Below are 92,466 nucleotides of genomic sequence, written 5' to 3'. Positions count from 1 at the left end.
TCCTCCAAGGCCCGCAAGCTGGCGCTCGCGGCCCTCGAAGAGGTCGGGCTCGATGTCAAGCAGGCCGACCGGTTCCCCGATGAGATCTCCGGCGGACAGGCCCAGCGTGTGGCCATCGCCCGGGCGTTGATCGGCGAGCGGCGCCTGGTGCTGGCGGACGAGCCGACCGGCGCGCTCGACTCGCACACGGGCGAGGAGGTGTTGAAGCTGCTGCGCCGCCGCGTGGACGCGGGCGCGGCCGGACTCCTGGTCACCCACGACGCACGGCACGCGGGCTGGGCCGACCGGGTCGTGTTCCTGCGCGACGGCCGGATCATCGACACCTCCGCGCCGCTCGCCGGAGCGGACAGCCTGCTCGAAGGCGCGGGTTCGTAGCGTGAAGCGACTGCTGGCGAGCCAACGTCTCGCTTTCAGGATCGCGCGCCGCGAAGCGTGGCGCTACAAGGGGCGCTCGGCGCTCTCGATCACCCTGCTGGGACTGCCGCTGCTCGGCGTCGCCATCGGCGCCAGCGCGTTCGACACCGTCACGCTTGACGCCGAACAGGAGGTGGAGCAGTACGTCGGGACGAACGACGCGTACATCGAAGAGGTCTACCCCGGGCTGCCGATCTCCCAGCACACCTGGGACGAGAGCTACCCATGGTGGGACTGGGAGGACGCCGACACCGATGAGGAGCCCCCGGGGATCACCGAGGGGGGCATCCTCAACCAGCTGCCCATCGGGACCCGAATCACCCCTTACAGCACGTGGCCGGGCAGCGCGGAGCAGGCCGAGGTCGAGACGCCCAGCGGCATCGGCGAGATCGGCGTCATCGGCTACGACCTGAGCCACCCGAACTACGAGGCGGCCGGTTTCACGTACCTCGAGGGTTCGGCGCCGATCCGCGACCAGATCGTGCTCACCGAGGACGCGGCCGCGCACCTCGAGGTGGGCGTGGGCGACACGGTCACGTTCCTGGCCGGGCTGTCCGGCGAGGAGCACGAGGTCAGCGGGATCGTGGAGATCCCGTGGGACATCAACGGCGAGTATGCGATCGCCTCGTTCTTCCCGAACGACACCACCGGATGGCTGGTGGACACGCCTGAGGCGTTCACGCCCGAGGACGCCTCGGCGCTCAACGAGGTCGGGCTGACCGTGTGGTCGGGGGCGCTGCTGGACACGCCGCCCACCACCCCCGAGGGCATGTACTACGAGGACCCGATGGACTCGTTCTACCTCACGCTCTACGCGCTGATCGTGGTCTCCGTGGTCATGGAGGTCATCCTGCTGGCGGGTCCGGCGTTCGCGATCAGCGCGAAGCGGCGCACCCGCGAGTTCGCGCTCATGAGCGCCAACGGCGCGACACCTCGCCAGATCCGCGGCGTCGTCCTCGCCGGCGGCATCCTGTTCGGCATCATCGCCGCAGTGGTCGCGGTCCTCATCGGCATCGGCGTCGTCGCCGTCGGGCGGCCGCTACTCGAGCAGCTCGTCGGCCACCGCACCCCGGGCCTGGAGACCCTGCCGTGGCTGCAGGGCCTGCTCGTCCTCGCCGCCATCGCCACGGGCCTGCTCTCGGCGCTGGCCGCCGCGATCAGCGCCTCGCGCATCAACGTGGTCGCGGCGCTCATGGGCCGCACGCCGAACCGCAAGGGCTCGAAGCGCTGGCTCGTCATCGGCCTGGTCATGGTCGCGGGCGGTCTGGTCGCGGGCTTCGCGGGCATCTCGATCTGGAACATGCCGCTCATGGCGAGCGCGATCGTGCTGCTGCAGCTCGGCTTGGTGGCCTGCACGCCGGCGCTCCTGGCGGTGACGGCGAAGCTCGGGCGCTGGATGCCGCTCGCGCCGCGCATGGCGCTGCGGGAGGCCGGGCGCAACCGCGGCTCCGCGGCCCCTGCGATCGCGGCGGTCCTCGGCGTCGTGGCCGCCGGCATGGCGTTCACGCTGACGATGGCCGCGGACAACGTGCGCAACGAGGCCGGACAGGAGCGGATGCTGCCGGAGGGGACCGCGTCGCTGGTCCTCTACAACGAAACCGAGGAGTACGACCCGGAGACGGGCGAGCCGATCGGCGATCCAGACTGGGAGAGCGGGCTCGCGGAGTCCGAGGCGCGCCTGGCCCAGCACCTGGACGACCTGGAGCTGATCCCGGTGAATGCGGTGGGCGAATCGCAGACCTGCGGCAAGGAGGCCGACTTCCGGGAGGGCGCGGAGATCTGGTGCTGGCTGCAGCTCGTGCGGCCCGACGAGAACATGTGCGTGTACTGGGAGCTCCCGACCGAGACGGAGGAGCAGATCGCGGTGGCGGTGGAGCAGGCCCGCCAGGACCCGCACTGCGACGAGGAGTCGGACGCGTACGGGTACGGCATGTACGACGTCCCCGCCACCACCGACCCGGCGGTCGTCGCCGCGTACACGGGGCTCGATGGCGATGAGCTCGACGCGGCCGTGGCGGTCCTGGAGGACGGCGGCGTGCTCGTGGCCGACAAGTGGGCGGTCACCGCCGAGGGCACCGTGGTCTTCACGCAGGAGGTCTCGGAGATGGTCGAGGAGGAGGGGACTGCGTCCGAGCCGAAGGTCTACGAGGTCGAAGTGCCCGCCATGGCGGTGCACAAGGACCTGCTGGGTTACGGCGGGGTCATGTTCAGCCCCGGCGCGGCCGAGCTGGTGGGCATGGAGCCCTCGGTGTGGTCGCAGCGGTACCTGATCGAGACGTCCACGCCGATCGACGGGACGCTTCGCGAGGCGATCAGCGCGGACATGCGCGCCAAGCTGTCGGACGACTCGGTCTCGGCGGGCTTCAGCGTGGCCGACTACCGAGACACCGAGACGCTCTACATCCTGCTGGCCGTGGCCGGGCTGTGCGCGCTCATCACCCTCGGTTCGACCGCGGTGTCGACCGGGCTGATCATCGCCGAGCAGACGAAGGACATGACCACGCTCGGCGCGGTCGGCGCGGCGCCGGGCCTGCGCAAGCGGTTCGCGATGTGGCAGACGACGATGATCGCGGTGTTCGGCACGCTGATGGGCACGTTCGCGGGGCTGATCGGTTACGCGCTGATCCGCGAGGCGCTGAACCGGCCCATGACGAACAGCTACCCGTTCGAGACCCTCTACGGCTGGGAACTGCCGTGGACGAGTTTCGCGATCATGCTGGTGGCCGTCCCGGTCATCGCCGCGGTCGGGGCGCTCCTGTTCACCAAGGCGCGGCTCCCCAGCGAGCGGCGCTTGACGTAGCCCTCCGGGGAGAGCTGAGGGCCCCAGTGCGGTTCGCACTGGGGCCCTTGGCCTGTCGCGGGGGCGGCGCCGGCTCAACCCCTCGGAGACATCGGCATCTCACGGACCGGCGCCGCCCGCGTCAGGGTAGGAACCCGCTGCCACTCAACGCTGGTGCTCGGGCGTTCCGGCCGGGACGCCGCTGGAGGGCATGGTCAGGATCTCGAAGCCGTCGTCGGTGACGAGGAGGGTGTGCTCGAACTGGGCGGTCCACTTGCGGTCGCGGGTGACGGCGGTCCAGCCGTCGTCCCACATCTCGTGCTCGGCGGTGCCGAGGTTGATCATCGGCTCGATGGTGAAGGTCATGCCGGTCTCGATCTCGACCTCGAGGCCCGGGTTGTCATAGTGGGGCACGTAGAGGCCAGAGTGGAACGCGGTGCCGATGCCGTGGCCGGTGAACTGGCGGACGACGCCGTAGCCGAAGCGCTTCGCGTAGGCCTCGATGACCTTGCCTACGACGTTGAGCTGGCGGCCGGGCTTGACGGCCTTGATGCCGCGCCAGGTGGCCGCCCAGGTGCGCTCCACGAGGTCGCGGGCCTCCTGAGAGACGTCGCCGGCGAGGAAGGTGGCGTTGCAGTCGCCGTGGACGCCGCCGATGAAGGCGGTGATGTCGATGTTGACGATGTCGCCGTCCTGCACCACGGTGGAGTCGGGGATGCCGTGGCAGATGACCTCGTTGAGCGAGGTGCAGCAGGACTTCGGGTAGCCGCGGTAGCCGAGCGTCGAGGGGTAGGCGCCGAGGTCGCACAGGTTTTCGTGGACGATCCGGTCGAGCTCGTCGGTGGTGACGCCGGGGGCGACGGCCTTGCCGACGTTCTCGAGGGCGTCGGCGGCGATGCGCCCGGCGATGCGCATCCGCTCGATGGTCTCGGCGTCCTTCACCTCGGAGCCGGTGAACGGGGAAGGCGCGGGCTTGCCGACGTATTCGGGCCGCTCGATCGCTTCGGGGACGTTCCTGCGGGGACTCTGCCTGCCTGGGCGCAGCGCGGGACGGGTTTCCATCCGCCAAGCCTAACTTGAGGGGTTCGCGGGGGCCGCCGCGGCGAAGCCCGCGGGCCGGCGCCGGGCAGTGTCGCCGTCACCGAGCAGCCGCGTAGAAATCGACCCGCGGACGCGAAAACCTCTTGCGTTCCCGCTCGCCAGGCCGCATGCTGGGACGACCGGCGCACCCCTGTCCGAATGTTCGGGCGGGGCGGTCCGGGACCCCGTGGCGGACTCTCCTACCGAGCCGGCGCGGGGCGCGGCTCCCGCGAGAGCGCCGCCGCCCGGCTCTGGCCGGACGCGGCAATACGACACCTCCCGCGGTCGAGCGCCCCGCCTGTCCAACCCAGGCGGCGTGCAGTCGCCCCGCGTCGGCTCACCACACCTCTACCCCGCGCAGCGCGAAGGCCCGCAGCCTTCGGATCGGCTGCGGGCCTTGGCGAAAGCCTCGTGATCAGGCGGCTTCGAGCTCCTTGGTGGGCGCTTCCGCGTCAGCCTCGGCGGCCACGTCCATGTCGGCGGTGCCGACCTCCCGGGCCAGCCGCTCCCAGAGCATCCCGCCGGAGTGGGCGAGCGCGCCGATGATCGAGGGCACGAACGGCAGCACCCAGTCGGCGAGGAACCCCGAGTGCGGCATGTTCAGCACGAGCATGGCCGAACCGGCGCACAGCAGGCCTTGGAGGGTGCCGCGCCAGGCGGCGCGGGTGCCGTCGACGACCGCCTCGCGACGCTCGGTCGCGGGGTCGTGGAACTCCGAGAGGCCGGCGGCGTCGCGGCGGCCGAGGTAGGCGCCGACGACCGCTTGGACGGCGGTGCCGGAGACGACTGCGGCGAGCAGGCTGTTCTTGGTGACCACGTATATCAGGGCGAAGAGCAGGCCGCCGCCGAGGACGGTGAGCACGCCTCGGATCCAGTCGGCCTTCTCGCCCGGGTACCAGTAGTACTTGGTGACGCCCTCGGAAATCTGCCGTTCGAACTTCCCCATGCCAGGTCGCCCTCCCCTTTCGCGGACGCAGCCGTCAGCTGCGCTTGACACGCACGGAAGTCATTATGCGCGGCACCGGACGGCGGTTCGGCGAAATCCCCTGTAGTCACGTTTGTGGAATTTCGCACAAGATGCGCTCGATGTCGGATTTTCCGTCGTGTCGCGAAGCCCTCAACTGGTGCTGCTGACCAGCCTAAAGAAGGATCGCCGACGGGTGAGTCGGCGATCCGACAGTTCCGTCAGTGGACTTGGACGACCGGTCCGGCCAGGCCCTTGAGCTCCTCGGGCAGGTCCGCGCCCATCGCCTCGGCCAGCTTCACGGCCTCCTCGATGAGCGTCTCCACGATCTGCGACTCCGGGACGGTGCGGATGACCTCGCCCTTGACGAAGATCTGGCCGCGGCCGTTGCCGCTCGCCACGCCCAGGTCGGCCTCGCGGGCCTCGCCGGGGCCGTTCACGACGCAGCCCATGACGGCCACGCGCAGCGGGACCGGCAGGCCCTCGAGCCCGGCCGTGACCTGCTCGGCGAGCGTGTACACGTCCACCTGGGCGCGCCCGCACGACGGGCACGAGACGATCTCCAGGCCGCGCTCCTTGAGGCCCATCGACTCCAGGATCTGGTTGCCGACCTTGACCTCCTCGACCGGCGGGGCCGAGAGGGAGACGCGGATGGTGTCGCCGATGCCCTCGGCGAGGAGCGCGCCGAACGCGGCGGCGGACTTGATGGTGCCCTGGAAGGCGGGGCCGGCCTCGGTGACGCCCAGGTGCAGCGGGTAGTCGCACTGCTGGGACAGGAGCCGGTAGGCCTTGATCATGACGACCGGGTCGTTGTGCTTGACCGAGATCTTGATGTCGCGGAAGTCGTGCTCCTCGAACAGCGAGGCCTCCCACAGCGCGGACTCGACCAGCGCCTCCGGGGTGGCCTTGCCGTACTTGGCGAGCAGCCGCTTGTCGAGCGACCCGGCGTTCACCCCGATGCGGATCGGCGTCCCGGCGTCCTTGGCGGCCTTGGCGATCTCCCCCACCCGGTCGTCGAACTGCTTGATGTTGCCGGGGTTGACGCGCACGGCGGCGCACCCGGCATCGATCGCGGCGAAGACGTACTTCGGCTGGAAGTGGATGTCCGCGATGACCGGGATCTGCGACTGCTTCGCGATGACCTTGAGCGCGTCGGCGTCGTCCTGGGTCGGGCACGCGACGCGGACGATCTGGCAGCCTGTGGCGGTGAGCTCGGCGATCTGCTGCAGCGTCGCGCCGATGTCCGAGGTGCGGGTGGTGGTCATCGACTGGACGCTGATGGGCGCGCCGCCGCCGACGAGGACGCCGCCGACGTTGAGCTGCCGGGTCGGGCGGCGCGGGGCGAGCGGTTCGACCTCGTGGTCGTGGCGCTTGGTGGGGATACCGAGGTTCACTGCGGTCATGTGGCCAGTTTCCACCCTGATTCGCGGGTTAGTTGAAGATAGTGATCGGGTTGACGATGTCTGCGGTGATCGTCAGCAGCATGAAGCCGCCCAGGAGGACGATCACAGCGTAGGTGAGCGGCATGAGTTTCATGTAATCGACACGCCCGGGATCGATTTTTCCTCGCTTCACGGCGATCCACGACCGGGCCTTCTCGAACCAGGCGATCGCGATGTGCCCGCCGTCCATCGGCAGGAGCGGCAGCAGGTTGAAGATGCCGATGAAGTAGTTCAGGACCACCAGGAGCATGAAGAACATCGCCCACTGGTCGTACTGGACCATCTCACCGCCGAGGCGCGAGGCGCCCACGACGCTGACGGGCGAGTCCGCGCTGCGCTCGCCGCCCATGATCGCGTCCCACAGCGGCGGGATCTTCGAGGGCAGCTGGCCGAGGGCGATGAACGTCTCCTTGAACATCTCGCCGGTGGAGCTGAAGGTCTCGCCGATGCCGTCGATCGGGCCGACCGCGACGGTCGGGGCGATCGCGGGGTCGCTGTACACGAAGACGCCGAGGCGGGCGACCGTCTCGGTCGTGCCGTCCTCCTTCTCGGCGGTGGCCGCGTACGGGACGACCTCGACGGTCTTCGCGGTGCCGTCGCGGTCGACGGTGACCTCGACCGGCTGCTCCGGGGTGAGGCCGGAGACGGTGGCGACGAGCGACTCCCAGTCGGTGACGGCGGTGCCGCCCACGGAAGTGATCGCGTCGCCGTCCTCGATGCCGGCGGCGTAGGCCGGGCCTTCGATCTGGCCTGCGGCACAGTCGCCCGCCGCGGGGGCGGTGGTGTCGGTGGACTCGACGCACGGTGCGACCGTGACCTGCGCGTTCTGCTCGGATTCGGTGATCCGCTCGGCGTAGGCCGGGTTGGCGACGACGCCGACGAAGGAGACCAGGATCCACAGGGCGATGAAGCCGATGATGAAGTGCGTGACCGAGCCGGCCGCGAGCACGACCGTGCGCTGCCACAGCGGCTTGCGCCAGAACACCCGCTTCTTGTCGGCCTCGGAGAGCTCCTCCTCGTCCTCCTCGAGCGGGGTCATGCCGGTGATCTTGACGAACCCGCCGAGCGGGATGCCCTTGAGGCCGTACTCGGTCTCGCCCTTCCGGAAGGACCACAGGGTGGGTCCGAAGCCCACGAAGTAGCGGGTGACCTTCATGCCGAAGCCCTTGGCCGTGAGCATGTGGCCGAATTCGTGCAGGCTCACGGAGATGAGGATCGCCAACGCGAACAGGACGATCCCGGTGATGTAGGCCAGCAAGTCGGTCTCCTTCTAACGCTCGGACGCGTCCAACACTAGCCGTCGGGCGCACGCGCGCGCCCAGTTCTCCGCCTCGAGTACGTCTGCGACACTTCCGGGTCGGCCGAACTCGGGAGCAGCTTCGAGAACGCTCGAAATCGTGTCGACGATGCCGAGGAACGGGAGCCGCCCGTCGCGGAAGGCCGCGACGGCCTCCTCGTTGGCGGCGTTGTAGACGGCGGGCATGAGGCCGCCGGCGCGGCCGGCGTCCTTGGCGAGGGCGACCGCCGGGAACGCGGTCGCGTCGAGCGGCTCGAAGTGCCAGTCGGCGGCCTTCGTCCAGTCGACCGGGCGGGCGGATCCGGGGAGGCGGTCGGGCCAGGCGAGCGCGTGGCCGATGGGCAGGCGCATGTCCGGCGGGGAGGCCTGGGCGATGGTGGAGCCGTCGGTGAACTCGACCATCGAGTGGATCACCGACTGCGGGTGCACGACCACCTCGATGTCGTCGTACGACACGTCGAAGAGCTCGTGGGCCTCGATCACCTCGAGCGCCTTGTTCACCATGGTCGCGGAGTTGATCGTGACGACCGGCCCCATGGCCCAGGTCGGGTGCGCCAGCGCCTGCTCGACCGTGACCTCGGCGAGCTCGCCGCGCGACCTGCCGCGGAACGGCCCGCCTGAGGCGGTGAGCACGAGCTTCGCGACCCGCTCCATCGAACCCGAGCGCAGGCACTGCGCCAGCGCGGAGTGCTCGGAGTCGACCGGGACGAGCTGGCCGGGCCGCGCGACCTCCCGCACGAGCGGGCCGCCCGCGACGAGGGACTCCTTGTTGGCAAGGGCCACTTGGCGTCCCGCTTCGAGGGCGGCGAGGGTCGGGGCGAGCCCGATGGAGCCGTTGATGCCGTTGAGGACGGTGTCGCAGGGCCAGGCCGCGAGCTCGGCCATGGCGCCGCGGCCCGCGATGAGCTTGGGCATGCGGGCGTCGCCGGAGGTCCAGCCCTGCTTGGTCGCGGCCGCGAACAGGCGCAGCTGCACGTCCTCGAGGGCCTTCGCGTCGGCGACCGCGACGACGTCGACGCCCAGTTCGATCGCCTGCTCGGCCAGGAGCGCCGGATTGCCGCCGCCCGCGCCGATGCCGACGACGCGGAAGCGGTCGGGGTTGCTGCGGACGATGTCGATGGCCTGAGTCCCGATGGAGCCGGTGGACCCCAGGAGCACGATCTCGCGTTGGTCAGTCACGGGCATGATTATCCGCTAGCGGAAAACCACCGTTTTGGTGCCGTTGATGAGGACGCGGTCGTCCAGGTGGGCGGCCAGGCCGCGGGCCAGGCAGGTCGATTCGAGGTCGCGGCCGGCGGCCACCAGCTCCTCGGGGCTGTGCGCGTGGTCGACGCGCGCGACCTCCTGCTCGATGATGGGGCCCTCGTCGAGGTCGGCGGTGACGTAGTGGCAGGTCGCGCCGATGAGCTTGACGCCGCGGTCGTGCGCTTGGTGGTAGGGCTTGGCGCCCTTGAAGCTCGGCAGGAACGAGTGGTGGATGTTGAGGATCTTGCCGGGGAGCTTGGCGCAGAAGTCCGAGGAGAGGATCTGCATGTACCGGGCCAGGACCACGGTGTCGATGCGCTCCTCTTCGATGAGGTCGAGGATCCGCTGCTCCTGCACGGCCTTGCCCTCGGGGCCGACGGGCAGGTAGTGGAAGGGCACGCCCGACGAGGCGGCCAGGTCGGCCCAGTCGGGGTGGTTCGAGACGACCGCGGCGGCCTCGCCGTGGAGGGCGCCGATGCGGAAGCGGTAGAGCAGGTCGTTGAGGCAGTGGCCCTGCTTGGAGGCCATGATGAGGACGCGGCGCTTGACGGCGCGGTCATGGAGCTGCCAGTCCATGTCGAATTCGCGGGCGATCTCGGTGAAGCCCACGGCCAGCTCGTCGCGCTGAGCGGCAGTGTTGAACTCGACCCGCATGAAGAAGCGGCCCGATCCGTGCTCGGAGAACTGCTGGGAGTCCTCGATGTTGGCGTCGCGGCGGGTGAGGAAACCCGAGACGGCGTACACGATGCCGAGGCGGTCGGGGCACGAGAGCGTGAGCACGAACTGGCTGGTCATCCTACCAATGATACGGAGGGCTCCGGGCGGGCGACAATGGAGTTCACTCACGGGCGGATTGTCACGGGGCGTCACGCTCGGGGCGGCGGGCCCTGGACAAGGAGGAAGGGCGGACTCTTTCAAGTTCGCCCTTCGACCTTCAATATAACACACTCAGAGTGAAATACAAGTCACCCTCAGTACTTGATTTTAGGCGCCGATCTCCGCGCTCAACTGCTCCATGAACGACGCCGTGGTCTCCTCGACCGTGGTCGAGTCGAAGATCATCGTCTCGAACACGCCGAGCATGATGTCCGCCGCCGAGCCCGAGCCGACCGGCGGCACCGGCGGGCCCGCGGCCAGGTCCGGCGTCAGGTCGGCGATGTACGCCGCACCCAGCGCCTGGTCCGCCGGCAGCTGCGGCAGGATCCGCTCCCGCTGCGCCATGTTCGAGGGCAGGCCCCGGTCGCCGAGCATGAGGTCCAGCGACTCGTCGCTGTTGAGCAGGAAGTCCACCAGCTTCGCCGCAGCGGCCCGGTCCGAGGTGGTCCGCGAGACCGACCAGAACATGGCCGACTTCAGGTACAGGCCCGGCTGCGAGCCCTCCGACTCCCCCGGCACGCGCAGCAGCACCAGCTCCGATCCGAGCACCTTCTGGAGCGCCCCGATCTGGTTCGTCCAGTAGAACTCGGTCGCACCGGCGCCGGTCGCCAGCGGGGCCTGGTCCTGGCCCGCGGCGAAGGACTCGACGATCTTGCTCGCCTCCGGAATGGCCCCGGAGTCGCGCAGGTCGATGACCATCTGCCACCAGGCGTTCATCGTCTCGGGGGTGAAGCCGAGCTTGCCGTCCTCGGTGTACAGGCTCTCGCCGCGCTGGCGGGCGAACACGTTGAACAGCGACTCGTTCGGGAACGTGATGGCCGAGTTGCCGATCGCCTTGCCGGACGCCGAGATGTCCGTGGTGAACTGCATGAAGTCGGCCCAGGTCCAGGTCTTGTCGTCGGGCATGGCCACGCCGGCCGCCTCGACGAGCGCGGGGTTGACCACGAGTGCCATCGCGTTCACGCCGGTGGGGATGCCGTAGGTCTTGCCGTCGAACTGACCGGTCTTGAGGGTGCCCTCCTCGATGTTCGACAGGTCGATGTCGAGCTCTTCGAGCGCGAGGAGCGCGTTCTTGTCGGCGTAGTCGCGCAGGTAGCGGTCGTCCTGCTGGAGGACGTCCGGCGCGTTGTTGCCCGAGACCGAGACGTTGAGGGCGTCCCAGTAGGAGTCGAACTCGTTCGGGCTGGGCTTGATCGTGATGCCCTCGTTCTTGGCGAGGAAGGCGTCGACGATCTTCTGGGTGTACTCGTGGCGGGGGTCGGAGCCCCACCACCAGAAGTCCAGTTCGCCGTCGCCCTTGTCTCCGCCGCCTTCGCCGCCGCAGGCCGCGAGGAGGGGAGCGGCCGCGGCGCCGAAGATCCCGGCTTTGGCGAGCGTTCTCCGAGAGACGCCCGAGGGGTTGGATGACTGCATTATCTGTCGTCCTTTCAGGACTGTGTGAGGGCTGGTTGCCGGATTTACTTGATGCCGGTGGTGGCGATACCCCGAACGAGGTAGCGCTGCCCGGCGAGGAAGAACCCGAAGATCGGGCCAAGAGCCACAATAGACATCGCGAAGAGCGCGCCCCAGTTGGTGGTGCCCGTCGAGTCCATGAACAGGCGCAGCGCCAGGGGCACGGTCTGGAGGTCGACGTCGCGCAGGTAGATCAGCTGCGAGTAGAAGTCGTTCCAGGTCCAGATGAAGGTGAAGATCGCGGTCGTCGCCAGCGCGGGCATGCACAGCGGCATGATGACGCGCAGGTAGGTGCCCCAGTAGCCGCAGCCGTCGATGGAGGCGGCCTCGTCGAGCTCCTTGGGCAGTCCGCGGATGAACTGGACCATGAGGAAGACGAAGAACGCGTCGGTCGCCAAGAGCTTGGGCACGATGAGGGGCCAGAAGGTGTCGACCCAGCCGAGCTCGTTGAACAGGATGTACTGCGGGATGATCACGACGTGGATCGGCAGCATGATGGTGCCGAGCATGATCGCGAAGAGCATGCCGCGCATGGGGAACTTGAGCCGGGCGAAGGCGTAGGCGGCCATCGAGCAGGAGACCAGGTTGCCGAGGATGGACCCGGCGACGATGACCATCGAGTTCCAGATGTACTTCTCGAACGGGTGCGGCAGGGCGTTCCAGCCGTCGGCGTAGTTGCCCCACTCCCAGGAGGAGGGGACGAGGCCGGGGTCGGAGAAGATCTCGTCGAGCGGTTTGAGGCTGGCCGAGAGCATCCACAGCAGCGGGTAGATCATGACCATCGCGGCGGCGATGAGCACCAGGTGGAAGACGAATCGTTTCAATCCGACCGTCGCGGAGGACTGCTTGGCGCGCGGCCGGGCCGGCGCGGGGGTCGGAGTCTCAGTCATTGTCGCCATAGAACACCCAGAATTTCGACATGAGGAAGTTGAGCGCGGTGAAGATCGCGATGATGGCCAGCAGGAGCCAGGCGATGGCCGAGGCGTAGCCCATGTCGAACTGGGTGAAGCCCTGGTCGTAGAGGTAGAGCGTGAGGAACATCGTGGAGTCGGCCGGGCCGCCCTTGCCGCTGGAGATGATGAACGCCTGCGTGAAGGACTGGAACGAGTTGATGATCTGCAGCACGAGGTTGAAGAAGATGATGGGGGTCAGCAGCGGCAGGGTGACGCTCCAGAACCGCTGCAGGACGCCGGCGCCGTCGATCTTGGCGGCCTCGTAGTACATGCTCGGGATCTGCCGCAGGCCCGCCAGGAAGATGATCATCGGTGAGCCGAAGGTCCACACGTGCAGGATGATGAGGGTGCCGAGGGCGTAGTCGGGGTGGGAGACCCAGCCTTCGCCCTGGATGCCGAAGAGCGCGAGGAGCTGGTTGACGAGGCCTTCGGTGCCGAAGACCTGCCGCCACATGATCGCGATGGCGACGGAGCCGCCGAGCAGCGAGGGCAGGTAGAAGACCGAGCGGTAGAAGGCCATGCCGCGCAGGCCGCGGTCGAGGACGATCGCGAGGAGGAGCGCGGCGGCGAGCTGCAGGGGCACCGAGACGAAGGTGTAGACGGCCGTGACCTTGATGGCGTTGGCCAGCCGCGGGTCGTCGAGCATGCGGGCGTAGTTCTCGCCGCCGACCCATTCGCCGTAGCCGAGGCTGTAGTCGGTGAACGAGAGGTAGAACGAGGCGATCATGGGGCCGATGGTGATGGCCAGGAGACCGATCAGCCATGGCGACAGGAAGCTCAGCGCGGCCCACCGCTCGCGGGAGCGGATCGTCGTGCCGGTCCTCCTGCGGGCCTGTGCCGGGCCCGGGGAGGGTGCGGAAGCGGCGTGCCCGGGGGGTGCTCCCGAGCTGCGCTGCTTCGGGCGCACCACAGCGACATCGTTGTCGGTCATAAGGTTTTGGGACCTTTCGGAGGGGGGGTCTGCTCCTAGATCACATCAGGCTATGCAACCGCTTGCCCCGTGTCAATGCTTCAACTTAAATTCATGGATATCTTTCGGGTCGCGGAGTGGGAACGTTCCCGTATAGAGGTTTCGCCACTCCCGCAACACGAGACGGCCCGCCCGGTTCACACCGGGCGGGCCGCTGATTCCCTAGTGGATGATCAGGGCTCAGACGTGGGCGTGCGGCCGCTCCTCGACGGGCGCGACCGAGTCGTCGCCCTCCTTGATGCCGTACTTGGAGTACAGCCTGGCGAGCGGGCCCGGGACCCACCAGTTGGCCCGGCCCAGCAGGCGCATCGTGGCGGGCACGAGCAGCATCCGCACCACGGTCGCGTCCAGGAAGATCGCGATCGCCATGCCCAGGCCGATCATCTTCATGAAGGTGATGCCGCTGAAGGCGAACGCGCCCACCACCACGATGAGGATCAGGGCCGCGGCGGTGATGATCGAGCCGGTGGACTGCATGCCGCGCAGGACGGCGGTGCGGTTGTCGGCGCCCTTGTCCCACTCCTCGCGCACCCGCGAGAGCAGGAAGACCTCGTAGTCGGTGGCGAGGGCGAAGAGCAGCGCGATCATGAGCAGCAGGTTCGACGGGTCGATGTAGCCCGAGGGCGTGAAGTCCAGCAGGCCCGAGAGGTGGCCCTCCTGGAAGATCCACACCACGATGCCCAGGGCCGCGCCGAGCGACACGGCGTTCATCAGGACCGCCTTGACCGGCAGCACGATCGAGCCGAAGGCCAGGAACAGGACCGCCATCGTGACGATGACGATGTAGCCGAGCATGTAGGGCAGGCCCTCGCCGATCGCGTCGAGCATGTCGACCCGGTCGGAGGCGCCGCCGGTCACGTACAGGTCGGCGCCGTCGATCTCGATCGCGCGGGCGTCCTCGATGAGGGCGCGGGCGTCGGCGCTGAACGGGTCGAGGTCGTAGAGGACGTCGAACAGGAACGCGTCGGCGGTCGGCTCTGCGGCGGGCACGACGTCGTCGACGTTGTCGAGCGCCAGCAGCGCCTCGGTGGCCTCCGCGGCCGCTTCTTGGCCACCGGTGACCATGACCTGGAAGCGTTCCTCGCCACCGCCGGGGAAGTCGGCGGCGATCGTCTCGGTGACCACGCGCGACTCCGCGTCCTTCGGCATGTCGCGCTCGTCGACGCCGCCGAACTGGACGCCGAGGATCGGGCTGGCGAGCAGCGCCATGAACGCGAGGACCGGCAGCAGCACGAGCACGGGGCGGCGCATGACGCCGGCCGCGAGGCCGTGCCAGAACCCGGAGTCGGTCTTGGGCTGCTTGTGCTTTCGCCAAGGCAGCCGGCCCTTGTCGACGCGGTTGCCGAGCAGATAGAGGACCGCCGGGAGCGCCACGAGCGCCGAGAGCATGGCGACGCCGACCGCGGACATGACGCCGTACGCGATGCCGTGCAGGAACGGCACGTCGACCAGGAGCAGGCCGCCCATCGACAGGACGATGATGATGCCGGAGACCATGACGGTGCGGCCGGCGGTGGCGACGGTGTTGAGCACGGCGGCGCGCTTGTCGCGGCCGTGCGCCAGCTCCTCGCGGAACCGGCGCAGCACGAACAGCGAGTAGTCGATGGACATGCCGAGGCCGATGATGGTGATGACGTTCGCGGCGAAGACCGAGACGTCGGTGAACTCGGTGATGACGCGGGTGATGGCGAAGCCGCCGAGGATCGACATGCCGCCGATGAGCAGCGGCAGCGAGGCGGCCACGAGCGCGCCGAAGACCACGATCATGATGAGCAGCAGGATCGGCATCGAGATCATCTCGGCGATCTCGAGGTCGTGCTGGACCTGCTCGTTGAGGTCGGCGAAGATCGCGGCGCCGCCGCCGAGGGAGACGGTGAGGTCGCCGGTGTCCCCGGCGTCCCGCAGCTCGTCCTCGATCGACTCGTAGACCCCGGCCAGCTCCTCGTCGGAGGCGCCGGAGAGCGAGACGGCCGCGTAGGTCGCGTGCCCGTCCTCGGAGACGAACGACGGGAGCTGCGTGTCGTAGTAGGAGGTGACGCTCTTGACCTCGTCGAGAGCGTCAATGTCGGCGACCGCGCCCTGGACGGCCTCGGCGAAGGCCGGATCGTCCGCGGTGAGCGTGTCGGACTCGTACAGCACCACCACGTCCGCCCCGATGGAGCCGAACTCCTCCTCGATCGCCTCGGCGTCGACCACGGAGCGGGAGTCCTGGGAGACGTATCCTCCGTCGGTGAACTCGTCGAACACGCCGAGGCCCCAGGTCGCGCCGATCGCGAACACGGCCGCGATACCAGCGACGATGAACCAGCGGGCCTTGATGACCGCTCTGCCTAGCAGGGAGTACATGTGCTTCTCCAAAAAAGGTGAGGCATTGACCGCTGGTGCGCGAGGGGCGTCCGGCGGTAGGATGGTGAGCGTTGATTAGTTAGCTAACGGTGTTCACTTTAATAAACGCCCCACGAAAGAGTCAACACCGTTAACTAAGTTGTAGCCTGAGGAGAGCAGTGACTTCGAACACCGCGGGAGGCCCGTCCCGTCGCGAACGGATGCGCGCCGAGACGATCGCCGAGATCAAGGCGAGCGCCAGAAGCCAGCTCCTGCAGCACGGCCCCAGCGGGATCTCGCTGCGGGCCATCGCCCGCGACGTCGGCGTCACGGCTGCAGCGCTCTACCGCTACTTCGACAGCCTGGACGCACTCCTCATGGAGCTGTGCTGCGACCTCTACGACGAACTTATCGCCGAAACCCGCAAGGCGATGGACGCATCGCCGCCCGAGGCGCACCTCGAACGGATGAAGGCCTGGATCTGGGCCTTCCGCGAGTGGGCGGTGACCAACCGCCGCGAGTTCGAGCTCATGATCTCCTTCCCGGAGGACCACAACGCCATGGCGATGTGCGCGCGGGCTGGCGAGGCGGCCGGGCTGCCGTTCGACCCGATCACCGCCAAATCGATGGAGCACGCGCAGCTGTGCGGCGGCGAGCTCGCGAAGTTCTACGAGGAGACGAGTTCGCAGGGCGGCGGTATCCCGCCGGTGCAGCTGCCCGAGCTCTCCCCCGGGCTGACCGCCGAGCTCCGGGACCGGTGCGCGCTGTTCGTCGTCGGCGAGACGGTGCCGCTGGCGTGGATCTTTTCGTTCGTCTCGGGCTGGGTGCGGGTGTTCGGCCTGGTCGTGATGGAGGCCTTCGGGAACCTGCCGGTTCAGGAGCACGTGGACGAGTTCTACAAGTCCCAGATCCTGATGATGATGCACGACTTCGGCATCGAGGGCTGAGGACGCGGAGAGGCCCGGACCGTCGTCGGTCCGGGCCTTCGCGCGTCGTCTAGGAGGCGGGAGCCTCTTCGGCAGGGCAGCTCCTGATGTCGTGCCCGACCGAGGTCATGCACTTGCCGGACTTCAGGTTCCACTTCCAGCCGTGCATCTGGCAGGTGAGGACCCCGTCCTCGACCTTGCCGAACACCGAGAGGTCGGCCTTGAGGTGCGGGCAGCGGCGCTGGAACTGCCAGCCCTGGACCGTGATGTCCTCGTCGTCGGGGCGCTGCTCGGCGTACCAGCCCTCGGCGTACTGCAGGCGCTCCTCGGAGAGGCACTTGAAGAACGCGTACACGTACTCGTTGTACTGGCCGATGCGCGCGGCCGTGAAGCGGCAGGAGAGGAACAGCGAGTTGACCCAGTCGACCTCGCGGATGTGCAGCAGGTGCTCGATGAGGCGCCGCTCGGTGCGGAAACGGTAGCGGACCTTCGCCCCGTCGTCGGGGTAGATCTTGCGCTCGAGGAAGTCGAACACGATCGACTCGACGACCTGGTCCGAATCGGGGGCGGTGAGGTCGAAGCGGACGGGTCCGCCGATGCCGGTGGCGATGTGCTCGGCCTGCGCCATCAGGGGCTCGATGCGCTCGCGCAAGGTCTCGAGGACGTCGATCTCCGGGTGCGACCAGGAGGCCTTCTCCGCTTCGAGGCGCGGCTGCATCCGCTCCTTGTACTCGTCCAGGTGCTGCTTCTTGTTGTCGAACCACTCGCGCAGGTCGTCGACCGGGTGCACGACCGAGGCCGAGCCGTCGGCGCTGATCTCGGCCACGGAACCGGGCAGCAGGATGATGTTCTGCTTGCGCCCCTGCTCCTCCAGCCAGTCCACATAGGCCATCTGGTCGGGGAAGATGTTGCCCTCGTCGCCGAACACGTCGTTGAACTGGTACAGCGAGTCGTCCAGGAAGCAGGGCGGGCCGGCGATCGGGAACACCCAGTCGCCCTTGACGTCGTCGATGTACCGCAGCGAGCGGTCGAAGCCGCGCTCGCGCTTCTGCTTCCCGAAGGCGCGCTTGGCGTTGTCGGGCAGCTCGTAGACCATCGGGAACCAGATCGCGCCCGAGAACTGCAGCAGGTGGGCGTGGATCTTGCCGTGCTGCAGGAACACGCTCATGTCCGTGGGGCGCGCGTCGTTCTGGTTGAGCATGCGGGTGCCGTCGGCGTCCTCGACCCACAGCGACGAGTCGCCGATCGGGCCGTCCGTGGGGCTCGTGAGCGCCTGGATCATGACCTTGACGCCGCCGGGGAGCTCCACGATCTCCTCGGAGACGGTCTTGATGAACTTGTGGAAGCCCAGGGCGCGCAGCTCGGTCTCCAGCTCCGAGGTGGGGTACTCGGGCAGCAGGACCGTCGTCTCCTTGCTGATGTGCTCCGAGAGGTTCTCCTCGTCGAAGTGGTCGCGGTGCAGGTGCGAGACGTACAGGTAGTCGGCCTGGCCGAGCGTGCCCCAGTCCAGCTGCGAGTTGTCGGGGAAGGGGAACCACGAGGCGAAGTAGGCGGGGTTCACCCAGGGATCGCACAGGATCGACCCCGCGGCGGTCTCGATGAACATGCTGGCGTGGCCAGTACCGGTGATTCGCACAGTGACCCTTCCGGACAAGAGGACGACGACGCCTTCCAGCCTACAAGTCACAGCATCGACGGGGCCCGGACGTTCGGGCTTGTGGCGTGGGAGACTGTGGCCGAACAACGAAGAGGTCGGAGGAAGTCACATGGCCGCAGAAGAGCAGGTGCTCTCGCCCGCGCAGCGCAAGCCCACCAGCCGCAAGGCCCTGTACACCGCGCTGAGCGTCGCCATCGTCATCAACCTGGCGTACCTGTTCGGCAACCACCAGGGCTGGATCGAGGACGTCTTCATCGGCATCACCGTCCTCGTGCTCCTCGGCGTCATCGTCTCCGACGCCTGGATGCGCAAGACCGGTCTGCGCTAGGCCGCCGCCCCGGGAACGGGGTCACGAACGCCGGAGGGGCGGGTCCGCTGTCGCGGACCCGCCCCTCCATCGCGTCTCACATCAGTGCATCATGCCGCGGCGGGCGAACATCTCGCGCACCTCGCGCAGGGCCGAATCCACTTCGGCCTCGAAGTACCCGCCCTGGACCAGGGAGAACTGGCTCGTGTCCAGTTCACGGTCGGAGAGCGGCACCGGGTTGCGCCCGGTCATCGCCGCGGAGACCGCGTCGAACATCTGGTCGACCTGGCTGGGGTCGTAGCCCGAGCCGAAGCGGCGCGGCTGGAAGGCCCGGCGCATCTGCTCGAGGCGCTGCACGTCGTCCGGGGTGAACGGGGAGTCGGACGCCCGCATCTCGGTCGTCATCTCCTCGCGGCCGTGGCGGCCGGGGGCCTCGAACGCGCCGCGGCCCTCGTACGGGTTGCGGCGGCCGAAGTCAGGCGGGGTCGCCGCGCCTCGCGGCGCGCCGCCCTGCTGGCCGAACCCGCCGGTGTTGTCGACGGGAGGCGCGGGCGGAGCGCCCTGCGGTCCACCTTGCGGGCCGAACCCAGGGCCGTCGGCGGGGCCGGGAGGCGGCCCGGCGGGCGCGCCGAAGCCGCCCGTCGGCTCGTGCTGCGGGCCGCGGTCGAAGCCCTGCGGCTGCATGGGCGGACTCGGGGCGGCCGCGCGGCGGCCGTATCCGGTGTCCTCCTGCGGCTGCTGGCCGCCCTGCTGGCCGAACCCGCCGCCGCCGGGCTGGCCGTAGTCGCGGCCGCGCGGACCGCCGTACGGGTCGGACTGCTGCGGCTCGGGGCGGCCCATAGGGTTCTGCCCCATGCCGTTCACGAGGTTCTGCGGGATCGCCTGGGTCGGCGCCGCGGGCGGCATCGGCTCGGGTTCGGGCGGGGCGTAGCGGTCGGCGCGCGGGATCGCGCCGGACGGCGGGCCCTGGTGGCCGCCCTGCATGGGCGGCTGCTGCATCGGGGGCTGCTGCGGCATGCCGCGGCGGCTCCCGGTGTCGCTGAACTCGTCGTCGTAGGCCGCGCCGAACCCGGGGGCGGGCTCGGGGGCGGAACGGCGTCCCTGGCCGTACACGCCCTCGCCCTGGCCGTAGCCGGGGCCGTCGTTCGGACCGAAGCCGCCGGGGCCGTCGCCGCCCGGGCCGAAGCCCGCGGGGGCGTCGTTCTGCCCGAACGGGGCGGGAACGTCGTTCGGCGCGCTCGGCTGTCCGAAGCCGCCGCCGCGGCGGGGGTCGGACTGGAGCGGCAGCTGCTCGGTGGCGCCGTGCGGGATCGGCCCGGCCTGCGGGCCGTCGTGCATCGGCATCCCGGCGCGGGGCACGGCCTGCGTCGGCGGGGCGAAGTCGCCGCGCGCCGGCTCAGGGGCGCGGGGCGCGCCGTACTCGTTGCCGAAGCCGGGCTCGGGGGCGCCGCCGCGCGGGCCGAAGCCGTTGCTGCCGTTGGCACCGCGCTGCCCGGCGAAGTCGCCTTGCGGCGGTCCGAAGTCGTTCTGCGGGGGGCCGAAATCGTTCGCGGGGGCGCCGAAGTCGGGGCCGCCGCGGCCGAAGTCACCCTGGCCCGGGCTGAAGTCGTTCGGACCGGGACCGAAGTCCTGCCCGCCGCGGCCGAAGTCCTGGCCGCCGCCGCGCTCGGCGCTGAGCCCGTGGTTCGCTCCGCCGCGCTGCGCGAACGGGTCGTCGTAGTCGTCGTCGGGAGGGCCGGCGAGGAAGCCGAAACCCTCGTCGTCACCGCCGCGCAGATCGCCGAAGCCCTCGTTGTCCTGGGGGGCGGGGGCGGCGGCGCGACCGCCGCGGCCGCGGCCGACCGGTTCGGGGGCGGGGGGCGGGGGGGCCATCTCGCGGGCGGCCATCATCTCGTGCGCGGGGATCGCTTGCGTCGCAGCGGGGATGACCTGGGTCGCCTGGGGTTCGGGGGCGCGTCTGGAGCCGGGGGCCGCCTGCATCGGCGGGGCGGGGGCGGCGCCGACCTCGGCCTTCCCGTAGTCGGGGGCGGGGGCGGTGCCGAGGACGCCGCGCTCCTCGAGCTCGGCGAGCTGGCGCGCGACCCGGTCGAGGTAGACGTCCACCTGCCACTCGTCGTAGCCGCCGAAGCGGACTCTGAAGACGACGTCGTCGACCTCGTCGGCCGACACGGGGCTGCCCACCGGCTCCCCGGCGAGGGTCGCCTCGACGCGGTCCAGGAACGCGTCGACCTCGTCGACCTTGTAGCCCCGGCTCAACGCCCGGCGCCGGAACCGGTCACCATGACTCGCCACTACCAAGCCACCCTTCTCCGCCTAATCCTCGGCGCCGGTGGCGCCGAGCGGCTTCGCGCCGGCGCGGCCGGGCGTGCCGGCCTCCCGGACCGAAGCGGCCAGCTGCCCGCAGGCGCCGTCGATCTCTTGGCCGCGCGTATCGCGCACCGTCGTGGACACACCCGCGGCCCGCAGCCGCCGTACGAACTCCGCTTCGACCGGCTTGGGACTGGCGTCCCAGCGGCTCCCCGGAGTCGGGTTCAATGGAATCAGGTTGACGTGCACGAGCTTGCCCGCGAGCAGCTTCCCGAGGAGGTCCGCCCGCCACGGCTGGTCGTTGACGTCCCTGATCATCGCGTACTCGATCGAAACACGACGTTTCGTCACCCGAGCGTACTCCCAGGCCGCGTCGAGCACTTCGGCGACCTTCCAGCGGGTGTTGATGGGGACGAGCTCGTCGCGGAGCTCGTCGTCGGGGGCGTGGAGCGAGACCGCCAGCGTCACCGGCAGGCCCTCTTCCGCGAGCTTCTTGATGGTGGGCACCAGGCCTACCGTGGAGACGGTGATGTTCCGCGCCGACATGCCGATGCCGTCCGGCACGGGGCCGGTGATGAGGTGCAGGGCGCTCTTGAGGCGGGCCCAGTTCGCGAGCGGCTCGCCCATGCCCATGAACACGAGGTTCGACAGCCGCCCCAGCCCGCGCTCCTCGGCGATCCGCGCGGCCGCGACCACCTGGTCGACGATCTCGGCGGTGGTGAGGTTGCGGGTCAGCCCGGCCTGGCCGGTGGCGCAGAACGGGCAGGCCATGCCGCACCCGGCCTGCGAGGACACGCACGCGGTCACCCGGTCGGGGTAGGCCATGATGACGCTCTCGACGAGCGCGCCGTCGTAGAGGCGCCACACGGCCTTGATGGTCTTGCCGTCGTCGCACGAGTCGACGCGCACCGGGTCGAGGAGCCGCGGGAGCAGCGCCTCGCCGATGGCCTCGCGCGCGGCGGCGGGAAGGTCGGTCATGAGGGACGCGTCGCCGACGTGGCGGCCGAAGTACTGCTGGCGCAGTTGCTTGGCGCGGAAGGCGGGCTGCCCGATCTCGGAGAGAACGGACTGGCACCCGGCCAGGTCGAGGTCGGCGAGGTGTCGCGGCGCGGCCTTGCGGGGGCGCGGTTCGGTCAACGTGAGTGCTACAGACATGTCACGACCTAGTCTCGCATGACAGGACCGGAACCCGCCAACCCCGGATCATGGAATTCACCCGGGCCCACCTCCAACGGATACACCAATCAGGACACATCACCCGAGCAGGTAACGGAACCACACGTAGGCCACGGGAGCGACCATGAGGATCGAGTCGAGCCGGTCCATGACCCCGCCGTGGCCGGGAATGAGATTGCTCATGTCCTTGATGCCGAGGTCCCGCTTCAGCAGCGAGACCGACAAGTCCCCCAACGTAGCGGCCAGGGCGACGCACACGCCGAACGCCACGCCCATGAGGAAGGGCACGTCGAAGAAGAGCCACAGCGTGACCGAACCGCCTATGGCGGCGGCCACGACGGACCCGCCGAGGCCTTCCCAGGACTTCTTGGGGCTGATGCGCGGCGTCATCTGGTGGCGGCCGATGAGGACCCCGGCGGTGTAGCCGCCGGTGTCGGAGCAGACGACCGTGAACAGGGCGATGATGACCTGCGCGGCGGCGCCGTCGATCCAGCGCGCCGAGTCGTTCTCGGCGGTCGCCAGCAGCATGATGAACCCGGCCAGGAACGGGACCTGGACGAGCAGGAGCGCGGCCGCTGCGGTGTCGGTGCGGTAGCCGGTGGCGCCTTCGGAGAGCCGCCACACGAACAGGGCGGCGACGCCGACGGCGGTCCCGAGCAGCAGGCCGGTGGCGCCGCCGAACCAGGCCAGGACCACGATGAGCGCGCCGGCGGCGGCCAGCGGGATCACCGGGACGTTCCTGCCGCCCTTGCGCATCGCGGTGCCGGTCTCCCAGCAGGCGACGCCGACGGCGATGACGGCGACGCCGAGGAACGCGGCGGGCCAGATCAGCAGGGAGGCCAGGACGACCGCGGCCATGCCGAGCCCGGCGCCGATGGCGACGGGCAGGTTGCGGCCGGCCTTGGCCTTGCGGTCGTCGTGGTCGGTCTCGGCGGCGCCGGACCCTCGCCCGTCCGGCGACGGGTGCGGGCGACGGCCGGGCGAACCGTCGGGAAGGGCGCTCATCAGATCTCGAGCAGCTCAGACTCTTTGGAGCCCATGAGCTCGTCCACGTTCTTCACGAAGCGGCCCGTGAGGTCGTCGAGCTCCTTCTCCGCGGAGTGCCCCTCGTCCTCGGAGACCTCCCCGTCCTTGACGGCCTTGCCGATCTCGTCCTTGGCCTTGCGGCGGACGTTGCGGATGGCGATCTTGGCGTCCTCGCCCTTGGTCTTGACCACCTTGATCATCTCGCGGCGGCGCTCCTCGGTCATGGGAGGCAGGTTGAGGCGCAGCTGGGTGCCCTCGTTGGAGGGGTTGACGCCGAGGTTCGAGTTGCGGATCGCGTCCTCGATGTCCTTCATCTGGGAGGCGTCGAAGGGCTTGACGATGACCATGCGCGGCTCGGGGATCGCGATGGAGGCGACCTGCGGGATGGGGGTGGGCGCACCGTAGTAGTCGACGGTGATCCGGTTGAACATGGCGGAGGAGGCGCGGCCGGTGCGGATGGCGGCGAATTCCTCCTTGGCGTGCTCGATGGCCCGCTCCATCTTCTCCTCGGCTTCGAGGAGGGCGTCGTCAATCACGGCTTTTCTCACAATCTCTCGCGGCCTGACAGCACTTCTGACCGTACCGTCCCGGCGGCGTGGCTCGGTGGCGTGGATGTCGATGGACGCGGCCGGTTTCGTGGGCGGCGTCCGCGAGTTCAGTCGTCGGCGGCGTGGATGAGGGTGCCGAGCTGCTCGCCGACGATGGCGCGGCGGAGGTTGCCGTCGTCGTCGGCGCCGAAGACGAGCATCGGCAGGCTGTTGTCCTTGCAGAGGCTGAAGGCGGCCTGGTCGACGACCATGAGCTCGCGCTTCAGGGCCTCGTCGAAGGTGATGTCGTCGAGGCGCTGCGCGTTGGGGTCGGTGCGCGGGTCGGCGGTGTAGACCGCGTCGACGCCGTTCTTGGAGACGAGCACGACCTGCGCGCCGATCTCGAGGGCGCGCTGCGCGGCCACGGTGTCGGTGGAGAAGTAGGGCATGCCCGCGCCGGCGCCGAAGATGACGACGCGGCCCTTCTCGAGGTGGCGGATGGCCCGCAGGGGCAGGTAGGCCTCGGCGACCTGGGCCATGGCGATGGCGGTCTGGACGCGCGTGTCGACGCCCTCCTTCTCCAGGAAGTCCTGGAGGGCGAGGCAGTTCATGACGGTGCCGAGCATGCCCATGTAGTCGGCGCGGGCGCGGTCCATGCCGCGGCGCTGGAGTTCGGCCCCGCGGAAGAAGTTGCCGCCGCCGACGACGATGGCGACCTGGACGCCCGCGGCGACGCCGGCCGCGATCTGGCGCGCGACCGCCTGCACGACATCGGGGTCGACGCCGACGGCGCCGCCGCCGAAGGCCTCACCCGACAGTTTCAGCACGACCCGGCGGTACTGGTCTTGACTCATGGCACTCCCCTGCTCTGACGTGTCCCTCGGTGGCTGCGCTGCCGTTGACCGTACTGCCCGCGCCCGTCCCGGCCCACTCCGGTGCTGCGTTCGGGGCGCTCCTGTTCCCGGGCATGGAACGGGGCGGCGGCCTGCGCCGCCGCCCCTTCCATGCGAATTCACAGTCGCAAGCTTCGCTGAGGAGGCTTACGGCTGGAGCCAGTGTAGTCCGCGCGTGCGGACCGCTCGCTACTCCTGGCCGACTTCGAAGCGGATGAAGCCGGTGACCTCGGTGCCCGCCTCGGCGAGCACCTGGGAGACGGTCTTCTTGTTGTCGAGGACCGAGTTCTGCTCGAGCAGGGCGAAGTCGCGGTAGTAGGCGTTGACCTTGCCTTCCACGATCTTGTCCCAGGCGCGCTCGGGCTTGCCCTCTTCCTTGGCGGTCTCGAGCGCGACGCGCTTCTCGCCCTCGATGATGTCCGCGGGGACCTCGTCGCGGGTGAGGTACTTCGGACGCATCGCGGCGGCCTGCATGCCGACCTGGCGGGCGGCCTCGGCGTCGCCGGTGTACTCGACGATGATGCCGACGGCCGGCGGGAGGTCGGCGGCCTTGCGGTGCATGTAGACCGCGACGTCGCCCTGGAGCGAGCCGACGCGGCCGAGGGCGAGCTTCTCGCCCAGCTTCACCGACTCCTCGGCGATGACCTCGGCGACGGCCTTGCCGTTGAGCTCGGCCTTGGCGAACGCCTCGGAGTCCGCGGGGCGGACCTCGTCGGCCAGCTCGACCAGCGTCTGGGCGAGCTCGATGAACGCGCCGTTCTTGGCGACGAAGTCGGTCTCGCACAGCAGCTCGAGCAGCGTGCTGCCGGACTGCGCGACCAGGCCCTGGGCGGTGGTGCGCTCGGCGCGCTTGCCGACGTCCTTGGCGCCCTTGATGCGCAGGGCCTCGAGGGCCGCGTCGTAGTCGCCGTCAGCCGCTTCGAGGGCCTTCTTGACGTCCATCATCCCGGAGCCGGTGGCTTCCCGGAGCTTCTTGACGTCAGCCATCGTGAAGTTGGCCATTGCTCCCCTTCTTACTTCTCGTCTTCGACGGTCTTCTCGCCGGACGGCTCGACGACCTTCACGGAGTCTTCGGTGTTCTCTGCGGAGAGGAGGTCCTTCTCCCAGTCGGCGAGCGGCTCGCCCTCGCCCTTCTCGACCTGGCCGCCGGAGCGGGCCAGCAGGCCTTCGGCGGCGCCGTCGGCGATGATCTTGGTCAGGAGGGCGACGGAGCGGATGGCGTCGTCGTTGCCCGGGATCGGGAAGTCGACCTCGTCCGGGTCGCAGTTGGTGTCGAGGATCGCGACGACGGGGATGCCGAGCTTGCGGGCCTCGTCGACGGCGATGTGCTCCTTCTTGGTGTCCACGATCCAGATCGCGGCCGGGGTCTTCTCCATGTCGCGGAGGCCGCCGAGCGTGCGCTCGAGCTTGTCCTTCTCGCGCATGAGCTGGAGCATTTCCTTCTTGGTGCGGTTGGCCGCACCGTTGGCCTCGATGATCTCGAGTTCCTTGAGGCGCATGAGGCGCTTCTGGATGGTCTGGAAGTTGGTGAGCATGCCGCCGAGCCAGCGGTGGTTCACGAAGGGCATCCCGACGCGCTGGGCCTGCTCGGCCACGGCTTCCTGGGCCTGCTTCTTGGTGCCCACGAACAGGACCTCGCCGCCCTCCGCGACGACGTTCTTGACGAAGTCGTGGGCCTTGGCCGCGTAGTCGACCGTCTGGCGCAGGTCGATGACGTAGATGCCGTTGCGGTCGGTGAGGATGAACCGCTTCATCTTCGGGTTCCAGCGACGGGTCTGGTGACCGAAGTGCACGCCGCTCTCAAGGAGCTGACGCATAGTGACAACCGACACGGTTGTATTCCTTTCGTTCCCTGGTTCATTCGCGGAGGCCGCCCGAAGTCCGGGCGTCCCGCGCCTGGCGCTCGCCTCCGGCGATCTGCAACCGGGAAAGTCCCGGACCTGGGAGATCGCTAGGGCCGGACCGCATTCCGCCGCAGTGCGCCCCTGAAGGGCGTGCGATGGAGGTCGGGCCGCGGCGAGCGCGCGAAGTCGGCTCGACGCACAGTGCGCCTTACCGCTCTGATCAGTGTACTCAGACCCCCGTGGGCACTACGAACGCGGTGGACCGCAGTGACAGACGCAATGGACGCCGGTCGGCCGACCACCCCGCCGAACCGCCCACCGACCTCGGGGCATACCGAACCGGACGAGCCGCCGACAACCCCGCGAACAAAGTTATCCACAGGCAAAAAACTTTCTGTTGCCGATACCCGGCACCCGCGCCAGCATTGAGTCATGCGACAACTACACAACGCGATGATCATCAGCCTCATAACCGCATCACTCCTGGCCGCAGCGGCCATCGTCACCCCCACCCCCGCCAAGGCCGAGCAGCCCACCGCCCCGCACGGCCCCGCCACCGGCCCCTGGCGCTCACCGGTCGGCGGCCTCGACCCCCTCACCCGCTTCGACCCGCCGCCCGAGCCCTGGCTGCCCGGCCACCGCGGCGTCGACCTCGCCGCGAGCACCGACCTCCCCGTCACCGCCGCGGGCGCGGGCACCGTCGTCTTCGCCGACGACCTCGCCGGCCGGGGCGTCGTCAGCATCGTCCACGCCAACGGCCTCCGCACCACCTACGAACCGGTCGAACCCCTGGTCGCCGCCGGCGACACCGTCACCACGGGCCAGACGATCGGGCACCTCCAGTCCGGCCACGACTCCTGCCCCGGCCAGGTCTGCCTCCACCTCGGGCTCAAACGCGGCCCGCTCTACCTCGACCCGATGCTGCTCTTCGGCAAGGGCAAAGTCCGCCTGCTCCCCCGCCCCGGCCGACCGGAGACCGGCCGATGACGCAGCAGACCGCCACCGCTCCGCACCCGACACCACCCGAGCCCGCCGTGAACCTGCGAAGGCTCGCCCCGCACCAGCTCGGCCGGCTCGGCGAGCAGCTCGCGGCCGCCCACCTCCAACGCGACCGGATGCAGATCCTCGCCCGCAACTGGCGGCACCGCCTCGGCGAACTCGACCTCATAGCACGCTCGGCCGACACCGTCGTCTTCTGCGAGGTCAAGACCCGCCGCTCCGACCGGTTCGGCGGCCCGCTCGGCGCGGTCGACGGCGAGAAGCTCCACCGCATCGAACTCCTCGCCCGCGCCTGGCTCAAACGCCACTGCCGAACCGACCAGCCCTGGCGGATCGACCGCATCGCCCTCACAGTGACCGGCCGCCGGCGCCTCGCTCTCGAACACCGCCAAGGGAACCGCCATGGGTTACGCGCGCACCAACACCGTCTGCATGATCGGCGCGACCGCCGTCGCGGTCACCGTCGAGGCCTCGGTCTTCAAGTCATCCGCGAAGGGCGCGGACACGGTCCGCATGTCGGGCCTGCCCGACAGCGTCGTCAACCAGGCGCAGACGCGGGTCCGCTCGGCGATGGCGAACTCGGCCCTGCGCTTCCCCGACAAATCGGTGTCGGTCAACTTCGGCCCGGCATCGATCCCGACCACCGGTTCAGCGGCGGACCTGGCCCTGGCGCTCACGATCATGTGCGCGGACGACACCCTGCCGACGGAGAAGCTCAACGACACGGTCCTCCTGGCGGAACTCGGCCTCGACGGCAGCCTGCGAGCGGTGCCCGGCACACTCCCGGCGCTGCTCGAGGCCCGCGAGTCGGGACTGCGCACCGCGATCGTCGCTCCGGCGAACGCCGCCGAAGCGTCCTTGGTCGACGGGCTGGCGGTCTACGCCCCACCCGATCTCGCGACCCTCGTGGCATGGCTGTTCGGGCAGACGGCCCTCGACCCCGTGATGCGAACACCGCCTGACGCGCCGCCACCGCTGCCCGATCTCGCCGATGTGAGCGGCCAGTCGAAGGCCCGCCGCGCCCTGGAGATCGCGGCGGCGGGTGGACACCACATGCTGATGGTAGGTCCGCCAGGCGCGGGCAAGACGATGCTCGCCGAGCGGCTGCCGTCGATCCTCCCGCCGCTGTCCGACGCCGAGGCGGTCGAGGTCACCTCACTGCATTCGCTGCGGGGCCGCATCTCGGGCGGTGCGGCGACGCTCATGCGCCACGCGCCGTTCGAGGCTCCCCACCATTCGATCACCATGCAGGCCTTGGTAGGCGGCGGCAGCGGCCTAGTCGGCCCGGGATCACTCGCGCTCGCCCACCGAGGCGTGCTCTTCATCGACGAAGCCCCTGAATGGAAACGGTCGGTCCTGGACTCACTCCGGCAGCCGCTCGAGTGCGGCGAGGTGCGCATCCGAAGGGCGAACACCTCGATCTGCTACCCGGCCAAGGTCATCCTGGTCCTCGCCGCGAATCCGTGTCCGTGCGCGCCGAACAAGCCGTACGACTGCACCTGCACTCCACAGGTGAAGCGGGGCTACCTGCCCAGGATCTCGCGGCCGCTGATGGACCGGATCGACCTGCGAGTCGACCTTCCCGCGGTGCCGCCCTCGGCGATCCTGGCCGAGCAGTCGGAGGCGGAGCCTTCGGAGCAGGTCGCGAAGCGGGTGGCGAGGGCTCGGGAGGCGGCTGCGGCGCGATGGTCCGAAGCGGGCGAGGCGTGGCAGTGCAACAGCGAGGTGCCGGGCCCGGCGCTGCGGTCGGACCGCTGGCGGCTCCCGGTGCCGGTGAGGAAATGCGTCGACGACCTGCTCACAAAGGAGCGGATCACGGCGCGCGGCTACGACCGCATCCTGAAGCTCGCGTGGACGATCGCGGACCTGATGGAACACGAACGCCCTACGGCCGAGGACATCACGATCGCCAGCGAACTGCGAATCGGCTACACGCTGAGCTGAGCACCCGAACCCACAACCCGACTCACCGACCCACCGACCCACCGACCCACATTGAGGAGGCACCGTGACGAACCTGCCCGACGATCCCCGCCTCGCCCTCATGCTCCTGTCATCGATGATCGAGCCCGGAGACGCGGAGCTCGACGATCTGCTGGACGAGGTCGACCCGATCGAAGTGGTCAAGCGCCTCTGGGAGGGCGACGTTCCCGACCGGTTGCGGCGCATCACGAGCGCGATGGTCTCGTGCACCCATGATCCGGCCGCTCGAGCCGCCGACATCGCCTCCGCGACAAGCGCATGCGGCGCCAGAGTCCTGATGCCCGGCGATCCCGACTGGCCCGACCAGCTCCGCGATCTGATGCTCGTGTGCGACGCCAACGAACCGCATGTGCGGCCGCCGCGCTGCCTCTGGGTCCGGGGCGAGCAAGATCTGGCGCGTCTGTGCCGCCGCTCGGTGGCGATCGTCGGTTCAAGGGCCGCAACCGAATACGGACAGCACCTCGCCGACGATCTGGCAGCGGACCTGACCGACGCGGGCTGGACGATCGTCTCAGGGGGCGCCTTCGGCATCGACAGGGCCGCGCATCTCGGAGCCTTGGCTCGGGGCGGTTCGACGGTGTCGGTGCTGGCCTGCGGGGTGGAGCTGCCGTATCCGAAGGGCAACCACTCGATGTTCAACCTGATCGCCGAGAAGGGCCTCATCATCAGCGAGTGGCCGCCGGGGACCACGGTCATGAAGCACCGCTTCCTGACCCGGAACCGGGTGATCGCGGCGCTGACCGCGGGCACGGTAGTCATCGAGGCGGCCCACCGCTCAGGGGCGCGCAACACGGGCCGGTACGCGGCCGAACTCGGCCGCGTCCTGATGTTCACACCGGGACCGGTGACCTCGTCGATGTCGGTCGGTGTCCACCAGCTGGCAAGGGAGCCATGGGAAGCCCGCCTGGTGACCCGGGCCGAAGAGGTGATCGAGGACCTCACCGGCATCGGCGGCCCACTCGCAGCTCCTCCGCCCCCGCAACGGCGCCCCTTCGACCGCCTGACGGAAATCGAAGCCCGCCTGGTCGAGTCCCTGCCGCGGGGTTACGTCGTCGAAACGACCCGCCTCGCGGCCGCCGCCGGCGTCCCCACGGAGATCGCAGCCGAAACCCTTGATCGGCTCCTCCGCACCGGCTGGGTCGACCGCATCGACAACCGCTGGCGCCTATCGAGAGGAGACCACTCCTGACCACGAACCGAGCCCGAGCCCCGCCCTACCCCGACAATCCCGCCGACCTGGATCGAACGACACCGCCCTCACAGAAAGGAGGACCCGCCTGAACAACCCCCGAGCGCCGCCTACGCAGCGCCACCACACGACACATCAGTAAATGCGGTGCGCACCGCATCCGATATCGAGGGGTGGGGTGGGGTGGGGGCGGGGGGGAGGGGCCCCCGGAGGGCGTAGCGGCGGCTTCGGTCGAGCAGGGCCGGCCGGCGTACGCCCACGGCCCGCGGCAGCGAGCGGTTGGGCGCCCCTGGAGGCGTCACACGGCAGGCCGCCGCAGCGAACCCGGTCGAGCCCGCCCATGGCAAACCACAAGGAGCCGGTCAGGCGAGGCCGGGTTGGTCGGGGTTGGGGTAGTCGGTCACGGCCATGCGCGGGTTCTCGAGTTCGGCGAGCGGGGCCCAGCATTCGTAGACGCCGCGCTCGACGCAGGTCGCGTCGGTGGTCATGATCGCCTCGAGATCGGGCTGGCTGAGCCGCACCCGCACCCAGTCCTCGTTGCGGCCGAGCGCGAGCACGTCGATGTCGCGCCAGCGCGCCCGCGTGTGGAACCGCTGCGGGCGGGTCACCGGACTGCGGCTCGTGGCGCCGCGCGCGTAGACGCTGAAGCCGTGGCCGGGGTCGGCGGTGACGGGGACGCGTTCGCCCTCGTGTTCACCGATGAGTCCAGCATGGACGGAGGGATCGGTGCGGAAGAGCGCGCGTCCGGTCTCGAGGCCGGGGATGCGGTTGACGAGGTCGCGGTGGCGGGCTCCGGCCATGCGGTCCCACACGTTCGTCTGCGGCTGGTACTGGAACAGCGAGATCTCCGCGCCGTCGAGCGTGTACGCCAGAATCTCGGCCCTTGCCGTCAGCGGCAGGTCCGCGAAGCCGGCGGTCGCGAACTCGGGGATGAGGTGCGTGCCGCTGGGGAGGAATCCGGTGCCGAGGATCATCGAGCCGCGCCGCTCGCGCCCGGGCACGCTGACGAGTCCCGGGAAGTTGGCGGCTTCGGTGCTCTGGTAGTCGCCGGGGCTGATCGCCTTCCAGCGCAGGGAGAACGCGATGTCGCGGGCGTCGTCGGGGTCGCCGGAGAGCACTACTCGGTCGTGGGGGGTGCGCAGGTGGGCGACGTCGAATTCGCGGAAGCACACGCCGGAGACGACCGGCGCGGAGGTGAGCTGCCGGGCCACCTGGTGGCGGCTGAGCGGCTTCACCATGCGGGTGCCGGCGGTGACGAATGCGGTGGCGCGCACCGCCGAGACGAGCGCGCGTTCGGCGGGGCCGATGCGCGGGTTCTGGCTGTAGCGGTGGACGGTGGCGGCGTCGACGCCCGGCATCACCGGGATCGCGAGCGGCGCGACACCGGCGAGGAGGAGTTCGCCGCCGGAGCTGGCCACCTCGGAAGCGTGCACATACCGGTGGAATGCGTTGCCGCTGGGGTGGAATCCGTCTTCGCGAGTGTCCGAATAGATCTCGAATGCGGCGCCGCCCGCGATCGCTCGCGCCCGGTATCGCCGTTCGTGCCAGACGATTTCAGTGGTGCCGGTCGGCGCGGCTGGTGGTGCCTGCATGACTCTGAGTGTAGGGAAACGGGTGAACATCTCGGTGAACCGAAGGTGAACACCCGCTTCGACCATGCCCGCCGAACTGGGGTCACACCGTCTCGGTGACCTTTTTGAGGCCCCTCGGCGCGTCGGGGTTCTCGCCGCGCTCGATCGCCAGATGCAGCGCGAGTTGTTGCAGCGGAAGGATATCGAGCAGTGCGGCGATGCGCTCGTCGACGGCCGGGGTGGCGAGTCGGGCGGTTTGTCCCGGGACGTCGGCGGCGCCGACGACGACCACGTCCGCGCGCTGTTTGCCGAGTTGGGTGAGGACGTTCCACATTGCATGACCGCCGGGGCCGGAGCCGACGACGGCGAGCACGGGCACGCCGGGGTCGGTCATGGCGAGCGGCCCGTGGAGGAGGTCGGCGCCGGAGAACGCGAGCGAGGGGAGGTAGGAGGTCTCCATGAGCTTGAGCGCGGTCTCGCGGGCGGTCGGGTAGGCGTAGCCGCGGCCGGTGGTGACGAACCGGGACGCGAAGCGGTAGCGGCCGGCGAGTTCGGCGGCGCCGGGGTTGGCGAGGACGCCGCGGGCGAGTTCGGGGAGTTTGCCGATGGCGGTGGCCTCGGCGGCGTCGAGGCGGCCGGTGCCGGTGCGGATGCCTTCGATGAGGAGCAGGAGGGTGAGTAGCTCGGCCGTGTAGGTCTTGGTGGCCGCGACGGCGCGCTCGTGACCGGCGCGTACGTCGAGGTGGAGCTCGGCTTCGCCGGCGAGGCGGGAGTCGGGGTTGTTGGTGACGGCGAGGGTGAGGGCGCCGGAGGCGCGGGCGGCGGCGACGACCTGGGCGAGGTCGGGTGATCCGCCGGACTGGGAGACGGCGATGACGAGGGAGTCGGACCAGTCGGGGCGGGCGTCGTAGACGGTGACGACGGAGGGGCTGGCGAGGCTCGCGGGCAGGCCGAGGCGGATCTCCGTGAGATAGGCCGCGTAGAGGGCGGCGTGGTCGGAGGTGCCCCGGGCGGTGAAGACCACCGAGCGCGGGCGCCGCTCGGCGATGACCGCGGCGATGCGGGCGATCTCGCCGGCGCCGTGGTCGAGCACGTCGGCGTAGACGTCGGGCTGCTCGGCGATGTCGGCGGCCATGCCCTTTCCGGGCTCGGTGGCGTTGTCGGTGGCGCCGACCTGGGGCTGGTTCACTTGACGCTCCTTGTGAAACGGGTACCGCTAAAATATTAAACAAACCTTTATAATGAAGCGTAGTCGACCGGCACCACGCGCGTCCACCGCACTCGGGCCTTCCCATCGCGCCGCTTCCGCTCCTTCAACCCTGCTACGACTCGCGTCGCCCGTCAATGAAGTGTGTCCACTGCCCTCCGTGCAGCCGCGCAGTTGCCGGTAAGGTTGACCCCTGAATTCCCGACCGAACTAGGAGGAAGCAGTGGCGAAAGCAGCCCGCAAGCGCAAGTCGCGTAAGAAGAAGTCCGCTAACCACGGGAAGCGCCCGAACAGCTAGCGCGTGGCGGGGCAGGCGGCCGAGGCCGCGACTGCCCCGCAGATCGCACTGGACACCCGGCGCAGAACGAGAATTGCCCACATGACCGAAGCGCCGCGCGAAGCGCGCGAGCAGCAACAGCCGAGCACCCGAGAGCGGATCCAGCGGACCGCGATCGCGCTCTTCAGCGAGCACGGCTACGAGCACACCTCTCTACGGGAGATCGCCGAGCAGCTCGGCGTCACCAAGGCCGCCCTGTACTACCACTTCAAGACGAAGGAAGACATCGCGGCCAGCTTCTTCGACTCCTACGCGGAGGACTTGGACCGCATCTGCGACTGGGGCGACACCCAGCCGCGGGGGCTGGAGACCCGCACCGAACTCCTGCGCCGCTACGCGGAGGTCATCCGCGCGCACCAACCGGTGCTCAGGTTCATGCAGAACAACCAGGCCGCGCTCACTCGCCTCGACCGCATGTCGGTCTTCAGGCTGCGGCAGCGGCGCCTGCACGCGCTGCTCGTCGAGTCGGACGCGCCGCTCATCCACCGCCTGCGGGCGTGGGACGCGATCACGACCCTCTACAGCAACTGGATCACCTATCCGCGCGTGGACGACTCCGAGGACGACCTGCGCGAAGCGTCGGTGCAGATCTCGATCGGCATGATCCGGGCCAACGCCGCCGAGGAGTCGGATTCCTGAACGCGGTCGGCGCTGCTGGACACGGTTCCCGGATTTCCGCGGCAGGCAGCGCGCACCGCGCATGGAGCGGCACGTCGACGGAAGCGCGGTCTTACGAGCGCTGCCGTTGAAGGTCGTTAGAAAGCGCAGTCGTTAGGAAAGCACAGTCGGGCCCGGGGTCACCGTCGGGCCCGATTGGCGTGTAAGGGAGCGGTCGGCCTCAGCGCTCGCGCTCAGCGACTTCGCTGAAGATCTCGCTGACCTGCTCGATGGCGCTGAGCTTCTGGCGCAGGCGCGCCTTCACCTCGTCGGGCGCCTTCTCCTGGCTGCAGCAGCGGTGCACGATGGTGCGCACCTCCTGCTCGATGCCGTACTCGGAGAGGCAGGGCGTGCACTCTTCGAGGTGGTCGCGGATCACGCCGCGGCGGCGGTCGGAGCACTCGTCGTCGAGGTAGAGGTAGACCTCTTCAAGGACCTCTCGACAGTCGAGTTTGGGCTTCTCCGGTTCGGCGGTCACTGCTGTACCTCCCGTGCGGGCGAAAGGCCGCGGTCCGCGGCGTACGAGCTCAACAGCTGGCGCAGCTGCCGCCGGCCCCGGTGCAGCCGGGACATGACGGTGCCGATCGGGGTGCCCATGATGTCGGCGATCTCCTTGTAGGAGAACCCTTCGACGTCGGCGAGGTAGACCGTCAGGCGGAAGTCCTCGCCGAGCTGCTGCAGGGCGTCCTTGACATCGGAGTCCGGCAGGTGGTCCAGCGCCTCGGTCTCGGCCGAGCGCAGCCCGGAGGCGGAGTGCGACTCGGCGTCCGCGAGCTGCCAGTCAGTGATCTCGTCGGTGGGCGAGGTCAGCGGCTGGCGCTTCTTCTTGCGGTACGAGTTGATGTACGTGTTGGTGAGGATCCGGTACAGCCACGCCTTGAGGTTGGTGCCCTCGCGGAACTGGTGGAACTTCGAGTAGGCCTTGAGGAACGTCTCCTGGACCAGGTCTTCGGCGTCGGCGGGGTTGCGCGTCATGCGCAGGGCGGCGCCGTACAGCTGGTCGATCAGGGGCATCGCGTCGCGCTCGAACCGCTCGCGCCGCTCCTGGGTGTTCTCGCTGCCTGCCTCGGTCACCGTCTCCCTCTCGTAGCCGACCAGTTCCGAGCCTACGGCAGGGGTCCGGGCGGGGGCGGAGGAAATACCGGCGGTCGTGACGCCGCCGACGCGGGTGGCGCCGTTGGGCGAAGGAGACCATTCGGGGCCGCTCAACAGGGCGGTCAGGCGCTCGTGTTCGCGTCCGCGGAGGGTGGTGGTCATGCGTTTGGGCTCCTTGCTTAGACAGACTTCGTGGCCCGTGAGCCCTTCGCCGCGGTTCGCGCGGCGGGTGGCCGGCGTGCCTCGACTGGAGACTCGTCCCGAACAACAGCACCGGGCGCGGCTTCATTCCGCCGTCCGCGAAACCTCCGTAGTCGTATCCGCCACACCACCCGGTCGGAGTAACCGCCTAGCCCGGAATTTCGGGCGAAGTGTACTAAATTCGGAATATCCCCCGAAATTATTACTTAATGGATCGAAACGGTAACTTTCGGCAAGGCGGAGTCGTTATCGTGTGTGGACCCGGAAGGGTCCTGATCGCACCGGGCGACCGGTGCGTGAACTCCCAGTGCCTGCCCCGGGCCGGCGAACCATGACACCGTCGCCGGTCCGGGGAGGCTACCTCCCCCGCTCCCCCGGACGACGAAAAGCCGCGACCTTCGCTGGGGCTGCAGCGGTCGCGGCTTTCGATTCGGCGGGCTCGGCTAGGCGCCGACCGCCAGGGGGTTGATGTCCTTCCAGACTTCGATCATCGCCCGGCGCTCGCGGGGCGCGGTGGCCCCCCAGACGCCGTGGCGGTCGCGGGCCTCGAGGGCCCGGACCAGGCAGGGGGTGCGGACCGGGCAGGACGCGCACATGGCCAGGGCCTCGTCGATGGGCTCGCGGGGCTCGGGGTACATGACGTCGGGTTCGGCGTCGGCGCAGTTGCCCTGGCGGAGCCAGGCGTCGCCGCTCATCCGGTAGGCGCCTCGGATGATCTCGTTGCGGTACTCGGCGGCATCGAGCAGCCGGGGGTCTCTCCGGGCTCGGGCCACCTCGTCGGGGCGGATTCGCCGCATTGCTGCCTCCCATGTTCGTTGTGGATGCAGAGCCTTGTGGTTGCAGGGGCGTTGCGCCGCCGGCCCCTCCCCGCGTCGATCAACTCGGCGCGGGAAGTGATTCCCTATGGCCGGCGGCGGCTTGTACACGAAAGACCGCCGACATGGGGTACAGATACGTTTCACCGAAAGTGATTGGGCTCACAGTCCAGGAAGGGTCGAGGGGCCTTCGTCGCCGTCGACGGGTTCGACCAGTTCGGGGCCCTCGTTGTCGGCGCGGCCGACCGCGCGGCCGACCTTGCGGATCTCGATGTCGTCCGGGAGCGACGGGGCGGGACCGGCGAGCAGCTCGCCCTCGCCGGCGGGCTCCTCCCCCAGCCACGCCGCGTACCGCTCGGGCGGCAGGACGTACGGCATGCGGTCGTGCACGGTCTCGAACGCCTCCCCCACGGCGGGGCAGGTGAGGACCGTGAAGGTCATGAGGTGGACATCGCCTCGGTTCCAGGTGTCCCAGAGCCCCGCGAAGACGACGCCGCCGGGGCGGGTGAAGAAGTAGGGCTGCTTGCCGCCGCCCGGGAGTTTGCGCCACTCGTACCAGCCGTCGGCCGGGACGAGCGCGCGCCGCGACGCGAACGGCCGCTTGTAGGCGCGCGAGGTCGACACGGTCTCGATGCGGGCGTTGAACATCCGCGACCCGATCCCCGGATCCGAGGCCCAGGGCGGGACGAGCCCCCACCGGGCCAGTTCGACCACTCGCTCGTCCTTCGACTTCGAGCGGCGGACCACCGGCGCGAGGGTGGTGGGCGCGATGTTGTAGAGCGGGGACCAAGCGCCCGCGATGAGGTCTTCGGCGTCGAAGAGCGCCGCCATGCTGGGGCTCGACTTGCTGTTGGCGTACCGTCCGCACATGCCCACACGGTAGCCCCCGCCACCGACACTCCGGCTCCTCAATTTCCGCGCGGCCGGCGCGGGCGGCCCCGGCCGCGCCACCCCCGATGCGCCGACCTTCGGGTGCGCAGCCCGCGGGCCTCTAGAATGGCGGGCGTGAACGCAACCGCCGCCCCCAAGAAGCGCCGCTGGGAGACTCCGTACGCCGAGGCCGAGCTGGACGCGGTCGTCCGCGTGCCCGGCTCGAAGTCGATGACGGCCCGCGCCCTCATCCTCGCCGCGCTCGCTTCCGGCCCCTCCACGATCCGGCGGCCGCTCATAGCCCGCGACACGCTCCTCATGGTCGAAGGGCTGCGGTCCATCGGCGTCGCGGTCGACACCGGCGACGACGACCTGTGGACCGTCGTCCCCGGGACCTTCAAGGGCGGTACCGAGGTCGACTGCGGCCTCGCCGGGACCGTGATGCGGTTCCTGCCCCCGGTCGCGGCCCTCGCCGACGGCCCCGTCGCCTTCGACGGCGACCCGCACGCGCGCAAGCGCCCCAACGACGGCGTCATCAAGGCCCTGCGCGACCTCGGCGTCGCCGTCGAGGACGGCGGCCGCCTCGCCCTGCCGTTCACCGTCGAGGCCACCGGCTCGGTCGAAGGCGGCGTCCTCGAGGTCGACGCCTCGAAGACCTCCCAGCTCGTCTCCGCGCTCCTCATGGCCGGCCCCCGCTTCAAGCAGGGCCTCGACCTGCGCCACGTCGGCGACAGGCCCGTCCCGAGCCGCCCCTACCTCGACATGGTCGTGCACATGCTGCGCCAGGCCGGGGCCGAGGTCGACGACTCGGAGCCCGACCGCTGGCGCGTCGCCCCCGGCGAGCTCCAGGGCCGCGAATGGGTCATCGAACCCGACCTGCAGAACGCCGCGCCGTTCCTCATCGCGGCCGCCGCCGTCGGCGGCCGGGTCACCATCGAAGGGTGGCCGACCGAGACCACGCAGGCCGGGGACAAGATCCGCGACCTGCTCGTCCAGCTCGGCTCCCGCGTCGAATGGAGCCGCGGCGGCCTCACCGTCGTCGGCTCGCCCTCGGTGCTGCCGGTCGAACTCGACCTCGCCGACGCCGCCGAGCTCACCCCGACGCTCGCCGCGCTCTTCGGCGTCAACAACGGCCCCTTCGCCATCCGCGGCGTCGCCCACATCCGCGGCCACGAGACCGACCGGGTCTCGGCGCTCGTCACCGAGCTGCGCAAGATCGGCGCGGACGTCGACGAGTTCGAGGACGGCTTCCGCGTCAACAAGGGCGGCCACGCGACCGGGACCTGGGCGACCTACGCCGACCACCGCATGGCCCACGCGGGCGCGGTCGCCGGCCTCGTCGTCCCGGGCCTCGTGCTCGACGACGTCGCCTGCGTCTCCAAGACCTGGCCCGACTTCGCCGAAGTGTGGGAGCAGGCCGTGCGCGGGCACGGGAACGCCGCACCGACCGAGGGGACTGACGCCTAGTGCCGCAGCCGGACTGGGACGCCGAAGAGGAAGACGAGTGGGACGAGGACGACGTCAGGGTGCGGCCGACCCGCCGCTCCCGGCCGCGCACCAAGATCCGGCCCAAGCACGAGCACGCGCAGGAGGGCTTCGTCACCGCGGTCGACCGCGGCCGCTACACCTGCCTGGTCGACGGCGTCACCGTCACGGCCATGAAGGCCCGTGAACTCGGCAAGCAGTCCATCGTCGTCGGCGACCGCGCCGCGCTCGTCGGCGACCGCTCCGGCGACCCGGGCACCCTCGCCCGGATCGTCAGGATCGAACCGCGCCACGGCGAACTGCGCCGCTCCGCCGACGACGAGAACGCCAACGAGCGCGTCGTCGTCGCCAACGTCGACCAGCTCGTGGTCGTCGCCAGCCTCGTCGACCCGCCGCTGCGGTACGGCTTCGTCGACCGCTGCCTCGTCGCCGCCTACGACGCCGGGGTCGCGCCCGTGCTGTGCCTGACCAAGCACGACCTCGCGCCCGAACTCGTCGCCGAGGTCCGCTCCTACTACTCGCAGCTCGACCTCACCATCACCACGACCGAGCCCGAAGCGCCCCTCGACGAACTCGTGGCACTGCTGCGCGACAAGGAGAACGTGTTCTTCGGGCACTCCGGCGTCGGCAAGTCCACCCTCGTCAACCGGCTCGTGCCCGGCGCCGGGCGCGCCGTCAGCGAGGTCCGCGCGATCGGCAAGGGCTCGCACACCTCGACGAGCACCATGTCGTTCCAGCTGCCCACCGGCGGTTGGGTCATCGACACCCCCGGCGTCCGCTCCTTCGGGCTCGCGCACGTCACCGCCGACTCGATCCTCAAGGCCTTCCCCGAACTCGAGGCGGTCGCCGAGGACTGCCCGCGCGGCTGCACGCACACGCCCGAGATCGGCGACTGCGCCCTCGACGCCGCCATCGGCCCCGACGACCCGCGCGCCGGCCGCCTCGCCTCGTTCCGCCGCGTCCTCGCCTCCCTGCACGAGGCCGACACCAAGAACTAGGCCGTTCACCTGTTCGTTGCCTCGCTGGTCGAGGCCTCCTCCAGGGGCTCAGTAGGATGTGCCCATGCCCACCTCCAGCTATAACGACGATCTCGGCCTCGCGCACCTGCTCGCGGACAGCGCCGCCCAGATCGGCAACAGCCGGTTCCGCTCCTCCGACCTGCGGGTCTCCTCCAAACCGGACATGACCGAGGTCAGCGACGCCGACACCACGATCGAGGAGGTGCTGCGCTCGACGCTCGGGCGCGCCCGCCCCCGCGACGGCATCTTCGGCGAGGAGTACGGCGACAACCCCGGGGCCTCAGGCCGCAAGTGGGTCATCGACCCGATCGACGCCACCCGCAACTACGTTCGCGGCGTGCCGGTCTGGGCCACGCTCATCGCCCTGTTCGACCGGGGCGAGCCCGTCGTCGGCGTCGTCAGCGCCCCGGCGCTCGGCCGCCGCTGGTGGGCGATGAAGGGCGCCGGCGCGTTCGCCGGGCGCGACCAGCGCGCGGGCAAGCGGATCCAGGTCTCGAAGGTCGCGAAGCTCTCCGACGCCTCGGTGAGCATCTCGTCGATCACGAGCTGGTCGAAAGTGGACCGGCAGGGGGCGATGCTCGGGCTGCTGCACGAGGCGTGGCGCGAGCGCGGCTTCGGCGACTTCTACTCGTACTGCCTGCTCGCGGAGGGCGCGGTGGACATCGCGGCCGAACCCGAAGTGGCCCTGTGGGATCTGGCGCCGCTGGCGCTGATCGTCGAGGAGGCCGGCGGGACGTTCACGGACCTGCGGGGCCGTCCCGGTCCTGACGGCGGCACGGCGCTGGCGACGAACGGGCTGCTGCACGAGCAGGCCTTGGAGCGGTTGAAGATCCGGGAGCAGTAAGGCGTACAGCGAAGGGGCGCGGCCGAAACGGCCGCGCCCCCTTTTGTTCGTCTAGCGTTCGGCGAGGAACTTCAGCTGCTCGGCGCGCTGGAGGATGCCGCCGCCTTCATGGCCGTTCCAGGGCCACACGGTGATCCGCTTCTCGCCCTGCCAGCGGTTGTAGGCCGCGAACACGGTCGAGGGCGGGCAGACGTCGTCCATGAGGGCGACGGAGTAGAGCGCGGGGGCGGTGCCGCGGGCGGCGAAGTTGACGCCGTCGAAGTAGTCGAGGGTCGCGAACGCCCGCTCCTCGCTGAGGCGCTGCCCGGCGAGGAACTCGCCGATCTCCCGGTAGGGGAAGGCGTCGGTGATGGTCGTGGCGCGGCGGAAGTAGGTCAGGAAGGGCACGTCGATCATCGCGCCGGCGAGGTCGTCGCGGAGGCCGCCCACCGCCTGGGCGATGCCGCCGCCCTGGCTGCCGCCGGCGACGACGACCCGGTTCGGGTCGATCCCGTCGAGACTCTTCGCGACGTCGACCGCGCGGACGGCGTCGGTGAAGACGCGCCGGTAGTAGTAGTGCTGGGGGTCTTCGATGCCCTGAGTCATCCAGCCCTTGTTGGTGGGGCCGGTGGTGCCGTAGGGGTCGCCGGTGTCGCCGGGCTGCCAGTGGCCGAAGCCCTGGCCGCGGGTGTCCATGACGAGCTGTGCCCAGCCCGCGGCGGGGATCGTGGTGTGCGAGATCGGGATCGAGCGGCCGCCGGAGTAGCCGATGTACTCGACGACGCACGGGAGGGGGCCTTCGATGCCCTTGGGCTTGACGAGCCAGGCCTTGATGGGATGGCCGCCGAAGCCGGCGAAGGTCACGTCGAACACTTCCAGGGTGACCAGGTCGGTCGCGAACGGCTCGAGCCGAACGTCGAGGTCGTGGGCGGAGGCGTCGGTGAGCGTGGTCTTCCAGAACTCGTCGAAGTCGGCCGGTTCGGGGACGTCGGGGCGGTATTCGCGGAGCTGTTCAAGGGGAAGGTCGAAAAGAGCCATGGAGAGTTTGTAGCACGACCAAACGAACTTCTGCAATCGTCGCGGGCGGCGGGGCCAGTCCCTGGGACACCACCGGTTGCCAGGCGACAGACGGGGTGGTCGCCGCATCGTGCGCCCCGTTTGCCCCTATTTCGGGGGTAGGTCTTGCAACCGCTGTCCAGCGGGGCTTACCGTCATATATAGAGGCACATCGATATTACGGATCGATCGCCGTGCCTCCCCATCTACGAAAGGACATCGTCAATGTCGACGATCACCCTCCATGCCAGGCGGGCCCTCGGGCTCGTCGTGGCCGTGGTGCTGACGACCCTGTCGATCAGCGTCTTCAACCCGGCACCGGCGCTGGCCCAGTCCGGCCCCATCGGCTACGCCTCCCTCAACGGCGGCACCACCGGCGGCGCCGGAGGCCCGACCACCACCGTCACCTCCGCCTCGGCGTTCGTCTCGGCCGTCGCGAGCAACTCGGCCAAGATCGTCCGCGTCAGCGGGACCATCGCCCTCTCGGGCATGGTCAACGTCGGATCGAACACCTCGATCATCGGCAACTCAGGCGCGACCTTCACCGGCGGCGGGCTCAACTTCGACTCCGACCGCAACGTCATCGTGCAGAACATGCGGTTCAACAACTGGTCCGACGACGCCATCAACGTCCAGGACGCCTCCACGAACCTGTGGTTCGACAACAACACCTTCGGCACCGGCAACGACGGCGCGCTCGACATCAAGCGCGGCTCCGACTACATCACGGTGTCCTGGAACCGGTTCAACGGCACCGACAAGACGATGCTCCTCGGCCACTCGGACTCCAACGGCGGCCAGGACATCGGCCACCTCCGCGTGTCCTACCACCACAACTGGTTCAACGGCACCAACCAGCGCACCCCGCGCGTGCGCTTCGGCTCCACCGTGCACGTCTTCAACAACTACTACGTCAACATCGGCGCGTACTGCGTCGCGACCACGATGAACGCCGGCGTCCTCTTCGAAGGGAACTACCTCGAGAACGCGGACGACGCCGTCCACATCGGCGAGGGCGACTCCGACCCCGGCCGGATCCTCTCCCGCAACAACCACCTGGTGAACACCGGCACCCCCGCCTCCAGCGGATCGGTGTCCGGCGTCCCCTACTCCTACACGCTCACCACGCCGTCGTCGGTCAAGTCCGTCGTCACGGCCAGCGCGGGCGCGAGCTAGCCCGAAGCAACGGGACGGCGCCGCGAAGGAACGCGGCGCCGTCCCTTCGCGTTCCTAGGCCCAGGGGAGGCCGAGTTCGCTGAAGAGCCTGCCCTGCTTGGCGGCGGCTTCGACGGCCTTGTCCGCTCCCTTGAGGATGGTCACAGGGTCGTCGCCGACGCGTTCGAGGTGCTCGGGGTCGACCAGGCGCGGGATCGGGTCGTTGAGGACGGTCTCGAGGACGCCGGTGAAAGTCTTGGCACGGCGCAGCCCGGAGATGAGGCCGACGCCCTTGTTGCGGTGGGCGAGCAGGTTGTCGAGGAGGTCGGTGCGGCCGTACTGCTTGGGCTCGGTCTCGCCGGGCAGGAGGAGCCGGTCGGTCGGGTACTCGAACCAGGCCTCGCCCTTGGTGCCGCGCACGTAGACGTCGCCTTCGAGCTTCTTGTCGCCGCAGAGGGTGACGGCGACGGTGATCTTGACGCCGTTCTTGTTCGTGGCGCGCCAGACGGCCGTGTCGTCGACTTCGATGTTCTCGCGGGTGCGCAGGCGCTCGAGTTCGATGGGGCCGTCGAGGGGCCAGTCGCCGGCGAGGGCGATGGCCTCCTGGGAGGCGTGGGCGAACGGGTTGGCGAGGGCGCCGTCGGCGATGAGACTGCCGTTCGCTTCGCGCTTGCCGGCCCACGGGGAGCGGCGGTAGTAGGAGTCGGGGCGCTGCCAGGAGCCGGCGACGGCGACGGATTCGACCTCGCCGAGTTCTCCGGCTTCGATGGCGTCGCGAAGGGCGTTGAACGCGTGGGAGCCGAGGGCTTGGAAGCCGACTTGGACGTTGCGGCCGGTCTCGGTCATGACGTCGTAGAGCTCGGCGTATTCGGCGAGGTTGGCGACGGGGGGCTTCTCGAGGTAGACGTCGGCGCCGTGGCGCATCGCGGCGCCCGCGATGGGCAGGTGGGTGGGGGGCGGGGTGGCGATGATGACGACGTCGGGGTCGGTGGCGTCGAGCATGGCGCGGTAGTCGTCGAAGACGGGGAGGTCGCCCACGGGGATCTGGTCGTCCTCGTAGATCTCTGCGGTGTCGCAGAGGGCGACGAAGTCGAGTTCGCCGCTGCGGCGGCGGGGTTCGAGGTTGTGGCGGTGGTGCAGGCCGTATCCGTTGGCGCCGACGAGGGCGATGCGGGGCGTGCGGGTTTCGGTCACAGGTGCTCCAGTGTGGTGGCGACGCCGTGCCGGTCGAGTTCGCGCAGCCATTTGGCGGCGGCCCGGCGCAGCTGGTGGTTCTCGGCGACGGTGGGGGGGACGATCTGGTGGAGCCCGAGGATAGCGTCGATGCGCGCGGCGGGGTTCCCCCCGGCGGCGGCGAGGCTCTGGCGGATCACGTCTTTGAGCGGGTCGTCGAGGGGCAGTTCGGCGCCGTCGTCGCTGCGCCCGGCGCAGAAGCGGGTCCAGGCGGCGACCGGGAGCGCGATGAGGTCGAGGTCGACGTGCGCTTCGGCGAGGTCCGCGATAGTGGCGAAGAGCCGCTGCGGGAGCTTCTGGGAGCCGTCCATGGCGATCTGGAGGCACCGGTGGCGGATGCCGGGGTTGTGGAAGCGTTCGAGCACGCCTTCGCCATAAGCGACGGTGTCCTGCCCGTCGGGCGGGGTGAGGCTGGGGGCGATCTGCTCGGCGATGAGCCAGCGCGCGAAGGATTCGGCGCCGGGCAGGGCGAGGGTCTCGCTGATGGTCTCCACGTCGGCGAGGGCGCCGAGGTAGGCGAGCGTGGAGTGGACGCCGTTGAGGGTGCGCAGTTTCAAGCGCTCCCAACCGGCGACGTCGTGGGTATAGGTGGCGTCCCAGGGGGGCCGGGGCCCGGCGAAGTCGTCTTCGATGACCCATTGGGTGAACGGTTCGGCTTCGACGGCGGCGAGGTCGGTGACGCCGAGGTCGGCGAGGGCGCGTTCGTAGGTGGCCTGGGTGGAGGCGGGAACGATGCGGTCGACCATCGAGGAGGGGAAGGCGACGTTCCCTTCGGCCCAGTCGCGGGTGGCGTCGTCGAGGAGGGGTTCGACGGCGGCGCGGGTGGTCTTGCCGTTGTCGGGCAGGTTGTCGCAGCACAGGATCGTGAGCGGCGGGCCGCCTCGCGCGGCGCGCATGGCGAGTCCGGCGGCGAGGAGGCCGGGGACGCCGGCGGGGTCGCGGTAGGCCTTCTCGGTCACGGTGAGGGTGACGACGTGGGTGGTCTCGGCGGCGACGAGGTCGACGGCGCGTTCGCGTTCGGAGGCGATGTGGACGGTGTCGGCGATGGCGCCGACGACGCGCATCGAGGCGCCTTCCGGTCCGAGGGTCGCGACCGAGAAGAGGCCGTCCTGTTCGGCGAGGGCGTCGATGACACCGCGCGAGTTCGGCGCGGCGACGGTGATGCCCCAGTCGGTGTCGTCGGTGTAGACGGCCTGGTGGGCGCGATGGAAGGCGCCCGCGCCGAGGTGGAGGACGCCGGCGGTCTGAGGGCGGTCCCCAGGGACTTGCACGTCCCCGGGGAGCCGCTTCAGGACCGAGCTGGTCAGGCGTTCCATGCCGGGCCGTTCGGGAACGAGAACTCGGCGATGGACTCGGGCTTGAGCGTCACCGAGTAGCCCGGCTGAGTCGGCAGCCGGTAGCGGCCGTCGACGACGGTGACCGGGTCGGTGTAGTGCTCGTGCAGGTGGTCGACGTACTCGATCATGCGGCCCTCCAGGGTCTTCCCCACTCGAAGGTATTCGAACATGCCGAGGTGCTGCACGTATTCGCACAGTCCGACCCCGCCGGAGTGGGGGCAGACGTCGACGCCGTGCTTGGCGGCCATGAGGAGGGTGGCGAGGACTTCGGGGATGCCGCCGACGCGGCAGGCGTCGATCTGGCAGACCTTGATGGCTTCGGCCTGGAGGAGCTGCTTGAAGATGACGCGGTTGGCGGCGACTTCGCCGGTGGCGACGCGGATGGGGGCGACGGCCTTGGCGATCTTGGCGTGGCCGAGGATGTCGTCGGGGTGGGTGGGCTCCTCGATCCAGTACGGGTCGAACGCGGCGAGTTCCTGCATGTTCTTGATGGCTTCGGGGACGGACCAGATCTGGTTGGCGTCCATCATGAGCAGGCGGTCGGGGCCGAGCACGTCGCGGATGATGGCGGCGCGGCGCACGTCGTCGGCGACGTCGGACGAGCCGACCTTCATCTTCGCGGCGGTCCAGCCTTCGGCGACGGCCTGCTCGGTGAGGGCGCGGACCTTCTCGTCGGAGTAGCCGAGCCAGCCCACGGAGGTGGTGTAGGCGGGGAAGCCGTCGGTCTCGAGGACTTTGAGGCGGTCCTCGTAGCCGATGCGGCCCTCTTCGAGGATCGCGACGGCCTCGTCGTAGGTGAGCTCGTCCTCGATGTGCCGGTAGTCGATCTGGGCGGCGAGTTCGGCGGAGTCCATTTCGGCGAGGAGGCGCCACATGGGCTTGCCTTCGAGCTTGGCGCGCAGGTCCCACACGGCGTTGACGATCGCGCCGACGGCCATGTGGGTAGCGCCCTTCTCGGGGCCGAGCCAGCGGATCTGGGGTTCCTGGATGATCGAGCGGGAGAACTCGACCGGGTTCGCGAAGATCTCCTCGACGGTCTTGCCGACCACGAGGTGCTCGAAGGCCTTCACGGCCTGGACGCAGATCTCGGTGCCGCGCCCGCCGGTGAAGGTGAAGCCGGTCCCGGTGGGGCCGCCGTCGGTGAACAGCTCGACGTAGCAGGCCGAGTAGTCGGCGCGGTTGATCGAGTCGGAGCCGTCGCCGGCGGTCGCGGTCGGGAACCGTACGTCGTGGACTTCGAGTCGTTCGATCCGGGTCGTCACTTAGCTGTCCAATCCATAGATCTTGCGGGGCTGGTGGTAGGCGAGGTCGAGGGCGACCTCGGCGGCTTCCTGCTCGGTCATCCGGTGCTCGGCGACGAGGCGGGCGAGGTAGGCGGCGTCGATGCGGCGGGCCACGTCGTGCCGGGCGGGGATGGAGCAGAACGCGCGGGTGTCGTCGACGAACCCGGCCGTGTTGTAGAACCCGGCGGTCTCGTGCACCGCTTCCCTGAAGCGGCGCATGCCCTCCGGCGAGTCGAGGAACCACCAGGGCGCGCCGAGGAACACCGAGGCGTAGCCGCCCGCGAGCGGGGCGAGCTCGCGGCTGAACACGGTCTCGTCCAGGGTGTACAGGACGATGCGGAAGCGCGGGTGGTTGCCGAACGCGTCGAGGAGCGGCTTGAGGGCGCGCGTGTACTCGGTGGCGTTGGGGATGTCGCCGCCGACGTCGCGGCCCCAGCCTTCGTACAGCCACTGGTTGTGGTTGCGGTTCGCCCCGGGGTGGAGCTGCATGACCAGGCCGTCGTCGACGCTCATGCGCGCGAACTCGGTGAGCATGAGCGCGGGGAAGCGCAGGATCTCGGCCTCGTCCGCTTCGCCTTTGAGGGCCTTCGCGTAGATCTCGGCGGCGGCCTTCGGGTCGTCTTCGGTTGCGGCCGTGAGGTTCCCATGGTCGGTGCAGGTGGCCCCGGCGGCGATGAAGTCCTGGCGGCGCTGGCGAAGCGCGGCAAGGAATCCGTCGAAGGTCGAGGTGTCCTGGCCGGTGATCTCGGCGAGCTGTTCGACCCGCTCCTTCCAGCCGGGCCAGCCGGGTTCGACCATGTTGTCGGGCCGGAACGTGGTGACGACCTTGCCGCCCTTGCCGCCCCACTTGCGGCCGTTCTGGGCAGGGAGCGCCGCGAGCGCGGCGTGCGGTTCCAGGGAGTCCACGGGGGACTCGGTGGTGGCGAGCACTTCGATGTTGAAGCGGTCGAACAGGGCCCGGGGCCGGTAGGCCGGCTCGGTGAGGCGCGCGGAGAGGTGGTCGTAGAACTCGTCGGCGGTGTCGGGGCCGAGCTCTTTGTAGATCCCGAAGACCTCCGCGAAGGTGTAGTCGAGCCACATCTTCGAGGGCGTGCCGCGGAACAGGCGGTAATGCTCGGCGAAGCGCCGCCAGATCGTGCGTCCATCCACTTCAGAGGGTTCGCCGGTGACCGACGGGACGCCCATCTCGGCGGGGGTCACGCCCTGGCTGTAGAGCATCCGGGTCAGGTAGTGGTCGGGGACGACGAACAGCCGGGCCGGGTCGGGGAACGGCCGGTTCTCCGACATCAGACGCGGGTCGACGTGCCCGTGGGGGCTGACCAGCGGCAGGTCGGCGGTGCGCTGGTGGAGCTCCCGGGCGATGGCGCGCGTGCGCTCGTCGGCCGGGAACAGCCGGTCGGGATTCAGACTCATCAGTGTTTACTCCGGTTCGGGGAGAGGCGAGCGCAGCGAGCCGGCTGGGTGGGGCGACGGGTGCGGGTTCATTATGGGGCGCTTCCTACTTCAAGAGGTCGGCTACGTCGACCGGGAGGCCGGTCTCGATGGACGCGTTCGCGGCGAGGCCCGCGGCGAGGGCGTTGACGCCGTCCTGGGCGTTCGCAGAGCGGTCGTGCGGGTCGGTGTCGCCGTCGAAGAGGACGCCGAGCATCCGCACGTCGCCGCCGCCGTGCCCGGCGCGCTGGTAGTCGCCGAGGTCGATCTTCTGGGGCTTGGTCCAGAAGGGGTGGAGGGTGAGCTCGTACCAGCCTTCTTCGGGGGAGGCGTCGGTGCCGTGCAGCGAGGCGCCGTTGGGGCCCTTCAATGCCGGGTTGACGTGGTCGTTCTCGACGACGAGGAGTTCGAGGCGGCCCTGGGTGCCGTTGAAGTGGACCCGGTAGCCCTCCCACGGGGAGTAGGCGGTGAGCCGGTAGGAGAGCGTGACGCCGGAGTCGTAGTCCACGAGGGCCATCATGTCGTCGTAGATGGTGATGCCGGGCGCGAACACGGACTGGTCGCGGATGTAGCCGTCCTCGGTCTCGGCGTCGAGGTACATCTGCTTGAGGCCGGGGCTGTCCTCCATGTGGAGGGCGAACGGGTCGTCCGCGGCCTCCGGGGAGCCGTGGACGCGGGCGTAGCCGCGGTCGTGGCCGGTGCGCTTGCCGTTCTCGCCGTAGAACGCGAGCTTGCCTTTCGCGAAGGCGCGCACGGGGGCCGCGTCGAGCCACCAGTTGACGAGGTCGAAGTGGTGGCCGGACTTGTGGACGAGGAGGCCGCCGGAGTTCGCGGTCTCGCGGTGCCAGCGGCGGAAGTAGTCGGCGCCGTGGCGGGTGTCGAGGAGCCAGTCGAAGCCCACGGAGGCGATCTCGCCGATGGCGCCGTCGCGCAGGAGCTCGGCGACCTTCTCGTGCAGCGGGTTGTAGCGGTAGTTGAAGGTGACGGTGACCGTGCCCTTCGACTTCGCCTCAGCCTCGATGATCGCGGCGGCGTGCGCGCCGGTGGTCGTCAGCGGCTTCTCGCAGATGACGTCCTTGTCCGCGGCGAGAGCGGCGAGGATGTACTCGTGGTGCGTGGCGTCGACCGAGGTGACGATGACGGTGTCGGGCCCGGTCTCGGCGAGGAGCCGGTCGAAGTCGGCCGCGGCGTACACGGCGGGCGCGGGATGGCCAGCGGTTTCGATCGCTTCGACGTGGGCGGCGATGCGCTTGGGGTTGGTGTCCGCGAGTGCGACGAGGCGGGCCTTGCCGCTCCGCTCGGTGATGGCGTTGCGGTACATCGTGGCGCGAGAACCGGTCCCCACAAGGGCGTAGCGATGCGGCGTGCCAGTCATGTGACTCCTTCGTCGGCGAGTTTTGGTAAACGCTATCGGAGAAACTTGCCGCAATCAAGAGCCGGGTCTGGCTGGGCTTACTTCGGCGTGGCTTTCGTAAAGGGGGGCTTGACAACCCGAATTGGCAACCGGCGGCCACGCACATCGAGCTCAAGCTCGGCCCCCGGCTTGTAGGCCGCGTCGAGCAGGGCCAGCGCCACGCCCTTCTTCAGGGTCGGCGCGTGCGTGCCCGATGTGGTCTCCCCCACCACTTCGTCGCCGTCCATGACCGCCATGTGGGCGCGCGGGACGCCCTTCCCCGTCGCTTCGAGGCCCCACAGCCGCCGCTTCGGGCCCGCGGCGCGCTCCGCCTCCAGCGCGGCCTTGCCCCAGAACTCGGGCTTGTCCCAGCCGATCGCCCAGTTCAGGCGCGCCTGCACCGGCGTGATGTCGAGGCTCAGGTCCTGGCCGTGCAGCGGGTAGCCCATCTCCAGGCGCAGCGTGTCGCGCGCGCCGAGCCCGCACGGGGCCGCGCCCGCCACGAGGATCCCGTCCCACAGGTCCACGGCGGCCTCGTTCGGCACCACCAGCTCGAACCCGGTCTCGCCGGTGTAGCCCGAGCGGCAGACGATCACGTCCGCGTGGTCGACCAGGTGCTCGCGGAAGGTCATGTACTCGTGGTCGTGCGGCAGCCCCAGGTACTCGAGGATGCGCGGCGACTCGGGGCCCTGGACCGCGATCACCGCGAATCCGCGGTGCACGTCGCGCACCTCGATCCCCTCGGGCGCGGCCTCCTCCAGGCGGCGCGCGACCTCGGCCGTGTTGGCGGCGTTGGGGATCAGGAACACCTCGTCGTCCGAGAACCGGTACGCGATGAGGTCGTCGACCACGCCGCCGTCCCCGTCGAGGCACAGCGTGTACTGCGCCCCGCCCGCACCGATCCGGTCGAGGTCGTTCGCCAGGCACCGGTTCACGAACGCCGCCGCGCCCGGGCCCGTCACCCAGACCTTGCCCAGATGCGAGACGTCGAAGGCGCCGACCCCGGTGCGCACCGCCTGATGCTCGGCGAGCACGCCGCTCTCGTACTGGAGCGGCATGTTCCATCCCGCGAACTCGGCGAACTTCGCGCCGTGGGCGAGGTGGCGTTCGTGCAGGGGCGAGGTGAGCAGTGTCTCCGACATGGGACAGAGACTATCGTCCTCGTCCCAGTGACTAGGATCGGAGCATTTGGTCCCCAGAACAGCTAAGGATGGATCGTGACAGCTCTGAACGCCGCCTCAGGTGACATCGCCGCCGCCGAGGCCGAAGTGCTCGTCGTCGGCGTCTTCTCCGGCGAGGACGCCCCCGTGCTCCCCGACAGCCTCGCCGGGATCGACGCCGCCTTCGGCGGGCGCCTCGCCGAGCAGCTGGCCGTCCTCGGCAACACCGGTTCGGCCTCCTCGCTCACCCGCCTCCCCGCCCCCGCAGGCCTGAGCGCCAAGCTCGTCTACGCCGTCGGCCTCGGCGACGCCGGGGACCTCGACGACGAGACCCTCCGCCGCGCCGCCGGCACGGCCGTGCGCGCCGCGTTCGGCAAGGACACCGTCGCCATCGCGTTCGAGGGCGACCCCGAGGCCACCGCCGTCGGCGCCGCGCTCGGCGCCTACAAGTTCGAGGGCTACAAGACCGGTGACGGCGGCGACGCCGCCCCCGCCGAGGTCGCCGTCTACGGCGCCACCGCGGCCGCCATCGCCAAGGCGACCGTGCTCGCCGAGAGCGTCGCCCTCGTCAAGGACTGGGCCGACGCCCCCGCGAACCTCCTGCGCCCGCCGACGTTCGCGATCGAGATCGAGCAGGCCGCCACCGCCGCGGGCGTCGACGTCGAGATCCTCAACGCCGAAGCGCTCTCAGCGGGCGGCTACGGCGGCGTCCTCGCCGTCGGCGGCGGCTCCTCCGCCGAGCCCCGCCTCGTCCGGCTCTCCTACCGGCCCGAAGGCGCCACCCGGCATGTCGCGCTCGTCGGCAAGGGCATCACCTTCGACTCCGGCGGCATCAACATCAAGCCGGGCGCGGGCATGTGGGACATGAAGGGCGACATGGCCGGGGCCGCCGCCGTGGTCGGCGCCACCCTCGCCGCCGCGAGACTGGGCCTCAACGTGAACGTCACCTGCACCGTGGCGCTCGCCGAGAACATGCTCTCGGGCTCCTCGTTCCGCCCGTCCGATGTGATCACCATCCGCAACGGCATGACCGTCGAGGTGCTGAACACCGACGCCGAAGGCCGCCTCGTGCTCGCCGACGCGATCTCGCGGGCGCTCGAGGACGAGCCCGACGCGCTCTACGATGTGGCGACGCTCACCGGCGGCCAGCTCATCGCCCTGGGCCGCCGCACCATGGGCCTCATGGGCACCGACACCGAGACCGAGCGGCTGCGCCGCATCGGCGAGACCACCGGCGAGCACGGCTGGCCGATGCCCTTCCCCGAGGACATCGTGAAGCTCATGGAGTCCTCCATCGCCGACGTCTCGCAGTGCGCGACCGGCCTCAAGCGCGACGGGCACATGGTGCAGGGCGGGATCTTCCTGTCGAAGTTCGTGCCCGAGGACCTGCCTTGGGCGCACCTCGACATCGCGGGCCCGGCCGACTCCGACTCGACCTACGGCTACATCGCGAAGGGCGCGACCGGGTTCCCGGTGCGGACCCTCGTCGCGCTGCTCGAGGAGTTCGCCTCGTAATCACCCAGATGTGCAAAAAGGGCCCGGCTGCCGCCGGGCCCTTTCTCGCTTTCACCTTCCTCACCGCCAAGTGGCGGGACAGTGCGGTGAATATTGCGCAATCGTTGCGTAAGCGAGGGGTGAAAATTCTAGTGGCGACCCTGCTGCTCGAGCTTGCGGCGCGCGTCGTAGTCGCGCTTACGCTGCGGATATCCGGTCTTGGCGACCTCGTACACCGGGGTGTTGTACTTGCGGCCCAGGGCGAACGCGCCCGCCGGGCCGTCGACGCGCCGCCGCGTCCACTCGCCGTCGTGGGCGATGAGCATGACGGTCGTCTCGGTGACGGTGGTCTTCGGCTCGAGGTAGGCCTCGACGCCGACGCGCGTTTTGATGAAGTCGATGAGGTGTCGCTGGTCAGCGTTGTCAGAGGCACGGTCCAGCGTTCCCTTGCCCTGTTTCTTCTTCCGTCCGAACAAGCCCACGGCCGCTCCCTCCGCACCAGTTGAGGCGTGATTTCCAAGCGTACACACGCGCTAGGACACCTGTGTCCAGCCGCACACGAAGGGGACTTTCCGAATGCTCGCAGCAAGCGGTTGAATGGTGTTGCACACTCCAACCACAGGGTCTGGGCGATCACGAGTCGCCCCCGGTGGAAGGATGGGCCCCGAACCTAAGCATCGTTAAGTGGGGAGAGCAATGAGCGACCCGAACGCAGGATACGACGTAGTAATCCTGGGCGGCGGCAGCGGCGGCTACGCCAGCGCGTTCCGCGCGGCTGAGCTGGGGCTGTCGGTGGCCCTGATCGAGAAGGACAAGGTCGGCGGCACCTGCCTGCACCGCGGCTGCATCCCCACCAAGGCGCTGCTCCACGCCGGCGAGGTCGCCGACACCGCGCGCGAGTCCGAGCAGTTCGGCATCCTGGCCGAGTTCAAGGGCGTCGACATGCCGGCGGTCAAGAAGTACAAGGACGACGTCGTGTCGAAGTTGTACAAGGGCCTCCAGGGCCTGGTCAAGGCGCACAAGGTCGAGTTCATCCAGGGCACCGGCACGCTCGTCGGCCCGAACACGATCCAGGTCGACAACGGCACCACGGTGACCGGCCGCAACATCATCCTCGCCACCGGCTCCTACTCCAAGACCCTTCCCGGGCTTGAGATCGACGGCGAGAAGGTCATCACCTCCGAGCACGCGCTCGAGCTCACCGAGCTGCCGAACAAGGCCATCGTCATCGGCGGCGGCGTCATCGGCGTCGAGTTCGCCTCCGCCTGGAAGTCCCTGGGCGTCGAGGTCGAGATCATCGAAGGCCTCCCCCGCCTCATCGCGGCCGAGGACGCCGACTCCTCGAAGCAGCTCGAGCGGGCGTTCCGCAAGCGCGGCATCAAGTTCCACACCGGCAAGTTCTTCGAGAAGGTCGAGAAGACCGCTTCGGGCGTGCAGGTCACGATCCAGGGCGGCACCGTCGTCGAGGGCGACGTGGTGCTGGTGGCCGTCGGCCGCGGCCCCGTCACCGACGGCATCGGCTACCAGGAGCAGGGCGTCAACATGGACCGGGGCTTCGTCCTGGTCGACGAGAACCTGCGGACGAACCTCCCGAACGTGTACGCCGTCGGCGACATCGTCCCCGGCATCCAGCTCGCGCACCGCGGCTTCCTGCAGGGCATCTTCGTGGCCGAGCACATCGCCGGCCTGAACCCGGCCCCGATCGACGAGACCGGCATCCCGCGCGTGACCTTCACCGAGCCCGAGGTGGCCTCCATGGGCCTCAACGAGGACAAGGCGAAGGAGAAGTACGGGGCCGACAAGATCAAGTCGGTCAACTACAACCTCGCGGGCAACGGCAAGTCGAACATCCTCAAGACCCAGGGCTTCATCAAGCTCGTCGCGGTCGAGGACGGCCCGATCGTCGGCGTCCACATGGTCGGCGCGCGCATCTCCGAGCAGATCGGCGAGGCGGAGCTGATCTACAACTGGGAGGCTTACGCGAACGACGTCGCCCAGCTGATCCACATGCACCCCACCCAGAACGAGGCGATCGGCGAAGCGGCGATGCTGCTGGCCGGCAAGCCGCTGCACGCCCACGACTAATCCACAACCGCAGGAGTTGAACGAACGATGCCGACATCGGTAACGATGCCCGCTCTCGGTGAGTCGGTCACCGAGGGGACTGTCACCCAGTGGCTCAAGAAGGAAGGCGACACCGTCGAGGTCGACGAGCCGCTGCTTGAGGTCTCGACCGACAAGGTCGACACCGAGGTGCCTTCGCCGGTCGCCGGTGTGCTGCTGAAGATCGTGGTCCCCGAGGACACGGATGTCGAGGTCGGCGGCGAGCTGGCGATCATCGGCGACCCGTCCGAGGCTTCCGGGGACGCCCCGGCCGCTCCGGCGCCCGCGCAGGAGCCGCTGCCCGAGCCCGAGGCCCCCAAGGCCGAGGCGGCTCCGGCTCCGGCCGCCCCCGCCGCGGAGGCCCCGGCCTCCTCCGGCGGTGCCGCCGAGGGCACCGAGGTCCTGCTCCCCGAGCTGGGCGAGTCGGTCACCGAGGGCACGGTCACGTCCTGGCTCAAGGCCGTGGGCGACACCGTCGAGGTGGACGAGCCGCTGCTGGAGATCTCGACTGACAAGGTGGACACGGAGATCCCGTCCCCGGCGGCGGGCACGCTGCTGGAGATCCGGGTCGCCGAGGACGAGACCGCCGAAGTCGGTTCCGTGCTCGCGATCATCGGCTCCGGTGCCGCCGCGGCCGCCGCTCCGGCTCCGGCTGCAGAGCCGACCCCGGCCGTGAAGTCCGAGCCCGAGCCGGAGCCCGCTCCGGCCCAGGCCGAGGGCACGCCGACCAAGCCGGCCCCGGCGGAGCCCGAGACGGCTCCGGCCCCGGCCGCCGCTCCCGCCGCGTCGAAGCCGTCGGGTTCGTACGTGACTCCGCTGGTGCGCAAACTCGCCTCCGAGAACGGCGTGGACCTCGCCGAGGTCACCGGTTCCGGTGTGGGCGGACGCATCCGCAAGGAGGACGTCCAGGCCGTCATCGACGCGAAGAAGGCCCCGGAGCCCGCTCCGGCCGCCGCTGCCGCTCCCGCGAAGGCTGCTCCGGCTCCGGCCGAGGTCAGCCCGCTGCGCGGCCGCACCGAGAAGATGAGCCGCCTGCGTCAGGCCGCCGCGAAGGCGCTGCTGAACTCGATGCAGTCCACGGCGCAGCTGACGACGGTGCGCGAAGTGGACGTCACGAAGGTGGCGAAGCTCCGCGCGGCGAAGAAGGACGAGTTCCTGGCCCGCCACGGCGTCAAGCTCTCCTTCCTGCCGTTCTTCTCCATCGCCGCGATCGAGGCGCTGCAGCAGTACCCGGTCGTCAACGCCTCCATGAACATGGAGGAGAAGACGATCACCTACCCCGAGGCCGAGCACGTGGGCTTCGCGGTGGACACGCCGAAGGGCCTCATCGTCCCGGTCGTCAAGAACGCCGGCGACCTGAACATCCCGGGTCTGGCCAAGCGGATCGCCGAGATCGCCAAGAAGGCCCGCGACGGCGGCCTGGCGCCCGACGACCTGTTCGGCGCGACGTTCACCATCACCAACACCGGTTCGGTGGGCGCGCTGTTCGACACGCCGATCGTCCCGCTCGGCCAGTCGGCGATCCTCGGCACCGCCGCGATCGTCAAGCGCCCCCGCGTGATCAACGACCCTGAACTGGGCGAGATCATCGCGGTGCGCTCGGTCATGCACCTGACGCTGAGCTACGACCACCGCCTCATCGACGGCGCCGACGCGGCCCGCTACCTCGAAGCGGTCACGAAGCGGATCGAAGAGGGCAACTTCGAACACCAGCTGGGCCTGTAAGGTCGGCGAGCGACACCGGAAGGGGCGCGGCGGGATGATCCCGCCGCGCCCCTTCCGCGTGCGATCGCCGCCGTCTTGCAGCTGCGGGCGGCCTCCACAAGTCGCCACGCCTACCCGTAACCGGCAAAGCGTGTCCTCGTTGTTCCTACAACCCACCTTTTGTGACCCCACGCGGAAGTTAGGAACTCGAATGTCTATCGAGTACAACGAACTCCTCGCCATGCTGATGGAGACACGCCCCGAATTCGCCACCGAGCTGTACAACTGGACCGACGGGCCCGACCTCCCCGACCACGACGCCATCGCCGTCTCCCGCAGGACCATCACCCTCCCCGAACAGCCGAACCGGCTCCGCGTCTGCGTCGCCGCCGCGTACTCCAAGGGCGGCGAACGAGTCGTCGCCCTCCTGTTCGACGCCGTCCTCGAACCGGACCCAGCGCAGGCCGAATCCTGGCTTCGGTTCATGACCGACGCGCAGCGGGCGCTGAGCTGCATGGTCGTGTTCGTGGTGCTGTGCAGGGACGCGCAGACCGCCGACTGGGCGCTCACCTACAGCGCCGTCGGCGACATCGGCTGCTATGTAATGCCGGTGGTGATTCCCTCCTTGCTCGCGAACGCCTAGAATGGAACCCGGCCCTCGCCGCCGTCCCCACCACGGCAGCGAGGGCCGCTTGCATTTCGGCCGCACGTCACGCGATGTCGCACCCGTCTGGGACCGTTGAAAACGGGGGCCTCCCAGTGTCCGATATGAAGGCTAGCGCCGGAAATGGAATGACTTCCCGCTTAAACTCGTTGCGGCAGCGCCCGCACCCCGGCCACACTCTGACCCATGTCCCGATTCGGACCCACGGTCCCCTACGACGCCACCGCAGACCGCGCCACCTGGTCGACACTCCCCGCCTACGTCCAGGAGCGCATCATCGCCGAACTCGGCGGCAAGCCCGCCGACATCCGCATGGCCGGCGGCGGCTTCAGCGGCGGCTTCGCCGCCCGCGTCCGCACCGAATCCGGCGCCGAGCTCTTCATCAAGACCGCAGGACCAGATAACGCCTTCGCACTCAACGCATTCCGCCAAGAGGCCCGCGTCAACGCCGTACTCCCCCAAAGCGTTCCGGCCCCCCGCTTCGAGTTCGCGGCCGACTTCGAGAACTGGACCGTCCTCGGCTTCGAAGCCGTCGACGGCCGCGCGCCGACCCTCCCGATGAGCCCTCGCGACCTCGACCTCATGCTCGACGCCTGGGCCCAGGCCGCCGCCGCCCTGACCCCTGCGCCGCAGACGCTGCTCGACATCGGCGTCAGCGCTGTTCCCATTAAAGAGGACCTGCGGCGCTTCGCCCGAGTCGCCGCCGGTGCAGTAGACCCGTTCCCGGTTCCGCCCGCGCTGCAGGACCGCATCGACGAACTCGCCGCAATCGAGAGCGGCATCGACGAAGCCATGGCCGCCGACTCCGTCATGCACTTCGACCTGCGCCCGGACAACATGATCGTCGGCGCCGACCAGGCCTGGATCTGCGACTGGAACTGGGTCCAGGTCCACTCGACCTGGTTCGACACCGCGTGCTTCCTCATTGCGGCCCATGGCGACGGCCACGATGCCGACGCACTCTTCCGGGCCCACCCGACCGCCGCGGGAGTCACCCCTGACGAGCTCGACACCGTGCTCGCCTCGATCACCGGCTACTACCTCAGCCAAGCCGCGCAGCCGCTGATCCCCAAGGTCTCGCCGTACATCCGCACCCATCAGCGCTGGAGCGGGCTCGCCGCCGCCGACTGGCTCGCCCAGCGCCGGGGCTGGACGTGACGAGCCCCGCGCGGGCGTTCCGCGGTGCCGAACCACTCGACTACGCCGCCACGGCGATCCGGCCTTCGTACGAGTCGCTGCCGTCGCCGGTGCGCGCCCGCGTCGCGGCCGCACTCGGCGGCGCACCGACAGCAGTGACGGTCGCGGGCGGCGGCTTCACAACGGGCTTCGCGGGTCGCGTCCGGGCCGCGTCGGGTGCCGAGCTGTTCATCAAGGCCGCGGGGCCATACCCGCCGGAAGTCCATGGCCTCTACCGGGACGAGGGCCGCGTGACCGCCGCGCTCCCGCCCGAGGTGCCGGCCCCTGCGGTGCGGTTCCACGATGATGTCGACGACTGGACCGTCACCGGATTCGAAGCGCTCCAAGGCGAGCCGTTCACGCTTCCGATGCGGCCGGAAGCGCTCGACCTCATGCTCGAGGCATGGGCGGTGGCCGCGGCGGCCATCAACCCGCCGCCGCCGCCGCTCGTCGCGACGGGCATCCGCCCGAAGACCGCGGAGAACCTCCGCGTCTTCCAGAAGATCGCGAACGGCGAGGAGGCGCCGATCGCCCTGCCGCCCCAGCTGCAAGGCCGGTCGGCGGAACTGGCGGCCGTCGAGGCCGGCATCGACCGGGTCTTCGTCACCGACCAGGTGACCCACGGCGACCTGCGGCCCGACAACTGCTTCCTCGGCCGCGACCGCGCCTGGATCTGCGACTGGTCCAAGCCGAGGTACGCGCCGCCTTGGGTCGACACCGTGAACCTGCTGATCGTCGCCCACGGCGACGGCCATGACGCCGAACGGCTTTTCCGGTCGCACCCGACCGCTGACGGCGTCTCCGGCGACGAGCTCGACACCGTGCTGGCCGCAATCACCGGCGCACTGCTCGACGGCTGGGACGACGCACCGCGGACGATCGTCTCCCCCGCGATCCACACGCATATGCGCTGGGCGGCTCTGGCGGCCGCCGACTGGCTCGCGCGGCGGCGCGGCTGGGCCTAATCCTCTTCGAGCAGCTCCGACGCGCTCGATACGAACGGGGCCTTGAACAGCCAGGACTCCACGAGCGCGTCGTCGGTGCACGAGGACAGCCGGGCCCGCTCCTCATCGCTGAGCCGCACGCCGTTCCCGTCGAGGAACGCCAGCACTGCCCGGACGAGCCTCGCCCGCGTCTCGACCCGGACCGTCTGACGCCCGGCCTCGCGGGCCTCGGCGCGCAGGGCCATCGGAATAGTCACCATGGAATCACGTTAGGCGCCAACCCAACCAAGCCCGTGGTTCGCGACCCGTGTCGTATGTCAGTTTCGCGACATTTGCGAACCCAGCGCGCTCATTCCCATTATTCGGGAAGTAGCTCCCATATATTAAGCACTCTCCACTAGAGTCTCCTCATGGCGAAAGAGACCGCGACCTACATCCACGGCCACCACGAATCCGTCCTGCGTTCCCACACTTGGCGAACGGCGGAGAACTCGGCGGCGTACCTGCTGCCCGAACTGCGGCCGGACAGCACGATCCTCGACATCGGCTGCGGCCCAGGCACTATCTCGGCAGATTTCGCCGCGCTCGCCCCGGAAGGACACGTCACGGCGGTCGACTGCGTACCGGCCATCGTGGATCAGGCCGCGAAAGAGGCCGGGTCCCGCGGGCTGACGAATATGGCCTTCGCAGTGGCCGACGTCCACGCTCTCGACTACGCCGACGACACGTTCGACGTCGTTCACGCACACCAGGTCCTCCAGCATGTGGGAGATCCCGTCCATGCGTTGAGAGAAATGTGGCGGGTGGCCAAACCCGGCGGCGTGGTCGCCGTGCGCGACAGCGACTATCGGGCCTTCACCTGGTTCCCCGAATCCGACGGGCTCGGCGACTGGCTGGACCTGTACGAAGAGGTCGCCCGCGCAGGCGGAGGCGAACCGGACGCGGGCCGGCGCCTCAAGTCCTGGGCGCTGCAGGCCGGGTTCGAAGAGCAGTCCATCACGGCGACCTCTACGACCTGGACTTTCAGCGACGAGCGGGACCGGACCTGGTGGGGCGACCTGTGGGCCGACCGCGCCCTGCACTCCGACTTCGCAAGGCGGGCACTCGCCGGCGACCACGCCACTCAAGAAGAGCTGCAAGCGATCTCGGATGCCTGGAAGGCCTGGGGAGCGAGCCCCGAAAGCTGGCTCATGATCCCCCACGGAGAAATCCTGGCCAGAGTCTCCTGACATCCTCGGTGAGGGCGGAACAGCCCCGCCCTCACCCGCAGCAAACCTCACCGGAAGAAACCGTCAGTGGTCGCCTCTACACTTCCAGCAACGAGGCACCTCGCCTCACCACAACTGCACAACAATCGGAGGCCACGATGCCGGCAGTCTCTCCCGAACTCGACAACCTCGCCGAATCCATAACCGCACTCGCGGGAGCCCGCAAACGCATCCCGCTCAACCACCTGCTGCGCGAGACCGGGCTGAACATCCTCATCCTCTCCCGCATCGCCTCGAACCGCCTCGAAGACCGCCTCCGCCGCGAAGAGATCGAATCAGCCGCCGACCATCTGGTCACCCAACTCCGCCACGCCGCCTGGGAACTCCCGCCTCCGCCCCCAATAGAGGCACCGTCCCCACCCGATCCAGCACCGCCGCCCGCGACCTAACGCCAGGTCACTGAGACGGCCGCGACTGCTTCGTACTGGCGATGTGGGTCGCGGCCGTCCACTCCAGCAGCCACTCAGGCACCTGCAGGTCGGCCGGGAATCCTCCGACGACCTTCTCGAGCTCATCGTGCTCGACCGATCCGCCCGACTTCTTCAGGAACCGGGTCCGCACGAAGGCCCGGGCGTACACGGCATCACCGACGCAGAACGTCTGCTCGAGATACGCCCACCGCTCGTCGAACCCGAGCACCCGGGTCCGGATCTCGAACACCTGCCACGGCTGCAGCGACTTCTTGTACGTGATCGTCTGCCCGGCCACCACCGGGTACCAGCCCTGCGCCTTCATCTTCGCCCAGAACCCGGAGCGCACCATCAGATCGATCCGGCCCACGTCCATGATCGTCAGATAACGCCCGTTCGTCATATGCCCCAACGGATCCAAATCCGTCGGCACCACCCGGAACCGCGTCACCGCGACATCCCACAGCGCCAACGCCCCCGCCCGCCGCGAACGCAACCACAGCAGCAACAGCCGAAAGTAAAGATTCACCAGACCACCACCGAATCGACCCACAAGTTACCCGACAGTAGCATGATCAAGGGCAGCCTTCGACCAGCGCAACGCGCGGCCCGTAACCCGGTGAGACACCCCTACCTAGCTTTCACGGGCCAGCCGACGAACCGACCTTCCTCTTCATGGACCAGCTCGAGACCGACGGACTCGATCAGGCGCTTAAGATCGTCATGGGGAGCCTCCGGAAGAAGGATCGCCAGCGCAGCCGGGCTGGGGTCGATATAGCGCCGGTAGTCGAAGAGCTGTCCGATCGCCAGCCGAATCGAGTTCCGGTCGGCCTGGCCCTTGGCTTCGTAGAGGACGTTGTCGGAGACGTCGAAAACATCGCTTAGCAGCATCGCGTTGAGGCCCGGGATCGGGATCTGGCAGCGCTTCACCTCGTGGCCATCAGCTTCAAGCAGCGCCCGGAATCGATCGACCAGCTCTGCTTCGCGGCGCCGAACCATCGTTTCTTCGATGGCCTTTCGCACAAAAGCAGACGCGGCATTGTTCTCGGGCTCGACCAACTTGCTCGCGAGCACCTCAATCGGCTCAGGCTCAGCGGCTTCATGGAAGTCGGTGTAGGTGATGCCTGGCATGACCGGAACCATTTCGATCGAGGGTTCAGCGGTCGCGCCGACCGGTCGAAGCTGGAAGACGATCACCTTCCGGAGGTCACCGTTCTCGTCAGGCGCTTCTGCGTAGATGTGCGTGTTTGACAGGTCCAACCCGTACTCGCCGAGATACTTGTGGAGCCGAGCACTGGACCCGTTAACGTAGCCAACCGCTTCGAAAAGTCGGATCGCCCGACGGTCTTCGCGGTGGTTCAGGATCGCGGCATTGCCTTTGGCGAGTATCTGGTCGCCCACGCGGCCTTCGCCGGTGTAGCGAACAAGCGGTCCCTCATCGTCGTAGAGGGCAAGGTCGTCGATGTAGCCATAGGGCCGGCCCTTGGCAGGGTCGGAGAAGATCATCACGTTGGGCGTGGTCCTGGAGTGTGCGATCCCGCTGTATCGGGAGCCTCCCCAGTTGCTGTGGATCTCGTCGCGGTCGTAGACGCGGCCAAGTTCGAACTCGGGATCAGTCACGGGAGGTCATCACCTTGCGGGTTGAGACGTGAAGGGGTGCTTCAGCTTATGCGGGCTGCGGGCTGCTCGGGGCGCGGGAACGCGACGTCGGTTTTCGGCCAGCAAGCGATGTGGTGCGCGGGTTGGATTGAGATTCGAGCGAACGGCTGGAGGCTTTGATGCATGTGATCGTGGATTTGAAGGTGTTGTACTTCGGGACTCCGGTGGTGCTGTTGGGCACTTGTAATGAGGATGGGTCGGGGAATGTGGCGCCGATGTCCTCGGCGTGGTGGTTGGGGCAGTCGGCGATGCTGGGGATGGGGAACCGGTCGAAGACGATGGGGAATCTGGTGCGGGAGCGGGAGTGCGTGCTGAACCTGGCGTCGTCGGATATGGCGGGGGCGGTGGATCGGTTGGCGCCGTTGACGGGGGCGGATCCGGTTCCGGAGCGGAAGGTCGCCAAGGGGTACCGGTTCGAGAAGGACAAGTTCGGGGCGGCGGGGTTGACGGCGCAGGCGTCGGAGGTGGTGCGGGCGCCTAGGGTCGCGGAGTGTCCGATCCAGTTGGAGTGCGTGGTGGAGCAGGTGCACCCGTTCGGGGAGGGGGCCAGCGCGGTCGAGGTGCGGGTCGTGCGGGCGCATGTCGAGGAGCGGCTGGTGATCCCGGGGACGGATCATGTGGATCCGGTCGGGTGGGATCCGCTGATCATGAAGTTCTGCGAGTTCTTCGGCGGCGCGACGAACGTGCACGCCTCGGCGCTGGCGAGTGCGTGGAAGATGCCGCATCAGGGGGTGCGGCTGGCGGCGGCTGGTTGACGGTTACGGGCCGTCCTGGCATATTGGCGCTACGCGCCGGTAGGCGTTGTATCTGCTGCTGGGGAGGCGCGGGCGATGGACAGTGACGTCATCGTTGTCGGGGCGGGGCTGGCCGGGTTGGCCGCCGCGTCGGAGTTGGTCCGGCTCGGGAAGACCGTGACCGTGATCGACCAGGAGGGCGAGCAGTCCCTTGGGGGGCAGGCGTTCTGGTCGTTCGGGGGATTGTTCCTGGTGGATTCCCCCGAGCAGCGGCGGATGGGGATCAAGGATTCGCACGAGCTGGCGTGGCAGGACTGGCTGGGGACGGCGCAGTTCGATCGGCCGGAGGACGAGTGGCCGCGGCGGTGGGCCGAGGCGTATGTGGACTTCGCGGCCGGTGAGAAGCGGGCGTGGTTGCACTCCTTGGGGGTGCGGTTCTTCCCGGTGGTCGGGTGGGCCGAGCGCGGGGGCTATACGGCGCAGGGGCACGGGAACTCGGTGCCGCGCTTCCACATCACGTGGGGAACGGGGCCGGGGGTGGTGGCGCCGTTCGCGGAGCGGGTGCGGCAGGCGGAGCGGGACGGCAAGGTGCAGTTCAAGTTCCGGCACCGGGTCGATGGCTTGACGGTCACTGACGGGGCGGTCACGGGCGTCTCGGGGACGCTGCTGTCGCCGGACGAGTCGGCGCGCGGGGCGGCGACGACGCGGGAGGCGTTGGGCGAGTTCGAGATCAGTGCGGAGGCGGTGGTCGTGACGTCGGGCGGGATCGGGGGGAATTTCGATCTGGTGCGCAAGCACTGGCCCGCGCGGATGGGGCCGGCGCCGAAGCGGCTGATCTCGGGGGTGCCGGCGCATGTGGACGGCCGGATGCTGGGGATCGCGGAGGCGGCCGGGGCGAATCTGATCAACCGGGACCGGATGTGGCATTACACCGAGGGCATCGAGAACTGGGACCCGATCTGGCCGCACCACGGGATCAGGATCTTGCCGGGTCCGTCGTCGCTGTGGCTGGACGCGACGGGGAAGCGGCTTCCGGCGCCGCTGTTCCCGGGGTTCGACACGCTGGGAACGTTGGAGCACATCATGACGACGGGCCACGAGTACACGTGGTTCGTGCTCACGCAGAAGATCCTGGAGAAGGAGTTCGCGCTCTCGGGTTCCGAGCAGAACCCGGACCTGACGGGCAAGGACGTAAAGCTGCTGCTCAAGCGGGTGCTGCCGGGCGCGCCGGGGCCGGTGGAGGCGTTCAAGAAGCACGGGGCGGACTTCGCGGTGGCGCCGACGCTGCCGGAGCTGGTCGCGAAGATGAACGGGATCACGGGCGAGGGCCTGCTGGAGTACGAGACGGTGCGGGCGGCGGTCGAGGCGCGGGACGCCGAGATGGACAACAAGTTCACGAAGGACCTGCAGGTGACGGCGTTGCGCGGGGCGAGGAACTACCGGGGCGACAAGCTCATCCGGGTGGCGACGCCGCATCGGCTGCTGGATCCGAAGGCGGGGCCGCTGATCGGGGTGCGGCTGCATGTGCTGACGCGGAAGACGTTGGGCGGCTTGCAGACCGACCTGGACGGCCGGGTGCTGCGGGCCGACGGCTCGCCGCTGCCGGGGCTGTTCGCGGCGGGTGAGGCGGCCGGGTTCGGGGGCGGCGGGATGCACGGGTACCGGTCGCTGGAGGGCACGTTCCTCGGCGGGTGCCTGTTCTCGGGGAGGCAGGCCGCGCGCGGCGTCGCCGCGTGAGGTTCTCTGGGTGAGCGGAGTCACCGCCCGATGTGGGCGCGAGGGGCGCGGCTGCGTGAGCAGGCGCGGCCCGCTCCGCGTCCCGTGACGGTGACGGTGTGTGCCGTTTCGTCACGTGCGTACCGGTTGCGGTGTGGCAGTGGAGGTCTAAGGTGGTCGATAAGCGGCCTCCCTCACCCGCGGAACCGAGCACTCCTCGCCTACCGGGCGTGGTCCGCTAGCATCCAAGGTTCGGCGGGCGCCGGCCTGAATGCTCCTCTGCAGCGCTCGTCGAAGCCGGTCGCAGGCCGACGCCGCGCCTCGGCACCTGACAAACTCGTGGATGGTTGAGCATGAGCGACTTTCAGCACCCTGCCCCGCGCCACCAGGCCGGTCCCCCCTCGGGCCCGCCTTACGGCCCGCCCGCGGGTCCGCCGACCGGTCCGCCCGCGAGCCCGCCGATGCGGCCGCCGATGGGACCCCCAGCCGGGGCGTCGCCCGCAGGTCCGCCTCCGGGGAGGGTGCCGGCGGGTCCGCCCGCGGGAGGTCCGCCGGTGGGACCGCCTTCGGTGGCCGGCGGCGGCAACGTAGGCCGCGCGTCCGTGGTCGGCGCCGCCAAGCCCAAGCCCGTCCCGGGCGCGGCCAAGCAGGGTCGCAAGAAGAAGCGCATGTCCGTGCGCCGCCGCCGCGTGTACGCGGCCCTCATCATGACCTGCCTCATGCTCCTCGGCGCGGTCACCGTGGCCGGATCGTGGTTCTTCCAGAGCGTCCCGCCGCCCAAGGACCTGGTGTTCGGCGAGTCCACGACCTTCAAGCTGAAGGGCAGCGAGACCGCGCTCGCCGGATACGGCGAGTACACCCGCAAGCTCGTCGACACCTACGACCAACTCCCCGACGAGGTGATCTGGTCGCTGCTCGCCCTGGAGGACAAGGACTACTTCGAGCACGAGGGCGTCGACTACAAGGGCACCATGCGCGCCCTGGTCAACAACCTCAAGGGCGGGGACACGCAGGGCGCCTCGACCATCAGCCAGCAGTACGCGGGCATGGTCACCGAGATCCGCGGCGACATCTCGTACGGCCGCAAGGCCCGCGAGGCCGTCATGGCGATGAAGCTGGAGCAGGACACCTCGAAGGAGGACATCCTCCTCCACTACCTCAACCTCAACTTCTACGGCCGCGGTTCCTACGGCATCGAGGCCGCCGCCGAGGTGTGGTTCGGCAAGAAGCTCGAAGACCTCACCTGGGGCGAGGGCATGATGCTGGTCATGCAGGTCAAGGCCGGTGACGGCTCGTTCGACCCGCGCATCGCCGGGGAGGAGAGCACCGCCCCGCTCGACCGGTGGACGTACGGGATGAACACGCTGCTCACCATGGGCGACAAGCTGAAGGACGACGAGCAGATGGCCGAGATCCAGGCGCAGCTCGACGCCGGGATGCCCGAGACGCTCAAGGAGCTCGAGAACCCCGGCACCTGGGGCCACGACACCCCCACCGGCTTCATCACCAACCCGACCGACGGCTACGTCTGGGCCGAGCTGGAGAGCCGTTACGGGCTCACCAAGGACGACTTCTACGGCAAGAAGGCGGACACCGGCGGCTACACCGTCGAGCTCACCCTCGACCCCGAGGTCCAGGCCGCCGCCCAGACGACCGCCGGGCGCGGCGACCTCGTGCGGGTGAAGAACGAGGCGGGCGAATTCGTCGACGACGACAACCAAGTGGTCGACAACGCGGCCGCCGCCGCGGAGTACGTCAACGAGGACGGCTACTTCGAGTTCGAGAACGACAACGACAAGGCCGCGCTCGCCGACTACAACCTGTCGATGGCCAGCGCCGTCGTCGCGGTCGAGCCGGGCACCGGCCGGGTGCTGGGCTACTACGGCGGCCAGAACGGCCTCGGCATCGACAAGGCCGGCCTCGAGAACCCGCACCCGCCGTCGTCGACGTTCAAGATGATCACGGCGGCGACCGCGATCAACAACGGCGCGTCGATCGACTCGTGGTGGAACGGCGAATCGCCGCGCGAGTTCGAGTCCCTCGCCGACTTCGAGGACCCGACGATCTCGAACTCCGGCTCGGACACGGGCGGCGCCGACCACATGACGCTCACCGACGCGGTGCGCAAGTCCAAGAACACCCCGATGTACGCGATCGCCGAGAAGTGGGGGGCGACCGCGATCGTGAAGACCGCGGTGGACATGGGCGTGCGGCAGCTGACCCAGACCGAGGACGGCAAAGAGGTCACCTACCGGTTCTACCGGGCCGACGACGGCACCGTCACCTACTCGCGCCACGGCATCATCGAGAACGAGGACGGCTCGTTCGTGACCGACGACAACGGCAACATCGACATCGACGCGTCGCTGGACGGGTACGAGGACGACGGCAAGACGCCGAAGAAGACCGAGCTGGACGTGAACTCGAAGAACGACCCGTTCTACTACCACGTCAGCTTCGGGCAGTACCCGACCTCGGTGGCGTTCATGGCGAACGTGTACGCGACGATCGCGGCCGACGGCATGTACAACGAGATGCACTACGTGGAGGCCGTGTACGACCGCGACGGCAACAAGATGCCGGAGGAGCGGCCGCTGGAGTCGTACGCCGCCCTCGACTCGAGCATCGCCCGGAACCTCCAGTTCGTCGGTTCGACCATCACCGGTGAAGGCGAGCAGATCGACGGCGGCCGCCCGCTCACCGGCAAGACCGGTACGTGGCAGGCGGGCGACCAGTACGAGGACGGCGCCAACGCGCACACCTGGTATGTGGGCGCCATTCCGCAGCTGAGCATCGCGGCCTGGGTGGGCAACGCGACCGCCGAGTCGGCGCCGCTGCTGAACACCGAGGGCACCATTGAGGACACCTTCGGTTCGAAGCTGAGCTACCCGGTGTGGATCCAGTTCATGAACGACGCGATCGAGTCCGAGGGGTACGAAACGAAGGCCTGGAGCGACGCCTCGCATGTGGGCAGCGAGATGGTGGACGACATCCTCAACGAGAACGGCAAGATCGACGCGAGCAGCGCGTACTGCGTCGCGAAGCCGGGCGACCCCAAGTGCGAGCAGGCGGCGCCGCCTGCGGGTGAGACCTGCGACCCGATCTCCGAGTTCATGGGGCTCTGCGAGCCCGGCGCCGGTGGTGGCGGCGGAGGCGGTGGCGGCGGCGGCGGTGGCGGCGGTGGCGGCGGTGGCGGCGGTGGCCGCAACGACGACTGATCGCTGACGAAAGGGCCGGCCCGGCGGGAATTCCGCCGGGCCGGCCCTTTCGCGTTGCGGCGCTTAGGCGAAGGCGTGGCCTTCGCCGCGGTAGGTGGGGACCTCGTCGACGAGTTCGCCACCCCGCACCAGGTGGATCGTGTTGACGCGTTCGGCGAGCTCGCCGGCTTTGGCGTGGCGCATCCAGACGCGGTCGCCGATGGCGAGGGCGTCGGCGGCGCGGCCCTTGAGCGGGGTCTGGACCTCGCCGGCGCCTTCGGTCTTGGAGAAGCGCATCCCGGCGGGGAACGTCGGCTTGGGGAGCCGGTCGGGGCCGGGCGCGCCCGAGGCGACCCAGCCGCCGCCGAGCGCGGTGACGATGCCCGGGCGCGGGCGCCGGACCACCGGGAGGGCGAAGAACGCGGCCGGGATCGGGCGGATCGAGCGGTAGCCGTCGAAGAGCGCGGGCGAGTACAGGCCGGACCCGGCGGCGATCTCGGTGACCGAGGGGTCGGCGGCGGTCGAGACGACCGAGCCGGTGCCGCCGCCGTTGACGAACTCGAGGTCGGTGACGCGGCGGACCGCGGCGACGGCCTCGGCGCGGCGCTCGGCGAGTTCGGCCCGCGAGACGCGCTGCATGAGCCGCACCAGCGGGTAGCGGAGGGCGGCGGCGGAGAAGGCGTCCTGGACGCCGGCGATCTGGCCTTCGTAGCCCATGATGCCGACCAGGTCGACGCCCGGGCGCTTGTCGATCTCGTGGGCCATGTCGAGGGCGTGCTCGGGGGTGCGCACCGGGGAGCGGTGGGCGCCGATGTGGACGCGGCCGCCGAGCAGTTCGAGCGAGACGTCGAGTTCGAGGCACAGCCGCAGGGGTCGGGACGGGTTCGGCTCGACGTGGCGGCGCAGGAAGTCGAGGTGCTCGACCGAGTCGACCATGAGCGTGATGCGGGAGGCGAGCTCGTCGGAGGCGGCGAGAACGCGCAGCGCGTCGGTGTCGGCGGTCGGATAGGCGACCACGATGTCGTCGAATTCCTCTGCGAGCCAGAGCGCTTCGGGGAGTGTGAAGCCGAGGACGCCCTTGAAGCCGGGCTGGGCGAGCGCGCGGCGCATGAGGGCGCGGCAGCGCAGCGACTTGCTGGCGAGTCGCAGGGGCTTGCCGATGGCGTTGCGGCGCAGGATGGCCGCGTTGGTGTCGAAGGCGCCGAGGTCCACGACCGCGAACGGCGCCTGGAGTCCCGCGGTGGCGCGGCCCAGTTCGGCGAACCGGTGTTCGAGCGCGGCGGGGACATCGACCCCGGTAACTCGCTGGTAGCCCATCCGACTTCCCTTCGGCAGCTCAATTGGGGTTAGATGAAAGCTACCGTGAAGTTCGCCTCACATTCAACCGTCGTAGCTATGGGAGCTGCCGTGGGAACCTCGATCTGGCAGAACTGGTCGGGCACCGAGAACGCCGACCCCGCCCGCACCGTCAGGCCCGCGCGCACGGAGGAGCTGGCCGCCGCGGTCACTGCGGCCGCGGCGGACGGGCTGCGCGTCAAGGCCGTGGGGGCCGGGCATTCGTTCAGCGGGATCGCGGTCGCCGACGGCGTGCAGGTCGACATGAGCGGTCTCGACCAGGTCGTGGCCGTCGAGCAGCGGACCGGGCTGGTCACTGTGGAGGCCGGGATGCCGCTGTGGCGGCTGAACGAGATCCTGGACGCGCACGGGCTCGCGCTGGAGAACATGGGCGACATCGACCGGCAGACGATCTCGGGGGCGATCTCGACCGGGACGCACGGCACCGGGGACCGGTACCGGGGGTTCGCGTGGCAGGTCAAGGGGCTCAAGCTGGTCCTCGCCGACGGCTCGACCGTGCAGTGCACGGAGTTCGAGCGGCCGGAGCTGTTCGCCGCGGCGCGGCTCGGCCTCGGGGCGGTCGGGGTGATCGCGGAGGTGACGCTGCAGTGCGTGCCGGCGTTCCGCCTCAAGGCGGACGAGCGGCCCGAGCGGCTGGACGCCGTGCTCGACAACCTCGACGAGCTCGTGTCCGAGAACGACCATTTCGAGTTCTACTGGTTCCCGCACACCGACCGCACGTTGACGAAGCGGAACAACCGGTACGCGATGTCCGAGCCGAGCCGGGCTCCCAGCCGCCTCCAGTACTGGTGGAACGAGGCCTTCACCGAGAACACGCTCTTCGAGGCCAGCAACCGGGTCGGGGTGCGGTTCCCCGGGATGGTCCCGGGCCTCAACCGCCTCGCGGGGAGGGTGTGGAGCGCCCGCGAGTACACGGACGTGTCGCACCGGGTCTTCGCCTCGCCGCGCTCGGTCGTGTTCCGCGAGATGGAGTACGCGCTGCCGCGCGAGGCGCTGCCCGGGGTCCTGCGGGAGCTGCACGCGATGGTCGACCGGGAACGCCACCTCGTGTCGTTCCCCGTCGAGGTCCGGTTCGCCGCCGCCGACGACATCTGGCTCTCGACCGCGCAGGGCCGCCGCACCGCCTACGTGGCGGTGCACCAGTACCACAGGCACGACCACGAGGCCTACTTCAAGTCCTGCGCCGCGATCTTCGACGCCGCCGAGGGGCGGCCCCACTGGGGCAAGATGCACTCGCTCGACGCCGAGCGCCTGGGCGAGCTGTACGAGCACTTCGACGACTTCCTCGCGGTGCGCAAGGAGGTCGACCCTGACCGCCGCTTCTCGAACCCGTACTTGGAACGCGTCCTCGGCGACTGAGCTAATCGCTCCAGTCGAACGGGAGGATCTCGAAGGCGTCGAACCCGGCGGTGATCGGTTTGATGGCCCGGAAGTCGCGCTGGTCCAGGGTGAAGATGCGGTTGGTCTCGTATCGGTCGGCAAGCGCGACACCGACAGTATCGGCCAAGTCGAGTTTCAAGCCCCGATAGTCAAGGCGGAGCCGGTTGGCAGTCGCGAAGTCCTCGTAGCGGATCGTGGCGAGCTGGTACCGACCGCGATCGAACCGGACCAGCAGCGACTCGGCGACTTGAACGGCGAAGTCGAAGCCGCCTTCGCGGCGGGCAAGATGATCGAGCTCGGTCATGACGAGCGGTGAGACGAGCAGCGACTCGGTCTCCATGATCCGTTCGGCCGCTTCGTGGAACGGCTGGCTCTCATCGAAGGCGGCGAGCACAGCGGAGGTGTCGGCGACGATGATCATCGCTTCTGTGCGCGCCGTTTCATGCTCTGGTAGATCGCTTCGTCCATCTCTTCGACGGTGAGCGGTCGCCCGCTGCGAAACTTCGGCAGCGGGGGCAGCGGGGGCTCGCTTTCACCGGTGCGGAGCAGTCCTTCGTCAATGAAGCGCCGGATGAGCTCGGCCTTCGAAGCGCCGAGTTTCCGAGCGGCGGCTTCGAGCCGCATGTCGGCGGCTTCCTCTATGTAGACGGTGCTCTTCTTGCGACTCATGCCACCGATGGTACCACCCATGAGCTTCCAGCCGCGGCGTTGTCGGGGCCGTGGGCTAGGTTGTGGCCGTGGCAGAGGTGGTCTACCGAAAACTCGATGAACTGACCGACGACGAGGTGTACGCGGCGTACGCGCCGCCCGCCCCCGACTGGCTCAGGGTCAACTTCGTCTCCAGCGCCGACGGCGCGGCGACCCTGGAGGGGCTGTCCGGTCCCCTTTCGGGTGAAGAGGACAAGCGCGTGTTCAAAGTCCTGCGGGCGCGCTGCGACGTGCTCCTGGCCGGATCGGGGACCGTGAAGGCCGAAGGGTACGGGCCGCTGGTCCTCTCCCCCGAGCGGATGGCCTGGCGAAAGGCGCAGGGCCTGCCGGAGGTGCCGGTCATGGCGGTCGTCTCGCGCAGCCTCGCGGGGCTCGACCCCGCGATGGGGATCTTCACGCTCGCGCCGAGGCGCCCGATCGTCGTCGTCCCCGCCGACCTCCCCGAGGCGACCGTCGGGCCGTTCCGCGAGGTCGCCGACGTGATCGCCGCCGGGACCGGCGCGGTCGACTTCCCCGCGGCGCTCGCGGCGCTGCGCGAGCTCGGGCTGCGCCAGATCCTGTGCGAGGGCGGGCCGCGCGTCTTCGGCGAGCTCATCGCCGACGACCTCGTCGACGAGCTCGACCTGACCGTCTCGCCGCTCCTGGTCGGCGCCGGTCCCGTGCGGGTCGCCGAAGGGCCGGCCGCAAAGGACGCGCGGCCCCTGGAGCTGCGACACGTCCTCGAAGCCGGGGGCAACCTCATCCTGCGGTATCTGCGAGGATCGACCGATGAGTGAATCGGTGGGCCGCGTGCTCGGCACGGAGGACGCGACACCCCTGTCGTTCTGGGTCGGGGTCGGGCCCGAGGCGTACGCGCAGCTCGACGACGTGCTCACGACCGAGCGCCAGGTGCCCGGGGTCGGCACGGTCCGCATCTCCGGCGTCGTCACCTCGGTGCGCTCGCGCCACGAAGGGGCGCAGTTCGACTCGGACGTGTTCGACATCGCCGGAGGCCTGCTCCCCGCGCAGGTGCAGGAGGCCGCCGAGGTCACCGTGACCCGCGTCGAGCCCGAGGTGTTCGTCCCGCCGCGCCCCGGCGCCGAGGTGCAGCGCGCCGCCGGCGAGGACCGCGACCGCGCGCTGTACTTCGACGGCATGGCCCGCCAAGTGCCCCTGGGGTTCTCGCGCGACGGCCAGCCGGTGTTCCTCAACCCGGACTTCCTCGACGGCACCCGGGGCGCGCACGTCTCGATCTCCGGCATCTCCGGCGTCGCCACGAAGACCTCGTTCGCGACCTGGATGCTCTACTCGCTCCTGCACTCCGGCGCGCTCGGCGCCGAGGCCGCGAACACCAAGGCGCTCATCTTCAACGTCAAGGGCGAGGACCTGCTGCTCCTCGACCACGACAACACCAAGATCGACGAGACCGTGCGCGACTCCTACCGCCGCCTCGGCATGGAGCCCGGCGCGTTCAAGTCCGTGGAGGTGCTCGCGCCGCCGCGCGAGGGCGACTCCAACGGCGTCCCCGACGTGGCCTGCCGGTCCACCGGCGTGGACGCGTTCTACTGGACGCTCGCCGAGTTCTGCCAGCTGGGCCTGCTGCCGTTCGTGTTCGCCGACGGCGACGACGACCGTCAGCAGTACACGATGGTCGTCCACCAGGTCGCCGCCCGGCTCCGCAAAGAGGCCCGCCCCAAGGACAACGGCGCGATCAGCGTCGACGGGCAGCTGCTCACCAGCTACCGCGACCTCGTCGAGCTCGTCTGCGAGCGCCTCTCCGACGACGAGACCCGCACCGAATGGGCCGGGTCCGCGATCGGCCTGGGCACGGTGAACGCGTTCATCCGCCGCCTCATCGCCTCCGGGCGCGACATCGGGCGGCTCATCCGCGGCGACCTGCCGCCCAAGGGCGCGGTGCTCACCTCGGACGCGCAGGTCACCGTCGTCGACCTGCACAACCTGCCCGACCGGGCGCAGCGCTTCGTCGTCGGCGTCGTGCTCCGCACCGAGTTCGAGCGCAAGGAGAAGGCCGGCACCGCGCGCCCGCTCCAGTTCGTCGTCCTCGACGAGCTCAACAAGTACGCGCCGCGCGAGGGCACCAGCCCCATCAAGGACATCCTGCTCGACATCGCCGAACGCGGACGCTCCCTCGGGGTCATCCTCATCGGCGCCCAGCAGACCGCGTCCGAAGTGGAGCGGCGCATCGCCTCGAACTCCGCGATCCGGGTCGTGGGCCGCCTCGACGCCGCCGAGGCCACCCGCCCCGAGTACGGGTTCCTCACGCAGGCCCAGCGCATGCGGGTGCTCATGGCCAAACCCGGCACCATGTTCGTGGCCCAGCCCGAGCTCCCGGTGCCGCTCGTGGTCAACTTCCCGTTCCCCGCGTGGGCCACCCGCCCCGCCGAAGCCGGGTCCGCCCCGGCCGCCACGGCCCGCTCGGGCCGGGCGATGTCCCCCACCGCCAAGGTCGACCCGTTCGACCTCGCCGGGGACGACGAAGACGACATCCCGTTCTAGGCGATCAGAGGAGCACGCCGTGCGGATTCTCCACACGTCCGACTGGCACGTCGGCGTCACCATGAAGGGCCGCTCGCGCCTCGACGAGCAGCGCGCCGTCTTCAAGCAGATGGTCGACATCGCCCGCGACGAGGCGGTCGACCTCGTGATCGTCGCCGGGGACCTCTTCGACACCGCCTCGCCCTCGGCCGAGTCGCAGCGGCTGCTGTTCTCGGCGCTGTCCGCGCTCCGCGGCACCGGTGCCGAGGTCGTGGTGATCGCCGGGAACCACGACAACGGCAAAGCCCTTGAGGCGCTTCGCCACTGGGCCCACGCCGCAGGCATCCACCTGCGCGGCTCGCTCGGCAAGGCCGCCGACCACCTCGTCACCGGGGAGACCGAGGGCGGCGAGCGCTGGCGCTGCGCGGCCCTGCCGTTCATCGCGCAGCGGCACGCCGTGCGCGCCGCCGAGCTGTTCGAGCTCGGAGCGGCCGGGGCCGAGGCGAACTACGCCGACCACCTGCGCCGCCTCGTCGCCGCGCTCACGCAGGACTTCACCGCCGACACCGTGAACCTCTTCACCGGGCACCTCACCGTGGTGGGCGGCAAGGTGGGCGGCGGCGAGCGCGAGGTCCACACCGTCGCCGACTACGCCGTCCCCGCCGCGATCTTCCCGCCCACCACTTCCTATGTGGCCCTGGGGCACCTGCACAAGGCGCAGTCGATCGTCGGCCCCTGCCCGATCCGCTACTCCGGCGGGCCGCTCGCGGTCGACTTCGGCGAGGAGGACCACACGCCGAGCGTCGCCATCGTGGACGTCGCCCCCGGCGTGCCCGCCCGCGCCCGCACGGTCCCGCTCACCGCGGCCGTGCCGCTCCAGACCGTGCGCGGCACCCTCGAGCAGCTCGCGAAGGCCAAGGTGGACGAGCGGGCGTGGTTGCGGGTGTTCGTCACCGAGCCCGCCCGGGCCGGGCTTCGCGGCGAGGTCGCCGACCTCTTCCCGCGCGCCGTCCAGATCCACATCGACCCGGTCATGCGCGCCTCGGACGTCAAACCGCGCGAGCGACGCTCCGGCCGCAGCCCCGGCGACCTGTTCGCCGCGTACCTCACCGAGCACCAGCACGACGATCCGGCCGTCACCAAGCTCTTCGCCCAGCTCTACGAAGACACCCAGACCGTCGCCGAGGAGGCCTGAGATGCGGCCCATCCGACTGGACCTCCAGGGATTCGGCTCCTATACCGGGTCCGAGACCTTCGACTTCACCGACGCGGAGTTCTTCGCGCTCACCGGTCCCACCGGCGCGGGCAAGTCGACCGTGCTCGACGCGATCTGCTTCGCGCTCTACGGCCGCACGCCGCGCTGGCCCAAGTCGGCGACGCAGAACTCCCTCGCGCCGTCTTCAGTGGAGGGACGGGTGCGCCTGGTGTTCGGCGCGGCGGGCCAGCACTACGTGGCCACGCGCATCCTGCGGCGCGACCGCAACGGCAAGGTCAAGACCACGACGGCCGCGATCGAGCAGCTCCCCGAGGGCGTGGACCCGGCCGTGGACACCGAGCTCGTCGAGGGGCTCGGGAAGGCCTTGGGCGGCAGCCCGAACGAGGTCAACAACGCCGCCGAGCGGATCATCGGCCTGCCGTTCGAGCAGTTCACCAAGTGCGTGCTGCTCCCCCAGGGCGAGTTCGCGGAGTTCCTGCGCGCCTCCTCGGCCGACCGCCGGAACATCCTCGAGAACCTGCTGGGCCACAGCGTGTACCGCAGCATCCAGCAGCGCGCCCGCACCCGGTTCGTCGACGCCGACGCGAAGCGGCAGGCGTACGAGACGCAGCTGGCCGGGATCGCGCCGGTAGCGGAGGAGCAGATCCGGCTCACAGCCGAACGCGTGGAACTGCTGGAGAAGCTGTCAGAACCGGTGCGGGACAAGTCGAGCGCGCTCGACGGGCTCGCCGCGGCGGTCGAGGCCGCCCGCCGCAGGCTCGCCGACGCGGAGGCCAACCTCGCCTCCCTCACGTACATCAAGCAGCCGTCCGGGGTGGCGGACATCGCCGCGCAGGTCGCCGCCGCATCGGCCGCCGTGGCCGAGAAGGCGGCCGAGGTCGAGGCGACCGAGACCGAGGACGAGCGGCTGCGGTCCGAGCTGGACGGGCTCGACCTGGGCCTGCTCGAGCGCCAGCTCAAGGCGTGGGCCGAACTCGCCGAGACCGAGTCGAAGCTCAAGACCGGCCTCGAGCTGACCGAGGAGCTGCGCGACCAGTTCGCCGAGGCGAAGGAGCTGGAGGAGGCCGCCTCCGAGGAGGTCGAGATCCAGCACGCCGTGCTCCACAAGGTGCGCATGGCCGAACTCGCCGGAACCCTCAGGGCGGGGCTGGAAGTGGGCGACGAGTGCCCGGTCTGCGACCGTCCCGTCGACGAGGTGCCCGAGCACGACCTCTCGGAGTCCATGCAGCAGGCCGAGGAGGCCTCCCGGACGGCCACGGTCGAGTTCCGGGACGCGCAGGCCGCCGTGGTGGCGCTGCAGACGAAGCTGGAGAACTACGAGGAGCGGCTGACCGAGCTGCAGCTGGCCGAGCGGCGGCTGAAGAAGAAGCTCGAGAACGTGCCCGAGCCGGCGGCGCTGCAGCAGCGGCGGGCCGACTCCGAGGAGGCCCGGCAGCAGCTCGCGGGCACCGGGGCCGCGCTCAAGGCCGCGCGGCGGGCGCTGCGCGAGGCCGAGAAGCGCAAGGCGGCCGCCGACGAGCGGCAGCAGCGGGCCTGGAAGGAGTTCCAGCACGCCCGCGACCAGGTGGCCGTGCTCGGTCCGCCCGCGGCCGGGGACGACCTGGCCGGGAGCTGGGACCAGCTCGTCGCGTGGGCCGCCGCGTCCCTCGAACGGGCCGCGGCCGAGCGCGAGGCCGCCCGCACCGAGCTCGCCGGGCTCGACGGCCGCGCCGAGACCCTCCGCACCGAGCTGCGGTTCGCCTTGGGCGAGTTCAACGTCGACGTGCCGCGCAACGGCACCGGCGGCGACTACGTGGCCCGGCACGCGACCGCCGTGGAGGCGGCGCGCGCCGAAGCGGTGAGCCTCGCGGAGGCGCGGAAGCGGCGCATCGAACTCGACGCCGAGATGCGGCGCTTCGCCGGGGAGGCCCTGGTGGCCAAGGAGCTCGCGCGCCACCTCGACGCCCGCAAGTTCATGGAGTGGCTGCTGAGCGAAGCGCTCGACGAGCTCGTCGAGGGCGCCACCGTCATGCTCAACCGCATCACCGGCGGCCAGTACGACCTGGTCTACCGCGAGCAGGACTTCTGGGTCGTGGACCACCACGACGCGGACATGCCGCGCCCGGCGCGCAGCCTCTCGGGCGGCGAGACGTTCGCGGCCTCGCTGTCGCTGGCGCTCGCGCTGAGCGACCAGCTGGCGAGCCTGTCGCGGCACGGCGCGAGCCTGGAGTCGATCATCCTCGACGAGGGATTCGGGACACTCGACCCCGAAACGCTCGATGCGGTCGCGAGCACCCTCGAAGCGCTCACGCTTTCGGCCGGCCGCACCGTCGGACTCGTGACGCATGTGACCGAACTCGCAGAACGGGTGCCCGTGCGGTTCCGCGTCACCAAGGACGCCAAAGGGTCCCATGTGGAGAAGACCTGGTCTTAGCGCAGGTCAGCGCCTCTTGACGAATTTTTGACGGCCCCGTGGGGCTTCCGCGCGCCTTGAATCTGGCCGTCGCTCCGCGGCGGGAGTAGGTTCACTTCGTTGGCTTCGTAACGCCGCAACGGCACGCACACCGTTCGCGTTCCGTTCGCGTGCTCGCTCTCCGATCCGCGCGCAATGTCCGGATATGCCACAGGCCACATGAGCTTGATTCACCTGCACACGAACTTGAAGATTCAAGTACTTATGCAGATATGAGCACATTGCACATCCGCGGCGATCGCCGCACCCTCATCACCGGCGTCGGCACCCTCGGGCTCGGCGCGCTCCTCGTCCCGGCCCTCTCCGCCTGCGGCGGCGACGACGGCGGCATCGGCGGCGCGGACGCCGCCGCCCAGACCCCCGACGTCCCCGACCTCCACGGCCTCGAGACCGCCGAGGACATCTGGGACGCCCTCCTCGACGGCAACCAGCGCTGGGCCGACGGCAAGCCCGTCCACCCCCACACCGACGCCGAATGGCGCACCTCCCTCGCCGAAGGCCAGGAACCCGTCGCCGCCGTCTTCAGCTGCGTCGACTCCCGCGTCGGCCCCGAACTGGTCTTCGACACCGGCGTGGGCGACCTCATGGTCACCCGCACCGCCGGGAACGTCTTCGACCCGCTCGTCTCGGAGTCCGTCTCCTACGGCCCGGCCGCCCTCGAAGCGTCGCTCCTGGTCGTCCTGGGCCACCAGAAGTGCGGCGCCGTCACCGCCGCCCACGAGGCCCTGCTCGCCGCCGAAGAGGGCACCGAGCTGGAGGAGCACGACTACGCGCTCCCGGAGACCGTCGAGGCCCTCCGCCCGGCCTACGAGGCCGCCAAGGGGGAGTCCGGCGACCCGGTCGACGCCATGATCAAGGCGAACGTCCTGCTGACGATCCAGGCGCTCAAGGAGCACCCGAACCTCGCCGAGCTCGTCGCCGACGGCGAGCTCACCGTGGTCGGCGGCGTCTACTCGCTCGAGACGGGCCTCATCACCGAGATCTCCTAGCGTCCGCGCAGGCGTCGACGGAGAGCAGTACGCTGGGCCGCAATCGTTCCCGAAAGCAGGTGCGCCTTGCAGATCACCGTCGACGCCTGGGACCCGTCCTTCGCGGACAACCCCGAATCGCCCTCGCGCGCGAACCAGGCGATCGTGAACGCCGGCATCGAACTCGAGCCCGCCGACTGGCGGCCCGTCGACGCCCCGGCCTCCGGGCCGCGCCGCGTCGTCGTCGTCGACGGGGTGCGCCGCATCGACGCGCGCGTCGAACTGATCGAGGACGGGGAGCGCTGGCCGGGAGTGTGCGTCTCCTGGGCGGCCGGAGCGGTCGCGTGCGACCTCGACGGGCACGCCTCCCCCGAGGCCTCGGTCGTCGAGGTCGCGGTCGAGCGCGGGCTGTTCGCGGCCGTCGACCCCGGCGCGGACTTCGGCCGCTACCCGTTCCGCAAGGCGGAGTCGGCCGACGCCGGCGAGCTCATCGCCACCGCCCAGGCCGCGATGGCCGAACTGGAGGCCAAGGTCTCCTCGCTGGTGACGATGGACGCCGAGCTGTCCGTCCTCGACGGCCCCCTGCGCGGGCGCACCCGCCTGCCGCATTCGGTGGGGTACATCAAGAGCCACCACCGCTCCTATCTCCAAGGGGAGCTGAACGCGGTCGTGGAGCGGCTGCGGCCGGGCCAGCGCACCCCGGTCTTCCACCTCATGTCGGGCTGGCCCCGGTACACCTGGTACCTGCGGCTGCCCGGCACGTCCTCGCGCGGCTGGGCGGGCGTCGCGCGGCTCGAAGCGGCGGACGACCTGAGCGAGGAGGCGGCGATCGCGCTCGCGGACGCCACGGCGGCGGCGCTGCCGCCCCTGGGGTCGGCGGCGCATAAGGACGCGCGGGCGCCGCAGAACCTGACGCCGATCGCGGGGCTGGAGCGGCGCCTGAAGCGGATGCTCGGCGACCCGCGGCTGTTGCTGCGGTCGGTGCGGGCGGCGTCCATGGAGACGAACTGAGCCCTGGAACGTGCGAGAGGCCCCGGCGCGATGGCGCCGGGGCCTCTCTTGGGTCAGCGAACTCCGGGTCCGCTTTTCGTTGAGCTTAGGGGCGGTCTAGTACCAGCCGTTGGACTCGCTGTGCGACCACGCGCCGCACGGGCTGCCGTAGCGGCCTTCGATGTAGTCGAGGCCCCAGGCGATCTGGGTGGCCGGGTTGGTCTCCCAGTCGTCGCCGTTGGCGGCCATCTTGTCGCCGGGGAGGGACTGCGGGATGCCGTACGCGCCGGAGCTGGAGTTGTAGGCGCTCTCGTCCCAGCCGGACTCCTTGTCCCACAGGCTGATGAGGCAGCCGACCTCGTCCATGTCCCAGCCGGCCTCGAGGGTCATGGTGCACCCGATGGCCTGGTTGCCGGAGTACTCGGAGCAGTCGGCGGCGATGTCGACGCTGGGACCGGAGGACGAGGACTCGGTGCTCTCCTCGGCCGCGGGCTCCGGTTCGGGCTCGGGGACCTCGGCGGCCTCGGTCTTCTCGACCGGCTCGGCGGGGGCGGCCTCCTGGACGGGCAGGATGCTCTGCATCGGGGCGACCTCGTCCCACTGGCGGTCGGCGCTGCCGGCGTCGGCGACGATCTCGGCGGCGAGCAGCTCCTCGGCGGTCGGGTCGTCGGTGCCGATGATGGCGGCGCTCGCGCTGCTGGCGGTGCCGACGGCGACGAGCACGGCGGCTGCGGAGACGAGGACGCGCTTGCGGGCGGGGTGCCGCTGGGGGTCCTCGGCGCGGTGCTTCGCGCGGGAAGGCTTCATGCGGGTAAACATCGGGGCAACCCTAGGGGCCCCGACACGGCGGGCCGTACCGCTCGGTAATCATGCCAATACGGCACATCTCCACATGCGAGCGAAACTATCGGGTGCCCGTCTCGCCCGATAGTGCCGCTATCGCGCTTTCTGCCCCAGCCCTCCTGGGACCCGGCCGCCCGGCCTCCTCCGAACGGCCCATTGACACCCGAACACCCCGGCAGACCTTCTTCCACGGAGGTCCATAGAGATCAATGTCATAGTGGACCGAGCGTTTGACCGGCTTGCCCGGAAAGACCGGAAACCGGTCCCGACGCGAGGCGGGACCGGTGCTCCTGTCGCGCTACTTCGTGGGCGACTCGCCCGGGGTCGGGGTCGCCGACTCGGCCGCTTCGGTCGCGGGCTCCTCGGTCGGGCTCTCGCCGTCCGGAGCGGTGGCGGTCGGCCCATCGGTGGGGTCGGCCTCGGCCGTCTCGGCAGGCATGGTCGGCTCGCCCTCGGGGTCGCACAGCGGGTACTGGTAGCCCAGGTTCTCGTCCGCGCTCTGGACGGCCTCCTCGTACTCGTCGCCGTACGGCGACTCGGTCGCGAACGGGTCGCGGGCGGCGGTCGGGCAGGAGTACGGGTCGCCGAGCCAGAGCGGGTTGCCGTTCTCGTCGAAGAGGTACACGTCCGTGAGCAGGTTGCCGTGCTCGTCGTAGACGCGCACGTCCTGGACGCTCGGCGTGTCGTCGTAGTAGGTCGTGGTCTCGACGTACTCGACCGGGACGGAGAAGCCCAGCCACATGAACTGGTAGCCGGTGAACGCGACGAGCGCGAGCCCGCCCGCCGCGACCCAGCGGCGGCGCCGGGCGCCCCATTCGGCGGACTTGGCGCCGAAGCGCATCGAGGCCCAGACGCAGGCCAGGAGGGCGCCGGCGATGAGCAGGAGGCCGGGGATCGAGCCGAAGATCGAGTACCCGGTTACGCCGTACTGGGCGGCGGAGAGCCAGTAGACGAACAGTGCCGCGACGAGCGCGCCGCGCAGGACCCACCAGCCGGGGCGGAGCCGGTCGCGCAGTTCGGCGGCGTCGGTGAAGCCGGAGCTCACGGCGTACCGGTCGGCGGCGCCCTTGAGGCGGGCGAGGGCCGGGGCGGCGGCGTCGGCGAGGCGGCGGCGCATCCGGGCGCCGACGGGCTCCTTGTCGACCTCGGCGGTGTCGCGCAGTTCGCGGGCGTAGGCCTCGGGGCTGCCGAGGAGGTCGCGGAGCGCGTTGCCGGGCGGGAGGTCGGCGGCGACCTCGGTCAGGTGGGCGTCGAGTTCGGACATGAGGTCCTGCCTGATGTGCGTGGGCAGGTCGTTCAGGTGGCGTTCGACCGCGGCCAGGTAGGACGCGATCTCGGTGGACCGGTCGGGTGGGGTGGTCATAGGGCTGCCCTTCTTGGAACCGCGGTGGTCATGGCGAAGTCGTCGTAGTCGTCCTGGTACGGCGCCAGGGACGGGTGGTAGCCGAGGGCTTGGGAGGCGCACTGCTCGGGGCTGCCGAGGCGGTGCTCCAGGGTCTCGCCGGGGCGCAGGTCGGCGGCCGTGTCGGCGAGGTGGGCGCGCAGGCCGGCGGCGATGTCGCGGCGGATCTCGTCGAGGAGCGCGGCGAGGTGGCGCTCGACCGCGTCCCGGTAGGCGGCGGTCGCGGCGGGGGTGTCGGTCATGGTCGGCCTTTCGCGGGCACGTCGAACAGCACTCGCATCTTGTCGCTCACGTCCTCCCAGGCCTCGCGGGCCTGGCGGAGGTACTTCCGGCCGGGTTCGGTGAGCGAGTAGTACTTGCGGTGCGGCCCCGATTCGCTGGGCTGCACGTAGGTGGACAGGTAGCCGGCGCGGTAGAGACGCCGGAGCGTGCCGTAGACGGAGGCGTCGCCGAGGTCGTCGAAGCCCCCGGCGCGCAGCCGGTTGAGGATCTCGTACCCGTAGCCGTCCTGGCGCTCGAGGACGCGCAGGACGATGATGTCGAGCAGCCCCTTGAGCAGTTGCGATCTGTCCACGCAATCCACAGTACCATGCAATGCACAGTAGTAGAGGCGTGCAACCGCTCGCGGCCCCGCCGCCTCCGTTCACACGGAGGCGGCGGGACCGCTGCGCTTGCGCTGCTTAGAGGGTCGCGCGGGCCGCGCGCAGGCGCGCGAGGCTCACGTCCTTCCCGAGGAGCTCCATGGACTCGTACAGCGGCGGCGACACGGTCTTGCCGCTGATCGCCACCCGCACCGGGCCGAAGGCCTTGCGGGGCTTGAGGCCCAGGCCGTCGACGAGGGCGGCCTTGAGGGCCTCCTCGATCGCCGCGGTCGTCCACTCGATGCCCTCGACGGCCGCGATGGAGGCGTCGAGCACCTGCGCCGCGTCGTCCTTGAAGGTCTTCTTCGCGCTGTCCTCGTCCAGCTCGACCTCGGTGCCGCAGAACAGGAACCGCAGCATCTCCACGGCCTGCGAGAGGGTCGTGCACCGCTCCTGCACCAGCGGCACGGCCACGTCGAGGACGTGCGACTGCGCCGCGGTGACCTCCGCGCCGAGCAGCCCCGCGTCCTGCAGGCGCGGCACGAGCATCCCGATGAGCTCGCCGGTGTCGACCGCCCGGAAGTGGTCCGAGCAGATCGCGTCGAACTTCTTCTCGTCGAACCTCGCCGGGTTCGACTTCACGTCGTGCAGGTCGAAGGCCTCCAGGAACTCCGCGACCGTGAACACGTCGCGGTCGCCCGAGATCGACCACCCGAGGGTCGCCACGTAGTTGAGCACGCCCTCGGGGAGGTACCCGGCCTCCTTGTACTGCAGGAGGTTCGAGCGCGGGTCGCGCTTCGACATCTTCTTGCCGCGCTCGTCCACGATGAGCGGCAGGTGCGCGTACTCGGGCTCGGCGTCGGCGATGCCCAGCTCGACCAGCGCGCGCCACATGACGATCTGGCGCGGCGTCGAGGGCATCAGGTCCTCGCCGCGGGTGACCATGTTGACCTTCATGATCGCGTCGTCCACCGGGTTGGTGAGCGTGTACAGCGGCGAGCCGTCGCCGCGCGCGATCACGTAGTCCGGCACGGTCCCGGCCGGGGTGGTCACCTCGCCGCGCACGGCGTCGCGGAAGGTGATGTCCTCATCGGGCATCCGCATCCGGTAGACCGGGTTGCGGCCCTCGGCGCGGAAGGCCGCCTTCTGCTCCTCGGTGAGGTCGCGGTCGAAGTTGTCGTAGCCGAGCTTCGGGTCGCGCCCGGCGGCGCGGTGGCGGGCCTCGACCTCCTCGTTGGTCGAGAACGCCTCGTAGGCGTAGCCGCCGTCGAGGAGCCGCTTGATCACGTCGGCGTAGACGTCGAGCCGCTGCGACTGGCGGTAGGGCGCGTACGGGCCGCCGATGTCGGGCCCCTCGTCCCAGGTCATGCCCAGCCACGACAGGGCCTCGAGCAGCTGGTTGTAGGACTCCTCGGTGTCGCGCGCCGCGTCGGTGTCCTCGATGCGGAAGACGAACTCGCCGCCCTTGGCCCGGGCGTACCCCCACGAGAACAGGCAGGTGCGCACCAGGCCCACGTGCGGGGTCCCGGTCGGGCTGGGGCAGAAGCGGGTGCGGACATTACTCACTGGGAACCACCTTGTTGGACAGCGTGCCGATGCCGGCGACGGAAACGGAGACGGTCTCGCCGGCCTGGAGCGGGCCCACTCCGGCGGGGGTGCCGGTGAGCACCACGTCCCCCGGCAGCAGGGTCATCACCTGCGACGCGTAGGCGACGATCGCGGCGGCGTCGAAGACCATGTCCTTGGTCGAGCCGAGCTGGCGCACTTCACCGTCGACCTCGCAGCGGATCTCCGCGTCGGCCATGTCGACCTCGGGCGAGGTCTCGATCCACGGCCCGATCGGGCAGAACGAGTCGAAGCCCTTCGCGCGCGTGAACTGCACGTCCTGGCGCTGGATGTCGCGGGCGGTCACGTCGTTGGCGCACGTGTACCCGAAGATCGCGCTCTTCGCGGCCTCCCGGTCGAGGCCGCGGGCCCCGTGCAGGCCGATCACGACCGCGAGCTCGGCCTCGTGCTCGACCTGGTCGGACACGGCCGGGAGCCGGATGGCCTCGCTCGGGCCGATCACCGAGGTCGAGGGCTTGAGGAAGAGCAGGGGCTCCTTCGGGACCTCGTTGCCGAGCTCGGCCGCGTGGTCGGCGTAGTTGCGCCCGACGCACACCACTTTGGACGGCAGGATCGGGGCGAGCAGCCGCACGTCCTCGAGCGCCCAGCGCTGGCCGGTGAGCTTGATCTGCGCGAACGGGTGGCCCTCGATCTCGGCGGCGGTGGCGCCGGGGCCCTCGCCTTCGAGGACGGCGAAGGACATGCCGGTGGGTTGAGCGATCCGCGCGATCCGCACAGTCGGCCCCTCTCTGAGACTGGTTCGAAACCTTGCGGCCCCAGCTTAGTTCCAGAGCAGGGCGGGCTCGACGCGCTCTCGCGCGCCGCGCGAGAGGATCACGCCCAGGGCGAGTCCTAACGGACGAGCAGGAAGATGCCGCCGAGGAGGACGGTGCCGACGAGCGCGCCGATGACGACGCCCATGCCCATGCGGCGGACCTTGGCGAACAGGCCGATGAGGAAGCCGAGCGCGCACGTCAGCGGCGCGGCGACGAGCAGGGAGATGGCGGTGGCGCCGAAGCGGACCTTCATGGTCTCGCCGAGGTCGCCCACGAGCATGAACCCGAACACGAAGGCCGACACGATGAGGATCACGAGGCCGAGGAGGAACCCGGTCATGAAGCGGCGGCGCCCGTACACGGCCGAATCCGCGGCTCTGGCCGCCGCGCGGGCACGATCGGTCTTGTAGGAAGTCACACGTCAACTCTAGTACGAGCGCACCAGTTCGACGGTGACGGCATTGCCGCCGCACCGGGCCTGCGGACGCGAGCCGCGCTCCGCCTCCTGTGGAAAACGCCGTCCTGGTCCGAACGGGGAGTCACGTCACCGTGGCGCGCCGCGACGGAATGCGCGCTCAGGGGCGCCGCGCGTGCAAAACTGCCGTATGCGCCGTTTGATCACTCTCTTCGCATTGCTCGGGGCCCTGTTCATAGCCCAGGCGCCCGCCGGAGCGATCGACTCCAATCTGCCGCAGTCGTCCGCTTCCTTCAACGACCAGGTCTACAAGGTGGACTACGACGGCGACGTCGTCTACTCGGGCGGGGTCTTCACCCGCGCCCGCAACACGGACGGCACCTTCGCAGGACGCACCTACCTGGCGGCCGTGAACTCGGCCACCGGGGTGCTCCTGCCGTTCGCGCCGGTCCTCAACGGATCGGTCCACGAGGTCAAGACCAGCGGCGACCACCTGTACATCGGCGGGAAGTTCACCGAGGTCGACGGGGTCCCGCGGGCCCGCGTGGCCCGCTTCTGGCTCGACACGGGCAAGCTCGACACCGCCTGGAACCCGAAGCCCTCGGCGACCGTTTACTCGATCGAACCGGTCGGGTCCACGGTCTACCTGGGCGGCTCGTTCCAGTCCGTCGGCGGCTTCGCGCAGCCGATCCTGGCGGCGGTGACCGCCGAGACCGGCGCGCCCGTCACCGGGTTCAAGCCGACGGTCGCCGAGGGCGCGGTGCGCGACCTCCAGTACGGCCACGATCGCCTGTACGTCGCGGGGGCGTTCTCGATGATCGGTGGCGACAAGAAGTACGGCAAGCTCGGCGCGGTGAATCCGTCCACGGGCGCGGTCGACACCACGTTCGTGTCCAAGGTGTACGTCCTGACCCGTGAGGTCGAGGTCGCCGGGGAGCGCGTGTACGCGGCCCTCGACGGTCGCGGCGGCGAGATCCGGGCGTTCACCCGCACCGGCGAGACCCTGTGGTACCAGGCCGTCGACGGCGGCATGCAGACCGTCGAGGTGTGGGGCTCCACCGTCATCGGCGGCGGCCACTTCGACAAGGCCTGCGTCACCAACCACGCCGGGCCGCTGGGCCAGTGCGTGGACGGGGTGCGCGCCGAGCGCGGGAAGCTCCTCGCGGTCGACATGAACGGGAAGCTCCTGGACTGGAACCCGGGCGCCAACGGCGTCGTGGGCGCCTGGGACGCGACCGCGCACCCGTCGGGCACGAACCTGACCGTGGGCGGCTCGTTCACGACCTTCGGGGGCGGCACGCAGGTGCAGAAGCGCCTCGCGGTCTTCGACTAGCATTACGACAAGCAAAGGGCCCGACCTGCCGGTCGGGCCCTTTTTTCACTTGCCCTCCGCACGATCGGCGCGGTCCGGGCGCGGGCCCGGTCTCGTGGACCGGGCCGTGTCGGTGCCGCGCGGCGCCGCTGGTGGGACGCCGCGCGGGTCGGTAGGAGCTAGGACTTGGACGGCTTGCGCCGGTTGAGGCCATACGCGAGGCCGTCGGCCAGCGCGTTCCAGGAGGCCTCGATGAGGTTGGGGGCCACGCCGACGGTGGTCCACTCGGCTTCGCCGTCGCTCATGGAGACGAGGACGCGCGTGACCGCGTCGGTGCCCTTGGAGCCGGCGAGGATGCGGACCTTGAAGTCGGAGAGGGTGAGCTCGGCGAGGCGCGGGTGGCGGGCGGCCAGGGCGCTGCGCAGGGCTGCGTCGAGGGCGTTGACCGGGCCGTTGCCCTGGGCGGTGGCGATGACGCGTTCACCGTCCACGTCGAGGCGGACGGTGGCTTCGGCGACGGTGACGGCACTCGGGTCGTGGTCGACGATGACGCGGTAGGTGTCGAGTTCGAACGGGCGCGGGAGGCCGCCTTCGACCTCGTCGCGCACGAGCAGTTCGAAGGACGCGTCGGCGGCCTCGAAGGACCAGCCTTTGGACTCGAGTTCCTTGACGCGCTTGGTGATGCGGTCGAGCATGTCCTTGTCGCCGGAGAGGTCGATGCCGAGTTCGCGGCCTTTGAGCTCGACGGAGGCGCGGCCGGCCATCTCGGTGACGAGGATGCGCATGTCGTTGCCGACCACCGCGGGGTCGACGTGGTTGTACAGGGCCGGGTCGGCCTTGATGGCGGAGGCGTGGATGCCGGCCTTGTGCGCGAACGCGGCGTGGCCGGTGTAAGGGGCGTGCTCGTCGGGGATCATGTTGGCGATCTCGGCGATCGCGTGGGAGATGCGGGTCAGCTGCTCGAGGCCGCCTTCGGGGAGGACCTTGAGGCCGAGCTTGGTCTCGAGGTTGGCGATGACGCTGAACAGGTTGGCGTTGCCGGGGCGCTCGCCGTAGCCGTTCGCGGTGCCCTGGACGTGCATGACGCCGGCCTGGACGGCGGCGAGGGTGTTGGCGACGGCGCAGCCGGTGTCGTTCTGGGCGTGCATGCCGAGGCGTACGCGCTCGCGCGGGAGGACCGCTTCGAGGCGGGTGCGCAGGGAGGTGACGACGGCGGTGATGTCGGAGGGGATGCTGCCGCCGTTGGTGTCGCAGAGGACGACGGCTTCGGCGCCGGCTTCGAGGGCGGTGCGCACGACGAGGGTGGCGTATTCGGGGTCGTGGCGGAAGCCGTCGAAGAAGTGCTCGCAGTCGATGAAGACCTGGCGGTCGTGCTCGCGGCCGGTGCGCACGGAGTCGGCGATCATCGCGAGGTTCTCTTCGGGGGTGGTCTTGAGGGCCTGCTCGACGTGGCGCATGTCGGACTTGGCGACGAGGCAGAGCACGGGGGCGCGGGAGTCGAGGAGGGCCTGGAAGCCGGGGTCGGCGCCGGCGCTGGAGCCGGCGCGGCGGGTCATGCCGAAGGCGACGAGCTTAGCGTGCTTGAAGTTCAGCTCCTCGGCGGCGCGGGCGAAGAACTCGGTGTCCGAGGGGATCGCGCCGGGCCAGCCGCCCTCGATGTAGTCGACGCCGAGCTCGTCGAGGAGTTCGGCGACGGCGAGCTTGTCGGCGACGGAGTAGCGCAGGCCCTCCATCTGGGCGCCGTCACGGAGCGTGGTGTCGAAGACGTGGAAGTCCCCGCCGCTGTTCGCAGGTTCGCTGCCGGTTTGCGGTTCTGGTTGCGTCACTTGGTGCTCCAGTTTTCTACTGTCTTGGTCCGGCCGCTGCGGGGCCTACCTGAACGTTCGTTTGCCCTGAACGAAAAAGACCCCCTGCGGGCGCAGGAGGTCTGGCGTTCGGCGGGTCGCATCTAACGCTGATGCTCCGCGGAACGCCCGCAGCTAATCACGAGCTGGAAGGTCACGAAAAGTAGTATGCCATCGGCCGTGCACCCCAGCCATCATTTCCCGCATCGTGGGATTCTGTGTGTCGCGGCGGCCCGCGTCGATCGATTGCACGCCTTGGCCTCTACCAGTCCGAGCGCAGGGCGCGGCGGCGCTGCCACCACAGGACGAGCGCGGTGCCGCCGGCGAGCGCGACGATGCCGGCGCCGATCCCGGCGCCGAGGGCCCCACCGGTCGTCGGGAGCGAGGCGACCGGGACCGCGGCGGCTTCGGAGGGCGAGGCGCTGGGGTCCTCGCTCGGGGGCGGCGTGGCCTCACCGGGAGCCGGGGTGATCTCTCCGGGAGGCGGCGTGGCCTCGGTCCCGGACTCGGTGAGCCATTCGTGGAAGTGCATGCTGTCGCCCGGAGCCGAGTGGATCGCCAGCACTTCGGCGCCCTTGACGGCGTCGGAGCGCTCACGCAGGCCCAGGAGGTAGTCCCCGGGGGCGACGAAGCGGAAGTCCTTGTGGCCCGGGTTGTGGTAGATGATCGTCCAGGTGTGGGCGTTCGCGCAGTCGACGAGCGAGACCGGGGCGGTCTCACCGCCGCCGCCGGTGTCGGCGGCGAGGCACTCCCCCGAGGCCTGATGGACGATCTTGAACTCGCCGAGGTCCTGCATGGCCTCGCCGCTGAGCTCCCAGAGGTCGCCGGTCGAGGCGAGCCGGGGCTTGCCGTCGGCGGCCGCCATCGGGAGGTCCTGGTGGTCCTTGAGGTACAGCTTGACCGCGCCTTCGGGCACGGGCCCCTCGGGCACGAGCTCGGCATTGGCGGGGGCGCCGGCGGCCAGCAGGATCACGGCCGCGGCCGCGGCGGCCTTGAGCAACAGAGTCTTCACTGCAGAATTACATCAAATGAGACAAAATCACCTATAGGCCCGTAGGGGTCGCGCCCGCGCGGGGTGGACGGTCAGCCGTTGGCCTGCGGTCCCACGCTCCCGCGGATCTCGCTCGCCGCGTCGCCCGCGGCCCGCAGGCGATCCGCCGCGTCCGTGAGCAGATCCAGGGTCTCGTCGGTGTGGGCCGTCAGCGCCTGCTGCAGCCCGATCGAACCGGCCAGGCACTCCCCCGCCGCGCTCACCATGTCCTCGTACGCGGCCACGCCCGCCTCCAGGCGCTCGACCATCCGGTCGAGGTTCGCGCCCATCCCCGTGCGCTTCACCTCGGGCGCGATCTCGATCGCCGCCTCGACGTCCTTGACGCCCAAGGCGAGCCGGTACAGCTCCTGCCCGGCCTTCGAGGCGCCCGCGAGGATCGCGACGGCCTCGGCGTTCCCGTCGAGCCGCTTCGCCATCTGCTCGGCCGCGATCGAGGCCCGCTCCAGCCGCTCGTACGGCCCCAGCGCGCGGCTGCGGCGGAACTGCGCCCGGATGCGCCCGCGCCGGATCGCCTCGGCGGTCTCACCGAACAGGCCGCGGGCCTCCTTCGACAGCTGCGCCGGGCCGTGCAGCTCCAGGGAGTCGCGCACGTCCGCCGGGATCGCGCGGGCCAGCCGCCGGTAGTCGAGCCAGCGGACCACGGCCATCGCGGTCGAGAAGCCGGCCACGGTCACCCAGATCCCGTCGGGCGTGCCGAGACCGGCGTAGGGCACGAAGAAGGCGCTGCCGGCGGCAGCGCCTCCCGCGAACGTGGTCCAGGACTTGGCGGAGGACAACCGGGAGCGCAGGCGCTTGAGCGCGCGTTTGCGGTCCTTCGCGTCCACCGGGATCCCTTCCAGGTCAGCTCTTGGTCTTGTCGGCCTCGGGCTCGGCCGTGCCCTCGTCGTTGCCGAGGGACGCGCGGATGTCCGCGAGGCGGGCGTTCGTGACCGACTCCTTCGACTCGATCGCCGGGCCCGAAGCCTTGCCGCCGGAGAGCTGCTCGCCCTCGAGCGAGGCGCGGATCTGGTCCAGGCGCGAGGCGCCGGCCATGTCGCGGGTGGCGCGGTTGACCTCGAGGAGGCGGCCCTCCACCGAGTTCGAGGCGAGCTCGGCGCGGCCCATCGCGGAGGCGTAGCGGCCCTCGATCTTGTCGCGGATCTCGTCGAAGTTCGGCACGTTGCCGGGGGCGGCGGTCTGCGACATCGACTCCAGCGAGGACGCGATCGTCTCCTGCATCTTCGCCTGCTCGAGCTGGCCCAGCAGCTTCGTGCGCTCCTGCAGCTTCTGCTGCAGGATCATCTGGTTGTTCTCGACGGCCTTCTTGGCCTGGTCGGCAGCGGTGAGCGCCTGGTCGTGCATCACCTTCATGTCCTCAAGGGACTGTTCGGTGGAGACCAGCTGTCCCGCCAGGATCTCGGCGGTGGACTCGAACTGCTGCGCCTTCTGCTCGTCGCCCTCGGCGCGCGCCTTGTCGGCCAGCACCAGGGCCTGGCGCGCCTGCGCCTGCAGACGCTCCACTTCGGCCATCGAGCGGTTGAGCTTCATCTCCAGCTGGCGCTGGTTCCCGATCACAGAAGCCGCCTGCCCCACCAGCGCCTGGTGCTGCTTCTGCGCTTCCTCGATCGCCTGCTGGATCTGGATCTTGGGGTCGGCGTGCTCGTCGATCTTCGCACCGAAGAGCGCCATCATGTATTTCCAGCCCTTGACGAACGGATTGGCCATTATCGGGGTCCTTCCGGTGCTCCTTGGCGAAGCTTGCGAGCCATAGCTTTGTTCTGCAACGCCGACATGCCTCTAGTGTCGGACATCGGCGCCACTCGCGTGGGACAGGGTGACGCCTCAATCGCCAAAACTACATCATCGGTCGCGTCGGGCAGGAGTACAGTCAGGCCGCTGCGCGGACCACCGAATCGGTCACTTCGCCACGGCGGTGCCGGGACCGGACCTGCGCGATCGAAGCGGGCGCCGCCGACAGCGCACGGCGCCGGCGCAGCACCTCCTCCACGTCCCCCGCGGGCGGGTTCTCGGTGCGCGGCAGCGGCAGCACCGCGACCTGGCGGCCCGGCTGCTGCTTCTCCTCACCGCGCTCGTGGATCGCCACTTCGCGCGAGACCTCCGCCAGCACCTCGGACAGGCGCACCTGCAGTGCCCCGCACACCGAGGCCAGCAGCTCGCTCGAGGGCTCCTTGTGGCCGCGCTCGATCTCCGACAGGTAGCCGAGGCTCACATTGGCCTGCTTCGACACGTCCCGCAGCGTCCGCTTCTGCGCGCGGCGGCGGCGCCGCAGGGTCTCTCCCAGCAGTTCCCGCAACAACACCATGAGACTCTCCTCCGCGCCGCGATAGCTCAACTGAGCTTAGGTGGGTTCCGCAAGCCTATCTCGTCCGGTTCGGCTCGCTCTTCTTCGTTTTGAATGCTTTCCAGAGGTAATCCATTCCCGTCAGCACGGTGAGGACCAGCGCGGCGCCCATCAGCCACGGCCCGACCGCGTCCAGCGGGGCCGGCCACGGCCACAAGTACCAGGCCACGGCCGTGATCTGCAGGACCGTCTTGAGCTTCCCGCCCCGGTCCGCGGCGATCACCGTGCGCCGCAGCACCGCCATCCGCAGCGCCGTGATCCCAAGCTCGCGCACGAGGATGACCACGGTCACCCACCACGGCAACGCGTCGTAATAGCTCAGCAGCACGAGCGAGGTCCCGATGAGGACCTTGTCCGCGATCGGGTCGGCGAGCTTCCCGAAGTCCGTGACGAGGCCGCGCGAGCGCGCCAGCCAGCCGTCGACGAAGTCGGTGGCGGAGATGAACACGAACAGGGCGCAGGCGGCCATCCGCCAGCCCGCGTGCTCCATCCCCGAGAGGACCACGAACACCGCGAAGACGGGCACCAGGAAGATCCGGGCCACCGTCACCACGTTCGCGATGTTCCACGGCGAGACCGGCCGGTCCTCAGTGGTCACCAGGCCTCCTCGACGAGCTCCGCCACGAGGTCCACGCCGTGCGAGTCGATCACCTTCGCCGTCACGAAGTCGCCGGCCTCCAGGCCCTCGACCTCGCCCACGAGCGCGATCGTGCCGTCGACCTCCGGCGCCTGGTGGGCGCCGCGGCCGTCCACGCCGTCGTCCTCCACGGACTCGACGAGGACCTGCATGACCTCGCCCACCCGGTCGGCGGCGCGCTGGCTCACGAGCTCGTCGACGAGCATGGAGACGCGGGTGTGCCGCTCGGAGACGACGTCCTCGTCCACGTGGCCGTCGAGGCCGACCGCTTCGGTGCCGTCCTCGT

The 92,466-nt window shown here is 69.8% G+C and carries 83 protein-coding genes and 2 pseudogenes (1 of these 85 only partly in view); 33 read left to right on the top strand and 52 right to left on the bottom strand.

Annotation, left to right across the window (positions count from 1 at the left end):
* A partial coding sequence (locus J5V16_RS12540) for an ATP-binding cassette domain-containing protein (RefSeq protein WP_208496609.1) occupies nucleotides 1-375 on the top strand: 375 nt, incomplete at its 5' end.
* A 1-nt stretch (nucleotide 376) separates the two neighbouring features.
* Nucleotides 377-3,214 carry an FtsX-like permease family protein gene (locus J5V16_RS12535; protein ID WP_208496608.1) on the top strand — a complete coding sequence of 946 codons (2,838 nt, stop codon included), beginning with the start codon at nucleotides 377-379 and terminating at the stop codon, nucleotides 3,212-3,214.
* Nucleotides 3,215-3,358: 144 nt separating this feature from the next.
* Here J5V16_RS12535 and map read toward each other — a convergent pair whose 3' ends face one another.
* The 10 genes from map to J5V16_RS12485 form a co-directional block, all read right to left on the bottom strand.
* A complete protein-coding gene (gene map, locus J5V16_RS12530; RefSeq protein WP_208496607.1) occupies nucleotides 3,359-4,255 on the bottom strand; it encodes a type I methionyl aminopeptidase in 897 nt (298 codons plus the stop codon).
* Nucleotides 4,256-4,688: 433 nt separating this feature from the next.
* Nucleotides 4,689-5,219, bottom strand: coding sequence for a hypothetical protein (locus tag J5V16_RS12525; RefSeq protein WP_208496606.1), 531 nt, complete (start codon nucleotides 5,217-5,219; stop codon nucleotides 4,689-4,691).
* 239 nt (nucleotides 5,220-5,458) lie between these two features.
* Entirely contained in the window at nucleotides 5,459-6,640 is a 1,182-nt protein-coding gene (ispG, locus tag J5V16_RS12520; RefSeq protein WP_208496605.1) for a flavodoxin-dependent (E)-4-hydroxy-3-methylbut-2-enyl-diphosphate synthase, read from the bottom strand.
* 28 nt (nucleotides 6,641-6,668) lie between these two features.
* Nucleotides 6,669-7,934 (bottom strand): M50 family metallopeptidase, encoded by a 1,266-nt coding sequence (locus J5V16_RS12515; protein WP_408612418.1) that lies wholly within the window; start codon nucleotides 7,932-7,934, stop codon nucleotides 6,669-6,671.
* Nucleotides 7,935-7,949: 15 nt separating this feature from the next.
* Complete coding sequence (gene dxr / locus J5V16_RS12510; protein ID WP_408612417.1) at nucleotides 7,950-9,134, bottom strand: 1-deoxy-D-xylulose-5-phosphate reductoisomerase; 1,185 nt, start codon at nucleotides 9,132-9,134, stop codon at nucleotides 7,950-7,952.
* A gap of 36 nt (nucleotides 9,135-9,170) precedes the next feature.
* Entirely contained in the window at nucleotides 9,171-10,016 is an 846-nt protein-coding gene (gene purU / locus J5V16_RS12505; RefSeq protein ID WP_208496602.1) for a formyltetrahydrofolate deformylase, read from the bottom strand.
* A 189-nt stretch (nucleotides 10,017-10,205) separates the two neighbouring features.
* Nucleotides 10,206-11,510, bottom strand: a complete 1,305-nt coding sequence (locus tag J5V16_RS12500) for an ABC transporter substrate-binding protein (RefSeq protein ID WP_208496601.1) — start codon at nucleotides 11,508-11,510, stop codon at nucleotides 10,206-10,208.
* A 44-nt stretch (nucleotides 11,511-11,554) separates the two neighbouring features.
* Complete coding sequence (locus tag J5V16_RS12495) at nucleotides 11,555-12,448, bottom strand: carbohydrate ABC transporter permease (protein WP_408612413.1); 894 nt, start codon at nucleotides 12,446-12,448, stop codon at nucleotides 11,555-11,557.
* Nucleotides 12,432-13,433, bottom strand: a complete 1,002-nt coding sequence (locus J5V16_RS12490) for a carbohydrate ABC transporter permease (protein WP_208496599.1) — start codon at nucleotides 13,431-13,433, stop codon at nucleotides 12,432-12,434. The genes J5V16_RS12495 and J5V16_RS12490 overlap by 17 nt, the downstream gene beginning before the upstream one ends.
* 219 nt (nucleotides 13,434-13,652) lie before the next feature.
* Entirely contained in the window at nucleotides 13,653-15,818 is a 2,166-nt protein-coding gene (locus tag J5V16_RS12485) for an MMPL family transporter (RefSeq protein WP_208496598.1), read from the bottom strand.
* A gap of 158 nt (nucleotides 15,819-15,976) precedes the next feature.
* On the opposite strand from J5V16_RS12485, the gene J5V16_RS12480 reads away from it, so the two are divergent.
* Complete coding sequence (locus J5V16_RS12480) at nucleotides 15,977-16,744, top strand: TetR/AcrR family transcriptional regulator (protein ID WP_208496597.1); 768 nt, start codon at nucleotides 15,977-15,979, stop codon at nucleotides 16,742-16,744.
* Nucleotides 16,745-16,793: 49 nt separating this feature from the next.
* Here the strand turns inward: J5V16_RS12480 and J5V16_RS12475 are convergent, their stop codons facing one another.
* Nucleotides 16,794-18,359 (bottom strand): Rieske 2Fe-2S domain-containing protein, encoded by a 1,566-nt coding sequence (locus J5V16_RS12475; RefSeq protein ID WP_208496596.1) that lies wholly within the window; start codon nucleotides 18,357-18,359, stop codon nucleotides 16,794-16,796.
* 130 nt (nucleotides 18,360-18,489) lie between these two features.
* Between J5V16_RS12475 and J5V16_RS12470 the strand changes: the two genes are divergently transcribed.
* Nucleotides 18,490-18,708 carry a hypothetical protein gene (locus J5V16_RS12470; protein ID WP_208496595.1) on the top strand — a complete coding sequence of 73 codons (219 nt, stop codon included), beginning with the start codon at nucleotides 18,490-18,492 and terminating at the stop codon, nucleotides 18,706-18,708.
* A gap of 1,998 nt (nucleotides 18,709-20,706) precedes the next feature.
* Here the strand turns inward: J5V16_RS12470 and J5V16_RS25720 are convergent.
* From J5V16_RS25720 to rpsB, 7 genes and pseudogenes are all read right to left on the bottom strand, one after another.
* Nucleotides 20,707-20,979, bottom strand: a pseudogene (locus J5V16_RS25720) (DivIVA domain-containing protein); the annotation flags it as partial.
* Nucleotides 20,980-21,000: 21 nt separating this feature from the next.
* A complete protein-coding gene (gene rlmN / locus J5V16_RS12460) occupies nucleotides 21,001-22,149 on the bottom strand; it encodes a 23S rRNA (adenine(2503)-C(2))-methyltransferase RlmN (protein ID WP_208496593.1) in 1,149 nt (382 codons plus the stop codon).
* Nucleotides 22,150-22,248: 99 nt separating this feature from the next.
* Nucleotides 22,249-23,175, bottom strand: coding sequence for a phosphatidate cytidylyltransferase (locus tag J5V16_RS12455; RefSeq protein ID WP_208496592.1), 927 nt, complete (start codon nucleotides 23,173-23,175; stop codon nucleotides 22,249-22,251).
* The gene (frr, locus tag J5V16_RS12450) at nucleotides 23,175-23,732 is read right to left on the bottom strand and encodes a ribosome recycling factor (protein ID WP_208496591.1); all 558 of its coding nucleotides are present in this window, start codon (nucleotides 23,730-23,732) and stop codon (nucleotides 23,175-23,177) included. Before frr ends, J5V16_RS12455 begins: the two co-directional genes overlap by 1 nt.
* Nucleotides 23,733-23,851: 119 nt before the next feature.
* On the bottom strand, nucleotides 23,852-24,577 hold the full coding sequence (pyrH, locus tag J5V16_RS12445) for a UMP kinase (protein ID WP_208496590.1): 726 nt from the start codon (nucleotides 24,575-24,577) through the stop codon (nucleotides 23,852-23,854).
* Between the two features lie 228 nt (nucleotides 24,578-24,805).
* Complete coding sequence (gene tsf / locus J5V16_RS12440) at nucleotides 24,806-25,618, bottom strand: translation elongation factor Ts (RefSeq protein WP_208496589.1); 813 nt, start codon at nucleotides 25,616-25,618, stop codon at nucleotides 24,806-24,808.
* A gap of 11 nt (nucleotides 25,619-25,629) precedes the next feature.
* Nucleotides 25,630-26,448, bottom strand: a complete 819-nt coding sequence (gene rpsB / locus J5V16_RS12435) for a 30S ribosomal protein S2 (RefSeq protein ID WP_208496588.1) — start codon at nucleotides 26,446-26,448, stop codon at nucleotides 25,630-25,632.
* 444 nt (nucleotides 26,449-26,892) lie between these two features.
* Between rpsB and J5V16_RS12430 the strand changes: the two genes are divergently transcribed.
* The 4 genes and pseudogenes from J5V16_RS12430 to dprA all read left to right on the top strand — a co-directional run bounded on the left by J5V16_RS12430 (nucleotide 26,893) and on the right by dprA (nucleotide 30,631).
* A complete protein-coding gene (locus J5V16_RS12430; RefSeq protein ID WP_208496587.1) occupies nucleotides 26,893-27,447 on the top strand; it encodes a murein hydrolase activator EnvC family protein in 555 nt (184 codons plus the stop codon).
* Nucleotides 27,444-27,794: pseudogene (locus tag J5V16_RS25715) on the top strand (YraN family protein); the annotation flags it as partial. The gene J5V16_RS12430 and the pseudogene J5V16_RS25715, both read left to right, overlap by 4 nt.
* Before the next feature lie 67 nt (nucleotides 27,795-27,861).
* Nucleotides 27,862-29,403, top strand: a complete 1,542-nt coding sequence (locus J5V16_RS12420) for a YifB family Mg chelatase-like AAA ATPase (RefSeq protein ID WP_208496586.1) — start codon at nucleotides 27,862-27,864, stop codon at nucleotides 29,401-29,403.
* Between the two features lie 64 nt (nucleotides 29,404-29,467).
* On the top strand, nucleotides 29,468-30,631 hold the full coding sequence (dprA, locus tag J5V16_RS12415; protein ID WP_208496585.1) for a DNA-processing protein DprA: 1,164 nt from the start codon (nucleotides 29,468-29,470) through the stop codon (nucleotides 30,629-30,631).
* Between the two features lie 362 nt (nucleotides 30,632-30,993).
* On the opposite strand, the gene J5V16_RS12410 is transcribed toward dprA, so the two are convergent.
* Nucleotides 30,994-32,223, bottom strand: coding sequence for a hypothetical protein (locus tag J5V16_RS12410; protein ID WP_208496584.1), 1,230 nt, complete (start codon nucleotides 32,221-32,223; stop codon nucleotides 30,994-30,996).
* An 82-nt stretch (nucleotides 32,224-32,305) separates the two neighbouring features.
* Nucleotides 32,306-33,337, bottom strand: coding sequence for an SIS domain-containing protein (locus tag J5V16_RS12405; protein WP_208496628.1), 1,032 nt, complete (start codon nucleotides 33,335-33,337; stop codon nucleotides 32,306-32,308).
* A 295-nt stretch (nucleotides 33,338-33,632) separates the two neighbouring features.
* Here J5V16_RS12405 and J5V16_RS25710 point away from each other — a divergent pair, with 295 nt between their 5' ends.
* Nucleotides 33,633-33,707 (top strand): 50S ribosomal protein bL37, encoded by a 75-nt coding sequence (locus tag J5V16_RS25710; protein WP_373897052.1) that lies wholly within the window; start codon nucleotides 33,633-33,635, stop codon nucleotides 33,705-33,707.
* A gap of 81 nt (nucleotides 33,708-33,788) precedes the next feature.
* Nucleotides 33,789-34,385, top strand: coding sequence for a TetR/AcrR family transcriptional regulator (locus J5V16_RS12400; protein ID WP_208496583.1), 597 nt, complete (start codon nucleotides 33,789-33,791; stop codon nucleotides 34,383-34,385).
* 199 nt (nucleotides 34,386-34,584) lie between these two features.
* Here J5V16_RS12400 and rsrA read toward each other — a convergent pair whose 3' ends face one another.
* The 4 genes from rsrA to J5V16_RS12380 all read right to left on the bottom strand — a co-directional run bounded on the left by rsrA (nucleotide 34,585) and on the right by J5V16_RS12380 (nucleotide 37,384).
* Nucleotides 34,585-34,881, bottom strand: a complete 297-nt coding sequence (gene rsrA / locus J5V16_RS12395; protein WP_208496582.1) for a mycothiol system anti-sigma-R factor — start codon at nucleotides 34,879-34,881, stop codon at nucleotides 34,585-34,587.
* Complete coding sequence (locus J5V16_RS12390; protein WP_208496581.1) at nucleotides 34,878-35,660, bottom strand: sigma-70 family RNA polymerase sigma factor; 783 nt, start codon at nucleotides 35,658-35,660, stop codon at nucleotides 34,878-34,880. The genes rsrA and J5V16_RS12390 overlap by 4 nt, the downstream gene beginning before the upstream one ends.
* A 482-nt stretch (nucleotides 35,661-36,142) precedes the next feature.
* Nucleotides 36,143-36,496, bottom strand: a complete 354-nt coding sequence (locus J5V16_RS12385) for a WhiB family transcriptional regulator (protein WP_205327957.1) — start codon at nucleotides 36,494-36,496, stop codon at nucleotides 36,143-36,145.
* A 180-nt stretch (nucleotides 36,497-36,676) separates the two neighbouring features.
* Nucleotides 36,677-37,384, bottom strand: a complete 708-nt coding sequence (locus J5V16_RS12380; RefSeq protein WP_208496580.1) for an SOS response-associated peptidase — start codon at nucleotides 37,382-37,384, stop codon at nucleotides 36,677-36,679.
* 126 nt (nucleotides 37,385-37,510) lie between these two features.
* On the opposite strand from J5V16_RS12380, the gene aroA reads away from it, so the two are divergent.
* From aroA to hisN, 3 genes are all read left to right on the top strand, one after another.
* The gene (gene aroA, locus J5V16_RS12375; RefSeq protein WP_408612412.1) at nucleotides 37,511-38,851 is read left to right on the top strand and encodes a 3-phosphoshikimate 1-carboxyvinyltransferase; all 1,341 of its coding nucleotides are present in this window, start codon (nucleotides 37,511-37,513) and stop codon (nucleotides 38,849-38,851) included.
* Nucleotides 38,851-39,867: a ribosome small subunit-dependent GTPase A gene (gene rsgA, locus J5V16_RS12370; protein WP_208496578.1), complete on the top strand. Its 1,017-nt coding sequence runs from the start codon at nucleotides 38,851-38,853 to the stop codon at nucleotides 39,865-39,867. Before aroA ends, rsgA begins: the two co-directional genes overlap by 1 nt.
* Before the next feature lie 64 nt (nucleotides 39,868-39,931).
* Complete coding sequence (hisN, locus tag J5V16_RS12365; RefSeq protein WP_208496577.1) at nucleotides 39,932-40,732, top strand: histidinol-phosphatase; 801 nt, start codon at nucleotides 39,932-39,934, stop codon at nucleotides 40,730-40,732.
* A gap of 51 nt (nucleotides 40,733-40,783) precedes the next feature.
* Here hisN and J5V16_RS12360 read toward each other — a convergent pair whose 3' ends face one another.
* A complete protein-coding gene (locus J5V16_RS12360) occupies nucleotides 40,784-41,749 on the bottom strand; it encodes an acetylxylan esterase (protein ID WP_208496576.1) in 966 nt (321 codons plus the stop codon).
* A 243-nt stretch (nucleotides 41,750-41,992) separates the two neighbouring features.
* Between J5V16_RS12360 and J5V16_RS12355 the strand changes: the two genes are divergently transcribed.
* Entirely contained in the window at nucleotides 41,993-42,943 is a 951-nt protein-coding gene (locus J5V16_RS12355) for a pectate lyase family protein (RefSeq protein ID WP_208496575.1), read from the top strand.
* 54 nt (nucleotides 42,944-42,997) lie between these two features.
* Here J5V16_RS12355 and J5V16_RS12350 read toward each other — a convergent pair whose 3' ends face one another.
* From J5V16_RS12350 to gcvT, 6 genes are all read right to left on the bottom strand, one after another.
* Entirely contained in the window at nucleotides 42,998-44,116 is a 1,119-nt protein-coding gene (locus J5V16_RS12350; RefSeq protein ID WP_208496574.1) for a Gfo/Idh/MocA family protein, read from the bottom strand.
* A complete protein-coding gene (locus J5V16_RS12345) occupies nucleotides 44,113-45,471 on the bottom strand; it encodes a mannitol dehydrogenase family protein (RefSeq protein WP_208496573.1) in 1,359 nt (452 codons plus the stop codon). The genes J5V16_RS12350 and J5V16_RS12345 overlap by 4 nt, the downstream gene beginning before the upstream one ends.
* Nucleotides 45,459-46,754 carry an enolase C-terminal domain-like protein gene (locus J5V16_RS12340; RefSeq protein WP_208496572.1) on the bottom strand — a complete coding sequence of 432 codons (1,296 nt, stop codon included), beginning with the start codon at nucleotides 46,752-46,754 and terminating at the stop codon, nucleotides 45,459-45,461. Before J5V16_RS12340 ends, J5V16_RS12345 begins: the two co-directional genes overlap by 13 nt.
* Nucleotides 46,755-48,188, bottom strand: a complete 1,434-nt coding sequence (uxaC, locus tag J5V16_RS12335) for a glucuronate isomerase (RefSeq protein ID WP_208496571.1) — start codon at nucleotides 48,186-48,188, stop codon at nucleotides 46,755-46,757. It abuts the gene before it with no gap.
* Between the two features lie 85 nt (nucleotides 48,189-48,273).
* Complete coding sequence (locus J5V16_RS12330) at nucleotides 48,274-49,581, bottom strand: Gfo/Idh/MocA family protein (RefSeq protein ID WP_208496570.1); 1,308 nt, start codon at nucleotides 49,579-49,581, stop codon at nucleotides 48,274-48,276.
* A 77-nt stretch (nucleotides 49,582-49,658) separates the two neighbouring features.
* Nucleotides 49,659-50,741, bottom strand: coding sequence for a glycine cleavage system aminomethyltransferase GcvT (gcvT, locus tag J5V16_RS12325; protein ID WP_208496569.1), 1,083 nt, complete (start codon nucleotides 50,739-50,741; stop codon nucleotides 49,659-49,661).
* A gap of 75 nt (nucleotides 50,742-50,816) precedes the next feature.
* Here gcvT and J5V16_RS12320 point away from each other — a divergent pair, with 75 nt between their 5' ends.
* Nucleotides 50,817-52,274, top strand: a complete 1,458-nt coding sequence (locus J5V16_RS12320; RefSeq protein ID WP_208496568.1) for a leucyl aminopeptidase — start codon at nucleotides 50,817-50,819, stop codon at nucleotides 52,272-52,274.
* Between the two features lie 128 nt (nucleotides 52,275-52,402).
* Here J5V16_RS12320 and J5V16_RS12315 read toward each other — a convergent pair whose 3' ends face one another.
* A complete protein-coding gene (locus J5V16_RS12315; protein ID WP_208496567.1) occupies nucleotides 52,403-52,735 on the bottom strand; it encodes an oxidoreductase in 333 nt (110 codons plus the stop codon).
* Nucleotides 52,736-52,949: 214 nt separating this feature from the next.
* On the opposite strand from J5V16_RS12315, the gene lpdA reads away from it, so the two are divergent.
* The 5 genes from lpdA (at nucleotide 52,950) to J5V16_RS12290 (ending at nucleotide 58,865) form a co-directional block, all read left to right on the top strand.
* Complete coding sequence (gene lpdA / locus J5V16_RS12310) at nucleotides 52,950-54,338, top strand: dihydrolipoyl dehydrogenase (protein WP_208496566.1); 1,389 nt, start codon at nucleotides 52,950-52,952, stop codon at nucleotides 54,336-54,338.
* A 27-nt stretch (nucleotides 54,339-54,365) separates the two neighbouring features.
* Nucleotides 54,366-56,081 (top strand): 2-oxoglutarate dehydrogenase, E2 component, dihydrolipoamide succinyltransferase, encoded by a 1,716-nt coding sequence (gene sucB, locus J5V16_RS12305; protein WP_208496565.1) that lies wholly within the window; start codon nucleotides 54,366-54,368, stop codon nucleotides 56,079-56,081.
* A 190-nt stretch (nucleotides 56,082-56,271) separates the two neighbouring features.
* Nucleotides 56,272-56,703 carry a hypothetical protein gene (locus tag J5V16_RS12300; protein WP_208496564.1) on the top strand — a complete coding sequence of 144 codons (432 nt, stop codon included), beginning with the start codon at nucleotides 56,272-56,274 and terminating at the stop codon, nucleotides 56,701-56,703.
* A 207-nt stretch (nucleotides 56,704-56,910) separates the two neighbouring features.
* Nucleotides 56,911-57,882: a phosphotransferase gene (locus tag J5V16_RS12295; protein ID WP_208496563.1), complete on the top strand. Its 972-nt coding sequence runs from the start codon at nucleotides 56,911-56,913 to the stop codon at nucleotides 57,880-57,882.
* Nucleotides 57,879-58,865, top strand: coding sequence for a phosphotransferase (locus J5V16_RS12290; protein WP_208496562.1), 987 nt, complete (start codon nucleotides 57,879-57,881; stop codon nucleotides 58,863-58,865). The genes J5V16_RS12295 and J5V16_RS12290 overlap by 4 nt, the downstream gene beginning before the upstream one ends.
* Here J5V16_RS12290 and J5V16_RS12285 read toward each other — a convergent pair.
* Nucleotides 58,862-59,104: a hypothetical protein gene (locus tag J5V16_RS12285; RefSeq protein WP_208496561.1), complete on the bottom strand. Its 243-nt coding sequence runs from the start codon at nucleotides 59,102-59,104 to the stop codon at nucleotides 58,862-58,864. The genes J5V16_RS12290 and J5V16_RS12285 overlap by 4 nt on opposite strands.
* A gap of 150 nt (nucleotides 59,105-59,254) precedes the next feature.
* Here J5V16_RS12285 and J5V16_RS12280 point away from each other — a divergent pair, with 150 nt between their 5' ends.
* Nucleotides 59,255-60,073 carry a class I SAM-dependent methyltransferase gene (locus tag J5V16_RS12280; protein WP_208496560.1) on the top strand — a complete coding sequence of 273 codons (819 nt, stop codon included), beginning with the start codon at nucleotides 59,255-59,257 and terminating at the stop codon, nucleotides 60,071-60,073.
* A gap of 137 nt (nucleotides 60,074-60,210) precedes the next feature.
* Nucleotides 60,211-60,501, top strand: coding sequence for a hypothetical protein (locus tag J5V16_RS12275; protein ID WP_208496559.1), 291 nt, complete (start codon nucleotides 60,211-60,213; stop codon nucleotides 60,499-60,501).
* A gap of 7 nt (nucleotides 60,502-60,508) precedes the next feature.
* Here J5V16_RS12275 and J5V16_RS12270 read toward each other — a convergent pair whose 3' ends face one another.
* Both J5V16_RS12270 and J5V16_RS12265 read right to left on the bottom strand, forming a co-directional pair.
* On the bottom strand, nucleotides 60,509-61,030 hold the full coding sequence (locus tag J5V16_RS12270) for an acyl-CoA thioesterase (RefSeq protein WP_208496558.1): 522 nt from the start codon (nucleotides 61,028-61,030) through the stop codon (nucleotides 60,509-60,511).
* A gap of 122 nt (nucleotides 61,031-61,152) precedes the next feature.
* Nucleotides 61,153-62,142 (bottom strand): hypothetical protein, encoded by a 990-nt coding sequence (locus tag J5V16_RS12265; protein ID WP_208496557.1) that lies wholly within the window; start codon nucleotides 62,140-62,142, stop codon nucleotides 61,153-61,155.
* A 158-nt stretch (nucleotides 62,143-62,300) separates the two neighbouring features.
* On the opposite strand from J5V16_RS12265, the gene J5V16_RS12260 reads away from it, so the two are divergent.
* The 3 genes from J5V16_RS12260 (at nucleotide 62,301) to J5V16_RS12250 (ending at nucleotide 67,849) form a co-directional block, all read left to right on the top strand.
* Nucleotides 62,301-62,936, top strand: coding sequence for a flavin reductase family protein (locus tag J5V16_RS12260; protein WP_208496556.1), 636 nt, complete (start codon nucleotides 62,301-62,303; stop codon nucleotides 62,934-62,936).
* Nucleotides 62,937-63,011: 75 nt separating this feature from the next.
* Nucleotides 63,012-64,652 carry an FAD-binding dehydrogenase gene (locus tag J5V16_RS12255; RefSeq protein WP_208496555.1) on the top strand — a complete coding sequence of 547 codons (1,641 nt, stop codon included), beginning with the start codon at nucleotides 63,012-63,014 and terminating at the stop codon, nucleotides 64,650-64,652.
* Nucleotides 64,653-65,185: 533 nt separating this feature from the next.
* Nucleotides 65,186-67,849 carry a transglycosylase domain-containing protein gene (locus J5V16_RS12250; RefSeq protein ID WP_208496554.1) on the top strand — a complete coding sequence of 888 codons (2,664 nt, stop codon included), beginning with the start codon at nucleotides 65,186-65,188 and terminating at the stop codon, nucleotides 67,847-67,849.
* 63 nt (nucleotides 67,850-67,912) lie between these two features.
* Here the strand turns inward: J5V16_RS12250 and J5V16_RS12245 are convergent, their stop codons facing one another.
* A complete protein-coding gene (locus tag J5V16_RS12245) occupies nucleotides 67,913-69,145 on the bottom strand; it encodes an amino acid deaminase/aldolase (RefSeq protein WP_208496553.1) in 1,233 nt (410 codons plus the stop codon).
* 78 nt (nucleotides 69,146-69,223) lie between these two features.
* On the opposite strand from J5V16_RS12245, the gene J5V16_RS12240 reads away from it, so the two are divergent.
* The gene (locus tag J5V16_RS12240) at nucleotides 69,224-70,543 is read left to right on the top strand and encodes a D-arabinono-1,4-lactone oxidase (protein WP_208496552.1); all 1,320 of its coding nucleotides are present in this window, start codon (nucleotides 69,224-69,226) and stop codon (nucleotides 70,541-70,543) included.
* A 1-nt stretch (nucleotide 70,544) separates the two neighbouring features.
* Here J5V16_RS12240 and J5V16_RS12235 read toward each other — a convergent pair whose 3' ends face one another.
* Both J5V16_RS12235 and J5V16_RS12230 read right to left on the bottom strand, forming a co-directional pair.
* Nucleotides 70,545-70,985, bottom strand: a complete 441-nt coding sequence (locus J5V16_RS12235) for a type II toxin-antitoxin system VapC family toxin (RefSeq protein WP_243901069.1) — start codon at nucleotides 70,983-70,985, stop codon at nucleotides 70,545-70,547.
* Entirely contained in the window at nucleotides 70,982-71,233 is a 252-nt protein-coding gene (locus J5V16_RS12230; protein WP_208496550.1) for a ribbon-helix-helix protein, CopG family, read from the bottom strand. Before J5V16_RS12230 ends, J5V16_RS12235 begins: the two co-directional genes overlap by 4 nt.
* 68 nt (nucleotides 71,234-71,301) lie before the next feature.
* Between J5V16_RS12230 and J5V16_RS12225 the strand changes: the two genes are divergently transcribed.
* The 6 genes from J5V16_RS12225 (at nucleotide 71,302) to J5V16_RS12200 (ending at nucleotide 79,394) form a co-directional block, all read left to right on the top strand.
* Nucleotides 71,302-72,048, top strand: coding sequence for a pyrimidine reductase family protein (locus J5V16_RS12225; protein ID WP_307792941.1), 747 nt, complete (start codon nucleotides 71,302-71,304; stop codon nucleotides 72,046-72,048).
* Nucleotides 72,041-73,768 carry an ATP-binding protein gene (locus J5V16_RS12220; protein WP_208496549.1) on the top strand — a complete coding sequence of 576 codons (1,728 nt, stop codon included), beginning with the start codon at nucleotides 72,041-72,043 and terminating at the stop codon, nucleotides 73,766-73,768. The genes J5V16_RS12225 and J5V16_RS12220 overlap by 8 nt, the downstream gene beginning before the upstream one ends.
* Nucleotides 73,769-73,787: 19 nt before the next feature.
* Nucleotides 73,788-74,942, top strand: coding sequence for an exonuclease SbcCD subunit D (locus J5V16_RS12215; RefSeq protein ID WP_208496548.1), 1,155 nt, complete (start codon nucleotides 73,788-73,790; stop codon nucleotides 74,940-74,942).
* Nucleotide 74,943: 1 nt separating this feature from the next.
* The gene (locus J5V16_RS12210; protein WP_208496547.1) at nucleotides 74,944-77,376 is read left to right on the top strand and encodes an AAA family ATPase; all 2,433 of its coding nucleotides are present in this window, start codon (nucleotides 74,944-74,946) and stop codon (nucleotides 77,374-77,376) included.
* 251 nt (nucleotides 77,377-77,627) lie between these two features.
* A complete protein-coding gene (locus J5V16_RS12205) occupies nucleotides 77,628-78,404 on the top strand; it encodes a carbonic anhydrase (RefSeq protein ID WP_208496546.1) in 777 nt (258 codons plus the stop codon).
* Between the two features lie 66 nt (nucleotides 78,405-78,470).
* The gene (locus tag J5V16_RS12200; RefSeq protein ID WP_208496545.1) at nucleotides 78,471-79,394 is read left to right on the top strand and encodes a hypothetical protein; all 924 of its coding nucleotides are present in this window, start codon (nucleotides 78,471-78,473) and stop codon (nucleotides 79,392-79,394) included.
* Between the two features lie 96 nt (nucleotides 79,395-79,490).
* Here the strand turns inward: J5V16_RS12200 and J5V16_RS12195 are convergent, their stop codons facing one another.
* The 7 genes from J5V16_RS12195 to J5V16_RS12165 all read right to left on the bottom strand — a co-directional run bounded on the left by J5V16_RS12195 (nucleotide 79,491) and on the right by J5V16_RS12165 (nucleotide 84,998).
* The gene (locus J5V16_RS12195; RefSeq protein ID WP_208496544.1) at nucleotides 79,491-80,180 is read right to left on the bottom strand and encodes an aggregation-promoting factor C-terminal-like domain-containing protein; all 690 of its coding nucleotides are present in this window, start codon (nucleotides 80,178-80,180) and stop codon (nucleotides 79,491-79,493) included.
* 334 nt (nucleotides 80,181-80,514) lie between these two features.
* A complete protein-coding gene (locus J5V16_RS12190; protein ID WP_208496543.1) occupies nucleotides 80,515-81,579 on the bottom strand; it encodes an HAAS signaling domain-containing protein in 1,065 nt (354 codons plus the stop codon).
* Nucleotides 81,576-81,860 carry an HAAS signaling domain-containing protein gene (locus J5V16_RS12185; RefSeq protein ID WP_208496542.1) on the bottom strand — a complete coding sequence of 95 codons (285 nt, stop codon included), beginning with the start codon at nucleotides 81,858-81,860 and terminating at the stop codon, nucleotides 81,576-81,578. Before J5V16_RS12185 ends, J5V16_RS12190 begins: the two co-directional genes overlap by 4 nt.
* Nucleotides 81,857-82,192, bottom strand: coding sequence for a PadR family transcriptional regulator (locus J5V16_RS12180; protein WP_208496541.1), 336 nt, complete (start codon nucleotides 82,190-82,192; stop codon nucleotides 81,857-81,859). Before J5V16_RS12180 ends, J5V16_RS12185 begins: the two co-directional genes overlap by 4 nt.
* A 106-nt stretch (nucleotides 82,193-82,298) precedes the next feature.
* Nucleotides 82,299-83,765 carry a glutamate--tRNA ligase gene (gene gltX, locus J5V16_RS12175; protein ID WP_208496540.1) on the bottom strand — a complete coding sequence of 489 codons (1,467 nt, stop codon included), beginning with the start codon at nucleotides 83,763-83,765 and terminating at the stop codon, nucleotides 82,299-82,301.
* On the bottom strand, nucleotides 83,758-84,540 hold the full coding sequence (locus J5V16_RS12170; protein WP_208496539.1) for a fumarylacetoacetate hydrolase family protein: 783 nt from the start codon (nucleotides 84,538-84,540) through the stop codon (nucleotides 83,758-83,760). The genes gltX and J5V16_RS12170 overlap by 8 nt, the downstream gene beginning before the upstream one ends.
* Before the next feature lie 116 nt (nucleotides 84,541-84,656).
* Entirely contained in the window at nucleotides 84,657-84,998 is a 342-nt protein-coding gene (locus J5V16_RS12165) for a hypothetical protein (RefSeq protein ID WP_208496538.1), read from the bottom strand.
* 187 nt (nucleotides 84,999-85,185) lie between these two features.
* On the opposite strand from J5V16_RS12165, the gene J5V16_RS12160 reads away from it, so the two are divergent.
* Nucleotides 85,186-86,328, top strand: coding sequence for a PQQ-binding-like beta-propeller repeat protein (locus J5V16_RS12160; protein ID WP_208496537.1), 1,143 nt, complete (start codon nucleotides 85,186-85,188; stop codon nucleotides 86,326-86,328).
* Nucleotides 86,329-86,486: 158 nt separating this feature from the next.
* On the opposite strand, the gene cimA is transcribed toward J5V16_RS12160, so the two are convergent.
* The 7 genes from cimA to rimO all read right to left on the bottom strand — a co-directional run.
* Entirely contained in the window at nucleotides 86,487-88,133 is a 1,647-nt protein-coding gene (gene cimA, locus J5V16_RS12155) for a citramalate synthase (protein ID WP_307792940.1), read from the bottom strand.
* Nucleotides 88,134-88,413: 280 nt separating this feature from the next.
* Entirely contained in the window at nucleotides 88,414-89,163 is a 750-nt protein-coding gene (locus J5V16_RS12150) for an RICIN domain-containing protein (protein ID WP_208496536.1), read from the bottom strand.
* A 71-nt stretch (nucleotides 89,164-89,234) separates the two neighbouring features.
* The gene (gene pspM / locus J5V16_RS12145) at nucleotides 89,235-90,026 is read right to left on the bottom strand and encodes a phage shock envelope stress response protein PspM (RefSeq protein WP_208496535.1); all 792 of its coding nucleotides are present in this window, start codon (nucleotides 90,024-90,026) and stop codon (nucleotides 89,235-89,237) included.
* Between the two features lie 16 nt (nucleotides 90,027-90,042).
* On the bottom strand, nucleotides 90,043-90,906 hold the full coding sequence (locus tag J5V16_RS12140; protein ID WP_208496534.1) for a PspA/IM30 family protein: 864 nt from the start codon (nucleotides 90,904-90,906) through the stop codon (nucleotides 90,043-90,045).
* Nucleotides 90,907-91,069: 163 nt separating this feature from the next.
* A complete protein-coding gene (locus tag J5V16_RS25215) occupies nucleotides 91,070-91,504 on the bottom strand; it encodes a helix-turn-helix domain-containing protein (protein WP_208496533.1) in 435 nt (144 codons plus the stop codon).
* A 55-nt stretch (nucleotides 91,505-91,559) separates the two neighbouring features.
* Nucleotides 91,560-92,141 carry a CDP-diacylglycerol--glycerol-3-phosphate 3-phosphatidyltransferase gene (gene pgsA, locus J5V16_RS12130; RefSeq protein WP_307792939.1) on the bottom strand — a complete coding sequence of 194 codons (582 nt, stop codon included), beginning with the start codon at nucleotides 92,139-92,141 and terminating at the stop codon, nucleotides 91,560-91,562.
* Nucleotides 92,138-92,466, bottom strand: the 3' end of a protein-coding gene (gene rimO, locus J5V16_RS12125) for a 30S ribosomal protein S12 methylthiotransferase RimO (protein ID WP_307792938.1). The gene runs 1,150 nt beyond the window's last position; the window shows 329 of its 1,479 coding nt (coding positions 1,151-1,479); the start codon falls outside the window, past its right edge — the gene reads right to left on this strand; its stop codon occupies nucleotides 92,138-92,140. Before rimO ends, pgsA begins: the two co-directional genes overlap by 4 nt.

The sequence above is a fragment of the Glycomyces niveus genome, from assembly GCF_017592475.1.
Taxonomy (GTDB): domain Bacteria; phylum Actinomycetota; class Actinomycetes; order Mycobacteriales; family Micromonosporaceae; genus Glycomyces; species Glycomyces niveus.
Note: the sequence above shows the minus strand (reverse complement) of the source record. Positions and strands in the feature narration are given on the sequence as shown.

What these genes read in the sequence shown, in the direction of transcription:
- map (WP_208496607.1), bottom strand. Translation starts at nt 4,255, where the DNA reads ATGGAAACCCGTCCCGCGCTGCGCCCAGGCAGGCAGAGTCCCCGCAGG.
- J5V16_RS12525 (WP_208496606.1), bottom strand. Translation starts at nt 5,219, where the DNA reads ATGGGGAAGTTCGAACGGCAGATTTCCGAGGGCGTCACCAAGTACTAC.
- ispG (WP_208496605.1), bottom strand. Translation starts at nt 6,640, where the DNA reads ATGACCGCAGTGAACCTCGGTATCCCCACCAAGCGCCACGACCACGAG.
- purU (WP_208496602.1), bottom strand. Translation starts at nt 10,016, where the DNA reads ATGACCAGCCAGTTCGTGCTCACGCTCTCGTGCCCCGACCGCCTCGGC.
- J5V16_RS12500 (WP_208496601.1), bottom strand. Translation starts at nt 11,510, where the DNA reads ATGCAGTCATCCAACCCCTCGGGCGTCTCTCGGAGAACGCTCGCCAAA.
- J5V16_RS12495 (WP_408612413.1), bottom strand. Translation starts at nt 12,448, where the DNA reads ATGGCGACAATGACTGAGACTCCGACCCCCGCGCCGGCCCGGCCGCGC.
- J5V16_RS12490 (WP_208496599.1), bottom strand. Translation starts at nt 13,433, where the DNA reads ATGACCGACAACGATGTCGCTGTGGTGCGCCCGAAGCAGCGCAGCTCG.
- J5V16_RS12485 (WP_208496598.1), bottom strand. Translation starts at nt 15,818, where the DNA reads ATGTACTCCCTGCTAGGCAGAGCGGTCATCAAGGCCCGCTGGTTCATC.
- J5V16_RS12470 (WP_208496595.1), top strand. Translation starts at nt 18,490, where the DNA reads ATGGCCGCAGAAGAGCAGGTGCTCTCGCCCGCGCAGCGCAAGCCCACC.
- rlmN (WP_208496593.1), bottom strand. Translation starts at nt 22,149, where the DNA reads ATGTCTGTAGCACTCACGTTGACCGAACCGCGCCCCCGCAAGGCCGCG.
- J5V16_RS12455 (WP_208496592.1), bottom strand. Translation starts at nt 23,175, where the DNA reads ATGAGCGCCCTTCCCGACGGTTCGCCCGGCCGTCGCCCGCACCCGTCG.
- pyrH (WP_208496590.1), bottom strand. Translation starts at nt 24,577, where the DNA reads ATGAGTCAAGACCAGTACCGCCGGGTCGTGCTGAAACTGTCGGGTGAG.
- tsf (WP_208496589.1), bottom strand. Translation starts at nt 25,618, where the DNA reads ATGGCCAACTTCACGATGGCTGACGTCAAGAAGCTCCGGGAAGCCACC.
- J5V16_RS12430 (WP_208496587.1), top strand. Translation starts at nt 26,893, where the DNA reads ATGCGACAACTACACAACGCGATGATCATCAGCCTCATAACCGCATCA.
- J5V16_RS12420 (WP_208496586.1), top strand. Translation starts at nt 27,862, where the DNA reads ATGGGTTACGCGCGCACCAACACCGTCTGCATGATCGGCGCGACCGCC.
- J5V16_RS12410 (WP_208496584.1), bottom strand. Translation starts at nt 32,223, where the DNA reads ATGCAGGCACCACCAGCCGCGCCGACCGGCACCACTGAAATCGTCTGG.
- J5V16_RS12405 (WP_208496628.1), bottom strand. Translation starts at nt 33,337, where the DNA reads ATGGCCGCCGACATCGCCGAGCAGCCCGACGTCTACGCCGACGTGCTC.
- J5V16_RS12400 (WP_208496583.1), top strand. Translation starts at nt 33,789, where the DNA reads ATGACCGAAGCGCCGCGCGAAGCGCGCGAGCAGCAACAGCCGAGCACC.
- J5V16_RS12390 (WP_208496581.1), bottom strand. Translation starts at nt 35,660, where the DNA reads ATGACCACCACCCTCCGCGGACGCGAACACGAGCGCCTGACCGCCCTG.
- J5V16_RS12385 (WP_205327957.1), bottom strand. Translation starts at nt 36,496, where the DNA reads ATGCGGCGAATCCGCCCCGACGAGGTGGCCCGAGCCCGGAGAGACCCC.
- J5V16_RS12380 (WP_208496580.1), bottom strand. Translation starts at nt 37,384, where the DNA reads ATGTGCGGACGGTACGCCAACAGCAAGTCGAGCCCCAGCATGGCGGCG.
- aroA (WP_408612412.1), top strand. Translation starts at nt 37,511, where the DNA reads ATGGCGGGCGTGAACGCAACCGCCGCCCCCAAGAAGCGCCGCTGGGAG.
- hisN (WP_208496577.1), top strand. Translation starts at nt 39,932, where the DNA reads ATGCCCACCTCCAGCTATAACGACGATCTCGGCCTCGCGCACCTGCTC.
- J5V16_RS12360 (WP_208496576.1), bottom strand. Translation starts at nt 41,749, where the DNA reads ATGGCTCTTTTCGACCTTCCCCTTGAACAGCTCCGCGAATACCGCCCC.
- J5V16_RS12355 (WP_208496575.1), top strand. Translation starts at nt 41,993, where the DNA reads ATGTCGACGATCACCCTCCATGCCAGGCGGGCCCTCGGGCTCGTCGTG.
- J5V16_RS12345 (WP_208496573.1), bottom strand. Translation starts at nt 45,471, where the DNA reads ATGGAACGCCTGACCAGCTCGGTCCTGAAGCGGCTCCCCGGGGACGTG.
- uxaC (WP_208496571.1), bottom strand. Translation starts at nt 48,188, where the DNA reads ATGAGTCTGAATCCCGACCGGCTGTTCCCGGCCGACGAGCGCACGCGC.
- J5V16_RS12330 (WP_208496570.1), bottom strand. Translation starts at nt 49,581, where the DNA reads ATGACTGGCACGCCGCATCGCTACGCCCTTGTGGGGACCGGTTCTCGC.
- gcvT (WP_208496569.1), bottom strand. Translation starts at nt 50,741, where the DNA reads ATGTCGGAGACACTGCTCACCTCGCCCCTGCACGAACGCCACCTCGCC.
- lpdA (WP_208496566.1), top strand. Translation starts at nt 52,950, where the DNA reads ATGAGCGACCCGAACGCAGGATACGACGTAGTAATCCTGGGCGGCGGC.
- sucB (WP_208496565.1), top strand. Translation starts at nt 54,366, where the DNA reads ATGCCGACATCGGTAACGATGCCCGCTCTCGGTGAGTCGGTCACCGAG.
- J5V16_RS12300 (WP_208496564.1), top strand. Translation starts at nt 56,272, where the DNA reads ATGTCTATCGAGTACAACGAACTCCTCGCCATGCTGATGGAGACACGC.
- J5V16_RS12295 (WP_208496563.1), top strand. Translation starts at nt 56,911, where the DNA reads ATGTCCCGATTCGGACCCACGGTCCCCTACGACGCCACCGCAGACCGC.
- J5V16_RS12285 (WP_208496561.1), bottom strand. Translation starts at nt 59,104, where the DNA reads ATGGTGACTATTCCGATGGCCCTGCGCGCCGAGGCCCGCGAGGCCGGG.
- J5V16_RS12280 (WP_208496560.1), top strand. Translation starts at nt 59,255, where the DNA reads ATGGCGAAAGAGACCGCGACCTACATCCACGGCCACCACGAATCCGTC.
- J5V16_RS12275 (WP_208496559.1), top strand. Translation starts at nt 60,211, where the DNA reads ATGCCGGCAGTCTCTCCCGAACTCGACAACCTCGCCGAATCCATAACC.
- J5V16_RS12260 (WP_208496556.1), top strand. Translation starts at nt 62,301, where the DNA reads ATGCATGTGATCGTGGATTTGAAGGTGTTGTACTTCGGGACTCCGGTG.
- J5V16_RS12255 (WP_208496555.1), top strand. Translation starts at nt 63,012, where the DNA reads ATGGACAGTGACGTCATCGTTGTCGGGGCGGGGCTGGCCGGGTTGGCC.
- J5V16_RS12245 (WP_208496553.1), bottom strand. Translation starts at nt 69,145, where the DNA reads ATGGGCTACCAGCGAGTTACCGGGGTCGATGTCCCCGCCGCGCTCGAA.
- J5V16_RS12240 (WP_208496552.1), top strand. Translation starts at nt 69,224, where the DNA reads ATGGGAGCTGCCGTGGGAACCTCGATCTGGCAGAACTGGTCGGGCACC.
- J5V16_RS12235 (WP_243901069.1), bottom strand. Translation starts at nt 70,985, where the DNA reads ATGATCATCGTCGCCGACACCTCCGCTGTGCTCGCCGCCTTCGATGAG.
- J5V16_RS12230 (WP_208496550.1), bottom strand. Translation starts at nt 71,233, where the DNA reads ATGAGTCGCAAGAAGAGCACCGTCTACATAGAGGAAGCCGCCGACATG.
- J5V16_RS12220 (WP_208496549.1), top strand. Translation starts at nt 72,041, where the DNA reads ATGAGTGAATCGGTGGGCCGCGTGCTCGGCACGGAGGACGCGACACCC.
- J5V16_RS12210 (WP_208496547.1), top strand. Translation starts at nt 74,944, where the DNA reads ATGCGGCCCATCCGACTGGACCTCCAGGGATTCGGCTCCTATACCGGG.
- J5V16_RS12205 (WP_208496546.1), top strand. Translation starts at nt 77,628, where the DNA reads ATGAGCACATTGCACATCCGCGGCGATCGCCGCACCCTCATCACCGGC.
- J5V16_RS12195 (WP_208496544.1), bottom strand. Translation starts at nt 80,180, where the DNA reads ATGAAGCCTTCCCGCGCGAAGCACCGCGCCGAGGACCCCCAGCGGCAC.
- J5V16_RS12190 (WP_208496543.1), bottom strand. Translation starts at nt 81,579, where the DNA reads ATGACCACCCCACCCGACCGGTCCACCGAGATCGCGTCCTACCTGGCC.
- J5V16_RS12185 (WP_208496542.1), bottom strand. Translation starts at nt 81,860, where the DNA reads ATGACCGACACCCCCGCCGCGACCGCCGCCTACCGGGACGCGGTCGAG.
- J5V16_RS12160 (WP_208496537.1), top strand. Translation starts at nt 85,186, where the DNA reads ATGCGCCGTTTGATCACTCTCTTCGCATTGCTCGGGGCCCTGTTCATA.
- J5V16_RS12140 (WP_208496534.1), bottom strand. Translation starts at nt 90,906, where the DNA reads ATGGCCAATCCGTTCGTCAAGGGCTGGAAATACATGATGGCGCTCTTC.
- J5V16_RS25215 (WP_208496533.1), bottom strand. Translation starts at nt 91,504, where the DNA reads ATGGTGTTGTTGCGGGAACTGCTGGGAGAGACCCTGCGGCGCCGCCGC.